Source organism: Streptomyces sp. NPDC045287 (assembly GCF_056432325.1).
Map to the genome: position 1 here is coordinate 171,879 of NZ_JBWKJG010000004.1, position 114,407 is coordinate 286,285.

102 protein-coding genes, 1 tRNA gene and 2 pseudogenes (2 of these 105 cut by a window edge) are annotated in these 114,407 nt (G+C 73.2%); 34 read left to right on the forward strand and 71 right to left on the reverse strand.

The features are described from left to right. From AC07D6_RS09035 to AC07D6_RS09160, 26 genes are all read right to left on the reverse strand, one after another. Positions 1-206, reverse strand: partial view of a DUF2550 domain-containing protein gene (locus AC07D6_RS09035; protein WP_315875611.1) — the start only. 241 nt of this gene lie to the left of the window's left edge; 206 of the gene's 447 nt are visible here — the first part of the coding sequence; it begins with the start codon at positions 204-206; its stop codon lies off the left edge, out of view. A 155-nt stretch (positions 207-361) separates the two neighbouring features. Further along, positions 362-736: a F0F1 ATP synthase subunit epsilon gene (locus AC07D6_RS09040; RefSeq protein WP_315875612.1), complete on the reverse strand. Its 375-nt coding sequence runs from the start codon at positions 734-736 to the stop codon at positions 362-364. A 213-nt stretch (positions 737-949) separates the two neighbouring features. Continuing rightward, entirely contained in the window at positions 950-2,392 is a 1,443-nt protein-coding gene (gene atpD / locus AC07D6_RS09045) for a F0F1 ATP synthase subunit beta (RefSeq protein ID WP_315875613.1), read from the reverse strand. Then, positions 2,392-3,309, reverse strand: coding sequence for a F0F1 ATP synthase subunit gamma (locus AC07D6_RS09050; RefSeq protein WP_315875614.1), 918 nt, complete (start codon positions 3,307-3,309; stop codon positions 2,392-2,394). The genes atpD and AC07D6_RS09050 overlap by 1 nt, the downstream gene beginning before the upstream one ends. Before the next feature lie 20 nt (positions 3,310-3,329). Continuing rightward, positions 3,330-4,928: a F0F1 ATP synthase subunit alpha gene (gene atpA / locus AC07D6_RS09055; RefSeq protein WP_315875615.1), complete on the reverse strand. Its 1,599-nt coding sequence runs from the start codon at positions 4,926-4,928 to the stop codon at positions 3,330-3,332. Positions 4,929-5,066: 138 nt separating this feature from the next. Then, positions 5,067-5,882, reverse strand: coding sequence for a F0F1 ATP synthase subunit delta (locus AC07D6_RS09060; protein WP_479043086.1), 816 nt, complete (start codon positions 5,880-5,882; stop codon positions 5,067-5,069). Beyond that, a complete protein-coding gene (locus tag AC07D6_RS09065) occupies positions 5,879-6,424 on the reverse strand; it encodes a F0F1 ATP synthase subunit B (protein ID WP_315875617.1) in 546 nt (181 codons plus the stop codon). Before AC07D6_RS09065 ends, AC07D6_RS09060 begins: the two co-directional genes overlap by 4 nt. A 42-nt stretch (positions 6,425-6,466) precedes the next feature. Further along, positions 6,467-6,709, reverse strand: coding sequence for an ATP synthase F0 subunit C (atpE, locus tag AC07D6_RS09070; protein ID WP_023586533.1), 243 nt, complete (start codon positions 6,707-6,709; stop codon positions 6,467-6,469). Positions 6,710-6,787: 78 nt separating this feature from the next. Continuing rightward, positions 6,788-7,600: a F0F1 ATP synthase subunit A gene (atpB, locus tag AC07D6_RS09075; RefSeq protein WP_315875618.1), complete on the reverse strand. Its 813-nt coding sequence runs from the start codon at positions 7,598-7,600 to the stop codon at positions 6,788-6,790. Positions 7,601-7,825: 225 nt separating this feature from the next. Beyond that, positions 7,826-8,263: a Cg1360 family ATP-synthase-associated protein gene (locus AC07D6_RS09080; protein WP_315875619.1), complete on the reverse strand. Its 438-nt coding sequence runs from the start codon at positions 8,261-8,263 to the stop codon at positions 7,826-7,828. 261 nt (positions 8,264-8,524) lie between these two features. Then, entirely contained in the window at positions 8,525-9,883 is a 1,359-nt protein-coding gene (locus AC07D6_RS09085; RefSeq protein WP_479043088.1) for an MraY family glycosyltransferase, read from the reverse strand. 95 nt (positions 9,884-9,978) lie between these two features. After that, on the reverse strand, positions 9,979-11,259 hold the full coding sequence (locus AC07D6_RS09090) for a serine hydroxymethyltransferase (RefSeq protein ID WP_479043089.1): 1,281 nt from the start codon (positions 11,257-11,259) through the stop codon (positions 9,979-9,981). 87 nt (positions 11,260-11,346) lie between these two features. Continuing rightward, entirely contained in the window at positions 11,347-11,985 is a 639-nt protein-coding gene (locus AC07D6_RS09095) for an arsenate reductase/protein-tyrosine-phosphatase family protein (RefSeq protein ID WP_315875622.1), read from the reverse strand. Continuing rightward, entirely contained in the window at positions 11,982-12,629 is a 648-nt protein-coding gene (locus AC07D6_RS09100; protein WP_315875623.1) for an L-threonylcarbamoyladenylate synthase, read from the reverse strand. The genes AC07D6_RS09095 and AC07D6_RS09100 overlap by 4 nt, the downstream gene beginning before the upstream one ends. Positions 12,630-12,873: 244 nt before the next feature. Further along, positions 12,874-13,755, reverse strand: coding sequence for a peptide chain release factor N(5)-glutamine methyltransferase (gene prmC / locus AC07D6_RS09105; protein WP_315875624.1), 882 nt, complete (start codon positions 13,753-13,755; stop codon positions 12,874-12,876). A 52-nt stretch (positions 13,756-13,807) separates the two neighbouring features. Beyond that, positions 13,808-14,884 (reverse strand): peptide chain release factor 1, encoded by a 1,077-nt coding sequence (prfA, locus tag AC07D6_RS09110; RefSeq protein WP_315875625.1) that lies wholly within the window; start codon positions 14,882-14,884, stop codon positions 13,808-13,810. Between the two features lie 128 nt (positions 14,885-15,012). Further along, positions 15,013-15,234, reverse strand: a complete 222-nt coding sequence (gene rpmE / locus AC07D6_RS09115) for a 50S ribosomal protein L31 (protein ID WP_023586542.1) — start codon at positions 15,232-15,234, stop codon at positions 15,013-15,015. Positions 15,235-15,369: 135 nt separating this feature from the next. Beyond that, positions 15,370-16,458, reverse strand: coding sequence for an LCP family protein (locus AC07D6_RS09120; RefSeq protein ID WP_479043091.1), 1,089 nt, complete (start codon positions 16,456-16,458; stop codon positions 15,370-15,372). A 256-nt stretch (positions 16,459-16,714) separates the two neighbouring features. Continuing rightward, positions 16,715-18,496 (reverse strand): trypsin-like serine protease, encoded by a 1,782-nt coding sequence (locus AC07D6_RS09125; protein ID WP_479043092.1) that lies wholly within the window; start codon positions 18,494-18,496, stop codon positions 16,715-16,717. Between the two features lie 250 nt (positions 18,497-18,746). Then, the gene (gene rho / locus AC07D6_RS09130; RefSeq protein ID WP_479043093.1) at positions 18,747-20,840 is read right to left on the reverse strand and encodes a transcription termination factor Rho; all 2,094 of its coding nucleotides are present in this window, start codon (positions 20,838-20,840) and stop codon (positions 18,747-18,749) included. 422 nt (positions 20,841-21,262) lie between these two features. Beyond that, complete coding sequence (gene thrB / locus AC07D6_RS09135) at positions 21,263-22,180, reverse strand: homoserine kinase (protein WP_315875629.1); 918 nt, start codon at positions 22,178-22,180, stop codon at positions 21,263-21,265. A 317-nt stretch (positions 22,181-22,497) separates the two neighbouring features. Beyond that, positions 22,498-23,568: a threonine synthase gene (thrC, locus tag AC07D6_RS09140; RefSeq protein ID WP_315875630.1), complete on the reverse strand. Its 1,071-nt coding sequence runs from the start codon at positions 23,566-23,568 to the stop codon at positions 22,498-22,500. A gap of 7 nt (positions 23,569-23,575) precedes the next feature. Next, positions 23,576-24,868, reverse strand: coding sequence for a homoserine dehydrogenase (locus AC07D6_RS09145; RefSeq protein ID WP_315875631.1), 1,293 nt, complete (start codon positions 24,866-24,868; stop codon positions 23,576-23,578). A gap of 103 nt (positions 24,869-24,971) precedes the next feature. After that, entirely contained in the window at positions 24,972-26,363 is a 1,392-nt protein-coding gene (lysA, locus tag AC07D6_RS09150) for a diaminopimelate decarboxylase (RefSeq protein ID WP_479043094.1), read from the reverse strand. A gap of 16 nt (positions 26,364-26,379) precedes the next feature. Next, entirely contained in the window at positions 26,380-27,462 is a 1,083-nt protein-coding gene (gene nrtL, locus AC07D6_RS09155; protein WP_479043095.1) for an ArgS-related anticodon-binding protein NrtL, read from the reverse strand. Between the two features lie 472 nt (positions 27,463-27,934). Beyond that, a complete protein-coding gene (locus AC07D6_RS09160) occupies positions 27,935-28,411 on the reverse strand; it encodes a response regulator (RefSeq protein ID WP_479043096.1) in 477 nt (158 codons plus the stop codon). A gap of 102 nt (positions 28,412-28,513) precedes the next feature. On the opposite strand from AC07D6_RS09160, the gene AC07D6_RS09165 reads away from it, so the two are divergent. Continuing rightward, positions 28,514-28,585 (forward strand) — tRNA-Arg (locus AC07D6_RS09165). Between the two features lie 298 nt (positions 28,586-28,883). After that, positions 28,884-29,204, forward strand: coding sequence for a hypothetical protein (locus tag AC07D6_RS09170; protein ID WP_479043097.1), 321 nt, complete (start codon positions 28,884-28,886; stop codon positions 29,202-29,204). A gap of 385 nt (positions 29,205-29,589) precedes the next feature. On the opposite strand, the pseudogene AC07D6_RS09175 reads toward AC07D6_RS09170, so the two are convergent. Both AC07D6_RS09175 and AC07D6_RS09180 read right to left on the reverse strand, forming a co-directional pair. Further along, positions 29,590-29,721 (reverse strand): annotated as a pseudogene (locus AC07D6_RS09175) (SCO3933 family regulatory protein); the annotation flags it as partial. Between the two features lie 103 nt (positions 29,722-29,824). Further along, positions 29,825-30,613, reverse strand: coding sequence for a GntR family transcriptional regulator (locus AC07D6_RS09180; protein WP_479043098.1), 789 nt, complete (start codon positions 30,611-30,613; stop codon positions 29,825-29,827). Between the two features lie 107 nt (positions 30,614-30,720). On the opposite strand from AC07D6_RS09180, the gene AC07D6_RS09185 reads away from it, so the two are divergent. From AC07D6_RS09185 to AC07D6_RS09200, 4 genes are all read left to right on the forward strand, one after another. Then, on the forward strand, positions 30,721-31,128 hold the full coding sequence (locus AC07D6_RS09185) for an NUDIX hydrolase (RefSeq protein ID WP_189529231.1): 408 nt from the start codon (positions 30,721-30,723) through the stop codon (positions 31,126-31,128). A gap of 46 nt (positions 31,129-31,174) precedes the next feature. After that, positions 31,175-31,606 (forward strand): ATP-binding protein, encoded by a 432-nt coding sequence (locus AC07D6_RS09190; RefSeq protein WP_479043099.1) that lies wholly within the window; start codon positions 31,175-31,177, stop codon positions 31,604-31,606. A gap of 212 nt (positions 31,607-31,818) precedes the next feature. Beyond that, positions 31,819-31,947 carry a hypothetical protein gene (locus AC07D6_RS09195; protein ID WP_479043100.1) on the forward strand — a complete coding sequence of 43 codons (129 nt, stop codon included), beginning with the start codon at positions 31,819-31,821 and terminating at the stop codon, positions 31,945-31,947. Further along, entirely contained in the window at positions 31,944-32,144 is a 201-nt protein-coding gene (locus AC07D6_RS09200) for a hypothetical protein (RefSeq protein WP_479043101.1), read from the forward strand. Before AC07D6_RS09195 ends, AC07D6_RS09200 begins: the two co-directional genes overlap by 4 nt. 538 nt (positions 32,145-32,682) lie before the next feature. Here the strand turns inward: AC07D6_RS09200 and AC07D6_RS09205 are convergent. After that, complete coding sequence (locus AC07D6_RS09205; protein WP_479043102.1) at positions 32,683-33,492, reverse strand: IS5 family transposase; 810 nt, start codon at positions 33,490-33,492, stop codon at positions 32,683-32,685. A 600-nt stretch (positions 33,493-34,092) separates the two neighbouring features. Here AC07D6_RS09205 and AC07D6_RS09210 point away from each other — a divergent pair. From AC07D6_RS09210 to AC07D6_RS09225, 4 genes are all read left to right on the forward strand, one after another. Further along, on the forward strand, positions 34,093-35,586 hold the full coding sequence (locus AC07D6_RS09210; protein ID WP_479043103.1) for an McrB family protein: 1,494 nt from the start codon (positions 34,093-34,095) through the stop codon (positions 35,584-35,586). A gap of 194 nt (positions 35,587-35,780) precedes the next feature. Continuing rightward, the gene (locus tag AC07D6_RS09215) at positions 35,781-36,776 is read left to right on the forward strand and encodes a 5-methylcytosine restriction system specificity protein McrC (RefSeq protein ID WP_479043287.1); all 996 of its coding nucleotides are present in this window, start codon (positions 35,781-35,783) and stop codon (positions 36,774-36,776) included. Positions 36,777-36,930: 154 nt separating this feature from the next. After that, complete coding sequence (locus AC07D6_RS09220) at positions 36,931-38,097, forward strand: DNA cytosine methyltransferase (RefSeq protein ID WP_479043105.1); 1,167 nt, start codon at positions 36,931-36,933, stop codon at positions 38,095-38,097. After that, positions 38,094-39,182, forward strand: coding sequence for a DNA cytosine methyltransferase (locus AC07D6_RS09225; protein WP_479043106.1), 1,089 nt, complete (start codon positions 38,094-38,096; stop codon positions 39,180-39,182). The genes AC07D6_RS09220 and AC07D6_RS09225 overlap by 4 nt, the downstream gene beginning before the upstream one ends. Before the next feature lie 278 nt (positions 39,183-39,460). On the opposite strand, the gene AC07D6_RS09230 is transcribed toward AC07D6_RS09225, so the two are convergent. The 3 genes from AC07D6_RS09230 to AC07D6_RS09240 all read right to left on the reverse strand — a co-directional run bounded on the left by AC07D6_RS09230 (position 39,461) and on the right by AC07D6_RS09240 (position 42,901). Then, positions 39,461-40,699 carry an MFS transporter gene (locus tag AC07D6_RS09230; protein ID WP_315875645.1) on the reverse strand — a complete coding sequence of 413 codons (1,239 nt, stop codon included), beginning with the start codon at positions 40,697-40,699 and terminating at the stop codon, positions 39,461-39,463. A 148-nt stretch (positions 40,700-40,847) separates the two neighbouring features. Continuing rightward, a complete protein-coding gene (rfbB, locus tag AC07D6_RS09235) occupies positions 40,848-41,816 on the reverse strand; it encodes a dTDP-glucose 4,6-dehydratase (protein ID WP_479043107.1) in 969 nt (322 codons plus the stop codon). Next, a complete protein-coding gene (locus AC07D6_RS09240) occupies positions 41,813-42,901 on the reverse strand; it encodes a glucose-1-phosphate thymidylyltransferase (RefSeq protein WP_479043109.1) in 1,089 nt (362 codons plus the stop codon). The genes rfbB and AC07D6_RS09240 overlap by 4 nt, the downstream gene beginning before the upstream one ends. Positions 42,902-43,040: 139 nt before the next feature. Here AC07D6_RS09240 and AC07D6_RS09245 point away from each other — a divergent pair, with 139 nt between their 5' ends. The 4 genes from AC07D6_RS09245 to AC07D6_RS09260 all read left to right on the forward strand — a co-directional run bounded on the left by AC07D6_RS09245 (position 43,041) and on the right by AC07D6_RS09260 (position 47,582). Then, a complete protein-coding gene (locus tag AC07D6_RS09245; RefSeq protein WP_479043111.1) occupies positions 43,041-43,862 on the forward strand; it encodes a class I SAM-dependent methyltransferase in 822 nt (273 codons plus the stop codon). Between the two features lie 76 nt (positions 43,863-43,938). Further along, positions 43,939-45,075: a nucleotide disphospho-sugar-binding domain-containing protein gene (locus AC07D6_RS09250; RefSeq protein ID WP_479043113.1), complete on the forward strand. Its 1,137-nt coding sequence runs from the start codon at positions 43,939-43,941 to the stop codon at positions 45,073-45,075. 60 nt (positions 45,076-45,135) lie between these two features. Beyond that, positions 45,136-46,287 carry a DegT/DnrJ/EryC1/StrS family aminotransferase gene (locus AC07D6_RS09255; RefSeq protein ID WP_479043115.1) on the forward strand — a complete coding sequence of 384 codons (1,152 nt, stop codon included), beginning with the start codon at positions 45,136-45,138 and terminating at the stop codon, positions 46,285-46,287. A 32-nt stretch (positions 46,288-46,319) separates the two neighbouring features. Beyond that, positions 46,320-47,582: a DUF6365 family protein gene (locus AC07D6_RS09260; RefSeq protein ID WP_479043116.1), complete on the forward strand. Its 1,263-nt coding sequence runs from the start codon at positions 46,320-46,322 to the stop codon at positions 47,580-47,582. A 218-nt stretch (positions 47,583-47,800) separates the two neighbouring features. Here AC07D6_RS09260 and AC07D6_RS09265 read toward each other — a convergent pair whose 3' ends face one another. The 3 genes from AC07D6_RS09265 to AC07D6_RS09275 are packed head-to-tail and all read right to left on the reverse strand — an operon-like array spanning position 47,801 to position 50,498. Further along, positions 47,801-48,760, reverse strand: a complete 960-nt coding sequence (locus AC07D6_RS09265) for an NAD-dependent epimerase/dehydratase family protein (protein WP_479043117.1) — start codon at positions 48,758-48,760, stop codon at positions 47,801-47,803. A gap of 4 nt (positions 48,761-48,764) precedes the next feature. Further along, the gene (locus AC07D6_RS09270; protein ID WP_315875653.1) at positions 48,765-49,334 is read right to left on the reverse strand and encodes a dTDP-4-dehydrorhamnose 3,5-epimerase family protein; all 570 of its coding nucleotides are present in this window, start codon (positions 49,332-49,334) and stop codon (positions 48,765-48,767) included. 12 nt (positions 49,335-49,346) lie between these two features. Continuing rightward, complete coding sequence (locus AC07D6_RS09275) at positions 49,347-50,498, reverse strand: nucleotide disphospho-sugar-binding domain-containing protein (protein WP_479043118.1); 1,152 nt, start codon at positions 50,496-50,498, stop codon at positions 49,347-49,349. A 194-nt stretch (positions 50,499-50,692) separates the two neighbouring features. Between AC07D6_RS09275 and AC07D6_RS09280 the strand changes: the two genes are divergently transcribed. The 4 genes from AC07D6_RS09280 to AC07D6_RS09295 are packed head-to-tail and all read left to right on the forward strand — an operon-like array spanning position 50,693 to position 55,510. Continuing rightward, positions 50,693-52,003, forward strand: coding sequence for an NDP-hexose 2,3-dehydratase family protein (locus AC07D6_RS09280; protein ID WP_315875655.1), 1,311 nt, complete (start codon positions 50,693-50,695; stop codon positions 52,001-52,003). Further along, a complete protein-coding gene (locus AC07D6_RS09285; RefSeq protein WP_315875656.1) occupies positions 52,000-53,037 on the forward strand; it encodes a Gfo/Idh/MocA family protein in 1,038 nt (345 codons plus the stop codon). Before AC07D6_RS09280 ends, AC07D6_RS09285 begins: the two co-directional genes overlap by 4 nt. Continuing rightward, on the forward strand, positions 53,034-54,332 hold the full coding sequence (gene rfbH, locus AC07D6_RS09290; RefSeq protein WP_315875657.1) for a lipopolysaccharide biosynthesis protein RfbH: 1,299 nt from the start codon (positions 53,034-53,036) through the stop codon (positions 54,330-54,332). The genes AC07D6_RS09285 and rfbH overlap by 4 nt, the downstream gene beginning before the upstream one ends. Before the next feature lie 41 nt (positions 54,333-54,373). Beyond that, positions 54,374-55,510, forward strand: a complete 1,137-nt coding sequence (locus AC07D6_RS09295; protein ID WP_315875658.1) for an acyl-CoA dehydrogenase family protein — start codon at positions 54,374-54,376, stop codon at positions 55,508-55,510. 93 nt (positions 55,511-55,603) lie between these two features. Here AC07D6_RS09295 and AC07D6_RS09300 read toward each other — a convergent pair whose 3' ends face one another. The 20 genes and pseudogenes from AC07D6_RS09300 to AC07D6_RS09395 form a co-directional block, all read right to left on the reverse strand. Continuing rightward, positions 55,604-56,134 (reverse strand): AfsR/SARP family transcriptional regulator, encoded by a 531-nt coding sequence (locus AC07D6_RS09300; protein ID WP_315875874.1) that lies wholly within the window; start codon positions 56,132-56,134, stop codon positions 55,604-55,606. Positions 56,135-56,200: 66 nt separating this feature from the next. Next, a pseudogene (locus AC07D6_RS09305) lies at positions 56,201-56,425 on the reverse strand (AfsR/SARP family transcriptional regulator); the annotation flags it as partial. 172 nt (positions 56,426-56,597) lie between these two features. Then, the gene (locus tag AC07D6_RS09310; RefSeq protein ID WP_479043120.1) at positions 56,598-56,777 is read right to left on the reverse strand and encodes a hypothetical protein; all 180 of its coding nucleotides are present in this window, start codon (positions 56,775-56,777) and stop codon (positions 56,598-56,600) included. 53 nt (positions 56,778-56,830) lie between these two features. Further along, entirely contained in the window at positions 56,831-58,489 is a 1,659-nt protein-coding gene (locus AC07D6_RS09315; RefSeq protein WP_391652621.1) for an acyl-CoA carboxylase subunit beta, read from the reverse strand. 114 nt (positions 58,490-58,603) lie between these two features. Then, positions 58,604-59,527, reverse strand: coding sequence for an MBL fold metallo-hydrolase (locus AC07D6_RS09320; protein WP_315875660.1), 924 nt, complete (start codon positions 59,525-59,527; stop codon positions 58,604-58,606). A gap of 681 nt (positions 59,528-60,208) precedes the next feature. Next, positions 60,209-60,646: a nuclear transport factor 2 family protein gene (locus AC07D6_RS09325; protein ID WP_315875661.1), complete on the reverse strand. Its 438-nt coding sequence runs from the start codon at positions 60,644-60,646 to the stop codon at positions 60,209-60,211. A gap of 25 nt (positions 60,647-60,671) precedes the next feature. Beyond that, entirely contained in the window at positions 60,672-61,628 is a 957-nt protein-coding gene (locus AC07D6_RS09330) for an aromatase/cyclase (RefSeq protein WP_479043122.1), read from the reverse strand. Positions 61,629-61,686: 58 nt separating this feature from the next. Further along, positions 61,687-61,944 (reverse strand): acyl carrier protein, encoded by a 258-nt coding sequence (locus AC07D6_RS09335; protein ID WP_479043123.1) that lies wholly within the window; start codon positions 61,942-61,944, stop codon positions 61,687-61,689. A 53-nt stretch (positions 61,945-61,997) separates the two neighbouring features. Beyond that, a complete protein-coding gene (locus tag AC07D6_RS09340; protein ID WP_479043124.1) occupies positions 61,998-63,224 on the reverse strand; it encodes a ketosynthase chain-length factor in 1,227 nt (408 codons plus the stop codon). Continuing rightward, positions 63,221-64,489, reverse strand: a complete 1,269-nt coding sequence (locus tag AC07D6_RS09345; protein WP_315875665.1) for a beta-ketoacyl-[acyl-carrier-protein] synthase family protein — start codon at positions 64,487-64,489, stop codon at positions 63,221-63,223. Before AC07D6_RS09345 ends, AC07D6_RS09340 begins: the two co-directional genes overlap by 4 nt. 204 nt (positions 64,490-64,693) lie before the next feature. Beyond that, positions 64,694-65,290, reverse strand: a complete 597-nt coding sequence (locus AC07D6_RS09350) for an NADPH-dependent FMN reductase (RefSeq protein ID WP_315875666.1) — start codon at positions 65,288-65,290, stop codon at positions 64,694-64,696. Between the two features lie 126 nt (positions 65,291-65,416). Next, on the reverse strand, positions 65,417-66,415 hold the full coding sequence (locus AC07D6_RS09355; RefSeq protein WP_479043126.1) for a quinone oxidoreductase family protein: 999 nt from the start codon (positions 66,413-66,415) through the stop codon (positions 65,417-65,419). A gap of 197 nt (positions 66,416-66,612) precedes the next feature. Then, on the reverse strand, positions 66,613-67,338 hold the full coding sequence (locus AC07D6_RS09360; protein ID WP_479043127.1) for a DsbA family oxidoreductase: 726 nt from the start codon (positions 67,336-67,338) through the stop codon (positions 66,613-66,615). Positions 67,339-67,363: 25 nt separating this feature from the next. Then, complete coding sequence (locus tag AC07D6_RS09365; RefSeq protein ID WP_479043128.1) at positions 67,364-68,500, reverse strand: 3-hydroxyacyl-CoA dehydrogenase NAD-binding domain-containing protein; 1,137 nt, start codon at positions 68,498-68,500, stop codon at positions 67,364-67,366. Positions 68,501-68,622: 122 nt separating this feature from the next. Continuing rightward, the gene (locus tag AC07D6_RS09370; RefSeq protein WP_315875670.1) at positions 68,623-69,270 is read right to left on the reverse strand and encodes a hypothetical protein; all 648 of its coding nucleotides are present in this window, start codon (positions 69,268-69,270) and stop codon (positions 68,623-68,625) included. Between the two features lie 103 nt (positions 69,271-69,373). Further along, entirely contained in the window at positions 69,374-70,030 is a 657-nt protein-coding gene (locus AC07D6_RS09375; protein WP_479043129.1) for a DsbA family oxidoreductase, read from the reverse strand. A 44-nt stretch (positions 70,031-70,074) separates the two neighbouring features. Beyond that, positions 70,075-70,986 (reverse strand): NADP-dependent oxidoreductase, encoded by a 912-nt coding sequence (locus AC07D6_RS09380; protein WP_315875672.1) that lies wholly within the window; start codon positions 70,984-70,986, stop codon positions 70,075-70,077. A gap of 231 nt (positions 70,987-71,217) precedes the next feature. Continuing rightward, complete coding sequence (locus tag AC07D6_RS09385) at positions 71,218-72,246, reverse strand: 3-hydroxyacyl-CoA dehydrogenase NAD-binding domain-containing protein (protein WP_479043130.1); 1,029 nt, start codon at positions 72,244-72,246, stop codon at positions 71,218-71,220. 32 nt (positions 72,247-72,278) lie between these two features. Continuing rightward, positions 72,279-73,064 (reverse strand): 3-oxoacyl-ACP reductase FabG, encoded by a 786-nt coding sequence (fabG, locus tag AC07D6_RS09390; RefSeq protein ID WP_315875674.1) that lies wholly within the window; start codon positions 73,062-73,064, stop codon positions 72,279-72,281. Between the two features lie 218 nt (positions 73,065-73,282). Then, positions 73,283-74,515, reverse strand: a complete 1,233-nt coding sequence (locus AC07D6_RS09395) for an IS701 family transposase (protein ID WP_479043131.1) — start codon at positions 74,513-74,515, stop codon at positions 73,283-73,285. A gap of 1,494 nt (positions 74,516-76,009) precedes the next feature. On the opposite strand from AC07D6_RS09395, the gene AC07D6_RS09400 reads away from it, so the two are divergent. Both AC07D6_RS09400 and AC07D6_RS09405 read left to right on the forward strand, forming a co-directional pair. Further along, positions 76,010-76,642: a hemerythrin domain-containing protein gene (locus tag AC07D6_RS09400; RefSeq protein WP_315875676.1), complete on the forward strand. Its 633-nt coding sequence runs from the start codon at positions 76,010-76,012 to the stop codon at positions 76,640-76,642. Positions 76,643-77,174: 532 nt separating this feature from the next. After that, a complete protein-coding gene (locus AC07D6_RS09405) occupies positions 77,175-78,143 on the forward strand; it encodes a CpaE/TadZ family protein (protein WP_479043132.1) in 969 nt (322 codons plus the stop codon). A gap of 169 nt (positions 78,144-78,312) precedes the next feature. On the opposite strand, the gene AC07D6_RS09410 is transcribed toward AC07D6_RS09405, so the two are convergent. From AC07D6_RS09410 to AC07D6_RS09430, 5 genes are all read right to left on the reverse strand, one after another. Continuing rightward, a complete protein-coding gene (locus AC07D6_RS09410; protein WP_479043133.1) occupies positions 78,313-79,557 on the reverse strand; it encodes an ABC transporter substrate-binding protein in 1,245 nt (414 codons plus the stop codon). Next, positions 79,554-80,480: a hypothetical protein gene (locus AC07D6_RS09415; protein WP_315875680.1), complete on the reverse strand. Its 927-nt coding sequence runs from the start codon at positions 80,478-80,480 to the stop codon at positions 79,554-79,556. Before AC07D6_RS09415 ends, AC07D6_RS09410 begins: the two co-directional genes overlap by 4 nt. Next, positions 80,477-82,003, reverse strand: coding sequence for a VWA domain-containing protein (locus AC07D6_RS09420; RefSeq protein ID WP_315875681.1), 1,527 nt, complete (start codon positions 82,001-82,003; stop codon positions 80,477-80,479). Before AC07D6_RS09420 ends, AC07D6_RS09415 begins: the two co-directional genes overlap by 4 nt. Before the next feature lie 150 nt (positions 82,004-82,153). Next, a complete protein-coding gene (locus AC07D6_RS09425; RefSeq protein ID WP_479043134.1) occupies positions 82,154-84,499 on the reverse strand; it encodes a serine/threonine-protein kinase in 2,346 nt (781 codons plus the stop codon). Beyond that, positions 84,496-86,220: a trypsin-like peptidase domain-containing protein gene (locus AC07D6_RS09430; RefSeq protein ID WP_315875683.1), complete on the reverse strand. Its 1,725-nt coding sequence runs from the start codon at positions 86,218-86,220 to the stop codon at positions 84,496-84,498. The genes AC07D6_RS09425 and AC07D6_RS09430 overlap by 4 nt, the downstream gene beginning before the upstream one ends. 78 nt (positions 86,221-86,298) lie before the next feature. Here AC07D6_RS09430 and AC07D6_RS09435 point away from each other — a divergent pair, with 78 nt between their 5' ends. The 6 genes from AC07D6_RS09435 to AC07D6_RS09460 all read left to right on the forward strand — a co-directional run bounded on the left by AC07D6_RS09435 (position 86,299) and on the right by AC07D6_RS09460 (position 94,646). Next, positions 86,299-86,616 carry a trypco2 family protein gene (locus AC07D6_RS09435; RefSeq protein ID WP_315875684.1) on the forward strand — a complete coding sequence of 106 codons (318 nt, stop codon included), beginning with the start codon at positions 86,299-86,301 and terminating at the stop codon, positions 86,614-86,616. 506 nt (positions 86,617-87,122) lie between these two features. After that, the gene (locus AC07D6_RS09440; RefSeq protein ID WP_479043135.1) at positions 87,123-89,366 is read left to right on the forward strand and encodes a HEAT repeat domain-containing protein; all 2,244 of its coding nucleotides are present in this window, start codon (positions 87,123-87,125) and stop codon (positions 89,364-89,366) included. A 172-nt stretch (positions 89,367-89,538) separates the two neighbouring features. Then, positions 89,539-90,402, forward strand: a complete 864-nt coding sequence (locus AC07D6_RS09445; RefSeq protein WP_315875686.1) for a hypothetical protein — start codon at positions 89,539-89,541, stop codon at positions 90,400-90,402. Continuing rightward, a complete protein-coding gene (locus AC07D6_RS09450; RefSeq protein WP_479043136.1) occupies positions 90,399-91,715 on the forward strand; it encodes an ATP-binding protein in 1,317 nt (438 codons plus the stop codon). The genes AC07D6_RS09445 and AC07D6_RS09450 overlap by 4 nt, the downstream gene beginning before the upstream one ends. A 58-nt stretch (positions 91,716-91,773) precedes the next feature. Beyond that, on the forward strand, positions 91,774-93,180 hold the full coding sequence (locus AC07D6_RS09455) for an FtsW/RodA/SpoVE family cell cycle protein (protein WP_479043137.1): 1,407 nt from the start codon (positions 91,774-91,776) through the stop codon (positions 93,178-93,180). Then, positions 93,177-94,646, forward strand: a complete 1,470-nt coding sequence (locus AC07D6_RS09460; RefSeq protein ID WP_479043138.1) for a penicillin-binding transpeptidase domain-containing protein — start codon at positions 93,177-93,179, stop codon at positions 94,644-94,646. The genes AC07D6_RS09455 and AC07D6_RS09460 overlap by 4 nt, the downstream gene beginning before the upstream one ends. A 24-nt stretch (positions 94,647-94,670) precedes the next feature. Here the strand turns inward: AC07D6_RS09460 and AC07D6_RS09465 are convergent, their stop codons facing one another. Further along, entirely contained in the window at positions 94,671-95,780 is a 1,110-nt protein-coding gene (locus AC07D6_RS09465) for a ferritin-like domain-containing protein (protein ID WP_479043139.1), read from the reverse strand. Positions 95,781-95,950: 170 nt separating this feature from the next. On the opposite strand from AC07D6_RS09465, the gene AC07D6_RS09470 reads away from it, so the two are divergent. From AC07D6_RS09470 to AC07D6_RS09485, 4 genes are all read left to right on the forward strand, one after another. Continuing rightward, on the forward strand, positions 95,951-96,886 hold the full coding sequence (locus AC07D6_RS09470; protein ID WP_479043140.1) for an AurF N-oxygenase family protein: 936 nt from the start codon (positions 95,951-95,953) through the stop codon (positions 96,884-96,886). A 121-nt stretch (positions 96,887-97,007) separates the two neighbouring features. Next, complete coding sequence (locus tag AC07D6_RS09475) at positions 97,008-97,730, forward strand: TetR/AcrR family transcriptional regulator (RefSeq protein WP_479043141.1); 723 nt, start codon at positions 97,008-97,010, stop codon at positions 97,728-97,730. A 10-nt stretch (positions 97,731-97,740) separates the two neighbouring features. Then, on the forward strand, positions 97,741-98,037 hold the full coding sequence (locus AC07D6_RS09480; protein ID WP_315875693.1) for a hypothetical protein: 297 nt from the start codon (positions 97,741-97,743) through the stop codon (positions 98,035-98,037). A gap of 175 nt (positions 98,038-98,212) precedes the next feature. Continuing rightward, complete coding sequence (locus tag AC07D6_RS09485) at positions 98,213-99,289, forward strand: C40 family peptidase (protein ID WP_479043142.1); 1,077 nt, start codon at positions 98,213-98,215, stop codon at positions 99,287-99,289. Positions 99,290-99,292: 3 nt separating this feature from the next. Here the strand turns inward: AC07D6_RS09485 and AC07D6_RS09490 are convergent, their stop codons facing one another. The 5 genes from AC07D6_RS09490 to AC07D6_RS09510 form a co-directional block, all read right to left on the reverse strand. Further along, on the reverse strand, positions 99,293-100,528 hold the full coding sequence (locus AC07D6_RS09490; RefSeq protein ID WP_315875695.1) for a styrene monooxygenase/indole monooxygenase family protein: 1,236 nt from the start codon (positions 100,526-100,528) through the stop codon (positions 99,293-99,295). A gap of 68 nt (positions 100,529-100,596) precedes the next feature. Continuing rightward, entirely contained in the window at positions 100,597-101,211 is a 615-nt protein-coding gene (locus tag AC07D6_RS09495) for a GTP-binding protein (protein WP_315875696.1), read from the reverse strand. After that, positions 101,192-101,593: a DUF742 domain-containing protein gene (locus AC07D6_RS09500; protein ID WP_315875697.1), complete on the reverse strand. Its 402-nt coding sequence runs from the start codon at positions 101,591-101,593 to the stop codon at positions 101,192-101,194. The genes AC07D6_RS09495 and AC07D6_RS09500 overlap by 20 nt, the downstream gene beginning before the upstream one ends. Further along, positions 101,590-102,099: a roadblock/LC7 domain-containing protein gene (locus tag AC07D6_RS09505; protein ID WP_479043143.1), complete on the reverse strand. Its 510-nt coding sequence runs from the start codon at positions 102,097-102,099 to the stop codon at positions 101,590-101,592. The genes AC07D6_RS09500 and AC07D6_RS09505 overlap by 4 nt, the downstream gene beginning before the upstream one ends. After that, entirely contained in the window at positions 102,096-104,939 is a 2,844-nt protein-coding gene (locus AC07D6_RS09510) for a sensor histidine kinase (protein WP_479043145.1), read from the reverse strand. The genes AC07D6_RS09505 and AC07D6_RS09510 overlap by 4 nt, the downstream gene beginning before the upstream one ends. Before the next feature lie 452 nt (positions 104,940-105,391). Between AC07D6_RS09510 and AC07D6_RS09515 the strand changes: the two genes are divergently transcribed. Then, positions 105,392-106,174 carry a hypothetical protein gene (locus tag AC07D6_RS09515; protein ID WP_479043146.1) on the forward strand — a complete coding sequence of 261 codons (783 nt, stop codon included), beginning with the start codon at positions 105,392-105,394 and terminating at the stop codon, positions 106,172-106,174. A gap of 4 nt (positions 106,175-106,178) precedes the next feature. Here the strand turns inward: AC07D6_RS09515 and AC07D6_RS09520 are convergent, their stop codons facing one another. The 5 genes from AC07D6_RS09520 to lon all read right to left on the reverse strand — a co-directional run bounded on the left by AC07D6_RS09520 (position 106,179) and on the right by lon (position 112,402). Further along, the gene (locus AC07D6_RS09520) at positions 106,179-106,766 is read right to left on the reverse strand and encodes a MarR family winged helix-turn-helix transcriptional regulator (RefSeq protein WP_479043148.1); all 588 of its coding nucleotides are present in this window, start codon (positions 106,764-106,766) and stop codon (positions 106,179-106,181) included. Between the two features lie 78 nt (positions 106,767-106,844). Continuing rightward, on the reverse strand, positions 106,845-107,318 hold the full coding sequence (locus AC07D6_RS09525; protein WP_479043149.1) for an NUDIX hydrolase: 474 nt from the start codon (positions 107,316-107,318) through the stop codon (positions 106,845-106,847). Between the two features lie 239 nt (positions 107,319-107,557). Then, the gene (locus AC07D6_RS09530; protein ID WP_479043150.1) at positions 107,558-108,835 is read right to left on the reverse strand and encodes a sensor histidine kinase; all 1,278 of its coding nucleotides are present in this window, start codon (positions 108,833-108,835) and stop codon (positions 107,558-107,560) included. Beyond that, the gene (locus tag AC07D6_RS09535) at positions 108,832-109,509 is read right to left on the reverse strand and encodes a response regulator (RefSeq protein ID WP_479043151.1); all 678 of its coding nucleotides are present in this window, start codon (positions 109,507-109,509) and stop codon (positions 108,832-108,834) included. Before AC07D6_RS09535 ends, AC07D6_RS09530 begins: the two co-directional genes overlap by 4 nt. A gap of 451 nt (positions 109,510-109,960) precedes the next feature. Then, positions 109,961-112,402, reverse strand: coding sequence for an endopeptidase La (gene lon, locus AC07D6_RS09540; protein ID WP_315875705.1), 2,442 nt, complete (start codon positions 112,400-112,402; stop codon positions 109,961-109,963). A 694-nt stretch (positions 112,403-113,096) separates the two neighbouring features. Here lon and AC07D6_RS09545 point away from each other — a divergent pair. From AC07D6_RS09545 to AC07D6_RS09555, 3 genes are all read left to right on the forward strand, one after another. Further along, positions 113,097-113,420 (forward strand): hypothetical protein, encoded by a 324-nt coding sequence (locus tag AC07D6_RS09545; protein WP_479043153.1) that lies wholly within the window; start codon positions 113,097-113,099, stop codon positions 113,418-113,420. Beyond that, positions 113,420-113,866 carry a hypothetical protein gene (locus AC07D6_RS09550; RefSeq protein ID WP_479043154.1) on the forward strand — a complete coding sequence of 149 codons (447 nt, stop codon included), beginning with the start codon at positions 113,420-113,422 and terminating at the stop codon, positions 113,864-113,866. The genes AC07D6_RS09545 and AC07D6_RS09550 overlap by 1 nt, the downstream gene beginning before the upstream one ends. Positions 113,867-114,039: 173 nt before the next feature. After that, on the forward strand, positions 114,040-114,407 hold the 5' portion of the coding sequence (locus AC07D6_RS09555; protein WP_315875708.1) for a YfbM family protein. 136 nt of this gene lie beyond the right edge of the window; only the first 368 of its 504 coding nucleotides appear in the window; the start codon lies at positions 114,040-114,042; its stop codon lies beyond the right edge, outside the window.

Below are 114,407 nucleotides of genomic sequence, written 5' to 3' on the forward strand. Positions count from 1 at the left end.
CAGGCGATCCGGTCGCCGCTGTACCGGGCGACCCCGTACACCCATCCCTTGCCGGAGGTGTCGCCCTCCTCGGGGACGTTCCAGCGGAGGCTGCAGTCGAACGTGCCGCCCGACCGCTGGATCAGCCGCCGGCGCAGGCCGAAGACGAAGAGCCCGATCACCACCAGTGCGACGACCAGCGCGCTCACCAGCAAGGCGAGGAACATCTCCACCGACCTCCCCGCTTCGTCCTGTAACCGAATACGACCTGCATCTGCATCGCCTCAGCCGCGGCCGGTCTGGGGAGTCCAGGCCGAGCCGCGGCTGAGGGGCCGGGCCGCCCCGTGAAGGGCACCCGGCGAGGTGGATCAGTGGCGGTGCGCTAGCGCGCCGCCACCGCGCGCAGCCGGATGTCGGCGCGCCGCTCGGCCGCGGCGTCCGACTCCGCCTTCGCACGCTCCAGCGCGCGCTCGGCGCGCTGGGGGTCGATCTCATCCGCCAGCTCGGCGATCTCCGCGAGCAGCGACAGCTTGTTGTCCGCGAACGAGAGGAAACCGCCGTGCACAGCGGCGACGACCGTGCCCCCCTCGCTCGTACGAATGGTCACCGGGCCCGACTCCAGCACACCGAGCAGCGGCTGGTGGCCGGGCATGACGCCGATGTCGCCGGAGGTGGTGCGCGCGATGACCAGGGTGGCCTCGCCGGACCAGACACTCCGGTCCGCGGCGACCAGCTCGACGTGCAGCTCAGCGGCCAAGGGTGGCTCCTCGGGTCACCACCCGGCGGGTCTTGCCGGGTGTTGGGTCATAAGTCTAGTAGGGCCGTCGGCGCCGGAGCGCCGAGGACCCGCGCCGGCCAGCGCGGCCGGGGGACGGCCGCGGGGGCGGCCAGGGTCCGGGACCGTGGCCCCGGAAGGGGGGTGCAGCGTGAGGGGGCGGGACGCGCCCGCCCCCTCACCCGTCACGGGACCTTAGGAAACGCCGAGTTCCTTGGCGTTCTTCTTGAGGTCCTCGAGACCACCGCACATGAAGAAGGCCTGCTCCGGGAAGTGGTCGTACTCGCCGTCGCAGATCGCGTTGAACGCGGCGATCGACTCGTCGAGCGGAACGTCCGAACCGTCCACACCGGTGAACTGCTTCGCCGCGTGGGTGTTCTGGGACAGGAAGCGCTCGACGCGACGGGCGCGGTGGACGACCAGCTTGTCCTCTTCGCCCAGCTCGTCGATACCGAGGATCGCGATGATGTCCTGGAGGTCCTTGTACTTCTGCAGGATGCCCTTGACGCGCATGGCGGCGTCGTAGTGGTCCTGCGCGATGTAGCGCGGGTCCAGGATCCGGGACGTGGAGTCCAGCGGGTCCACGGCCGGGTAGATGCCCTTCTCGGAGATCGGACGGGAGAGAACCGTCGTCGCGTCGAGGTGGGCGAAGGTGGTGGCCGGCGCCGGGTCGGTCAGGTCGTCGGCGGGGACGTAGATCGCCTGCATCGAGGTGATCGAGTGACCGCGGGTCGACGTGATGCGCTCCTGGAGGAGACCCATCTCGTCGGCCAGGTTCGGCTGGTAACCCACCGCGGACGGCATGCGGCCGAGCAGGGTGGACACCTCGGAACCGGCCTGGGTGAACCGGAAGATGTTGTCGATGAAGAAGAGCACGTCCTGCTTCTGGACGTCGCGGAAGTACTCCGCCATCGTCAGACCGGCCAGGGCGACGCGCAGACGGGTGCCCGGGGGCTCGTCCATCTGGCCGAAGACCAGGGCGGTCTTGTCCAGAACGCCGGACTCCTCCATCTCCGCGATGAGGTCGTTGCCCTCGCGGGTGCGCTCACCGACACCAGCGAAGACGGAAACGCCCTCGTGGAGGTTGGCGACACGCATGATCATTTCCTGGATCAGAACGGTCTTGCCGACACCGGCGCCACCGAACAGACCGATCTTTCCACCCTTGACGTACGGGGTGAGGAGGTCGACGACCTTCAGGCCCGTCTCGAACATCTCGGTCTTCGACTCGAGCTGGTCGAAGTCGGGGGCCTTGCGGTGGATCGGCCAGCGCTCGCCGACGTTGGCGTTCTCCTCGGGGTGGTTCAGCACCTCACCGAGGGTGTTGAACACCTTGCCCTTGGTGAAGTCGCCGACCGGGACGGAGATGCCCGCGCCCGTGTCGGTCACCACGGCCTGGCGGACCAGGCCGTCGGTGGGCTGCATCGAGATGGTGCGGACCAGGCCGTCACCCAGGTGCTGGGCGACCTCCAGGGTCAGCGTCTTCTTCGCGCCGTCCTGGGCCGGGTCGGCCACCTCGACGTGCAGCGCGTTGTAGATCTCCGGCATCGCGTCGACGGGGAACTCCACGTCGACGACCGGGCCGATGACCCGGGCGACGCGGCCCGTGGCGGCGGCCGTCTCAACAGTGGTCGTCATTACTTGTCACTCCCCGCGGTCGCGTCGGCCAGGGCGCTCGCGCCACCGACGATCTCGCTGATTTCCTGGGTGATTTCGGCCTGGCGGGCCGCGTTGGCAAGGCGCGAGAGCGAGTTGATCAGATCTCCCGCGTTGTCGGTCGCCGACTTCATCGCCCGGCGGCGGGCCGCGTGCTCGGAGGCGGCGGCCTGCAGCAGGGCGTTGTAGACGCGGCTCTCGACGTAGCGCGGCAGGAGGGCGTCGAGGACGTCCTCCGCCGACGGCTCGAAGTCGAACAGGGGAAGGATCTCGCCCTTGGCCCCCGTCTCCTCCGCGGCCTTCGCGAGGCTGAGCGGCAGCATCCGGTTGTCCACCGGCGTCTGCGTCATCATCGACACGAACTCCGTGAAGACGATGTGCAGCTCGTCGACACCGCCGTCCGCGGTGTCCTGCTGGACGGCCGCGATCAGCGGAGCGGCCACCTGCTTGGCGTCCGCGTAGGACGGGTTGTCGGAGAAGCCGGTCCAGGCGTCCGCGACCTTGCGCTCGCGGAAGCCGTAGTAGGCGACACCCTTGCGGCCGACGATGTACGTGTCGACCTCCTTGCCCTCGCCGCGCAGCCGCTCGGTGAGCCGGTCGGCCTGCTTGATGGCGTTGGAGGAGTAGCCGCCGGCCAGACCGCGGTCGCTCGTGATGAGCAGGACCGCGGCACGGGTCGGGGACTCCGCCTCCGTGGTGAGGGGGTGGTTGGTGTTCGACCCGGTCGCCACCGCCGTGACCGCGCGGGTGAGCTCGGTCGCGTACGGCGTGGAGGCCGCCACCTTGCGCTGCGCCTTGACGATGCGCGAGGCGGCGATCATCTCCATCGCCTTGGTGATCTTCTTCGTCGCGGTGACGGACCGGATGCGACGCTTGTAGACCCGGAGCTGCGCTCCCATGGATCAGGTCCCTTCCGTCGTCACTTGGAGACGTTGACGGTGGCCGGGGCGTCCTCGCCGAGCAGCTTGCCGTCGAAGGTCTCGAACTGCTTCTTGAAGTCGGTGATGCACTCCGCGACCTTGTCGAGGGTCTCGTCGGACATCTTGCCGCCCTCGCGGATCGAGGTCATGAGCGACTTGTGCTCGCGGTGCAGGAAGTCCAGCAGCTCCGTCTCGAAGCGGCGGATGTCCTGGACCGGGACGTCGTCCATCTTGCCGGTGGTGCCGGCCCAGACGGAGACGACCTGGTTCTCGGTCGCCATCGGCTGGTACTGCGGCTGCTTCAGCAGCTCGACCATGCGCTTGCCGCGCTCCAGGGCGGCCTTCGACGCGGCGTCCAGGTCGGAACCGAAGGCGGCGAACGCCTCCAGCTCGCGGAACTGGGCCAGGTCGACGCGGAGCCGGCCGGAGACCTGCTTCATGGCCTTGTGCTGGGCCGAGCCACCGACTCGCGACACGGAGATACCGACGTTCAGGGCCGGGCGCTGACCGGCGTTGAACAGGTCGGACTCCAGGAAGCACTGGCCGTCGGTGATGGAGATGACGTTGGTCGGGATGAACGCCGAGACGTCGTTGGCCTTGGTCTCGACGATCGGGAGACCGGTCATGGAACCGGCGCCCATCTCGTCGGAGAGCTTGGCGCAGCGCTCCAGCAGGCGGGAGTGCAGGTAGAAGACGTCGCCCGGGTAGGCCTCGCGGCCCGGCGGGCGGCGCAGCAGCAGCGACACGGCGCGGTAGGCGTCGGCCTGCTTCGACAGGTCGTCGAAGACGATGAGGACGTGCTTGCCCTCGTACATCCAGTGCTGGCCGATGGCGGAGCCGGTGTAGGGCGCCAGGTACTTGAAGCCGGCCGGGTCGGACGCCGGGGCGGCGACGATGGTCGTGTACTCCAGGGCACCGGCCTCCTCCAGCGCACCGCGGACGGACGCGATGGTGGAGCCCTTCTGGCCGATGGCGACGTAGATGCAGCGGACCTGCTTCTTCGGGTCGCCGGTGCGCCAGTTGTCACGCTGGTTGATGATCGTGTCGACGGCCAGGGCGGTCTTGCCGGTCTGGCGGTCGCCGATGATCAGCTGACGCTGACCACGGCCGATCGGGGTCATCGCGTCGACGGCCTTGTAGCCCGTCTCCATCGGCTCGTGCACCGACTTGCGCTGCATGACCGTGGGGGCCTGCAGCTCGAGGGCGCGGCGGCCGGACGTCTCGATCTCGCCGAGGCCGTCGATCGGGTTGCCGAGCGGGTCGACGACGCGACCCAGGTAGCCCTCGCCGACGGCGACGGACAGGACCTCGCCGGTGCGCTGGACCGACTGGCCCTCCTCGATGCCGCTGAACTCACCGAGGACAATGGCACCGATCTCGCGCTCCTCGAGGTTGAGGGCGAGGCCGAGGGTGCCGTCCTCGAACTTCAGCAGTTCGTTGGCCATGGTCGAGGGCAGACCCTCGACCTTCGCGATGCCGTCGCCGGCAAGGCTGACCGTACCGACCTCCTCGCGCGAGGCCGCGTCCGGCTTGTACGACTGGACAAAGTTCTCCAGCGCGTCCCGGATCTCCTCCGGCCGGATCGTGAGCTCCGCCATCTGGGTTCCCTGCTCTCCTTGTTGGGCCCGAAGTCTCTTTGGGGGATCTGGGGGCTCCCCCCAGAACTTCTGCATCCTGTGCACGGCCCAACCGGGCCGTAGGTAACGCTTGTTGGGTGTGGTGACCTGGTCCGCGGGTCAGCCGGCCAGTCGCCTCGTCGCCTCGTCGAGGCGGGAGGCGATCGTGCCGTTGACGACCTCGTCGCCGATCCGCACCGAGATCCCGCCGAGGACCGCGGGGTCCACGTCGAGGTTGAGGTGCATCGTCCGGCCGTACATCCTCGCCAGCACCGCGCCGAGGCGCTCCTTCTGCTGGTCGGTGAGCGGTACCGCCGACGTGACGACCGCGACCATCCGGTCCCGGCGCGCCGCGGCGAGCTTGGACAGGGACTCCAGTCCCCCCTCCAGGCTACGTCCCCGCGGCTGGGTGACCAGGCGGACGATCAGCCGCTCGGTCGCCGCGTTGGCCCGGCCGCCGAGGAGGCTGCGCAGCAGCTCGCCCTTGGCGGTGGCCGTGGCGGCCCGGTCGGTCAGCGCGGCCCGCAGCGCGGGGCTGGAGGTCACGATCCGGCCGAACCGGAACAGCTCGTCCTCGACGTCGTCGAGCGCGCCGGCCTTCTGGGCCGCGGTGAGGTCCGCGGTGTCCGCCAGCTCCTCGACCGCGTCGACCAGGTCGCGCGACTGGGACCAGCGGGAGCGGACCATGCCGGAGACCAGGTCGACGGTCTCGCCGCCCACCTGACCGCTCAGCAGTCGCGTGGCCAGGTCGGCCTTGGCCTCTCCGGCCTGCGCCGGGTCGGTGAGGACCCGACGCAGCGACACCTCGCGGTCGAGCAGCGCGGTGACGGCGGCCAGCTCCTCGGCGAGCTTCGCCGCGTCGACCGACGTGTTGTCGGTCAGCGCGTCGAGACGCTCACGCGCGGCAGCCAGTGCCTCGCGGCTCGCTCCGTTCATCGGGCGGCCTCGGCCTTCTCCTCGAGCTCGTCGAGGAAGCGGTCGATGGTGCGGCTCTGGCGGGCGACGTCCTCGAGGGACTCGCCGACCAGCTTGCCGGCCAGGTCGGTGGCGAGCTTGCCGACGTCCTGGCGCAGGGCGGCGGCGGCCGCCTTGCGGTCGGCCTCGATCTGCGCGTGGCCGGCGGCGACGATCTCCTCGCGCTGACGCTGACCTTCCGCCCTCATCTCGGCGATGATCGCGGCGCCCTGCTCCTGTGCCTCCTGGCGCAGACGCGCGGCCTCGTGGCGGGCCTCGGCGAGCTGAGCCTTGTACTGCTCAAGCACACTCTGGGCCTCGAGCTGGGCCGACTCGGCCTTCTCGATCCCGCCCTCGATGGCCTCGCGGCGCTCTTCCAGAACCTTGTTGATGTTCGGGAGGAGCTTCTTGGCGAGGAAGCCGAAGACGATGGCGAAGGCGATCAGACCGACGACGAGCTCGTCGAGATGCGGGATGATCGGAGGCTGGGGCTCCTCCGCCGCCGCAAGGAACAGAGCGTTCACATCAGTGCCTTCCGTGAAAGGTGTGGGGCTGTCGAATCCGGCTTACTGGAAGACGAAGCCCATGACGATGCCGATGAGGGCGAGCGCCTCACAGAAGGCGAAACCCATGATCTGGTTGGTGCGGATCAGACCGGCCGCCTCGGGCTGGCGGGCGAGGGCCTGGGTGCCGTTACCGAAGATGATGCCGACGCCGACGCCGGGGCCGATGGCGGCGAGGCCGTAACCGACGGCGTTGACGTTGCCGGAGACGGTGTTCTCGGCGGCGAGGGTCTGGAGAACGGACATGCCGGATCTTCCTTCTCTTTCAATGACCCGGTGGGGGTTGGCCACCGGACGACTGCGGTTTCGGGGGACGGGCCTGGCTCAGTGGTGCTCGGCGAGCGCGCCCTGAATGTAGCTGCAGGCCAGGAGCACGAAGACGTACGCCTGGACGGCCTGGATGAAGAGCTCGAAGGCGGTCATCACGATGACCATGACGAACGAGGCGCCGGCGTAGACGATGCCGATGCCGTTCAGCAGGTACCAGCTCGCCAGGGAGAACATCACCAGGAGCATGTGACCGGCGAACATGTTCGCGAAGAGTCGGACCGCGTGCGTGAAGGGCCGGATGATCAGGTTGGAGAGGAACTCCAGGGCCATGACCAGCGGGAGGATGGCGCCGAGGCTCTTGTCGTAGCCGAGGATGTTCTTCCAGCCGCCCGCGAAGCCGTGCTTCTTGAAGGTCAGCCCCACCCAGATCACGTAGACGATCAGCGCGAGCGCCGCCGGGAAGGCGATCAGCGAGGTGACCGGGAACTGGGCGAGCGGAACGATCGACCAGAGGTTCAGGATCCAGACGAAGAAGAAGAGGGACACCATCAGCGGGACGTACTTCTCGCCGTCCTTCTTGCCGATGATCTCGTAGACGATGCCGCGGCGGACGAAGTCGTACCCGGCCTCGCCGACCATCTGGACCTTTCCGGGAACCAGCTTCGGCTTGGCGAACGCGGCCCAGAAGAAGGCGACGATCAGCACGGAGCCGAGGAGCGCCAGCAGCATCGGCTTGGTGAACTCGAAGCCCGCGACCGTGGCGATGGGCTCGTAGATGAACGAGTGGAGGCCCGGTGCCGGGAAGCCGCATCCCTCGATGAAGAGGTGACAGCTCGGGTCGAAGGCAAGCGTCTGGTCAGCACTCACCGCGGGCTCCTTCAGCGTGGCGCATAGGTACGGCAACCTCGTTGTGTCGGCGCGGCACGCAGCCGCGGTTCGGCACTGGACTGGTCTTACGGATAAGGGGGCGGCGGTTCGGCGTCGAGCGTCGCGCTGGGACAGGCGTCAGCTCGGATGGCCACGCCCGCAGTGCCGCAGTTGGCATCGGACGATAGCAGCATCGCGAACCGCTCTTTATCCCGGCCCTACCTCTCACGCCGAGGACCCGCTCTTGGCGGGGTTTCCGCCCTGCCCTGCGGCCGGGTCGACGTAGAGGATCTTGGCCTTCATCCAGCTCCGCGCCTGAGCGGTGATCCACGTGACGGTGGCCGCGAGCAACGTGAAGGCGAAGGCCTTGAAATCGAACAGCGTCGTGTCCTTGAACATGGTCAAGAACAGGAAGAGAAGAAGCAGCTGGGCCACGTAGAGCATCAGCCCCATGGCCTGGAACAGCTGCGGCAGGGACTTGGCCGTGCGCTGGAGCACCACCAGCCCGATCCCCATGAACAGGACGACGACGAGCGTTCCGACGACGCCACCGATGGCACCCTTCCCGCCGGCGACCACCGCGCTCACCGCGGTGCCGACGGCGCCGACGGCAAGCGTGGGTACGGCGGCGGGCAGGACGGTGCGGATGTCGTTGGACGGCATGGCGGCATCTCCGCTTGCTGGTGGGGGCAGTGGTGTCGTCATGGACGAGCGTAGGCCCGGTCCGAGTCAGATCTCGGCGCCAACGGGCCGTCGCACTGCGGCCCTTCGGCACTGTCGCCGGGTCTCGTGAACGGTATCACAAACTATTTGAAGAGGTCTTTACCCGATGGTGTGCCGACTCTCACACATGAGAGTGACCTCGCGCGTGTGTGCACGACAAAGGGCTGCTTTGTCTGGTAGTGCCCCCGGCTGCGCCCCTCGTCAATTCGGCGTTCCGGCCTTCCGTCGTTCGGGGAGGTGAGAACGGGCGCCGATCGCTGTCGCGCCGTTGACCCCCGCCGGGACGCGCGGCCACTCCCCCGGGTCACCGCCCTCCGCCGCCGCCCCCGCGTCCGTCCCGGCACCGGCGCCGACGGCCGTCAGGGCCTCCTCAGCGGCCTGCGGGGCGACCTTCCGGCGCCGGTACCGGGGCGGTACGAACGACTCCGCCCAGCGCGGCGCGCGCGGCCGGAACCGGGGCAGGAGCAGCAGCACCAGCCCCACCGCGCTCAGCGCCACGATCGGCAGCATGATCCACATGGACGCGGAGTGGACCGAGTAGGTCAGCGTGCCGAACGCGATCAGCGCCGACCAGAAGTACATGATCAGCACGGCGCGGCTGTGCGAGTGGCCGATCTCCAGCAGCCGGTGGTGCAGGTGGCCGCGGTCGGCGGCGAACGGCGACTGGCCGTTCCAGGTGCGCCGCACGATCGCCAGGACCAGGTCGGCCATGGGGATCGCGATGATCGTCAGCGGCAGCAGCAGCGGGATGAAGACCGGCAGCGCGGCGTGCGTCGCCCGCCGCGTCGAGCCCTCGAAGATCTTCAGCGCGTCCGGGTCGACCTGCCCCGTGATGGAGATCGCCGACGCGGCGAGCACCAGGCCGATCAACATCGAGCCCGAGTCGCCCATGAAGATCCGCGCCGGGTGCATGTTGTGCGGCAGGAAGCCCAGGCACATGCCCATCAGCACGGCGGCGAACAGCGTGGCCGGGGCGGCCGCCTCGATGCCGTACCCGAACCAGATCCGGTACGCGTACAGGAAGAACGCGGCGGCGGCGAGGCACACCATGCCGGCGGCGAGGCCGTCGAGGCCGTCGACGAAGTTCACGGCGTTGATGGTGAGGACGACCAGCGCGACGGTCAGGAGCGTGCCCTGCCACTGGGTGAGGCCGACCGTGCCGATGCCGGGGATCGGCAGCCACAGGATCGTCAGGCCCTGCATGACCATGACGCCCGCCGCGATCATCTGCCCGCCCAGCTTGATCAGCGCGTCGATCTCGAACTTGTCGTCGAGGACGCCGATCAGCCAGATCAGGGCGGCGCCGGAGAGCAGCGCGCGAGGCTCGTTGGAGAGCGCGAAGACGCTGTTGAGGCGGTCCAGGTGGTCCGCGACGAGCAGGCCCGCGCAGAGCCCGAAGAACATGGCGATGCCGCCGAGCCGGGGCGTCGGCTCGCGGTGCACGTCGCGTGCGCGGATCTCGGGCATCGCGCCGACCGCGATGGCGAACTTCCGCACCGGCCCGGTGAGCAGATAGGTCACCGCGGCCGTGATGCAGAGCGTCAGCAGGTAATCACGCACGGGCTGCCCCACAGGAATCGCTGGCCATCTCAGCCCCACACCCTAGTCGCGCCGCTCCTCCCTGGAGGACACACCGGAGCGGCGCATGGTTGCGCTCAACCGTGCTTCTCCCCCCGATACGGGGGAAAACACCCGGCCAGCGCCCGTGCCTCCGCCCGTACGGAGGCCGTGTCCGCGTCCGCGGCGAGGGCCGCGGCGAACAGCTGCGCGACGCGTTCCATCTCCGCGGCGCCCATGCCCTGCGTGGTCACCGCGGCCGTGCCGAAGCGGATGCCGCGGCCGTCCCCGTACGGCAGGGCGCAGGTGTCCACGACCAGTCCGGCGGCCGTCAGGCGGGCGCGCGCGCCGCGGCCGTCGACGCCGAGCGGGGCCGGGTCGGCGGTGATGAGGTGGGTGTCCGTGCCGCCGGTCGTCACCGCGAAGCCCAGCGCGGCCAGCCGCTCGGCGAGCAGGCGCGCGTTGGCGACGGCCCGGTGGGCGTACTCCCGGAACGCCGGCGTCGCGGCCTCCCCGAAGGCGACGGCCTTGGCGGCCACGGTGTGCATCTGGGCGCCGCCCTGCGTGAACGGGAACACCGCCCGGTCGATCCGCTCCGCCAGCTCCGCCCCGCACAGCACCATGCCGCCGCGCGGCCCCCGCAGCACCTTGTGCGTCGTCGCGCAGACCACGTCCGCGTACGGGACGGGGTTCGGCGCCGCTCCCCCGGCGACCAGGCCGATCGGGTGCGCCGCGTCGACGATCAGGGCCGCCCCGACCTCGTCCGCGATGTCGCGGAACTCGGCGTAGTCGAGGTGCCGGGGGTACGAGATCGAACCGCACACGACCGCCTTCGGCCGGTGCCGGCGTGCCAGGGCGCGCACCTGCTCGTGGTCGACGAGCCCGCTCTCCGCGTCGACGCCGTACGGGACGAAGTCGAACCAGCGCCCCGAGAAGTTCGCCGGCGACCCGTGCGTGAGGTGGCCCCCGTGGGCGAGGCCCATGGCCAGGACGGTGTCCCCGGGGCGCAGCAGCGCCGCGTACGCCGCCAGCACGGCGGAGGAGCCCGAGTGGGCCTGCACGTTCGCGTGCTCGGCGCCGAACAGGGCGCGCGCCCGCTGCACGGCGAGCCGCTCCGCCGCGTCCGCGTACTCGCAGCCGCCGTGGTGGCGGCGGCCCGGGTAGCCCTCGGCGTACTTGTTGGCGAGGCGCGAGCCGAGCGCGGCGAGCACGGCGGGCGACGTGAAGTTCTCCGCGGCGATCAGTTGGAGGCCGTCCTCCTGCCGCTGCGCCTCCCCGTCCAGGACGTCGGCGATCTCGGGGTCCTGCCGGCGCAGCGCGTCGGCGTCCGGCCCGTAGGCGCCGTCCAGCGCCTCCTCGGCTCCAGCGGTGAGCGGCATCAGTGGCTCCAGGCGCTCCAGGCGTGGACGGGTCCCCCCGGTCCCTCCACTGTAGGTCCGGCTCCCGCGGCCCGCCCGTCCGGCGGCTCAGCGGTGTGCGGGGACCCCCGTCAGGGCGGTCACCACCGGCTCCAGGGCCTGGTTGATCTCGTCGCCCACCGAGCGGAAGAACGTGATGGGCGCGCCGTACGGGTCGTTCACCTCGTCCGCCTCCGCGGTCGGCGCCAGCAGCCAGCCCCGCAGCGCGGCCGCCGCCTGCACCAGCGCGTGTGCCCGGGCCACCACGCCGTCGGCCTCCGGGTCGGGCAGCGTCGTCGGGTCTATCGCCCGTACGAGCCGGGTGAACTCCTTCAGGGTGAACGTGCGCAGGCCCGCGCTGTGGCCCATCGAGATGACCTGGGCACGGTGGTCACGGGTGGCCGTGAGCACCAGGTCGGCGCGGACGACGTGCTCGTCGATCAGCTCCCGGCCGACGAACCCGCTCGCGTCCGCGCCGAAGTCCGCGAGGACCGTCTCGGCGTTGGCCTCCATCGGCGCACCCTCGTGCCCCCACGTGCCGGCGCTCTCCACGATCAGGCCGCAGCCCGCCGGGTCGCCGATGCGGTCGCGCAGGGCGTGGCGGGTCAGCCGCTCGGTGATCGGCGAGCGGCAGACGTTGCCGGTGCTGACGTGGAGGATGCGGAACGTGCTCGCCGTGCCTATGCCACGCCCCTCAGGGGTCGTCAACTGGCCACCTCGAGGTCGGGTACGACCTTGCGCAGCTCGTCCGCGGAGAGCGCGCCCGCGCGCAGCAGCACCGGCACGTCACGGGTGACGTCGACGATCGACGACGGCACGATGCCCGGTGTCGGGCCGCCGTCCAGGTACACCGACACGGAGTCGCCGAGCATGCCCTGGGCGGCGTCGCAGTCCTCCGGCGCCGGGTGTCCCGTCAGGTTGGCGGACGACACCGCCATCGGGCCGACGTCGGTGAGCAGCTCGATCGCCACGGGGTGCAGCGGCATGCGGATCGCGACGGTGCCGCGGGTGTCGCCCAGGTCCCACTGGAGGGACGGCTGGTGCCTGGCGACGAGCGTGAGCGCGCCCGGCCAGAACGCGTCGACGAGCTCCCACGCCTGCTCGGAGAAGTCCGTGACCAGGCCGTGCAGGGTGTTCGGCGACCCGATGAGGACGGGCGTGGGCATGTTCCGGCCGCGGCCCTTGGCCTCCAGCAGGTCGGCGACGGCCTCCGGGCTGAAGGCGTCCGCGCCGATGCCGTAGACGGTGTCCGTCGGCAGCACGACGAGCTCGCCGCGGCGGACGGCGGACGCGGCCTCGCGCAGGCCCGTCGAGCGGTCGGTCGCGTCGTTGCAGTCGTATCGCCGTGCCATCAGCGGGCCCTCCAAATTTCGGTCACTCGGTTCACCTCCGGGGCGCTCAAGGCCCCGCCGACGGCCGACCGTGCCCGGTCGCCCGTCCCTCGCGCCCCGCGCGTGTCCCCGGACGGGGTCCGGGGGCGCGTCCGCTCCCCCGCGGCGGCGCCGCGCCCCTCCGGTCCACCCGTCGCGGGCGCCTCGCGGCGGCCCCGCGGGGCGCCGCACGTCTTCGGTTCCGTCGTCGGCACCGGCACCGGCGTCATGGCGTCGCCTTGCGCGCCGACGCGAAGCGGGGCCGGTTGTTCAGGTCGGGGTGGTCGGCGGCGTCCGTCCAGCCGGCCTCCTCGTTGAAGATCCACGGCACCTGGCCGCCCTGCGTGTCGGCGTGCTCGACGACGACGAGGCCACCGGGGCGGAGCAGCCGGTGCGCGGTGCGCTCGATGCCGCGGATCACGTCGAGGCCGTCCTCGCCGGAGAACAGCGCCATCTCGGGATCGTGGTCACGGGCCTCGGGCGCCACGTACTCCCACTCGGTGAGCGGGATGTACGGCGGGTTGGAGATGACCAGGTCGACCTGGCCGTCCAGCTCCGGGAGGGCCGTCAGGGCGTCGCCGTGGTGGACGGTGACCCTGGACCCCTCGGCGTTGCGCCGGGTCCACACGAGGGCGTCCTCGGACAGCTCCACGGCGTGCACGCGGGAGCGCGGCACCTCCTGGGCCATGGCGAGGGCGATCGCGCCGGAGCCGGAGCACAGGTCGACGATCAGCGGCTCGACGACGTCCATGGCCCGTACGGCGTCTATGGCCCATCCGACGACCGACTCCGTCTCCGGGCGCGGCACGAAGACGCCGGGGCCCACCTGGAGCTCCAGGTAGCGGAAGAACGCCCGGCCGGTGATGTGCTGGAGCGGCTCGCGGGCCTCGCGGCGCGCCACGGCCTCCCAGTAGCGGGCGTCGAAGTCGGCGTCCTCGACGCGGTGCAGCTCGCCGCGCTTGACGCCGTGGACGAACGCGGCGAGCTCCTCCGCGTCGAAGCGCGGTGACGGCACACCGGCGTCGGCCAGGCGCTGGGTGGCCTGGGCGACCTCCGACAGCAGCAGGCTGCGGGGGCTCGGGGTCCTCCCCCCGAAATTCTGCTGCACGCTGGTCCTCCGGGCTGCTGGGTCGTACGAGGGCGGGGTTACGGGGACGGGCTCACGCGGCGGAGAGCTTCGCGGCCGCGTCGGCGTCGACGCACGCCTGGATCACGGCGTCCAGGTCCCCGTCGAGCACCTGGTCCAGGTTGTAGGCCTTGAAGCCGACGCGGTGGTCCGAGATGCGGTTCTCGGGGTAGTTGTACGTGCGGATCTTCTCCGACCGGTCGACCGTGCGGACCTGGCTGCGGCGGGCGTCCGCGGCGTTGCGCTCGGCCTCCTCCTGGGCCTTCGCGAGCAGCCGGGAACGGAGGATGCGCAGGGCCTGCTCCTTGTTCTGGAGCTGGCTCTTCTCGTTCTGGCAGGAGGCGACGACGCCGGTCGGCAGGTGCGTGATGCGGACGGCCGAGTCGGTGGTGTTGACGGACTGGCCGCCGGGGCCGGAGGACCGGTAGACGTCGATCCGCAGGTCGTTGGGGTTGATCTCCACCTCGACCTCCTCGGCCTCGGGCGTGACGAGGACGCCGGCGGCGGAGGTGTGGATGCGGCCCTGCGACTCGGTGGCGGGCACGCGCTGCACGCGGTGCACCCCGCCCTCGTACTTCAGCCGCGCCCAGACGCCCTGGCCGGGCTCGGTCGCGCCGTTGCCGCCCTTGGTCTTCACGGCGACCTGGACGTCCTTGTACCCGCCCAGCTCGGACTCGGTGGCGTCGATGATCTCGGTCTTCCAGCCGACGCGCTCGGCGTACCGCAGGTACATCCGCAGGAGGTCGCCGGCGAAGAGGGCGGACTCGTCGCCGCCCGCGCCCGCCTTGATCTCCAGGATGACGTCCTTGTCGTCGCTCGGGTCGCGCGGGACGAGCAGCAGCCGCAGCCTGTCGGTGAGCTCCTCGCGCCGCTTCTCCAGCTCCTTGACCTCGGCGATGAAGTCGGGGTCGTCGGCGGCGAACTCGCGGGCGGTCTCGATGTCGTCACCGGTCTGCTTCCAGGAGCGGTACGCGGCGACGATCGGGGTCAGCTCGGCGTAGCGCTTGTTGAGCTTGCGCGCGTTGGCCTGGTCGGCGTGGACCGAAGGGTCGGCGAGCTTCTTCTCGAGGTCGGCGTGCTCGCCGACCAGTTCCTCGACCGCCTCGAACATCGGGGGCTCCTGGAGTGGGTGTGCGAAAGGGGCTGCGGGCGACGGCGTGGTCGGGGGCGACCCGGACCCCGACCAAAAAGCCGGCCCCGGCCGTCCGAGGGACGGCCGGAGACCGGCGATACGGCTCGCTACTTCTTGGAGCCGGCAGCCTTGCCGAAGCGGGCCTCGAAGCGGGCCACACGGCCACCGGTGTCGAGGATCTTCTGCTTGCCCGTGTAGAACGGGTGGCACTCGGAGCAGACCTCGGCACGGATGGTGCCGCCCTCGATCGTGCTACGGGTGGTGAACGACGCGCCGCAGGTGCAGCTGACCTGGGTCTCGACGTACTCGGGGTGGATGTCGCGCTTCAAGGTGTCTCCTAGTTTCGGGAGGGCTCCGGGTCGCCCCCGCGGGATGCGGATGCGTGAACCGGGGCCGACGTACCAGTCTGCCAGGACCGGCCGTATCTCCCAAAACCGGGGTGGGGCCGCGGGTATTCCCCGCCCTCAGCGGACGACGCCGCCGGCCTTTCCGGTGGCGGTGCCGCGGGTGGCGGAGGCCGGGACGGGCAGGTCCTGGCGCAGGGCCTGCCACACCTGCTGGGCCTGGACGTCGAGGGGGACGACGCGGTTGGGGTCGGTCGCGTCGTACCGGACCGGCATCGTGATCATGTGGATGTCGTCGGCGCCGAGGCCGGACAGGCCGCCGGCGAGGTCGGCGAGCTCCTTGACGCCGTCCAGCCCGGAGTCCGGGGTGATCGCCCGGGTGGCGGTGTCGGCGAGGCCCCAGAGCTTCTGCGGGCTGGTGAGGACGCCGACCCGCTCGACCTGGTCGATGAGGGCCTTGACGAAGGACTGCTGGAGCTGGATGCGGCCCAGGTCGCTCTGGTCGCCGACGCCCTTGCGGGTGCGGACGAGGCCGAGGGCCTGCTCACCGTCGAGGGTGTGGGTGCCGGCGGCGAGGTCGAGGTGGCTGCTCGCGTCCTCGATGGCCCGCGTGGTGGTGATCCGGACGCCGCCCAGCTCGTCGATGAGCTCCTTGAAGCCGGTGAAGTCGACCTCGATGTAGTGGTCCATGCGGATGCCGGACATCTGCTCGACGGTCTTCACGGCGCAGGCGGGGCCGCCGACCTCGTACGCGGTGTTGAACATGACCCGGTACGCGGCGGGCTCGCTGCCGCCGTCGCGGCGGGCGCACTCGGGGCGGGTGATCAGCGTGTCGCGCGGGATGGACACGACGCTGGCCTTCTCGCGGCCCTCGTGGACGTGGACGACCATCGCGGTGTCGGAGCGGGCGGCGCCCTCGTCGCGGCCGTACGCGCCGTTGGCGCCGGAGCGGGAGTCGGAGCCCAGGACGAGGATGTCGAGGGAGCCGTCGTCGGCGTTCCGCGGGCGGTCGTCGCCGAGCTGGGCGTCGATGTCGACGCTCTCGATGTTGGCGTCGAGCCTCATGTACGCGAACCCGGCGCCGCCCCCGGCCAGGACGGCCAGGGCCGCCACCGCCCAGGCGGCGGCGACCAGGCCGCGTCGGGCGACCGCCGGCTTCCCCCCGCGGCCCCCGGCGGCGGATATGCCGCCCTTGTCCTGCTCGCCCATGGTCTCCTCGATCCCGTCGGCCCGCGTACGCTCCGGATGCCCCCGTCGGTACCCGATCAGACGGCGGACCGCGGGAAAGGGTTGCACGGGTTTCCGCACGGTCCCGGGAACGGCCCGTGCCCGCCGTGCGGGGCACGGCGGGCACGGGGTGGTTCCGCGGAACGCGTACGGATCGCGTCCGGGTCCCGGCGCGGGGCCGGGACCCGTCGGGCGGCGGGCGTCGCGCGGCGGGCTGCCGCACGACCCCGCCTCGCGACTAGCTGATGATGTCGTACGAGTTCCAGCCGCTGCCGATCGTGTACCGCGACTTGAACGGCACGGTGGGCGAGTTGCGGCTCGGGTAGAGGTGCAGCGCGCCGGCCTTGTCGCGGACGACCAGGTCGGCGGCGCCGTCACCGGTCACGTCGCCGGGGGCGACGTAGGCGGTGAAGTTCCAGCCGGTGCCGACCTGCACCCGCTGGTTGCTGAACGGGGCGTTGGCCACGCCGCGGCCCAGGTACATCCACAGCCGCGCGGAGGTGTCGCGGACCAGCATGTCGGCCTTGCCGTCGCCGCTGTAGTCGCCGTTGCCGACGACCACGTAGCTCGCCCAGCCGGAGCCGCCCTTGAGGCGGGTGCCCCAGGTGCCGTTGCCCTTGCCGGGGTAGGTCCACAGGATGCCCGCGTAGTCCACGGTGAGCATGTCGGCCAGGCCGTCACCCGTGACGTCGCCCGGGAAGGTGATGGACTTCACCTTGCTCCAGCCGGTGCCGATGCGGGTGTCGACCCCCTCGAACATCCCCTCGGACGCCCGGAACTCGATCCGGTTCCAGCGCAGGTCGCCGTTGGACGTGCGGTACACGATGTCCTGGGTGGAGTCCCGGTCCAGGTCGGTCTGGCGCACCAGGTTGATGCCGCTGAAGTTGTCCCTGAACCGGGGCGAGCCGAGGCTCGTGCCGCGCGACGGGAAGACGAAGCCGTTGGCGTTGTCCTTGCGACGGGCGAACAGGTCGGCCTTGTTGTCGTCCGTGAGATTGGCGTCCGCGACGATCTGGTTGACCTTGCCCGCGTACGTGGAGACCTTCGCGAAGACGCTGTGGGCGCCCTTCTCGATGCAGTCGACCACGCCCCACGAGACGACACCGGCGATCCGGCCGTTCACGATCAGCGGACCGCCGGAGTCGCCGTTGCACGGGCTGATCGTGGTCGCGTCCGTGCCGCCGGCGGGCTTGCCGGCGCAGAACATCTCGCCGGCGACGAAGTACTCGGCACCGGCCGGGAAGCTGGTGCACTTCGCGTCGCCCTGGATCGGCACGCTGGCCTTCTTCAGGTACTGCGAGATGTCCGAGCCGGGGGTGCCGCTGGTGCGCCCCCAGCCGTAGACGGTGCCCGTCGTGCCCGGCGCGTACGACGCCGTGTCGGATGACGTGACCGTCTGCAGGGTCTTGACCCGGAGCGGACGGTCCAGCGTCAGGACGGCGATGTCGTTGCGGACGTCGCCGTCGTACGACGGGTGGACCCACTGCCGGCTCACGCGGGCCGCCTGGCCTCCGTGGGTGACGAGATCGCCCTTCTCGTCCAGCTCCGCCAGCGTCGTGGCACCGGCGACGACGAAACCGTACTCGGTCCAGTCGGCGCCGTCGACGCAGTGCGCCGCGGTGAGGACCTTGGCCGGGGCGATGAGGGCACCGCCGCAGAAGAATCCCTCACCGGTGACCGGGTCGGTGCCGTAGAGCTGCGTCATCCACGGCGCTTCCCCGAAGGGGGCGTTGACACCGCCGATGATCTTCGGGTCCGCCTTCGGCGCGGACGCCGCGTCACCGGACCGCATCGCGTTGGGCCGGTCCGCGCTGCCGGACTTCGCCTCAGCCTCGAAGAAGGCGCGGGCCTTGGCGGAGAGTTCGGCCTCCGAGGCGACGTCCGGGGTCTGCCGCGTTTCGGACAGCTGCGGTCCGTCGGTCGCGGACGCGGGGGACGCGGCCAGTGTGGCGCCCCCCACCGCGAGCGCGGCGAGGACCGCGGGGAGGACGATTCGGGTCCTCTGCCGAGGAGATGACACTCATACCCCCTGTTGATGGGACGCGCGACGGCATCGGAAGCCGTGGCGCGCTGCAGAAACACACAAGGGAGAGAAGAAGAGTCAGGCCGTTGTCATGAGCGGGCAGCACGAAGAGCGCCTCGCGGCACACGGCAGGCACGCGAACGCGTGTTCCCCCCCACCTTGGTCCGCTGATACTACAAGGCAGAAGTCCGCCCCGTCACTCGGGTGACGGGGCGGACTTCTGTGGCGGTGCCTACGGCGGACGACGTCAGTCGTTGCCGTTTCCGGACGACGGCGTCGTCTTCTGGATCTGGAGCAGGAACTCGGCGTTCGACTTGGTCTGCTTCATCTTGTCGAGCAGCAGCTCGATCGCCTGCTGCTGGTCGAGAGCGTGCAGCACCCGGCGCAGCTTCCAGACGATGGCGAGCTCCTCGCCGCCGAGCAGGATCTCCTCCTTGCGGGTGCCGGACGCGTCGACGTCCACCGCGGGGAAGATGCGCTTGTCGGCGAGCTTCCGGTCGAGCTTGAGCTCCATGTTGCCGGTGCCCTTGAACTCCTCGAAGATCACCTCGTCCATGCGCGAGCCGGTGTCGACCAGCGCGGTGGCGAGGATGGTCAGCGAGCCGCCGTCCTCGATGTTCCGCGCGGCACCGAAGAAGCGCTTCGGCGGGTACAGCGCGGTCGAGTCGACACCACCGGACAGGATGCGGCCGGAGGCGGGCGCCGCGAGGTTGTACGCGCGGCCCAGACGGGTGATCGAGTCGAGCAGGACGACCACGTCGTGACCCAGCTCCACGAGGCGCTTGGCGCGCTCGATGGCCAGCTCGGCGACGGTGGTGTGGTCCTCTGCGGGGCGGTCGAAGGTCGAGGAGATGACCTCGCCCTTCACCGACCGCTGCATGTCGGTGACCTCTTCCGGACGCTCGTCGACGAGGACGACCATCAGGTGGCACTCGGGGTTGTTGTGGGTGATCGCGTTGGCGATCGCCTGCATGATCATGGTCTTGCCGGTCTTCGGCGGGGCCACGATCAGACCGCGCTGGCCCTTGCCGATCGGCGACACGAGGTCGATGATGCGGGTGGTCAGCACGCCCGGGTCGGTCTCCAGGCGGAGCCGGTCCTGCGGGTAGAGCGGGGTCAGCTTGTTGAACTCGGGACGGCCCCGGCCGGAGTCGGCGGCCATGCCGTTGGCCGAGTCGAGGCGGACCAGCGCGTTGAACTTCTCGCGGCGCTCGCCCTCCTTCGGCTGGCGCACGGCGCCCGTGAGGTGGTCGCCCTTGCGCAGGCCGTACTTGCGGACCTGGGCGAGCGACACGTACACGTCGTTCGGGCCGGGCAGGTAGCCCGAGGTCCGGATGAACGCGTAGTTGTCGAGGATGTCCAGGATGCCCGCGACGGGGATCAGGACGTCGTCCTCGGAGAGCTGCGGCTCACCGGCGAAGTCCTCGCGGCCACGACGCCCGCGGCGGTCGCGGTAGCGTCCGCGGCGACCGCGGCGACCGCCCGCCTCGTCGTCGTAGCCGTCGTCCTGCGGTCCGGCCTGGCCCTGCGGCGCGCCCTGGCGCTGCTGGCGCTGGCCGCCGCCCTGCTGGTCGTCGCCCTTGCCGCGGTCGCGGCGGTCCCGCTGGCGGTCGCCCCGCTCACCGCGCTCGCCCCGCTCACCGCGGTCACGGCGGTCGCGGCGGTCGCGGCGGCCGGCTTCGGCGGTGTCGGCGGCGGACTCGGCCGTACGGGCCTCCTGGCCCTCGGGACGGGTCTCCGTGCGGACGTCGGTACGGGCCTCGGCGCGGCCCTCGGCCTCGGCGGCGGGGCTGCCGGCCGGCGCGGTGGCGCGGCGCCGGCGGCGCTCGCCGCCGGCCTCGTCGCCCTGCTCCAGCGACGTGGCGAGCTTCGGCGACGGCTGGCCGGGGATCTCGATCTGCTGCTGGGCGACGACCTTCTCGCCCCGGGCGGGCGCGTCGCCCTTGTCGGCCTTCTCCGCCTTCGCGGAACCGGCGCCGGCCGCCTCGGCCGTGTCCCCGGCCTTGCCGCCGGTCTCCTCGCCCGTACGGGTGCGGGAGGTGGTGCGGCGCTTGGGCTTGGCCTCGGCGGCACCGGACTCGGCGCCCTTCGGCGCGGCCGCGCCGTTGCCCGCCTGTGCTTCCTTGATGACCTCGATCAGCTGGCTCTTGCGCATGCGCGCGGTGCCCCTGATGCCGAGGCCGGACGCGACCTGCTGCAGCTCGGCCAGGACCATGCCCTCGAGGCCGGTGCCGGAGCGGCGGCGCCGTGAGGTGGTGCCAGTGGCAGCACCTGCGGCGGGCGCGGTCGTGTCGACAGTCTTGTCGGCAGTCACGCCCATCAGATCGGTGGTGTCGCTCACGAAGGGTCCTTCCCTGGAGCGGACGTCGGCCTTCTGGCTCGGCGACCGGTTGTGCTGTCCGGCCTCGGCCCTGATGTGGGGACCGTGCCGGGGCGGTGGTTCCGCCGGGATACGGCGGCAGAAGAAATAACGTGCGTGGGTCCGGCCCGAGGCCCCTGCTCGGCCCTCTCCTGGGAGAAGCGAGGGGGGACGCGCGCCGGTTCCGGAGCGTGCTCGAAACTGCTCAGGCAGGCTGCTCAGGCAGTTGGGGAGGCTCCCGGAAGAAGGGTGGTCCCTGCTGGGGACACGCAGCACCGCGCCACAAAGACGTCGGGTGCAGACTTGAGGTTAACACTACCGGCTCCAACAAACATTCCCCCTCTCACACACCGGCAATCCGTGTATCCGGCGATCCTCGCCGCGGCGGGTCCCGCCCGGCGGGGCTACGGCGCGAGCGGCAGCACGCTCGCACCGGCGGAGTCGAGGGCGAGCCGGTTGGCCGCCCAGCCCTCTCCCGCCAGCAGCGCGACCTTGTCCGCCGCGCCGTCCTCGGCCAGCGCGAGCACCGTGGGGCCCGCGCCGGAGATGACCGCGGGGATGCCGTCCGCCCGCAGCCGGTTCACAAGGGCGATGCTCTCCGGCATCGCGGGGGCCCGGTACTCCTGGTGGAGCCGGTCCTCGGTGGCGGCCAGCAGCAGCTCGGGGCGCCTGGTCAGGGCCTCGACGAGCAGCGCGGCGCGGCCGGCGTTGGCGGCGGCGTCCACATGGGGGACGGCGCGGGGCAGCAGGCCGCGGGCCGTCTCGGTGAGGACCGGGCTCGCGGGGACGAAAACCACCGGAACGATGGAATCCTCGGGGTCCATCCTGATGGCGCGGGCCGCTCCGCCCTCGGTCCACGCCACGGTGAAGCCGCCGAGCAGGCAGGCGGCGACGTTGTCGGGGTGGCCCTCGATCTCGGTGGCGAGCTCCAGCAGCGCGGCGTCGTCGAGCCGGCTGTCGCCGCCTATGGTCACGGCGCGGGCGGCGACGATGCCCGCGCAGATGGCGGCGGAGGAGGAGCCGAGGCCGCGGCCGTGCGGGATGCGGTTGGCGCAGACGACCTCGAGACCGCGGGGCTGCCCGCCGAGCAGGTCGAACGCGGTGCGCAGGGAGCGTACGAGGAGGTGGCTCTCGTCGCGCGGGAGCGTGTCGGCGCCCTCCCCGGCGATGTCGACGTGCAGCCCGGAGTCGGCGACCCGGACGACGACGTCGTCGTACAGCCCCAGCGCGAGGCCGAGGGCGTCGAAGCCCGGGCCGAGGTTGGCGCTGGTGGCGGGGACGCGCACCCGTACGGCGGCGGCGCGGAACGCGGGACCGGCCATCGCTCGTTGACTCTCCTTGATCTGGACCTGCGGGGGTGACCTGCGGGGTGGGGATGGGCGGGGGACTGCGAGGGCTTCCATCAGAACGTACGGGGACCCGGGGCCGTTTCGGCGGTCACCAACGGCGTCGTCACCCGCGGCATATGCGGCGGGGTGGGTTCGGTACAGCCTATCGAAGGAAGGTTCTGCCGCGACATAGGGCGCACGGGAGGCGCACGATGCGTGTCGCGAGCCTGTCCGTGCTCCTCGGCGGCGGGGGTGCCGTCCCGCGGGCCCGGCCGGACGGCCGGGCCCGCGGGCGGGCGGCGCCGGAGGGATCAGGCCAGGCCGAGGCGCTCGGCCGCGGCGACGGCGTCGACCGGGACGGTGACGGGCTGCGGGGCCCCGGCGACCGCCCAGTCGGGGTCCTTGAGGCCGTTGCCGGTGACCGTGCAGACGATGGTCTGACCCGGGTCCACCTTGCCGTGCTCGGCGGCCTTCAGCAGGCCGGCGACGGACGCGGCGGACGCGGGCTCGACGAAGACGCCCTCCTGCGCGGCCAACAGGCGGTAGGCGCGCAGGATCTCACGGTCCGTCACCTCGTCGATGAAGCCGCCGGACTCGTCGCGGGCGGCGAGCGCGTACTGCCAGGAGGCCGGGTTGCCGATGCGGATCGCGGTGGCGATGGTCGACGGGTCCTTGACGACCTCGCCGCGCACGATCGGCGCGGAACCGGACGCCTGGAAGCCCCACATGCGCGGGGTGCGCGAGGCGACCCCGTCCCCCGCGTACTCGGTGTACCCCTTCCAGTACGCGGTGATGTTGCCGGCGTTGCCGACGGGCAGCACGTGGATGTCGGGGGCGTCGCCGAGCATGTCGACGATCTCGAACGCGGCGGTCTTCTGGCCCTCGATGCGCACCGGGTTGACGGAGTTGACGAGCGCGACCGGGTAGTTGTCGGAGAGCGCGCGGGCCAGCGTCAGACAGTCGTCGAAGTTGCCGTCGACCTGGAGGATCTTCGCGCCGTGGACCAGCGCCTGGCCCATCTTGCCGAGGGCGATCTTGCCCCGCGGGACGAGGACGGCACAGACCATGCCGGCGCGCACCGCGTAGGCGGCGGCGGAGGCCGAGGTGTTGCCGGTGGAGGCGCAGATGACCGCCTTGGCGCCCTCCTCCTTGGCCCGCGTGATCGCCATGGTCATGCCGCGGTCCTTGAACGACCCGGTGGGGTTGGCGCCCTCGACCTTCAGGTGCACCTCGCACCCGGTGCGCTCGGAGAGGACCTGCGCCGGGACGAGCGGCGTACCACCCTCACGGAGCGTGACGACCGGCGTCTTGTCCGTCACCGGGAGGCGGTCCCGGTACTCCTCGATGATGCCGCGCCACTGGTGGGTGCCCTTGCTGGTCATGGGTCCTCTACTCCCCTTCAACACGCATGATGCTGGCGACACCGCGCACGGTGTCGAGCTTGCGCAGCGCCGCGACCGTCCCGCTGAGGGCGGCGTCGGGCGCGCGGTGGGTGACGACGACGAGGCTCGCCTCCCCGTCCTTGCCCTGCTGGCGGACGGTGTCGATCGACACGCCGTGCTCGGCGAAGACCGCCGCCACCTGGGCGAGCACGCCCGGCTTGTCGGCCACGTCGAGACTGATGTGGTACCGCGTGACGACCTCGCCCATGGAGCTCACGGGCAGTTGGGTGTACGCGGAGTCGCCGGGGCCCGTCGCGTCGTTGAGGCGGTTGCGGCAGACGGCGACCAGGTCGCCGAGTACGGCGGACGCGGTCGGCGAACCGCCGGCGCCCGGACCGTAGAACATGAGCTGCCCGGCCGCCTCGGACTCGACGAACACGGCGTTGTAGGCGCCGCGCACGGAGGCCAGGGGGTGGCTGAGCGGGATCATCGCGGGGTGCACGCGCGCGGTGACGGACCCGCCGTCGGCGGCCCGCTCGCAGATGGCGAGCAGCTTGATGGTGCACCCCATGCGTTTGGCGGAGGCGAAGTCGGCGGCGGTGACCTCGGTCATCCCCTCGCGGTACACGTCGTCGAGGCGCACGCGCGTGTGGAAGGCGATGCCGGCGAGGATGGCGGCCTTCGCGGCGGCGTCGAAGCCCTCCACGTCGGCGGTCGGGTCGGCCTCCGCGTACCCGAGGGCGGTGGCCTCGTCGAGCGCCTCGGAGTAGCCGGCGCCGGACGTGTCCATCTTGTCGAGGATGAAGTTCGTCGTGCCGTTGACGATGCCGAGGACGCGGTTGACCTTGTCGCCGGCGAGGGACTCGCGCAGGGGCCGGATGAGCGGGATCGCGCCCGCGACGGCGGCCTCGTAGTAGAGGTCCCGGCCGTGCTCCTCGGCGGCGGCGTGCAGCGCGGCGCCGTCCTGGGCGAGGAGCGCCTTGTTGGCGGAGACGACGGACGCGCCGTGCTCGAACGCGGTGGTGATCAGCGTGCGGGCGGGCTCGACCCCTCCGATGACCTCGACGACCACGTCGATGTCGCCACGTTTGACGAGGGCCGTGGCGTCGGTGGTGATCAGCTCGGGGTCGATGCCCTCGCGGACCTTGGAGGGCCGGCGGACGGCGACGCCGGCGAGCTCGACCGGGGCGCCGATGCGCGCGGCGAGGTCGGCGGCGTGCGTCGTCATGATGCGCGCCACCTCTGAGCCGACCACTCCACAGCCCAGCAGCGCCACCTTCAGCGGACGCGTACGCATCATCCGACCTCGTTTCCTGTCCTTCTGCGCATTTCTACAGTGGTCCAGTCTCACCCACCGGACGGGAGTTTCTATCCTCCGTCCGGATCCTGAGACATCTATTTCATCAACCGACATCGAGACGCAGGAGATCTTCCTCCGTCTCCCGTCGGACGATCACCCGCGCCGCGCCGTCGGCGACGGCGACGACGGGCGGGCGGAGCGCGTGGTTGTAGTTGCTGGCCATGGAACGGCAGTACGCGCCGGTCGCGGGTACGGCGATCAGGTCGCCCGGCGCGAGGTCGGCGGGCAGGAACGCGTCCCGCACGACGATGTCGCCGCTCTCGCAGTGCTTGCCGACGACCCGGCAGAGCATCGGCTCGGCCTCGGAGGAGCGGGAGACCAGCGCGACGCTGTACTCGGCGTCGTACAGCGCGGTGCGGATGTTGTCCGACATGCCCCCGTCGACGGAGACGTACGTGCGCAGCCCCTCCAGCGGCTTGACGGTGCCGACCTCGTACACGGTGAACGCGGCCGGGCCGGCGATGGCGCGGCCGGGCTCGACGGAGATCCGCGGGGTGGCGAGCCCGGCGGCCTCGCACTCCCGGGTGACGATCTCGCCGAGCGCCTTGGCGATCTCGTGCGGCTCGCGCGGGTCGTCCTCCGACGTGTACGCGATGCCGAGCCCGCCGCCGAGGTCGATCTCGGGCAGTTCGACGCCGTGCTCGTCGCGCACCTCGGCGAGGAGGGAGACGACGCGGCGGGCGGCGACCTCGAAGCCTGCCATGTCGAAGATCTGCGACCCGATGTGGGAGTGGATGCCGACCAGTTCGAGCCCGTCGAGCTGGAGGGCGCGGCGCACGGCCTCGGCGGCCTGCCCACCGGCGAGGGCGATGCCGAACTTCTGGTCCTCGTGCGCGGTGGCGATGAACTCGTGGGTGTGCGCCTCGACTCCGACCGTCACGCGGATCTGCACGCGCTGCCGCCTGCCGAGGGCCTGGGCGGCGTGGGCGACGCGCACGATCTCCTGGAAGGAGTCGAGCACGATCCGCCCGACCCCCGCCTCGACGGCCCGCCGGATCTCCTCCGTGCTCTTGTTGTTGCCGTGGAAGGCGATGCGCTCGGCGGGCATGCCCGCGGAGAGCGCGGTGGCGAGTTCGCCGCCGGAGCACACGTCGAGGTTCAGCCCCTCCTCGTGCAGCCACCGCACGACGGCGCGGGAGAGGAACGCCTTGCCGGCGTAGAACACGTCGGCGTCCTTGCCGAAGGCGTCGGCCCAGGCGCGGCAGCGGGCGCGGAAGTCGGTCTCGTCGAGGATGTACGCGGGCGTCCCGAACTCCTCGGCGAGGGACGTGACGGGGATGCCCCCCACGGTCAGGACCCCGTCGTCGCCGCGCCGCACGGTGCGGGCCCACACCTTGCCGTCGAGGTGGTTGAGGTCGGTGGGCGGCGCGCTGTAGTGGCCCTCGGGGAGGACGTCGGCGTGGCGGGGTCCGGCGGGGTGTGCGGAACGGCTCATGTCTCTCTCACAGCTGTCACAGGTGGTCGGGGGCGCTGACGCCGAGCAGGGACAGGCCGCCGGCCAGCACCGTCCCGGCGGCTTCGGCGAGGGCGAGCCGGGAGCGGTGGGCGGCCGAGGGTTTCTCGTCGCCGCGGGGCAGCACGGTGTGCTGGAACCCGAGGAACGCGTCCGCGGTGGCCTCCAGGTGCCGGGCGAGCCGGTCCGGGGCGTGCTGCCGGGCGGCCGCGAGGAGCACGGCGGGGTGGTCGGCGAGCGCGGCGAGCAGCTCCGGGGCGTCGACCTCCTCCTCGTACGCGCCGGTGAAGCCGAGGTCGGCGGCGTTGCGGAGGAGGGCGCGGGAGCGGGCGTGCGCGTACTGGACGGTGAAGAGGGGGTTGTCCGCCTCGGTCAGGCGGAGCAGCGGCGCGGCGTCGAGGACCCGGTCGTGCGCGGCGGGCCGCAGCAGCGCCCACTGGCGGGCGTCGGGCCCGAGGACGGCGGCGACGTCGTAGTGCGGGGGGACGGCGCGGAGGCAGCGGGCCGCCCGGTCGCCGGTCGCCTGATCGCCGGTCACCTGATCGCTGGTCGCTCGGCCGCTGGTCGCCTGGCCGCTGGTCGCCTGATCGCCGGTCGCCCGGGCGGGGGCGCCCTGCGAGCGGAGCAGGGCGACGACGGCGCGCGTGAGGGCCCGGAGGCGGAGGTCGGCGCCGTCCGGGACCAGGAAGCGGACCTCGTGCTCGGGGAGCCGGCCGAGCGCGTCCCCGTACCCGTACCGCCGCCCTTCCTCGCGGACCCGCCGGACGAGGAGCCGGCCGGCCTCGGCGCGGGTGCCGGGACGGAGCGTGAGGTTGAGGAATCCCGGACCGGTGATGTCGACCCGCTCGATGCCGGGCGCGTCCAGGAGCCGCTCGCGCAACACCTCGGCGACCTGCCGGGGCGGGAGCGCGGCGGGCCCGGCGAGCTGGAGCGCGGCGTTCGTCGCCCAGTCCCCGCACCCCCCGGCGCGCGGCCGCTCGACGACGACCCGCGGGGGCACCTCGCGCACGGCCAGGACCCCGTCACCGACGGCACGCCGCACGGCGCGCAACACGGTGAGCGAGAGATCAGCGGGGGTCACGGGACAAGCGTAGGCGAGGAGGGGGGAGGGAAGGCGAACCGGTTTCGGTATACGGGCAGATACGGGACGGGAGGACACCGCCACCCGGCCGGAAACCGCACCCCGGCTGCGCCGGGGCCGGCATCGGCGGGGCCCTGGCGGGGCGGGGTGGGGGGCGGGGGTGGGGAACGCCCGGTGGGCGGGGCCCGGCAGGGCGCGTCCACTACCCGGTGGGGCGGGGTGGGGGGTGCCCGGCAGGGCGCGTCCACTACCCGGTGGGGCGGGGTGGGGGGTGCCCGACAGGGCGGGAGTACGCCCGGTGGGCGGGGCGGGGCCCGGTGGGGTCCGGCCACGGGCCCGAGGCACCGCGCCGCCACCGCTCCCGAAGCGCCGCCCCGAACACCCCCGCCCGGTTCCCTCACGTCCCCGAGCCTGCCCTGCCCTGCCCTGCCCTGCCCCCGGGGCGTACCCGCTCGTATCCGCCCGCTGTCCCTTATCCCTGGGCCGTACCCGCCCAGCCCGTGTCGCGCCGGTCGTCCGCCGGGGGCAGGAGGAGACCGCGCACCAGTTGGACGAGGTCGGCCGGCTCGAAGGGCTTGGCGAGGAAGGCGTCCACCCCGGCCTCCAGCCCGCTCGCCACCTCCGCCTCGTCGCACGCGCTGATGATCGCGACCGGCAGGTGCCGGGTCCGCGCGTCGGCGCGGAGCAGAGCGGCGGTGCGCAGCCCGTCCAGACGCGGCATGACCACGTCGAGGGTGACCAGATCGGGTTGGAACCGATGGACGACTTCCAGACACTCGGCACCGTCGGCCGCGGTCACCACCTCGAAGCCCTCCAGCTCGAGGTTGACCCTGATCAGCTGCCGGATGACCCGGTTGTCGTCCACAACCAGCACCCGCCCGGAGACGCCTGACACAACTCGAGAGTAGGTCCCGCCCGGCCCCCGCGTCCGGGTTTTCGCCACTTCCACCCCCCGCAGGGGACCCTTCGCCCCGCCCCCCGGAAATACCTGTTCACGGGCACCCTCCAGGAGCTGGTAGGGTTCTACCCGTCGCCGCGAAACACGGCGGACGCCCCCGTAGCTCAGGGGATAGAGCAACGGCCTCCGGAGCCGTGTGCGCAGGTTCGAATCCTGCCGGGGGCACCCTGTATGAGGGGCCCAAAGACCCCGTCACCAGCGGAAACGCTCGGTACGGGGTCTTCGCGTATGCGCAGGCGCGTGCGGCCCGGAGCGGGCGTACGCCGGGGTCCGTGGACGAGGCGCGGACAGGCTTTTGAAGCGTCCGCCTTGGTCGAGCGCCCACTCCACTGGGGCAGGAGCGGGCGTCAGCCCCGGCGTGTATGCGGAACCGTCTACTCCCTCAAGTTCAGGGCACGCGGTGCCCATGACACTGGCTCGCTCCTTACCTGACGATGCCACTGAGTGGTGGATCTTCCTGGGTGTGATCGCCCTCTATGTACTCGGCCGTTGGTTCTTCGCGTGGCAACAGGCCCGGCGCGAGGGCGACAGTCATCCCGTGCGCGCCGCGTTCGTCGAGGAGGACGATCCCGATGCGGTGAACGCGTCGCCCACGGGTGGCTTCCGCTCCTACCGACAGTTCTTCGGCTTCGTCGCCAGCGCTGTCGTAGTGGCCCTGGTCGCCACCCTGACAGACGGCCGGGTTCGCTTCCTCCTGTTGTGGTTCCTCGTTCCGCTGCTGGTCGTAGCACTGTCGTACGTCGACTTCCGTCAGGCCCGAAAAGCGCGCTCAAAAACTCGGTAGGGAGCCAACAGCCATCGCAGGAGTGCGTCACCCAGCCTCACCCGTACTCGCGCAACAGCTCCTCGCCCTTGCGATCGGCGATCTTCCGCCGGCCGTCGACACCCTCGGCGTAGCGGCTCAGCAGGACCTCGACACTGTTGCCCACACGCTTGGCGACCTTCATGCCGGGCCCACCCCGGAGTTGAGCCAGGTCGATAGCGCCGCGCGCCGGAGGCCATGCGGTCGGGCCACGAGCGGGGAGGCGACCACGGCCGGCGGGGACACCGGCGCAGGGGCTTCGCACCAGGCGTTGGCACACCGAAGGATTGACCACTCCCCCGCGCCCGTTGGTGAACAGCTGTCTACCCTCGGCGGTGCCGAGCGTCTCGAACTCTTCGCCGGCGCGGGCGGCCCGGAAGGGGACGCCGTGCCGCTGCTGCCCGTTGAAGACGCTCTCCCACGGGCGGGCCACCAGTCCCGGCAGCGAGACCGGCGAACCGAGAACCAGCCGCTCGAAAACACCGCTCTCCGAGACCGACGACCGCCGCGCCACACCACTCACCCGGTCGTCTATATGAGTATGCTTGTTGGGGTGTACAAGTTCGGAGAAGCGCCCCCGCGCACCGCCACCGCTCACGCGATCAGGTAGCCGGGAGCTGGTACGAGAGGACGTAGGCGTCCGCCGCCATCACCGTGTCGCAGACCTCCACGGCTCGCCCTTCCGTGTCGTACGCGGTCCGGATCAGGTGGATCACGGGCACGCCGGAGGCCAGGTGGAGCGTCTTGACCTCGGCGGGCGAGGGCATCCGGGCGCGGATCTCCTCGTCGAAGTGGTCCAGGCGGTGGCCCAGCTCCTCAAGGCGGGCGTAGATGCCGCCGGGCCCCGGGTTGGGTTCGGCGATCGGCGTACCGCGCGCGATGTCGAGCGGCAGGTACGAGGTGGCGAACTCCACCGGGCGGCCGTCCAGCAGGTAGCGCCGGCGACGGGCGAGCACCCGGCGCACGGACCCGAGCCGGGTGGAGACGCCCTGGCTGGCCTTCTCCTCCTTGACCTCCAGACTGTCGACCTGGGGATGACTGCCGGCCGCGTCCGCCTCCACGATGAACGCGGACTTGCCTTGCTCCCGGTGGCGCCGGGCGAACCGGTCGGAGGCGAGTCGTCGCACGGGCGGCCGTGGTCGCACGAAGACGCCCTTGCCGTGTTCGGCGTGCACGAGCCCTTCTCCCTGGAGGACGGAGAAGGAGTTGCGGACGGTCATCCGCGACACTCCGTAGTGCTCCACGAGCTCGGCTTCGGAGGGCAGCTTCTCGCCCTCCTTGAAGCGGCCGCGGTCGATGGCTTCGCGCAGCTGGTCGGCGATCTGCCGGAAGACCGCACGGTCACTCGTGGGGTCGAGGGCGCCGAGCAAGCCGGAGGAGAGAGGGGGCACGCGTACTCCTTTAGGTATCTAGACGAGTGGGCGAGTGTTGTTGCTACGGTGGAGAGCCTAGCCAGCCGAGAGGGCCGAGGACCGTGAGTACCGACCGTCCGCATTCCGTGAGCGTCGCCGGAGTCATCGTCGACGACCAGGGCCGGGCCCTCCTGATCAAGCGCCGCGACAACGGCCACTGGGAGCCCCCGGGCGGAGTCCTCGAACGCGAGGAGACCATCCCCGAAGCCCTCCAACGCGAAGTCCTCGAAGAGACCGGAATCAAGATCGCGCTTCCCGCGACCCTGACCGGCGTCTACAAGAACATGAAGGGCCTGATCGTCTCTCTGGTCTTCCGCTGCGAGGCCGCCGACGGCACGCCCACCACGGGCGAGGAGACCCGTGCGCTGCGCTGGGCCACCCGTGAGGAAGTCACCGAACTCGCCGACGAGGCGTACGCGATCCGCGTCCTGGACGCACTCGACGCGATATCCCCGCCGGCCGTCCGTGCCCACGACGGAGTGAAACTCGTCTAGCCCGAACCCGCTGCACATGGCGGCCTACCAGCATGAAGGAACTTGTATGCACGAGTATACGGGTACGGCCCGGGTCTGGGGACTGTCTTGCCCAGGTTTCCCCGAAGAGGTCAGCCGAGCCCGCCGCTGGACCCGGGACATCCTGCGTGGATCTCCCCTGGTCGACGACGCCGAACTGATCGTGAGCGAGCTGAGCGCGAACGCCGTCCTCTACACGGCCAGCGGCACGCAGTCCGGCAGCTTCCACCTGGCGGTCGCCGTCTCCCCGCGGGTGGTGGCCCTGTCAGTGACGGATGAGGGCGGCGCCAACACAGCGCCCAGGGCCGAATACCAGAACGAGCGGGCCGAACACGGCCGGGGCTTGAGCATGGTCGACGCACTCGCCCACCGGGTCGTCGTCCACGGCAACCACGGCGGTTACACGGTCACCGCGGAACTCCTCACCACGGTCGGCCCCGCAGAGGAAAATCCATGCTGAGGCCCCCACGCCATCGCGCATCGAACGCGCGCGGCCCATTCCTCCCCTACCGATGCGGGGCCTCCGCCTACCCCCTGCACGAGATCCGCGCCATCCCTCTGGGATCACACGACGCCGCGAGCCCACGCCTGGCGCTGCGCTGGTTACAGGAACGTATGCAGCACATCGCGGATCAGCTCGATACCTCCCATGCGCAACCGGCCTTGTGCTGGTTGGCCGACGAGGCTGAGCACGAACGCGCCCTCGCCTACCTGACCGCAGGCACCGGCTACCAGCTCACCTTCCACGACGAGAACACCCGCTACGTCCTCGCGGTCCACCCCACAGGAGCGATGCCGTGAACAGCCTCACCCGCGGCTACTGGTGCGAATGCCAGACCCAGGACCTCACCACCACCAAAGCCCCGATACTCCTGGCGCCCTTCGACACCTACTCAGCACCCCAGGCAAGCCGATGGGTCGCCATCACCCTCCACACCATCTCACCAGCACTCGACTCCAACGCCTCAGAGACCGTTCTCTTTCCGAACCTCATGTGACGTCTTCGCTGGTCAGGCATGAAGTAGCTGCCGCCGCGGGAGTCTCGGCTTGTTGCCGGGCGAGAGGTCATGGGGGTGACGGATGCCGTCGATGCGGGCGGTTCTGGAAGCGCGGCAGAAGGCCGCGGCCGCGCAGGTGAAGGAACTCGAAGCCTAGTTGGAACGGGTGCGGGCGGCTCTGGCGGACGCCGAGGAGATGCACCGGTGCCGGGTGATCGGTCTGGAGCAGTATCTAAAGGCGCTGGCCGAGGAGGAGGTGTCCGCCGACGTGGCCGGCGAGGTGCCGCGGAGGAAGCCGGCCGGACCGCGCCGGGCGGTGCCCCACCGGCGACACGCGAGTGAGGTGACGGAGTTGCCACCGGACTATCAGGCGTTGATGGCCGCCACGGCCGATGCGGGAGGCGACGGGCTGGGTGCCCGGCGGGCGGCGGTGGTGCTGGGCTGGGACAGTGCGTCCGCCTCCCGCTTCGAAGGCGCCAGGGCACGGCTGAAGCGACTGGTGGAACGGGGCTGGTTGGTCGAGGTGAGCCGGGCAGGTTCACGCTGCCCCTGTCGCTGCCGGGGCAGGACGCTGCCGGTGCTGGACGGCCAGACGGCGGCTCATGAGCATGGTCATCGACCACAGAATGACGGCTTCGCTGGTATCGGTGCGGCGCTCGTAGTCCCGGACCAAACGCCGGCTGCGCAAGCACCAGGCGAAAGATCTCTCCACGACCCAGCGGCGGGGCAGCACCTCGAAGCCGCAGGTGTCGTCGCCGCGGCGGACGATGTCCAGGACGACGCCGAGCTGCGTGGCACTCCAGTCGACGAGGTGGCCGGTGTATCCGCCGTCGGCCCAGACCCGTGCCAGTCGCCCGAAGCGGTCCTGGACCGCTGGCAGAAGGATGCGGGCGGCGTCCCGGTCTGTGGTCGAGGCGGGGGTGACCAGCACGTTCAGCAACAGCCCGAGCATGTCGATGATCAGGTGCCGCTTGCGTCCGTTGATCTTCTTCCCGGCGTCGAAACCCCGCGAGCTGTGGGTAACGGTGGTGTCTGCCTTCACCGACTGCGAGTCGATGATCGCCGCACTCGGTTCCGGATTACGGCCTTCGGCATCGCGGACGGTCTCGCGCAGCCGGTCGTGCAGCTCGGCCACGAGTCCCGCATCCCGCCAGCGGGCGAAGAAGGCGTACACCCGAGGCCAGGGCGGGAAGTCCGAGGGCATCGACCGCCACTTGATGCCGTGGTCGACGAGGTAGCGAACTCGCGTCGAGCATCTGTCGGTGGCAGTAGCCCTCTGGCCGTCCGCCCCGACCCGCCAGCCATTCCGGAACCGGCAGCAGGTCCCGGACCACGGCCCACTCGTCATCGCTCATGTCCGAGTCGTACCGGGGCCGGCGCCCTCCCAGACCAGGACCCTGTTCGAACCCCACCGACCGCTCGAGCGGGTAGAGAACGGCCAGTGACACCAACAGGGGCGAACGACGGCGATCGGCCACGGATGGCAGCGGACACCAGGCCAGATGTGCAGCGGGCTTACCGACCTCGCGGGTGCTGCGTGATCGACCTGCCAAGGATGAGGACAGACTTCAAGGCCATGGCCTACACGGGCGCTGGCCACACCATCGGCCAGCCCTCGTCGCCTTGACCCGGTCTTCGTGACCCCGCTGGCCTCATCGTTGGGCTTGGGGCCTCAACTACACGACAACTGACCACACGAAGATCCTCAGCGTGGCAACCTATCTCTATGCAAGAACACTGGGATCTGTCAGGACGTGACGTTGTACCAGACCTACGGGCCAAGGCACGGCCCGCGGACCCAGGTGCAGCTTCCCTCCATGCGATGCTGAGCTCTGCGGGGACGCAATGGGCTCCCCCTTATGAAGAAGTGCGCAGAAGACTGCAAATCAGGAGCAAACAGGTCGCACCTGAGGTTCAGAGGCAGGCTGATCAGCGCTTCAGAACGTACATGACGCTGTTCCGCGGGGTTGGTCTGCTCTATGAAGAAAACGGCATCTTGCAGTCCACCGAACTCGGTGAAAGCTTGCTTGAGCTCCTAAACGAACAGTACCAGCGCATCGACGACTTCAGCCAGCAAATCTATCTCAACTATCGCACTCAACTCGCCCGGTTGGTTGCGCCCGCACTAGCCCGATACCAGCTCGCGAACCCTCTGACCAGAGACACCTACCCGCCGGGAACCGACGTCAGACCACTTCTTACCATTTGGCGAGTTATGAGAAATCTAGACAACAAGCTCCATTGGGAAGAACTAGGGCGATGCGTCACGACATGCCTGAGGGAATCAGAAATCGAAGCAGCGATACAAAAGATCGCTCAAGCACGCTCACAGGACGGCTACGACCCGAAGAACCCTGACACAATGGAGCGGATTCTCGGCCCACGCCGCCCTGACGCAGGAAACGATCAGTCAGACAGGCTGGACACATGGTTCTCTCGAGCCGCATTCAAGAATCTTTTTCTAGAACCCCGAGATCGACCGGAGGACGGCTATCGGTACCTCAACTCTGAGTTCATCCCTCTAATTGACGAGGTAATCGCAACCACTCCTCCAGCCGATCAGTTTGCAGATCGAGGAGAGTACGTGCGTTGGCTCGGAAAAGCACCGAATGTACCATCTCCCACTCAGGCCGACTCTGACAGCAAGCTAAAGAACCTTATCGTCGAAAAGTGCCGACGCTATGGAGGGCGTCAAATCATCGCGCTCGTCGGGCCAGCAGGAACCGGTAAGACGAGGATGGCCCAGGACGTTGCTATGACTCTTACAGAAGGAGACTCCACCCGGGTTCTGACAGTCCAATTCCACGCAGCATTCACGTACGAAGAGTTTGTCGGTGGACTTGCCCCCAGTAACGGAGGTTTCGCACCCTCTCCCGGCGCGCTTGTGCAGATAAACGATACAGCGCTGGCGTCTCCGGACAAGACGCACGTTCTCATCGTCGATGAGCTGAGTAGAGCTGATGTCGCCAATGTACTCGGTGAACTCCTCACTTACATTGAGTACAGAAACCGCCTCTTCCTAGTCCCCGGGCTGGGCAAACGGGTGTCGATAGCACCCAATCTGGTCATCATTGCCACGATGAACCCTACTGATCGAAGCGTTGTCAATATGGACGACGCATTGGTGAGAAGGATGCGCCAAATCGAGATTTCTCGCAGTCGTGACGCGCTCGAAGTAATCCTGCAAGAGGCGGGCATGGCTAGCGATCTTAGGAAACAGGTAACTCAGTGGTTCGACGGGCTTCCTGAAGATGCCCCCTTCGGACACGGTCTATTCGTCGGAATGCGCGACGAACGCGACTTGCACGATCTGTGGCATGAGTCATTGCGGTATTTCTTGCGCCGGGGCGGGATCACCACTTACCCCAACCCAGAGAAGATCGAAAACACATACATCTGGAGAAACGCTCGGTTCACCTCAGACACCGAGGAAGAGGCGTGAGAACCAGAACGTACGGACGACTGCAACTCACTCATCAAGAAGTTGGATACTCCCTAGAAGAGCTGTCAAATCTCCCCTGGGTCCAGTCGAAGGTGGCCTTCATTCGACCAAGTCGTTTTGGGTTCGATATTGAAGTTGGGCCATACGCTGGCACCATTGTCGTCCACGAAAATCTCGTCATCGCTATCGATGAAATGGTTCCGGGAACTGTCGACGCCTGTCTTGCTCTTTCATCGAGCGGGCGAAAGCAAGCTACACAGGCAGCTCAGCCCGGTTCAACCCTACCGCCGCTTGCGGCGATAGCACGAGCATTTTCCGCGATGGCCGAAAGAGAGTTGGCGGCCGGGCCGCAAAAGGAGTACATAGCGACTTCCGCTCATAGCAGTCGAGTCAGAGGGAAGATCCACGTCGGCGAAACAGTACGTGCTCTGTGGAGTCGTGGCCGGCATGACCTCCTAGCGATCCGCTACCGCAATCTATCCGAAGATACAGAGATCAATAGGTACCTACTTGCCGCTTGCAATCGCGCTGCCCACCTACTGCGCCATTACGATGAGGCGAGAATAACGGTGCAGCGATGCATGCAAATGCTTTCGGGAGCCCAGATGCTACCCGATCCAGCGTTTCCGTCCCTTTCTCCGAGCATCAGCGCAGATCTCAGAGAAACTCTCCGTATGGCGGAAGCCATAATACGGGGCGTCCCGTTCAACTTCCAAAGTGCTGGCACTTCACCATTCAGTGCCTGGGTCAACATTGATCGAGTATTCGAAGAAGCTGTACGCACACTATGTAGAAGTACAGCCCCAGCCAACTTCACAGTGACGGACGGCAAGTCACAGAAGATTCCCCTATTTCACGCAGTCGAAGGAGAGGGGGAACCCATGCAAAAAAGAGCCGATCCAGACATCGTGATTTACGGAGATCGCAGGATCGGCTTGCTTGACGCAAAGTACAGGAAGTCAGGAGAAAGGGTCACAGAAGACGAGATATATCAGCTCATCGCTCATGCCGGGGCTTTCTCGGCCGATGCCGCTGCCCTTGTGACGCCCGCTCTCCACGGCCCTCCAGGTGTCCGACGATTGGGCCGGGTCAACACAGGTTGCTCCGTAGACGTCATCGCAGTCGACCCCACGCAGGCAGATGGGATGACCGACCTGATCGGTCACTGGACGACGAGCCTAGCGAAGTGATTTGACTCACATGGGGATGATCGATGGGGCATGCTGTGTTCACAACAGACTGTCATCTCCCCATGGCTGTACGGGCGCGCCGCCGAGCTCCGATCACCTTGGATGGGTGCGCTGCGAGACCACACTGTCAGTACGAGCTTCTAGGATCTATCGCATGGACAAGGGTGAGCCCGGCTGGGCGTATGCTGACCTCTTCAGCGGTTGTGGCGGCATGTCGGCCGGCCTAGCAGCAACGGGCCAGTACAAGGCGGTTTACGCGGCCGACAACGACGTGTGGGCCAACGCCACTTACGCCGCCAACCTCGATCACACGCCGGATGAGTTGGACCTGCTGACACTCCAAGACGCAGGCGCTCGGCGTTCGTGGGCCGCCCGAATCCGTGAAGCGGTCGGTGACCGCCAGTTCCTCCTTGCAGGAGGACCGCCCTGTCAGGGCTTCTCTTCGCACGTCAAGACCCGCGGTGACCGCAAGGGTCGGAATCAACTCTTCAGCGTTTTCGGTGATCTAGCAGTCACGCTCAAGCCCGATGTCGTGATGGTCGAGAACGTCGCTGACCTGGTCTCGGCTCGTTCGTGGGATTTGTTCGACGAATTTCGCTCAAAGTTGCAGGACGCTGGCTACAGCGTTCGAGCGCGGATCATGAACATGGCGCAGCTCGGCGTACCTCAGGAACGGTTCCGCACCGTAGTGCTGGCGTCTTTGCACCAGATGCCAACGTTCCCTGCTGTACGAAACACGCCAGATTCTTTTTCTACTGTCAAAGAGTGGATTGGCCACCTTCCGCCTATTTCCAGTGGTGAATCGAACCCAGATGATCCAATGCACGTTACGTCGCGCCATCGACCGTCGACGATCGAAATTCTGAAGCAAGTTCCCCACGATGGTGGCTCCCGTCCGGCGGGAGTCGGTCCGGAGTGCCTGGATCGCACGCGTGGCGCTCATGGTGGCTATACAGACGTTTATGGACGTCTGGCCTGGTCCGGTCCGGCGCCGACCATCACGGCTCGGTGCAGAACTCCTAGCTGTGGACGATTTGCTCACCCTGAACAAGACCGGGGCCTAACGGCGAGAGAAGCAGGGCTTCTTCAGACATTTCCCGCCACGTGGCAGTTCCAAGGACCCTTCGATGACCGTTACAAGCAGATCGGTAACGCGGTACCCCCGCTAGCCGCTCAGGCTTTTGGTGAGCACATTGCAGCTGGAATGCCACCAGTTGAATCCGAGGTTGGACTTTTCGAAGTGGCTGATAAGCCCGTCGGCAGTAGCTTCTCGGTGCTGATTCCGGGCATCCGCAGGCGCGGAGGGTTGCTGGTCAAGTGACGCTCACTGCAATTGACGCATTCGCAGGCGCTGGTGGACTCAGCTTGGGCCTAGCCCGAGCTGGGTACTCCGTTGCATTGGCCTTCGACAACAGCCAAGTGGCCGTTGATACGCACCGCAAAAATCTTTCATGCCGCGCGGAAGTGCTTGATGCTGCCACGACCACCGGAGGGCAGCTCCTCGATCTCGCTGGGCTAAAGCGCGGCGAGGTGGACTTGCTCGCCGGCGGCCCCCCGTGCCAAGGATTCTCCCTTCAGCGTAGAGGTGCACGGGAAGACCCAAGGAACCTTCTTGTTCTTCGCTATCTCGATTGGCTTGAAGAAATGCGCCCCCGCGCGTTTCTCATGGAAAATGTTGCCGCCATTCAAAGCGTGCGCGGAAAGCATCTTTTGCGAGCTGTCGAAGAAGCGGCTCAGGATCTAGGTTTTCAGGTTCACGCAACGATTCTTGATGCGGCCGATTACGGTGTTCCGCAAAGACGTCGGAGGGCTTTCCTTGTGGGGCTTCCTGCCGGCACCCATTTTTCCTGGCCGACGCCAAGGAAGGAGCCCCCGCGCACGGTGGGAGACGCTATCCGGGATCTGCCATCGCCGCCCGAAGACGGGTCCAACCACCCGTCATTCACGAACCACTACAGAGAGGCTAGGCTGAGCAAACTCAATATCGAGCGAATCAAACATGTCCCCCCAGGGGGTGGCCGTGAGTACCTCCCTAAGCACCTCCAGCTCGCGTGCCATCAAGGGAATCACCGTCATCTGGACACGTATGGCCGACTGGCGTGGGATGAGCCAGCTGTGACTATCACGGCAAGGTTCGACAGTTTCACCCGAGGGAAATTTGGCCACCCAGAGGAAAACCGCACCATCACTCTCCGAGAGGGCGCCCGGCTGCAGTCCTTCCCAGATGATTTCGCATTCCTCGGAAACCGGGAGGAGGGGGCGAGGCTGATCGGTAATGCGGTGCCACCGTTGCTAGCAGAAGCGATTGGGCAGAGCATCAAGGCCGCCCTGTCAGGAACGGCGGCTTCAGGCGATTCTGAACCGGTACAGATGTCCCTGTGGGGGGCTGGCGTCGCAGCCGTCTGAGTGGGTTGCACTCGGACGGCTATCCGCAGCCCGCCCACGCGGACTGTACGCGGACAGAGAGAGGGACCCAGCGAACCTCTACCGGCCTGACCAGTACCTATACGTGATGCACACGAGGCGTCCAGAGCCTTGTGCGGGTTTGGGTCCTGTCGGGGGTGTCGCGGGCGGGTGTGTGGTGGGGGTTCTGGTCGGGGCTGGGGCGGGACGCGTCCGCATGGGGTGGGGGAAAGACGGAGGCCCAGGCCGGGAGGCCTGGGCCTTGGGGTGGGTGGGGGGTTTCACACGGGGGCCGTGTCGGGGGAGGGCTTGTCGGGGTCGGGGGTTGCCTCGGGGGGTTTCGGGGACGGGACGGGGAAGGTCAGGAGGGCCAGGAGGACCAGGGCGGCCAGGGCGGAGCCGACGAGGAAGCCGGTGCCGATGGAGGTGGCGCCGATGACCGGGCCCAGGATGAGGGGGGCGACGAACTGGCCCGTGAAGTTGGCCGTCCCGGACAGGGACATCGCCTGGCCGCGCTGGGCCGCGGGCGCGGATTCGCCGATCATCATCGCGAGGGCCGGTACGACGACGCCGCTGCCGAGGCCGAAGACGAAGGCGGCCAGGGTGAGGAAGACCCACTGGCCGTTCAGGCCGATCAGCAGGAACGACAGCGCCCAGGCCACGGTGGCGACGCGGAGCAGGTTCACGTAGCCGAGGCGGGCCTTCATCCGGGCGTAGACCAGGCCGATGAGGCTGCCGCCGACGGAGGTGCTGGTGGTGATGAGCGCGATCAGGAACGGTTCCTCGACGTCGACCTCGGTGAGGCGCTGCGGCAGGAAGACCGCCAGCACGTAGAGGAGGAACGAGGCGAAGAAGGAGAAGGCGTAGAAGACCAGGAGGCCGGGCCGGCGGCGCAGCAGGGTCACGACGCCGCCGCCCTTGGCGCGGCCCTCCGCGGGGAGGGCGGGCATCACGAGGAGCGTCAGGAGGCCGACCGGGATGCCGAGGAGGTAGACCGCGAACGGGGCGTGCCAGGACAGGCCGCCGAGCGCGCCGCCGATCAGCGGCCAGATGATGCCGCCGAGGCTGAGGGCGGTGGAGCGCCAGCCGGCGACCCGGTCGCGCTGCTCGCCCTGGAAGAGCGCGAGGAGGGCGACGGTGGTCCCGACGAACACCGCCGCCGCGCCGACGCCGAAGACGAACCGGCTGATGATCAGGGCGGTGTACGACTCCGTGACCAGGCCGGTGCCGCCGGCGACGCCGTACAGCAGGAGTCCGCCGACGAGCGGTGTGCGCAGGCCGAAGCGGTCGATGGCCCAGCCCACGAAGGGGCTGACGAGGGCGAGCGAGAGGCCGTGTGCGGTGAGGATGAGGCCGGCGCCGGTCCCGCTGACCCCGAGTTCGCCGCGGATGACGCCGACGACGGGGGCGATGACGGCGCCGGCCATCAGCGTGAGGGTGGAGGCGAGCAGCAGGACGAGCAGCATGGCCCGGTGGGGAGCGCGCGGGGCGGGTCGGGCGGTGGGGTCGGGTAAGGCCATGGCGGGGCTCCTCGGAACGAAGGTGCTGGGGCGACTCGGCGTCGTCGTGATCGCATCGTGCAACCTCGAGCACGGTTCAGGTCAACCGCGCGGGTGGTGGTCGCGCAGGGGGTTCGAGCAGCGCTCCAGCGGCCCTCGTCCGGTCCGCTCAGGCGTCCAGCAGGGGCTTCCACCAGCCCGGGTTGTCGCGGTACCAGGCGACGACGCTCCTCAGCCCCTCGTCCAGCGTCCGGCGCGGGGCGTAGCCCAGCTCGGCGCGGATCTTGCCGTCGTCGATGGCGTACCGCAGGTCGTGGCCCTTGCGGTCCTCGACGTGGCGGACCATCGACCAGTCGGCGCCGCACAGTTCGAGCAGCCGGTCCGTCATCTCGCGGTTGGTGAGGCTGGTGGCGCCGCCGATGTTGTACGTCTCGCCGGCCCGGCCCGCGTCCAGGACGAGCTGGATCGCCCGGCAGTGGTCGTCGACGTGCAGCCACTCCCGCACGTTGCCGCCGTCGCCGTACAGCGGCACGGGGATGCCGCGCAGGAGGTTCGTGACGAACAGCGGGATCAGCTTCTCCACGTGCTGGTGGGTGCCGTAGTTGTTGGAGCAGCGGGTGACGCGCACGTCGAGGCCGTGCGTGCGGTGGTAGGCGCGGGCCAGCAGGTCGCTGCCCGCCTTGGACGCGGAGTACGGCGAGTTGGGCAGCAGGGGCGACTCCTCGGTCCAGGCGCCCTCGGTGATCGACCCGTACACCTCGTCGGTGGAGACGTGGACGACGGTGGGCACCCCGGTGTGCAGGCACGCGTCGAGGACGCTCTGCGTGCCCAGGACGTTGCTGTGGACGAAGGCGATCGAGCCGTCGACGGACCGGTCCACGTGGGACTCGGCGGCGAAGTGCACGACGGCGTCGTGGCCGGGCAGCACGCGCCGCATCAGCTCGTGGTCGCACACGTCGCCGCGGACGAAGGTCAGCCGGTCGTGGCCCATCGGCAGGTTCTCGGTGTTGCCCGCGTAGGTGAGCTTGTCGACGACCGTGACCCGGGCGTCCTCGTAGCCCGCGTACCCGCCCGCGAGCAGGGTGCGCACGTAGTGGGAGCCGATGAATCCGGCACCGCCCGTGACGAGGATCCTCATACCGGCACCTCCGCTTGTGTGTGGTCTCCGATGATCAACCGGTTGTGCGAGCCGCCGTCCTGGGCGCTGACCCGGGCCCAGCGGCCGATCACGCAGCCGCTCAGCTCGGGGACGTCGGTGATGGAGGCGCCCTCCAGGACGATGGAGTTCTCGATGCCCGCCGACTCCAGGACGCAGTCCCGTCCGACGGCCACGTTCGGGCCGATCCGGCAGTCCCGGACGACGCTGCCCGCCCCGATCACCACGGGGCCGGTGAGGTGCGATCCGGTGACGCGGGCGCCGGGCTCGACGACCACCCGGCCCTCCACCACCGTCGTGGCGTCGATCTCGCCGGCGGCCATCGGGTCGGCGCCGCCGGCGCTGTCGGTGCCCAGCCGCTCCAGGAGCACCCGGTTGCACTCCAGCAGGTCGTCGATCTTCCCGGTGTCCTTCCAGTAGCCGTCGTACTCCTGGGCGGTGACCGCCCAGCCGCCCTCGATCAGGTACTGGAGGGCGTCGGTGATCTCCAGTTCGCCGCGGGCGCTGGGCCTGATGGCCCGGGTGGCCTCGTGGACCGCCGACGTGAAGAAGTAGGCGCCGATGACCGCCAGGTCGCCCCGCGGTTCGGTCGGCTTCTCGACCAGGGCGCGCACCACGCCGTCCGCGTCCACCTCCGCCACACCGTACTGCCGGGGGTCGGCGACCTTGGTGACGAGGAGCTGCGCGGCGGGGCGCCGCCGGCGGAACTCCGCCGCCGCGTTCGCGATGCCCTCGGCGAGGATGTTGTCGCCGAGGTACATGACGAACTCGTCGTCGCCGAGGAATTCGGCGGCGAGCGTCACGCAGTGCGCCAGGCCCAGCGGCGCCTCCTGCCGGAGGTAGGTGATCCGCATGCCGAAGCGGGAGCCGTCGCCGATCGCCTCCTCGATCTGCGCGCCGTGGCCCCCGACGACGATGCCGGTCTCCTTCACACCGATGTTCCGCAGGTTCTCCAGGCAGTGCACCAGAACGGGCTTGTTGGCCACGGGGACCAGTTGTTTCGCCATCGAGTACGTGAAGGGACGCAAACGCGTCCCCTCTCCTCCGGACAGTACGAGCGCTTTCATGGGCTTCCCAGCGGTTCTCGAACGGAGATACGGTCAGGGACAACCTCCGGTCCCACGCTCGACTCCGGTTCGAGCCACCGTCGAACTCCGCCTGACACCGTCCGGGGCGTCACGCATCGGACGACAAGGAGCTGAGTCGATGGCGGAGAGTGCCCTGACCCCCGACGAGGTCGGCGAGTTCTACGACGACCGGGGGTGGCTCTGGGAAATCTTCATGGGGCAGAACCTGCACATCGGTTACTGGGACGGCGTCGATCCGGACGTCGACCCCAAGGACCGGCTGACCGACGTGCTCGTGGAGCAGGTGGCGCTCGGCCCGGGGCAGCGGCTGCTGGACGTCGGCTGCGGCCAGGGGCGGCCGGCGATCCGGCTCGCGCAGGCCACCGGCTGCGACGCGCTCGGCATCACCGTGAGCGCGGACCAGGTCGAGACGGGCACCCGGCTCGCACGGGAGGCCGGCGTCGCCGACCGGGTCCGGTTCGAGCGGGTCGACGCCATGAAGCTCCCCTACGAGGACGGGTCGTTCGACGCCGTGTGGGCGGTCGAGACGCTGATGTACCTGTCCGACCGGCAGGCCGCGCTGCGGGAGATCGCCCGCGTCCTGGTCCCGGGCGGGGTGTTCGTCCTCGCCGACTACACCGAGAGCGGGCCCCTGACCGAGGAGTGGCGGGCCGTCCTCACCGAGGGCTTCACCGTGGACTCGCTGCCGACGGCCGACGCGTACACCGGGATGATCGGCGCCGCGGGTCTGGAGATCGTGCGCCACGAGGACGCCACGCCGCACCTGCACCGGTCGGCCGCCCGCATCGACCAGCTCGTCGCCGACAACTACCCGAAGGTCGTGGAGAAGGGCGGGCGGGAGTTCGCGGAGGAGTTCAAGGCCATGATCGGCAAGATCTCGGAGCTCGAACGCGACCTCCTCGGGTACGTCATCACGACCGCGCGCAAGCCGGTCTCCTGAACCGGCTCCGGCCGGGGGGAAGCGGCGTCCAGTGGGTGTCGAGCGGGGTTCGAGGCCCGTTCCGGACGATCTGCGCATGAGGATTCTCTTTGTGGCGGGCGGCACCTCCGGGGTCATCTTCGGCATCGTCCCGCTGGCCCAGGCCGCCCGCAACGCCGGACACGAGGTCTTCATGGCCGCCCCGGAGAACGTGATGCCCACCATCACCCAGGCGGGCATCCCCGGCGTCGCCGTCTCGTCGAAGGTCATGCACGACGCGCTCGTCGACCGCCGGGGCGTCCGGGTCCCCATCCCGGAGGACCTGCACGAGCGGTACATCTTCAACGGCCGCACCTTCGGCCGGTACGCGGCCTCCTGCCTGGACGGGCTGCTGGACCTGGCCGACCGGTGGCGGCCCGACGTGGTGGTGGGCGGGGCCCTGGCCTTCGCCGCGCCGCTCGTCGCCGCCCACGCCGGCGTGCCCTACGTCAAGCAGGCCATCGACATGGGCGAGCCGCGCACCATCGACCTGGGGGCGGCGGCCGAACTCGGCCCCGAGCTGGAGCGGCTCGGCCTGTACGACATGCCGCGCGCCGACCTGTTCGTCGACATCTGCCCGCCCAGCCTCCGCCCGGGGGACGCACCGCCCGCGCAGATGATGCGCTACGTGCCCTACGCCACGCAGAAGCGGGTCGAGCCGTGGATGTACGCCAAGGGGGACCGGCCCCGCGTCCTGGTGTCGGCCGGCAGCCGCGTGACCCCCGAGTCGGACTTCGACATCCTGAGCGGGCTGGTGGACAAGGTCGGGAAGCTGGACGTGGAGCTGCTCATCGCGACCCCCGAGTCCGTGGCGGAGAAGCTGCGCCCGCTGCCCGGGCACGTGCGGGCCGGGTGGATCCCGCTGCACCTGGCGGCCCCCACCTGTGACCTCGTGGTCCACCACGCGGGCGGCAACACCACCATGGGTTACGTCTCCTACGGCGTGCCGCAGGTCCTCATCCCGTACCTGCCCTACTGCGTCGACTACAGCCGGCGGCTGAGCGACTACGGCGCGGCGCGGATGATCGACCCCGCGGACGACTCCGCCGAGACCGTCGCGCGCGTCTGTGCGGAGATGCTCGCCACGCCCTCCTACCGGGAGCGGGCGCGGGCGCTGGCCGACGAGGTGGCCGGGCTGCCCGGGGCGGCCGAGGCCGTGACGGCGATCGAACGGCTGGCGGCCCGCGGGCACTGACGTTCCGGCCGGGCCGGAGCCACGACTTCAAGGCGCAAGAGGGGCGAGAAGGGTATTCACGTGATCAATCTGTTCCAGCCCGCGGTCGGTGACGAGGAGCTCTCCGCCGTCGCCGACGTGTTCCGCGACAAGTGGCTCGGCCACGGCCCGCGGACCAAGGCGTTCGAGGCGGCGTTCGCCGAGCACCTCGGCGTCGAACCGGACCGGGTCGTCTTCCTGGCCTCCGGCACGGCCGGTCTCTTCCTCATCGTCGAGTCCCTGGGCCTCGCCGAGGGCGACGAGGTGGTCATGCCGTCGATGAGCTTCCTCGCCGCGGCCAACGCCGTCCTGGCGTCCGGCGCCCGGCCCGTCTTCTGCGACGTCGACCCGCGGACGATGAACCCGCGCTGGGAGGACGTCGAGGCGGCCCTCACGCCCCGCACCCGGGCCGTGCTGCTGCTGCACTACGGCGGCCAGCCCGGGCACGTGGCCGAGATCGCCGAGCGCTGCCGCGAGCGCGGCCTGACCCTGATCGAGGACTCGGCCTGCTCGATCGCCTCGACGGTGGACGGCCGGGCCGTGGGCACCTTCGGGGACCTGGCCATGTGGTCCCTGGACGCGGCGAAGATCCTGACCACGGGCGACGGGGGCCTGCTGTACGTCCGCGACGCCGAACAGGCCGCGCGGATGCGGCGCCTGGCCTACCACGGCCTGACGCAGGCCACCGGCTTCGGCTACGCCAAGGTGTCCCACCGGTGGTGGGAGCTGGAGGTGCCGGAGATCGGGCGCCGCGTCATCGGCAACGACCTGACCGCCGCGATCGGCACGGTGCAGTTGCGCCGGCTGCCGGAGTTCATCGCCCGCCGCCGGGAGATCGTCAAGCGGTACGACCACGAGCTGGCCGACGTGGCGGGGCTGCGGCTGCCCCCGCCGCTGCCGGACCACCACACGTCCTCGCACTACTTCTACTGGGTGCAGATGGACGCCGCGATCCGCGACGGCGTCGCCGCCGACCTGCTCGCCGCCGACATCTACACCACGTTCCGGTACGCACCGCTGCACAAGGTCCCCACCTACGGCTCCGACCGAGTGCTGCCCGCCACCGACCGGGCGGCGGGCGAGACCCTGTGCCTGCCCCTGCACCACGGGCTGAGCGACGACGACGTCCGTACGGTCGCCCGGCGGCTGCGCGAGGCCGTGGCGGACCGCGGCCGGGCCGCCGGCGCCCTCTGAGCGGCCCGGGGAGAAGGGAACGGGAGAGGGACATGCGCCTGCTGTTCATGGCCACGCTCGGACAGACCCTGCACGAGGTCACCCTCGGGCTCGACCTGGCCGCGCAGTTGAAGGACGCCGGGATCGGCGCCCACTTCGTCGTCGACCGGTACAACGAGGGCCAGTTGGCCGCCGCCGGCCACCCGTACACCCTCGTGGACACCTCCATGGGGCCGGGCGTGCGCGACGTCGTCGCCCGCGCCGTGCGGGAGTCGCGGCCGGACGCGATCGTCCTCAGCGACTACATGGCCCACTGGCTCACGCACGTCGTCAACTACGGGATCGACCCGTGGTTCGTCGACGACTTCGGGCTGCCCGTCATCCCCATCGACTCGGTGAACCTGGAGAACACCAACCTCGAACTGGAACTCCTCGGCCGGCCCACCCAGGTCAGCGACCGCATCCTGACCGCGCCCGCCCACCTGCTGCCGGTGCCCGCGAACCGGCCGGACGCCACCGGCGGGCGGGGGCTCCCGTACCGCGCCGACCGGACGCCGGCGCCGCCCACCCCCACCGCCCGGAAGGAGCTGCGCCGGTCGCTGGGGGTCCGCGACGGGGAGCGGTTGCTGATGCTCCCCACCCTGCCGTGGCAGCGGATCATGCAGACCCAGGCCGGGCCGCGCACCCGCGAACTGGCCGTCCGGGTGCCGCGCCTGGTCGGGCAGTACCTGCGGCGGCTGCCGTCGCGCACGCGGTTCCTGGCGGTCGGGCCGTACCTCGACGGCTTCACGCTGCCGGAGGACCGACTGCACGTCGAGGAGTCGTACACCGCGGGGCGGTACGCCTCGCTGCTCGCCGCGTCCGACGCGGTGCTCGGCCTGTTCCTCCCCTCCTTCGCGCTGGAGCGGGCGGTCCTGGTCGACGTGCCGGGCCTGTTCACCGTCAACACCTTCGACATCGACGGCGGGCCGGGGCTGCAGCGGCTGGCCGACGCCTTCGGCGGTCTCTCCCCCGCCGTCCGCTCCTGGCTGGCCGGGTTCCCCGGGCCGGTGCCGCCGTTCCACATGTGGCCGCTCCAGTGGAACGCGGTCGTGAGCCGCCTGCTGGAGGACAACCCGCTGACCACGACCGCGCTGCGCACCGAGCTCTTCGACGAGGAGTCGGTGGTGACCGGGTTGGAGGCCGTGCTGTACGACCCCGGTACGCGGGACCGGCTCGCCGCGGCCCGGGCCGACTACCGTGACGCGATCGCGAAGCTGCCGGAGACCGCCGAGGTGTTCCTGACGGCGGCCCGCCGGTGCGGCGTGACCGTCTGACGGCGGGGTCCGGACACGGGCACAGGCGCGGGGTCCGGACGGGGGGTCCGGACGCGGGGCCCGGACGCGGGGAGGCCCGGGACGGCTGGTGCCGTCCCGGGCCTTTCCGCGCCACTCGGACGGCGCCGGGCGGACCGCGGCGCTCAACCGCGTCACTCGGACCGTGACGTGACGCCCGGACCGCGCCGCCCGGACCGGCATCGCCCGGACCGCGCCGCTCAGACCGCGGCGAGCAGGGCGCGCAGCGAGTCGTCCAGGTCGCGGCGGGGCCGCCACTCCAGGGCCCGGCGGGCGAGGGTGACGTCCAGGGCCTGCCAGGCCGCCGCGGAACTGGCGGAACCGCCGGGCCCCGCGCCCGGCTCCGGCCGCGCGGCGGCCGACCGGCGGACCGGGACGCCGCTCAGCTCCACCAGGCGGTCCACCACGTCCTGCACGACGACGGCCCGCCCGCTGCCCACGTTGACGACGCGTCCGGCCACGCGCGCGCGGGGGGCCCGGGCGCAGGCGACGACCGCGTCGGCGACGTCCCCGGCGTCGACGAAGTCCCGCCGGGCGGTCGCCGGTGCCAGGTCCCACTCCATCGGGCCGGGCCCGCGGTGCGCGGCGAGCCGGGCGGCGAGGGAGCCGAGCAGGCTCCCGGTGGGCGCGCCGGCGCCGCAGACGTTGGAGATCCGCAGGACCACCCCGTCCACGCCGGACGTGCCGGCGGCGTCCAGCACGGCCCGGGTGGCGCGCAGCTTGGTCCGCCCGTACGCGGTGTCGGGGGCCGGCGGGTGGTCCTCCGCGAACGGCCGGCCGGCGGTCCCCGGCCCGTACTCGTGGACCGTGCCGAGCTGGACGAGCCGCGGGCGCCGCGGTGCGGCGGCGACGGCGTCCAGGAGCCGGCCCACGAGGTCCGCGTTGGCGGCCTCCTGCTGCTCGGGGGTGACGCCCCAGACCTGCCCGGCGGCGTTCACGACGGTGTCGGCCGCCACCTCGTCGAGCAGCCGGGCGAGCCGGGCCGGCGGTTCCCGCAGGGGGTCGAGGTGTTCCCAGCGCCGTACGGACGGCGGGGCGGAGCTGCCGGGGTGGCCCCGGGAGACCCCCGTCACCCGCGCCCCCGCGGACCGGAACGCGTCGCAGAGGTGGCGTCCGAGGAAGCCGGTGGCCCCCAGGACGACGACCGAGGTGCCCGTCATCGGCTCACCCCCGCCACTCGGCCAGGACGCCCGCGGCGAGCGTCTCCTTCAGCGACGCCGCGCCGGCGTCCCGGTCGGAGATCAGCGGCGGCTCGGTGAAGCCCCACGGCAGGTCCAGGTCGGGATCGAGGGGATCGATGTTGATCTGCGTCCCCGGTACGTACGTGGTGGACACGACGTAGCAGATGCAGGTGTCGTCCGCGAGGCTGAGGAAGCCGTGGGCCACGCCCTCGGGGATGAAGAGGCAGCGGCCGGAGTCGGCGTCCAGCTCCGTGACCGCGTGGGTGCCGAAGGTGGGTGAGCCGGTCCGCAGGTCGACGATGACGTCCCGCAGCGCACCGCGCACGCAGGAGACGTACTTGGCCTGGCCGGGCGGGACGGCGACCCCGTGCAGTCCGCGCAGGACGTTCCGGCGCGAGACCGAGAAGTTGATCTGCCGGGGCCGGAAGGGCCGGCCGATCGCCTCTTCCAGCAGGTCGGTCCGCAGCGACTCGTAGAACGTCCCCCGGTCGTCGGCCAGTTGCTCCGGGGTGATGACGTAGGCTCCCGGAACGGCCGTCTCCGCAACTCGCACGATGGGGCCACCTCACTTCGCGGCCGTGGATTCCCGGTGGGCGGCGACCACCCGCTCCAGGTCGCGCACCACCTGGGCGGGGACGGGCATCCGCTCCACCTCGTCGCGCAGCCGCAGGGCCGCGGTCCGGTACGACGGGTCCTCCAGCAGGTCGCGGACGGCGCCGGCGATGTTGGCCGCGCTGTCGTCGTCGGGGTCGATCAGCCGCGCGGCGCCCTGGTCGGCGATGCGCGCGCTGTGCTCCTCCAGGCCCGGCAGGTACGGGACGAACACCTGCGGCACTCCGTTGGCCAGGCAGGTGAGGGTGATGTTGCCGCCCGCGTGGTGGACCATCACGTCGCAGGTGGGGGCGAGGACGTCCACGGGCAGCCAGCCGGCCCGTGCGCCCTCGGGGAGCTCCAGCCGGGCCGCGACGTCGTCGGGGGTGGCGATCAGCAGCTCGATGTCGAGCGGCGCCACCTTCTCGACCAGGCCGTTGAGCAGGTCGAAGTCGTCGTCGGGGGTGACCCTGCTGCCCGCGCTCACCAGGACGCGGGGCCGGTCCCCCTTGGTGTACATCCAGGGTTCGAGGGCGCTCTGCGTGCTGCACGGGATGTGGCGCAGCGGCAGGGCCACGGGGGCGGTGGGGGGGCGCACGCTCTCCGGCATGAGGGTGACGGAGAACGCGGGCGGCGGCGTCCCGTGCAGGCCGAGGCGCTCCATCTCGGGAGCCAGTTCGGCGGCGGCCGCGAGGTCGATGTCGAGGGGCTCGGCGATGTCGGTGGCGAACCGCACCCAGGGGACGCCGGCGTGGTGGGCGACGAGCGGACCGGCGTACGCGAGGACGTTGCTGACCACCAGGTCGGGGCGCCACTGCTCCACCAGGTCGATCAGGGCGTCGAACGAGTGCGCCGCGAGCCGCCCGAACATGCGCCCGATGGCGATGTTGCGCTCCGGGCCGCGGGCCGGCGTCGGCACGAGGACGCCCTCCCGGTTCACCCGGCAGTCCTGGATCGTGCGCTCGGTGACGGAGACCGCGGGAATGCCCGAGCCGAGGATGGCCGACATGGTCACCTCGGGGCCCGTCATGATCACTTCATGGCCCGCGTTCCGGGTCGCCTGGGCCAGCGGGATGTCCGGGAAGATCGTCCCGGCACCGTTTCCCCCCACGAAAAGAATCTTCATGGCCGCATCGTCGGGTCCGCCCTTCGAGCCTCGCTCGAAGGCGCTCCCCCACGGGGGTGCGCGGTCCGTGCTTACGGACCTTCGAGCGGTTCTCGAAGGGCGTGCCGAACGCTGGGCGGGACCGAGGGGACCACCGCGAGCCGCCGTCCGGCCTCCCCTCCACGAGAACGCACCCCACCTACGAGGAGGCCGCCGTGTTCCGGCACACGTCCGAAGTCCACGGCTGGTACGCCGAACGCCGGCGGGCCCAGCGGCACGTGGTCACCCTCACGCCGTTGGACCGGCTCGACGGCTGGTCCTTCGACCCGGCCACGGGCGACCTCCGGCACGCCAGCGGACGGTTCTTCACCGTCGAGGGGCTCCAGGTGGACACCGACCACCGGGAGGTCGACTCCTGGCAGCAGCCGATCATCGTGCAGCCGGAGTCCGGCATCCTGGGCATCCTGGTCAAGGAGTTCGGGGGCGTCCCCCACTTCCTGCTCCAGGCCAAGATGGAGCCGGGGAACATCAACCTGCTCCAGCTCTCGCCGACGGTGCAGGCGACCCGGAGCAACTTCACCCGGGTGCACCGCGGCGGCGCCGTCCCGTACCTGGACCACTTCCTCGCACCGCGCCGCGGCCGTGTCGTCTTCGACTCCCTCCAGTCCGAGCAGGGCTCGTGGTTCCTGGGGAAGCGGAACCGCAACATGGTCGTCGAGACGACGGAGGACGTGCCGCTCCGGGACGACTTCTGCTGGCTGACGCTGGAGCAGATCGGCGACCTGCTGAGCGTGGAGAACCTGGTCAACATGGACACCCGGACCGTGCTGTCCGGCCTCCCCGGGACGTACGGGGGGAGGTTCGGCGGCGGCGGGGCCGAGGACCGCGGGCTGCACCGGATGGCGGAGCTGCTCAGTTGGTTCACCGAGGCGAAGGTCGGGCGCCGGCTGGAGCGGCGCCGCGTGCCCCTGTCCAAGGTCGAGGGCTGGTCCGTGGGCGGCGAGCGCGTGGAGCACGAGGAGGGCCTCTACTTCTCCGTGGTCGGCGTGGACGTGGAGGCGGAGGGACGCGAGGTGAGCCGCTGGTCGCAGCCGATGCTCGCCCCCGCCTCCCGCGGCGTGGTCGCGTTCCTCACCCGCGCCGTGGACGGCGTGCCGCACGTGCTGGTCCAGGCCCGGACGGAAGCCGGTTCCCGCGACGTGCTGGAGATCGGCCCGACCGTGCAGTGCGCCCCGGAGAACTACCGGCACCTCCCCGCCGAGCTGCGGCCGCGCTTCCTCGACGAGGTGCTGGGGGCCGCGCCGTCCCGCGTCACGCTGGACGTCGTCCACTCCGAGGAGGGCGGCCGGTTCCACCACGCCGAGAACCGCTACCTGGTCGTGGAGGCGGGGGACGACGTCCCCCTCGACCCGGGCGACGACTTCGTCTGGATGACGCCCGAGCAGCTCGGCGCCCTGGTGCGGCACAGCGGCTACGTGAACGTCGAGGCCCGGAACCTGCTGACGTGCCTGAGGTACCTGCGGTGAGCGCGACACCCGTGGCCGGCCGGCCGGTGCGCCTGGGGGTGCTGGGGTGCGCCGACATCGCGGTCCGGCGGGTGCTGCCGGCCCTGGCCACCGTGCCGGGGGTGACCCTGGCGGCGGTGGCCAGCCGGAGCGGCGCCCGGGCCGCGCAGGTCACCGACCGGTTCGGCGGTGACCCCCTGGAGGGGTACGACGCGCTGCTCGCCCGCCCGGACGTCGACGCCGTGTACGTCCCGCTGCCGGCCGCGCTGCACGCCCCGTGGGTGGAAAAGGCGCTGGCGGCCGGCAAGCACGTGCTGGCGGAGAAGCCGCTGACGACGTGCGTGGCGGACACGGCGCGGCTCGTCGGCGCGGCCCGTGCGGCGGGGCTGGTGCTGAGGGAGAACGTCATGTTCGTCCACCACCCCCAGCACCACCACGCGCGGCGGCTGCTCCGGGAGGGCGCCATCGGGGAGGTCCGGACCGTGGTCGCGGCGTTCGCGATCCCGCCCCGGCCGGCACACGACATCCGCTACCGGCCGGAGCTCGGGGGCGGCGCCCTCTTCGACGTCGGGTCGTACCCGCTGCACGCCGCCCGGTTCCTGCTCGGGGACGGGCTGGAGGTCGTCGGCGCGACCCTGCGGACCGACGGGGACCGGGGGGTGGACGTGTCCGGCACCGCCCTGCTGGCCGGGCCCGGCGGGGTGACCGCACAGGTGTACTTCGGCATGGAGCACCACTACACGTCCCGGTACGAGGTGGTGGGCAGCGCCGGGCGGCTCACCGTGGACCGGGCCTTCACCCCGCCGGCGGACCACCGGCCCGTGCTGGTGGTGGAGCGGAGCGACGGCACGGAGCGGCTGGAGCTGGAGCCGTTCGACCAGTGCGCGGGCACCCTCGACGCCTTCGTACGGGCCGTCGCGGCGGGAGCCGGCACGGCCGGTGAGGCGATCGTCCGGCAGGCGGAGCTGATCGCAGATGTCCATCGGAGCGGGACCCGCGGCGTGCGGCCGGCTCCACGACCGGCGCGAGACGCCGTGGAAGGCGAGGACCGATGAAGGACGCCAAGGCCCGCATCCTGGAGCAGGTGCGCGAGTACCACGGCTCGGACGAGAAGGAGTTCGAGCCGGGCCGGACCGCGGTGTGGCCCTCGGGCGCGGTGTTCGACGCGGAGGACCGGGTCGCGCTGGTGGAGGCCGCGCTGGACATGCGGATCGCGGCCGGCGTCAGTTCGCGGCGGTTCGAGCGGGAGTTCGCCCGCTACTTCCGGCTGCGCAAGGCGCACCTGGCCAACTCCGGTTCCTCGGCCAACCTGCTGGCGCTGTCGGCGTTCACCTCGCCGCAGTTGGAGGACCGCAGGCTGCGGCCCGGCGACGAGGTGATCACGGTCGCGGCCGGCTTCCCGACCACCGTCAACCCCATCATCCAGAACGGCCTGGTGCCGGTCTTCGTCGACGTGGAGCTGGGCACCTACAACGCCACGGCCGAACGGATCGCGGAGGCCGTCGGGCCCCGCACCAGGGCGATCATGGTCGCGCACGCGCTCGGCAATCCGTTCGCCGTCGAGGAGGTCGCCCGGATCGCCGAGGAGCACGACCTGTTCCTCATCGAGGACAACTGCGACGCGGTGGGCTCGACCTACCGCGGCCGGCTCACCGGCACCTTCGGCGACATCGCGACCACGAGCTTCTACCCGGCCCACCACATCGCGATGGGCGAGGGCGGCTGCGTGCTGACGGACAACCTGGTCCTGGCGCGGATCGTGGAGTCGATGCGCGACTGGGGCCGGGACTGCTGGTGCGAGCCGGGCGAGGACAACCGCTGCTTCAAGCGGTTCGACTACCAGATGGGCACGCTGCCGCACGGCTACGACCACAAGTACATCTTCTCGCACGTCGGTTACAACCTGAAGTCCACCGACCTCCAGGCCGCCCTGGGGCTGAGCCAGCTCGGCAAGCTCGACGCGTTCGGGGCGGCCCGCCGCGCCAACTGGCGGTTCCTGCGGGAGGCGCTGGACGGCGTGCCGGGGCTGATCCTGCCGCGCGCCACCGAGGACAGCGATCCGAGCTGGTTCGGCTTCGCGCTGACCGTCAAGCCCGACGCCGGCTACACCCGCGAGGGGCTGGTGGCCTTCCTGGAGGGCCGGAAGATCGGCACCCGTCGTTTCTTCGCCGGGAACCTCACCCGTCACCCGGCGTACCTCGACCGGCCGCACCGCATCAGCGGTTCGCTCGCCAACAGCGACATCGTCGCCGGGCACACCTTCTGGGTCGGGGTCTACCCGGGCCTGACCGAGGAGATGGTCCGCTACATCGCCGAGTCCGTCCGCGACTACGCGGTGAAGAACTCCTGACGTCCGTGCCGGGCCGCGGCGACGCGGCAGGAAGGTTCACCATGCCCCACGCACACCAGTCGTCCCTGGCCTCGGCGGCCCGCGACGTGGCGCCGCTCGCCGCCGCGCACGCCGCGACCGCCGAGGAGCGGCGCCGGCTGCACCCCGCGGTGGCGGAGGCGTTGATCGCCGCCGGCTTCCCGCACCACTTCGCCCCGGACCTGCCGGGCCGCTCCCCCGGCACGTTCACCGGGCTGCTGGAGGCCGTCGCCGTGCTCGGCGAGGAGTGCGCGTCGGCGGCGTGGGTCGCCTCGGTCACCGCGAGCGCGGGCCGGATGACGGCGCACCTGCCCGCGGAGGGCCGGGCGGCCGTCTGGGAGAAGGGCGCCGGCACGGTGGTGGTCGCCGGGCTGATGCCGGCGGGGACGGCACAGCGGGTCCCGGGCGGCTGGCGGGTCCGGGGCGAGTGGGCGTACGTCAGCGGGGTCGACTTCGCCGACTGGACGCTGGTCGCGGCACGGACGGAGGAGGCGGGGCGGACGGCCGTACGGGTGCTCGCGGTGCCCCGCGCCGACCACGCCGTCGTCGATTCGTGGTTCGTGATCGGCATGCGGGGCACCGGCAGCCACACGGTGGTGCTGGACGACGTCGTCGTGCCGGACGAGCGGTCGGTGCCGCTGGAAGTGGTGCTCCGGGGCGAGGCGTCCGAGGGGTCCGCACCCTGCCACCGGGTGCCGCTGAAGGCCGGCAACGGGCTGACGCTGGCGGCGCCCCTCCTGGGCGCGGCCCGCGGCGCGCTGCGGCGGTGGCGGGAGCTGACCGGGGCGAAGCTGGCGGCTCCGGGCGGGGCGATCTCCGGCGGGCCCGACCCCGGCCCGTACGAGCAGGTGCTCGCGCGGGCGGAGGGAGAGCTCGACGCGGTGGAGCTGTTGCTCGGCCGGGCGGCCCGGGTCGTCGACCGGGGCGGGGTCACCGCGGTGGAGACGGCCAGGAACGCCCGCGACTGCGCGCTGGCGGCGGAGCGGCTGGCCGCGGTGGTGGACGGGCTGCTGCGCACCGCCGGCACCCGGGGCCAGGCCGAGGCGGAGGCGCTGCAACGGCACTGGCGCGACGTGAACTGCGGCGCGGGGCACAGCGGGCTCCAGTGGGCACCGGCGGCGAGCGCCTACGCGCGGCTGGTCGGGGCGCCGGGCCGCTGAGGGGTCCGGCCCCCCGTGCCGACGGCCACGGCCGGCCCCACACGGGGCCGGCCGTGGCCGTCGGTGCGCACGGGGCCGGGTCGGTGGTGTTCCTCACACGGCGGTGGCGGTGCGGTGGTCCCGCTGGACGGGGAACCGGCGCACCGGGGAGTGGGGGGACGACGGCGGGTTCAGCACCGCCAGTTGGAGCCGCTGGAGTTCCGGCGAGGGTTCCAGGCCCAGTTCCCGGTCGAGGATGCGGTGCAGGGTGCGGTAGGCCTGGAGCGCCTCGGCGCGGCGGCCCGAGTGGTTGAGGGCGGAGATCAACTGGCCGTGGAACCACTCGTTGAGCGGGTACTCGTTGACCAGCTCGGACAGCTCCGGGATGGCGTCGCGCTGCCGGCCGAGCCGGATCTCCGCCTCGATGCGCAGTTGGAGGCCCCGGATGCGCAGCTCCTCCAGGTGGACGATGCGGCCGGTGAGCACGTCCCCGGCGGGGATGTTGGACAGGGCGGGGCCCCGCCACAGGGCGAGGGCCCGGCGCAGGAGGCCGAGGGCGCGTTCCGGCTCGTCGTCCTGAAGCGCTTTCTGGCCGCGTGCGATGAGGTTCTCGAATATCTTGACGTCGACCTCGTCGTCCTCCACCTGAATAACATATCCAGGCGCGCGGGTTACGAGAAGGGTACGTTCGGGTGCCACGATCCCTTCGCTTACAAAAAGTTTACGCGCGTGATAAATGTAGGTCTGAAGGGTCGTCAGCGCGCTCTTCGGCGGGGCTTCGCCCCAGAGTTCCCGGATCAGCGAATCCGAGCTCACGGTCTCGTTGGGCCTGGTGAGGAGCAGTGCCAGCGACTGGCACACTTTCGGCGTGCTCGGTAGGCGGGAACGGCCGTCTTCCGTGATGATTTCGAATGGCCCGATCAGATTGAATCGCATTGGAGCACCCCCATGGTGTCGTTCAGTCGACTTGCCCTTCAGCTATCTGGCCAACAACTCCACAGTAGATCAACGGGCGCGAAGCCGAGGTTTCACAGGAGGGAAATGTCATGTCCCTCCGGCGAGGGGTGTGAAAAGAGTCAGGGGGTGCGAAATCCGGCCGTTCTCCGGCCTATCCCGCATTCTTCCAGCCGGGGCCGGGGGCGGTGGTCCAGGAGCGCGCCGCCCCGTGCGCGGACACGACGGACGGCCACCCCGCCCGCCCGGCGCGCCCCGTCCGCCGTACCCGCGCCGCCGCCTCCTCCTCCGCCGCCGCGGCGGAGGCCAGGACCGCTGCCAGCACCACGGTCACCGCGGCCGTCTCCTCCGGGGCCGGGGACCCGCGCGTGATGCGCCACGTCCCGCTCACTGGGGCTGGTTCCCGTGCTTGCGGCCGGGCAGCTGCGCGTGCTTGTGCCGCAGCATGTCCAGGGCTCGGATCAGTTCCGTCCTCGTGTCGGCCGGGTCGATGACGTCGTCGACGAGCCCGCGCTCGGCCGCGTAGTACGGGTGCATCAGCTCCCTGCGGTACTCCTCGATGCGGGCGCGCCGGGTCTCCTCGGGGTCCGGCGAGGCGGCGATCTCGCGGCGGAAGACGACGTTGGCGGCGCCCTCCGCGCCCATGACGGCGATCTCGTTGGTCGGCCAGGCGAGCGAGACGTCGCAGCCGATGGAGCGCGAGTCCATGACGATGTACGCGCCGCCGTACGCCTTGCGCAGGATCACCTGCACCCTCGGCACCGTCGCGTTGCAGTACGCGTACAGCAGCTTGGCGCCGTGCCGGATGACGCCCCCGTGCTCCTGGTCGACGCCGGGCAGGAAGCCGGGCACGTCGACCAGGGTGACCAGGGGGATGTTGAAGGCGTCGCAGAACTGGACGAAGCGCGCCGCCTTCTCGGACGCCTCGATGTCCAGGACCCCGGCCGTCACCAGCGGCTGGTTGGCCACGAAGCCCACGGTCTGGCCGCCCAGCCGTGCCAGGGCGCAGACCACGTTGGCCGCCCACAGCTCGTGGACCTCGAAGTACTCGCCGTCGTCGGCGATTTCGGCGATGACGTGGCGCATGTCGTAGGCGCGCTGGGGATCGGCGGGCACCAGGTCCGCCAGCGCTTCGCAGCGCCGGTCCACGGGGTCGTGGACGGGTTCGGCGGGCGGCAGTTCCCGGTTGTTGGCGGGCAGGTACGCCAGCAGGTGCCGTACGTCCTCCAGGCAGCTCTCCTCGTCGTCGTACGCGAACGCCGCGACGCCCGAGGTCCGCGCGTGCACGTCGGCGCCGCCCAGCGCGTCGTGGCCGATCTGCTCGCCGGTGACGGCCTGGACGACGTCGGGGCCCGTGATGAACATCTGCGAGGTGCCGCGCACCATGAAGACGAAGTCGGTCAGGGCCGGGGAGTACGCCGCGCCGCCCGCGCACGGGCCCATGATGACGCTGATCTGGGGGATGACCCCCGACCCGCGCACGTTGCGCTGGAAGATGCCGCCGTAGCCGGCCAGCGCGGTGACGCCCTCCTGGATGCGGGCGCCCGCCCCGTCGCACAGTCCGACGACGGGCGCGCCCGCGGCCAGCGCCAGGTCCATGATCTTGTGGATCTTCTGGGCGTGGGCCTCGCCGAGGGCGCCGCCGAAGATCCGGAAGTCGTGCGCGTACACGAAGACCGTGCGCCCGTCGACCTCACCCCACCCGGTGACGACGCCGTCCGTGTGCGGCCGGCGGTCCTCCAGGCCGAAGCCGGTGGCGCGGTGGCGGCGCAGCGCCTCGGTCTCCACGAAGGTGCCCTTGTCGAAGAGGAGCTCCAGGCGCTCGCGGACCGTCAGCTTGCCCCGGGCGTGCTGGGCCGCGGTGGCCTTGTCGCCCGGTCCGGCCAGGACGCGGTCGCGCAGCTCCCGCAGCTCCTCCACGCGCGACCGCAGGTCACCCGCCGGGCCGGGCTCCGGCGGCGCGGGCCGCGGCGGGCGGGCGGCGGCCCTGCGGGGCGGTGCCGGCTCCGTCCGGTCGGTCTGTGGGGTGTCGTCGACGATGCTCACGCGTGCCCTTTCCGAGAGGAGTTCGGCCCCTGCCGCACCGGAGCGATGCCGGGCCCCGTCCCCTGAAGGCTGAAGAGTGCCGCTAAAAGGGGGCTCGAACGGCGGTCCACGCGGTCAGGCACGGCAGGCGGGAAGCCCGCCGTGGTGCGCGACCATCTCGGAGAACAGCAGGCCGACGTCCATCGGTTCGCCCGGTGCCGCGCCCCGCGCCTCGGCGTAGGCCCGGTGCAGGTTGGGGACGAGCCGCTCGGAGTCGAGCAGGTCGGCGTACGCTCCGAGGTCGGCGTCGCGCGCCGCCTCCAGCGGGGTGACCCCGGCCGCGATGCCCTCGGCCGCCAGTTCCTGGACCCGGCGCAGGTAGCCCTCGGTGACGTCGAGCAGCTCGGGGCCGCCCACGGGCCCGTGTCCGGGCACGATGGTCTCGGCGCCGAACGCCCGGAGCCGCTCCATCACCTCGATGGTGCCCGCGACGGAGCCCATCAGGCAGAACGGGGTGGCCCCGGACATGACGAGGTCCCCGGCGTACAGCACGCGCCGGTCGGGGAGCCACACGACGGTGTCGCTCGCGGTGTGCGCCGGGCCCAGGTGGACGAGCTCGGCGCGGACCCGGCCGACGTGCAGGGTGAGCCGGTCCCGGAAGGTGAGGTCCGGGAGGGTCACGGTGATCTCGCCCCACGGGACGTCGGGCCACAGCCCGGTCAGGTGGAGGCCGGTCGCCTCCATCTCGGCGCGGGCGCCCTCGTGGGCGACGATCACGGCGTCGTCGGCGAACAGGTGGTTGCCGAAGGTGTGGTCGCCGTGCGAGTGGGTGTTGACCACCAGGCGCGGCGGCTGCGGCGACACCCGGGCGACGGCCTCCTTGAGGGCCTGCGCCCGGGCCTGAGTGGCGGCGGTGTCGACCAGCGCCGAGCAGCCGTCCGAGACGACGAGTCCGGCGTTGTTGAGGCACCATCCGCCGTCGGGCTGCACGTAGGCGAAGACGTCCTCCGCGACCTCCTGCAGCCGGGGGGTCGGGGTGGCGGGGTGGCGGGGGGTCACGGGCAGCTCCCTGGGGTGCGGGTCGTTCGGGTACGGGGGTCGGGGCGCGGGGCCGGGGGCGCGGGCGCGGGGGGGGCACAGGCGCCGTGGGCCGGGGGCCGTGAGCCGGGGGCGCGGGCGCGGGGCCGGGGAGAGGGCCCGGCGGACGGCCGCGCGCACCGGCGCGGCCGTCGTCGCGGCCCCTCGGGCCCGGGCCCGGGAGAGGGCCCGGCGGACGGCCGCGCACACCGGCACGACCACCGCCCCGGCCCGTGGGCCCGGGCCCGAGGGATGGGGCCCGGCAGGCTGCCCCGCACGGCAGCACGGCCACCGCGCCCCGGCGGGCCGACCGGCCGTCGGGGACGGCCGGTGCGGACCCGCAGACCCGGGCCGGAGGGGCGAGGCCCGGCAAGCAGCCCGCGCGGTGGCGGGGCCGCCGCGTCGGGCGGGTCGTCCGGCCGGGCCGGGGGCGGCCGGTACCGCCGGGGGCGGCCGGTGCCGCCGAGAGCGGCCGGCCCCGCCGGGGGCGGCCTGTGCCACCGGGGGGCGGCCGGCGCGGGCCCGTGGTGCGGCGGCTCGTGGACGGCGAGCGCCGCCGCGCCGGCGGGCTAGGCCCCGTACCGGCCGCCGTCGCGCGGCCCGCCGGGGGCGGCCGACCCGGGCCCCCGGGCCGCCCGACCGGCCGGCTCCGTCCCGGACGCGTCAGAAGACCTGGTCATGGCTGATGGTCCGGGACTTGAGCGCCGGCCTCCCCCCGTCGATGACCAGCACGTCGTGGACCGTGCAGCTGGGGCTGATCTCCGGCTTGCCGCCCGGCCGTACGGTCACGACCAGGGCGTACACGGTGGAGTGGACGGTGCCGTCGGGACGCGGGTCCAGGGCGATCTGGTTGAACCAGTGCCGACGGCGCACCGGGTCGCCGTCGAACTTCTTGTGGAAGTCGACGAGTTCGCGGACGATCCCGGCCCGGCCCCGGGCGGGCTCGACCCCCGGGGAGTGCTGGAACTCGCCGTCCTCGGTGAACGTGGCGGCGTACTCCTCGAACCTGCGGTTGTCCAGGTGGTGCATCTGGTGGGCGTAGAAGTGCTGCACCAGGGAGTGGAGTTCGGTGAGGGAGGAAAGGTCGGCGGTGACGCTCAAGGGGGTCTCCTCGGGTAGGGGGCCGTCAGGCCGAGGCGCCGGTCCCGGCCTCGGCGAACGCGGCGGCGTGCCGCATGGTGGCAAGGCTGTTGCGGCCGAGCGCGTCACGGACGTGGGCGCGGGCGTCGGCGAGGGTGCGGTCCGCGCCGAGGACCTCCGGCACCGCGGCCGGGTCGAGCACCACGGTGTGCCGGGCGGTGGCGACGGTGGTGCCGCCCTCGCCGGACGCGAACTCCCACAGGCCGCTGTGGCCGAGCAGCAACCGCGGGGTGACCCGCTGCTTGTAGGCGATCCACGACGGCTCCTCGCACACGCGCACCGAGCGGGTCGTGTGCGCGGAGCCGTCCGCCGTGACGGTGTCCATCTCCAGGTCCTGGATGCCGGGCGGCTCCTCGACCAGGCGGACGCGGCTGACGTGCGGCAGGCGCTGCGCCCACAGGTCCGCGCGGTGCACGAAGGCGTACGCGTCGAGGGCCGCCCCCCGGAATTCGAGGGTGTCGGTGAAGGTGAGGACCACGTCCCGGACGGGGTGGCCGAGTTCGGCCACCCGTGCCAGGGCCCGCAGTTCCTCGGCGCTGTTGCGGTCCAGCGCCTCGTTGATCCACTTCACCGTCTCCGGGTCGTCGCCCTCGGCGGCGAAGTCGTGCAGCAGCACGAGGCGGGTGCCGCCGTGGGGCAGGGCCTCGAAGCGCCACTCGCCGCCCATGGAGGCGATCGGGGGGCGGCTGCGCTCCTGCCGGAAGGTGATGCGCAGGCCCTCCGGGTCCAGGGTGCGCCGCGAGGTCCAGTCGGAGACCCCGCCGTTCACGGTCGCCCAGATCCGGAACCGTTCGGCGCGCTCGCCGCGCTCCAGGTGCTGTACGTGCACGGTCGGCCCGAAGACGGCCGGCCAGGCGGCCACGTCGGCCACCAGGTCGTACAGCACCTCGGGGCGGGCGGACACGTCCAGGGTGTGCTCGGTGCGGTGCCGTCGCGGTGTCATGCGGGCGTGCTCCTCGTGCGGGGCGGGCGGGGCAGGGACGGGCGGGCGGATGGGCGGGTCAGGCGGCGCGGGCCACGAGGCCGTTGACCAGGTCGGCGAGTTCCTGGGGCGTCGTGACCTTCGTGATCTCGTCGTCCGGCACGACCACGCCGAACTCCTGCTTGATCTGCGCGGCGCTCTCCATGAGGGCGAGGGAGTCGTACCCGAGGTCCTCGAAGGTGAGGTGGGTGATGTCGGTGTCGGGGCCGACGCCTTCCATGTCGCCCGCGCACGCGACGAGGATGCGGCGGACGTCGTCGACGGTGATCTGTGCCATGGGTTCTCTCTCCTTGGTTCGTGCGGTGAGGGGGGCCGGGGGTGCGGTGCCGTCTACGGCTCGTCGACGGCGCTGACCACCACGGCCGCGTTGAAGCCCCAGCGCCCCCGGGCGAGGACGAGGACGTGACGGACGCGCCGCTCCCGGGGCTCGCCGCGGACGACGTCGATGCCGTAGGCGTCGGGTACGCCGCCGAGCGCGGGGGTGGGCGGTACGACGCCGTCGCGGATGGACAGGGCCGCGGTGACCACGTCGAGCGGGCCGCCGCCCGCGTACAGGCGCCCGGTGAGCGCCTTGGGCGCGGTGACGGGGACGCCGCCCGCGCCGAACAGGCCGCTGAGGGCCTGGGCCTCGGCGGCGTCGAGCTCGGGGATCCCTGCGCCGTCGGCGAAGACCGCGTCGATGTCGGCGGGGCCCAGCCCGGCGTCGGCGATCGCGTTCTCGGCGGCGCGCCGCAGCCCCGGCGGGCGGCCCGAGCCGGGCGCGGGGTCGAACGTGGCGCTGTACCCGGTCAGCGCGGCGTGCAGCCGCTCGGCTCCGCGGGCGCGGGCGCGGTCCTCGTCCTCCAGGACGAGCATCGCGCCGCCCTCGCCGGGCACGTGGCCGGAGGCGAGGCTGTCGAAGGGCAGGTAGGCCCGGGCGGGGTCGGTCTCGCGGGTGACGCGGCCGTCGGCGAGCTGGGAGACGTACCCCCACGGGTCGAGGGCGGAGTCGACGCCTCCGGCGATCATCAGGGGGGTGCCGCGGCGGATGCCGCGGCGGGCGTAGCCGAGGGCGTCGAGTCCGCCGGCCTGCTCGCCGACGAGGGCGGCGCTGGGGCCGCGCATGCCGTGCCGGATGGAGATCTGGCCGGTGTTGACGGCGTAGAACCAGGCGAAGGACTCGTAGACGCTGACGAACTCGGGTCCCTTGCTCCAGAGCTTGGCGAACTCCCGGTGGGTGAAGTCGAAGCCGCCGAGGGCGTTGGAGGTGATGACGCCCATGTCGTAGTCGGGCAGGTCGCCGGGGGAGACGGCGGCGTCGGTGAGGGCCCAGGCCGCGGCGGTGAGCGCGAGTTGGGTGGAATGGTCGGTCTGCGGGAGCAGTCGGCTCGGCAGGTGCTCGGCGGGGTCGAAGTCGTCGATCTGCCCGGCGAGGGTGGCCGGGTAGCCGGAGACGTCGAAGCGGGTGACCCTGCCGATGCCGCTGTGGCCGGACAGGACCGACTTCCAGTAGGTCTCGGTGCCCAGGCCGTTGGGGGCCGTGACGCCGATTCCGGTGATCACCGTCCTGGCGGTCATGCGGCGGCTCCTTCCGGGGTGCGCAGGACCATCGCGCTCTGGAAGCCGCCGAAGCCGCTGCCGACGGTCAGGACGGTGTCCACCCGCTGTTCGCGCGCGGTCAGCGGCACGTAGTCCAGGTCGCACTCGGCGTCGGGGACGTGCAGGTTGGCCGTGGGGGGCACGACGTTGTGCCGGATGGCGAGGGCGCAGGCCGCGATCTCCAGGGAGCCGATCGCGCCGAGGGAGTGCCCGACCATCGACTTGATGGAGCTGATCGGCACGCGGTACGCGTGGTCGCCGAGGCTGCGCTTGAACGCGGCGGTCTCGTGCCGGTCGTTCTGCTTGGTGCCGGAGCCGTGGGCGTTGACGTAGTCGACGACCGTCGGGTCGATGCGGGACTCGTCGAGGGCGGCCCGGATCGCCTCGGCCATCTCGCGGCCGTCCCGCTTCAGGCCGGTCATGTGGTACGCGTTGCAGCGCGTGGCGTAACCGGTGATCTCGGCGTAGATCTGCGCGCCCCGGGCCCGGGCGGTCGCGTACTCCTCCAGGACGAACACGGCGGCGCCCTCGGCGAGGACGAAGCCGTCGCGGGAGGCGTCGAACGGGCGGGAGGCGTGCTCGGGGTCGTCGTTGCGGGTGGTGGTGGCCTTGATGGCGTCGAAGCAGGCCACCACGATCGGGGAGATGGGGGTGTCGGCGGCACCGGCGACCATGACGTCGGCGCCGCCCTCGCGGATGAGCTGCACCGCGTGGCCGACGGCGTCGAGGCCGGAGGTGCAGCCGTCGGACACCATGGTCACCGGGCCCTCGGCGCCGGCCACCCACGCGATCTCGGCGGGCATGACCCCGGGGCTGAGGTAGTCGAACATGTGCGGCGACAGGTAGCCGGGGTCGACCCGCCACTCGCGCCCCCGGTCGGACATCACCAGGTACTCGTTCTCCAGGCTGGTCGCGGAGGCGACCGCACTGCCGAGGCTGACGCCGATCCGGTGCGGATCCACGCCGCCGAACTCCAGTCCGCTGTCGGCGACCGCCTCCCGGGCGCAGGCGACCGCGAACTGGGTGGCCCGGTCCATGCGGCGGATCTCGCGCGGGGTCAGTCCCTCGTCCTCGGGGCGGAAGTCGACCTCGCCGGCGACCTGGGACCGGAACGGGGCCGCGTCGAAGAAGGAGATGCGCCGGGTGGCGGTGCGCCCGGCGGTGAGCAGGTCCCAGAACGCCTTCGCGCCGGACCCCCCGGGAGCGCGGATCCCGATTCCGGTGATCACCACGCGGCGGCTCATCGGGGGCTCCCCGCGCTGCCGGCCGCCCGGGGACCACCGTGCTTGCAGCAGAACATCGCGTCTCTTTCCTTTCGTCTTGCCCGGCGGGTCCGCCCGGCCACTCCCGTGGGGGCACCGCCGCCGGCTCTCCTCACCCTGCGGACAGGGGCTCGAACACGACTCGAAACCGGATCACCGCGCCCGGGGCCGGTGCGGGTGGCGCGGTCAGGCGACGTACGGCCGCCGTGCCCGGGCCTCGCGGAGCGCCTGCGCCCACCACATGAGCTGGTCGAGCAGCTTCTTCGCCGCCGCGTTGACCTCCTGGGCGTCCAGCGGCTCGCCGTCGTCGCCGAACCGGGTGTGCACGTGCGGGAAGTTCACGCTGTCGCGCAGCGGCACCGCGTGCAGTTCGGTGAAGACCGGCCGGAGCTGCTCGATGGCGCGGATGCCGCCGGACATGCCGCCGGCGTATCCGACGAAGCCCACCGGCTTGGCCTGCCACTCGGCGTAGAGGCAGTCGACGGCGTGCTTGAGGGCGGCGGGGTAGCCGCGGTTGTACTCGGGGGTGACGACGACGAAGACGTCGGCCCCGGCGATGCGCTCGGCATAGGCGCGCACTTCGGGCGAGGCGTACCGGCCGTCCTCGCCGACCTCCCCCAGGACCGCGGGAAGCCGGGCCCCGGCGATGTCGACGACGTCGACGTCGAGATCGCCGCGGGCGCGGGCCCGGCGGACGAACCAGTCGGCGACCACGGGGCCGAAGCGGCCCTCGCGGGTGCTGCCGACGATGACGGCCAGGCGGGTGGGCGTGGCGGTCGGCATGGGTGCTCCTAGCGTGAGGTGGGGAACCGGTCCCGGAGGCGAGGGGCGCGGGCGTGCGGGGGCGCGGGGCGCGGGCGTGCGGGGGTGCGGGGCGGGGACGGGTGCGGGGGCGGCGGGCGGAGCCGCTCAGCCGGCCCGCCCCGTCAGCAGGACCACGCGGCCGGTGTGGGCGCGGGTCTCGACGAGCTCGTGGGCCTTGGCGGCCTCTTCGAGGGGCAGCGCGCTGTGGATCGCGTGCCGGACCGTCCCGTCGGTGAGGTACCGGACCAGCTTCTCGTGGTGGTCCAGGTACTCCTGGCGGCGGCTCGTCCGCCACTGCCCCAGGGCGAAGCAGGTGAGGGACCGCATGCCGATGAGCTCCATGGGCGAGATGCCGGGGACGGCACGGCCGCCGGCGGAGGAGCCGTAGAACACGAGCCGGCCGAACGGGGCGAGGAGCCCCACTCCGGTGCGCAGCACCTCTCCGCCGACGCTGTCGAGGATGACGTCGACGCCCTGGCCGCCGGTGGCCTCCCGCACCCGGTCCGGCCAGTCGTCGCGGGAGTAGTCCACGAGGACGTCGGCGCCCAGTTCCCGTACGAAGTCGAGCTTGCGGGCGGAGCCGGCGGTGGCGATGATCCGGCCGGCGCCGGCCGCCCTGGCCGCCTGGACGGCGAGGTGGCCGATGCCGCCGGAGGCGGCGTGCACCAGGACGGTCTCGCCCTGCCGCAGCGACGCGGTGGCCAGGGTGCCCATGGCGATGGGCCCGGAGCCGGGCAGGGCGGTGGCCTGTGCCGCGTCCATGTCGGCCGGGACCGGCAGGACGGTGTCCGCGTCCACCGCGACGTATTCGGCGTACGCGCCGTGCAGGGTGAAGGCGCCCACGCGGTCGCCTTCGCGGATCCCGGTCACCCCCTCGCCCAGGGCGGCGACCGTGCCGACGACATCGCCGCCCAGCACGATGGGGAACGTCGGCTTCCACATGGGGGCGGGGAAGATGTCGCGCCGCATCTGGGTCTGGGCGAACCCCACGCTCACCGCCTCCACGGCGATGAGCACCTGTCCCGGGCCGGGGCTCGGCACAGGTGTCTCCTCGACCCGCATGACCTCCGGGGCCCCGAACGCGTGGATACGGATGGTGCGCATCATTTCCTCCGGTCGTCGTCGCCGGGACCAGCCTCGCGAGCCGGGCTTGAGCACGGCTCGGAGACAGCTCGGGGACGGATCGAGGGGCGCGCGGAGGCCCGAAGAGGTCGGGGGCCCGGGGGCCCGGGGGCCCGGAGGCTCGAAGACCCGGAGGCTCGAAGACCCCGGGCTCGAAGACCCGGGGCCCGGAGGTCCGGTCAGCGCACGGTGCGGGGCTCCGGGCGGCCCGTGCACTGCTTGAGTTCGAAGAAGCCGGGGTCGGTCGCCAGGGTGCGCAGCGCGTCCCACAGGCGCAGGGCGCGCTCGCCGGTCGGGATCTCGCTGAGGACCGGCCCGAACTGCGCGGCGCGGCCGTTGACGGAGAGGGTGGGGACGCCGATGAGCTCCTGCCCGAGGCCGTCGGACGGCACCCGGGCGTGGGAGGCCCGCAGCGCCTCGTCCCACCGCTCGGAGCCCGCCTCCCCGGCCAGGTCGGCGGGGAGGCCGACGTCGCGGAGCGCGGCCTCGACGACGGCTCCGGTTCCGCTCATCGCCTCGGTCATCACCTGCTGCCAGGTGTCCTCGGTGGCGTCGCGCACGGGGGCGAAGATGCCGTCCGGGGCGTGCAGGCGGCTGCCCAGGGCGGTGTAGAGGGGGCCGACGACGACGTCGCCGTGCGCGTGTCGCGCCGCCGCCACCACGCGTACGGGACCCCAGTACGCGTCCAGCATCCTGCGCCGCTGCTCGGACATCTCCGAGCCGCTGTTGAGCAGGGCGAGGCTCATCTCGTGCCAGCGCACGGTGAGCGGGCGGTGCTCGGCGACCTCGGTGATCCAGCGCGAGGTGATCCACGCCCAGGGGCAGAGCGGGTCGAACCAGAAGTCGACGGTGTCGGTGCCGGTGTCGGGCGCGTGGCGGGTTCCGCCGGTCTCGGTGGTGTTCATGGGCTCCCTCTGTTCCTGTTTCCGTCTATCCGTTGTGGCCGTCGTGTCCGTCGCGCACGCCGTCGGTGCCGTCGTGTACGTCTTCGCCGCTGGCGTGCGCGTCTTCGGCCCCGTCGTGTACGTCGTCACCGCCGCCGTGCGCGTCCTCGCTGCCGTCGGCCCCGCCGGTCCCGTGGGAGGCGCCGGCCCCGTCGGCCCCGCCGGTCCCGTCGGGGGCGCCGACGCGGGCCAGCGCCTCCAGGACGGCGTTCTGCCGGGCGTCGCGGTCCGCCACGCGGCGCGCGTAACCGTCCCGCCCGTAGGTCTCCTCGGCGAGGTCGGCGAGCCGGTCGATGGTCTCCGCCGTCATCCGGGGGCGGCCGAGGTCCCGCCAGGCGTCGTCCATGCCGGGCCCGGCCGCCGCCAGCCAGCGGCGCAGGCCGCCCTCGCCGCCGCCGAGGTGGAACGCCTGGAAGAGGCCGACCGCCGCCCAGCGCACCCCGAGGCCCTGGGTCACCACCGTGTCGAGCTCGGCCATGGTGACGACGCCCTCCTGGACGAGGTGGACGCCCTCCCGGAGGATCGCGGCCTGGAGCCGGTTGGCGACGAACCGCCGCACCGGCTTGCGCAGCACGACCGGGACCCGGCCCACCGACCGGTAGAAGGCGACGCACTCCTCGACCGCCGCCGGATCGGTCCGGCTGCCGCCGACGACCTCCACGAGGGGGATGAGGTGGGGCGGGTTGAGGGGGTGCCCGACGAGCAGCCGCCCGGGGTCGGCCATCGTGGCGCCCATGGCGTCGGGCAGCAGCCGGGAGGTGGAGGAGAGCAGCAGGGCCGTCGGGGGCGCGGCCGCGCCGACGCGGCGGAAGAGGTCCTGCTTGAGTTCCAGGTCGTCGGGCAGGTTCTCCTGGACCACGTCGACGTCCCGTACGGCCCGTTCGAGGTCGGGCTCGACCTCCAGCCGGCGGGCGAGCTCCCGCGGGTCGCGTCCGCCGCCCGGCAGTCCGGGGGCGAGGAGCTCCAGGGCCTCGGCGACGATCCGGTCCGCCCCGGCGCGCCGGCTGTGGACGCGGACGCGCAGTCCGTGGGCCAGGAAGAGGGTGGTCCAGGCCAGTCCGATGGTGCCGGCCCCGATGACGGCGATCGTGCGCGGGGCGGCGGGTTCCGTCGCGGTGCCCATGTCCTACCTGCCGTGGTCGGGGTGGTCGGTGTGGTCGGTGTCGCCGGTGGGTGTCCGGACATCCGGCAACGGCCGCCGGAGCGGTGCTCCGGCGGCCGTGCGGAACCGTCCGGTCCTGCCCGTCAGGGCTGGACCTTGGTGGTGGAGAAGACCACCGGCTTGGCCGGGTCGGCGTAGCACTGGAAGGGGTCCCACTCGTTGGTGGTGGGCTGGAGGCGGTACCAGTAGAAGGACGGGTCGTCGAAGCTGGTGCCGCCGGCGGTGGTGGTCAGCGTGCCGGATCCGGGGGCGCGCAGGACGACCTCCAGGTTCGGCAGGTCGTACGCCACCCCGCCCTCGAACATGCCGTCGGCCCGCACGACCAGGGTGTTGCCGTTCCGCTCGACCCACTGGCTGCCGTTGAGGTTGGCGCTGCCGCCGCTCAGCCAGTAGCCCACCACCGTGGCGCCCGCCGGCACCTGGTACGCGATCTTCACGTCGGTCAGCGTCTTGTTGTACGCGGCGACCGCGTTGATCGGCGTCGAGTCGAACGTGACCTTGAACGCCTTGTACGGGGCGACGGTGGCCGGCGCCGTCACGGTGAAGTCGCGGGAGTACTCGACCGGGATCCACCCGCCCGACACCCGGGTCTGACACACGTACGGCTGCGTGGTCGTGGTCTTGGTGCCGTTCGTCGCCGCCGTGGCGGAGCCGCTCGTCACCAGGACCCCCGTGACGGCCACACCCACCGAGGCGAGGAGGGAGGCGGCCTTCTTCCAGTTCGTCTGCACTGTGTTCCCCTGTTCTTCGCGCCTGGACGCTCCGGGCGCGCCTGGCCTAATCTGGCCGCCCCGGCTGGAGTCGCGATCGAGAGTTCATCCAGGCCCGGCGCCCCTACCCGGCGGAGGTCGCGGCGCGCGCGGCGGCGCGGGAACTGGCGCGTTCGAGGTGGTCCACGAGTGCGGCGGGGTCCATCACCCCGGAGACCGGGGGCAGCCCGTCGACCACGACGGACGGCACACCGGTGACGCCGAGGTCACGGGCCCGCTGCTCGTCGGCGCGGACGGCGGCGGCGTACGCGTCCCCGGCGAGCACCTCGCGCGCCTCGGCGGCGTCGAGGCCCGCCTCCTCGGCCAGGCGCACCAGCACGTCGTGGTCGGCGATGTTCAGCGCCTCGGTGTGGTACGCGCGGAAGAGCCGTTCCATCAGCTCCCCGGTGACGCCGCGCGCGGCCGCCAGGTGGGTGAGCCGGTGGGCGTCGAAGGAGTTGACCGGGGTGGAGAGGTGCATGTTGATCTCCAGGCCCTCCCTGCGGCCGTGCCCCTTGATCAGGGCGACGCGGGCCGGGACGGCGGCCGGGTCCATCCACTGTTCCATGACCTTCGCGGCCGTCGGCCCGGGCTCGCGCTCGGCCTCGGGGCCGAGTTCGTAGCTGCGCCAGACGACCTCGACCCCGTCCCGGTGGCCGAACCGCTCCAGGGCGTCGTGGATGCGGCGCTTGCCGATGTAGCACCAGGGGCAGAGGATGTCGGAGAAAACTTCGATCTTCACAGGGGTCTCCTCGGTGGCCGTTGGGCGGGGGGCGCTCGCGGTGGTCAGTCGATCGACAGGACGACCTTGCCGCGCACGTGCCCGGTCTCGACCTCGCGGTGGGCGTCGGCGGCGGCTTCCAGGGGGAAGACCCGGGAGATCTCGACGCGCAGCCGGTTCCGGTCGTACAGCTCGGTGAGTTCGCGCAGGCGCTCGGCGGACCGCTGGCTGAAGATGGCCCGGACGCCGAGCTCCTCGACGCGGGCGAAGTCGACGAGGGTGCCGATGCGGGCGCGGTCCTTGACGAGTTCGACGGAGACGTCGAGGGCCTCGCCGCCGATGCAGTCGAGGGCGGCTGTCACCCCCTCGGGGGCCAGGGCGCGGACCCGGTCGGCGAGCCCCTCGCCGTAGGTGACGGGGATCGCGCCGAGGGAGCGGAGGTAGTCGTGGTTGCGCTCGCTGGCGGTGCCGATGACCGTGGCGCCCCACTCCTTGGCGAGCTGGGCGGTGATCGTGCCGACGCCGCCGGCGGCGGCGTGCACGAGCAGGGTGTCGCCGGGGCCGACCTCCAGGGCCTTGAGGGCGGTGTGGGCGGTCTGCGCGGAGGCGGAGAACGCGCCGGCCTCCTCCCACGGCATGTTCGCGGGCTTGGGCACGACCTGGTCGGCCGGGACCACGAGGTACTGGGCGTAGCAGGAGAGCACGGCCCAGCCGAGGACCTCGTCGCCCACGGAGAACCCGGTGACGCCTTCACCGAGTTCGTCGACGACGCCGGCGAAGTCGTTGCCGAGGACCTGGGGGAAGGCCAGGGTCATGCCGGGCGGGTTCCAGCCGGCGCGGACGGCGCAGTCGTACGCCTGGGCTCCGGCCGCCTTCACCCTCACCCGCACCTCGCCGGGGGACGGACGGGGCGTGTCGAGCTCCGTCACCTCGAGCACCTCGGGGCCGCCGAAGGTACGGATGGCTGCTGCCAGCATGGGCGATTCCTTCCTCGCACGTATGGGTCACGGGTCCGCCGGGGTTCCCCGGCGAGCCCGTGACCCCATCGTGCAACCTCAGCCACAGTTGAGGTCAACCGGGCTCGTGGAGGCCGGAGTTGGGCCCAAGCGGTCTTCGAGCGGTCTTCGAGCGACTTTCAAGTGATCTTCGAGTGGCCTTCGAGCGGTCTCCGAGCAGACTTCGAGCGGCCCCGGCGCCGTGGCGTCCGCTCAGTCCTCGGTGGCGCCCGGCCCGGCGGCGCCCGGCCCGGTGGCGTCCGGCCCGGTGGCCCGGGCGCGGGCGACGGCGGCGATGACGGCGTTCTGGACCGTGTCGCGGTCCGCCGCGAGCCGCTCGTAGGAGTGGGCGCCGAACGCCTCGTCGGCCTGGGCGATCACCGTGCCGACCGTGGCCTCGTCGACCGGCGGTTCGCCCAGCCCCGCCCAACTGCGTTCCAGGCCGACGCCGAGGTGCTGGAACCAGTGGCGCAGTCCGCCCGGCCCGCCGCCGAGGTGGAAGGCCCGGAAGGGGCCGACGGCCGCCCAGCGCGGCCCGATGGACGCGGTCACGATCTCGTCCAGCTCCGCGACCGACACGACCCCCTCGCGGACCAGGTGGATGCTCTCCCGGAGCAGGGCCGACTGGAGCCGGTTGGCGACGAACCCGGGGACGGGCCTGCGCAGCACGGTCGGCGTCTTCCCCAGGCCCCGGTAGAACGCGACCGCGTCGTCCACGGCCGCCGGGTCGGTCCGCTCCCCCGCGACCACCTCGACCAGCGGCACGATGTGCGGCGGGTTGAAGGGGTGGGCCACGAGCAGCCGGGACGGATCGTCCATCGCCGAGCCGAGGTCGTCGGGCAGCAGCGTGGACGTCGAGGACAGCAGCAGGCTGCGGGGGCCGGCCGCGGCGCCGGCGCGCGCGAAGAGGTCCCGCTTGAGCGCCAGGTCCTCGGGGGCGTTCTCCTGTACGACGTCCGCGCCCTCGACCGCGCGGGCGACGTCCGGCTCGAACCGCAGCCGCTCCGCCAGCTCCTCCGGGTCCCTCGGGCCGCCGGGGAGGGTGGCCGCGTACCGGCCGAGGGCCGCGCGCACGTGGCGTTCCGCGTCGGGGCGGCGGCTGTTGACGCGGACCGCCATGCCCGCCGCGGCGAACAGGGCGATCCAGCCGAGGCCGATGGTGCCGGTGCCGATCACCGCGGCCGTACGCGCGGGCCCTGCTCCGCCCGCCGCCGCGGCCGTGCCTGCCGTCGTCTCACTCACGGGTGCTCCTGGGGTACGGGGAGGGGCGCGGATCAGTAGGTGCCGAGGGCGCCGCAGACGTTCATGGCCTGCGCGGTGACGGCCCCGGCGGCGTCGGCGACGAGGTAGTCCACCATCGCCGCGACCTCCTCGACGTCCACGTAGCGGCCGATCGGCACGCGGGTGGTGACCTTCTCGGCGGCCTCTTCCTCGGTGATGTCCCACATGTCCGCGTAGTGGCGGCGGACCCGCTCGGCCATCGGGGTCTCGACGAAGCCGGGGCAGACCGCGTTGACGGTGATGCCGGTCTTGGCCAGGTCCAGGCCCAGCGCCTTGGTGAAGCCGACCACGCCGTGCTTCGACGCGGAGTACGGGGCCGCGGTGACCGCGCCCTGCTTGCCGGCCGTGGAGGCGATGTTGATGATCCGGCCCCAGTCCTTGCCGAGCATGCCGCCGGCGGACAGGACCTCGCGGGTCACCAGGAAGACGCTGTTGAGGTTGGTGTTGATGACGTCGTACCAGAGCTCGTCGGTCATCTCCGCGATGGCCCCGCCGCCGTTGCGCCCGGCGTTGTTGACCAGGACGTCGATGGCGCCGTAGCGCTCCACCGCGGCGCGGACGAAGCGCTGGACGTCCTCCTTGTCGGTGACGTCGCACGGGACGCCGTCGACCTCCAGGCCCTCGTCGCGCAGGGACTTGACGGTCCCGGCGAGCCGGTCCGCGTCCCGTCCGCACACGAAGACGCGGGCACCGCCGCGGGCCAGGTGCGCGGCCACGGCCAGGCCGATCCCGCTGGTCGCCCCGGTCACCACTGCCACCCGCTGCTGACGCTCGGCCATCGTTCCTCCGTAACACCGTTTACTCGAAGCGAGTTTGACGGTGACTAGAGTCGGCGCCGGGGCTCGACGGGTGGTCGAGGGGGGATCCAGCGGTACGCGCGGCCGGCCCGGGCCGGCCCCGGTGGGAACCCAGGCCGGTGGGGGCCCAGCCCGGTGGGGCCCCGGCCCGGTGAGGTCCGGCGCGCCACCGGCCGGCGACGCGCCGGAACCCTCCGGGGTCAACCGGTCCGCGCCGCGGCGGGCCCGGCGGCGCGGGTCGCCGGGAAGTTCTCGGGGCCGGCCAGCACGGCCGCGAGGTGGGCCACGGACGCCATCGTGATGTGCCGGTGCCAGCCCTGGAACGAGCGGCCCCCGAAGTCCCGCAGGCCCACGTTCTCGGCGATCGGCAGGAAGTCGCGGGTGACCACGTCCGCGAGCTCGGTCAGCTCCACCACCGTGGCCAGCGGGAGGTCGCTCGCGGTGGTGAGCCACAGCTTGGCGGGCCGGCGCTCGCGGCCCGGCCAGTGCGCCACCAGCAGCAGCGGCCGGTCGGGGTCGCGCCGGGGCACGGGCGTCTGCGCCGGTACGACCGGGATGACCGCCGCCACGGCGTCCTGTACCGGCCTGCCCCACGGGTCCTGGCATTCGAGGGGCCTGCGCATCCGCTTCATCGACTCGACGAGCTGCTCGGCCTGTATCTCGCGGTCGCCGTAACCCTGGAGGGTCTTGCAGTCGATCCGCAGCGGGGTCGAGGGGCTCACCCTCATCACCAGCGGCATTCCGGCCCGGTCGAAGTGCCGGAGGCACCCCCCGATGTCCAGCCCCTCGCTGTCGAGGACCACGAGCCCGCAGGACACGCCCCAGTCGCGGACCGGCTCCAGGGCGACCGCGCTCGCGCACTCCTCCGGGGTCTCCGGTCCGATCTCCTCGGGGATGCTCGCCATCCGCCGGCGCAACGTGTCCTTCGACCAGCTCGGGGGCAGCACCAGCCGCCAGTTCACCGGCACCGCCGCGTCGGCCGACGCCAGCCACGCCCCGTACGCCTGCTGGCCGACGACGGTCTGCCCCAGGTGCGGGACGAACTGCTTCTCCACCCCCACCGAGCGCGTGCCGACCCGCGGGACCACGGTCGGCAGCACCACCAGGGTCCGCGGCCCGGTCAGCCGCTCGACCGCGGCGGCGAGGGCGCGCCGCACCTCCGTCCACTCCCACGGCGACCCGCTGATGAAGTGGTGGGTGCTCTGCCGCGCGGCCTCCCCGCCGACCTGGTCCGCGATGTTCCGCAGCGTCTTGCGCCCCGTGGCGGTCAGCAGCCCGCGCGTGTACCGCTCGGCCTGGAGGCGCTGGTCACGTCTGCCCAGGGGGGCGAAGACGGAGTCGCCGAGTTCGGCCACCCACGCCTCCAATTCACCGGGTCCGATGGACGGGTTCTCGCCACCCGGAGCCGCCCTGTATCGCTGGCCGACGTGCATGGTTCCCCCTTGAACATGACAGGCTGCGCACTACTTGAACATTTTCGGCGTAAAACCTACGCGATTGACGTTGCAGAATCGATATCAAGGATCGATTGGCTGGAAATCGGCAACCCACGGTCCACGAAGTGCGCATTCGTCGGCATTTCTCGGCCGGAAACCACCGGAGCGGGGCTCTGGAGCACCACGGGCGCGTCCGGTTCCAAGCCGGATGTCATGTCACGTACCGACGGGTCGGTTACGCAGAGTGCCGACTGCGGGGTCGCCCGGGCGGACGGCCGGGGTGAGGGCCCGGTGGGGGCGGGGGTGGCTCGAATGGGACGGGTGAGGGCGAGGGCATCGGCCATGCCCCTGCGGGCGGGGCCTGCCGGCGGGCGAGAGCCTGCCGGGGGCCAGAGGGCGCGCGGGCGAAAACCTACCGGAGGCCGGGGCCGGAGGCCGGGGGCGCGGAGAGGGGCGGCGGTCACCCCGCCGCCGAGGGGCCCGGGACGCGGAAGGGGGCGTGCCCGGGGCGCGAAGAGGACGTAACCCGGGGTACGAGGGGGGGCCGTGACCCGGGGCTCGGAAGGGGATGGCACGCTCCTCGCCCCATCCGTCACGGCCGGGCCGTGGCCGTCGCGCGGACGGGCGGCTCCGGCGGTGCGGACGCGGGCGAGGCCACGGTCACACGGCCACCCGGGGCGTCACCGCTCTACACACGCGGTGCGGACGCGGGCGAGGCCCGCCGCGCCGTGGGCCGTCGCGCGGACGCAGGCGCGAACCGCCGCGCGGACGGCCCGGACGCGGCGGAGGCGCCCCCGGCCCGGCCGGACGCGACCCGACACCGACCGACGCGGCTCAGGCGGGCCAGGCCGTCGGCCCCGCCGGGGCGGCCCGAGGCCGTGGTGTTCGCGCACCGCCTCGTCGCCGGCTCCGGCGAGCCCCGGGACGCCGCCGGGGCCGGACGGCGCATTCACCTCGCCCGTGCGGTTGCCGAGACCGCACGCCGTCCGCCGAGCCCCGTCACCCCTCGGGAAAGCGGATCGCTGAACCGGAGCGGTGGAATTTCCTGTTCCTTATCCACCGCCGTCCACTGCCCCTCCCGCATTTCGGCTCGCGCGGCTCGTCGCGACATCCGCGGCGGTTCCGCCGGGGGTCTTCGCGGGCGCCGCCTCTCCCCCCCCGTCCGCGAATACCGGAATGGCACGGCGGGCCCCGGCGGAACGCCCGCACGGAGAACCACGGAGAACACCGAAACAGCCGAGGAGACGGCCGCCACGGCACCGAAAGGTCCTACGGAGCCTCCTTCGGGCACCGATCCCCGGCACGCGGCGCGGACCCGGCCGGCGCGGCGCCTTCCCCCGGGGACCGTGCCGTGGAGCGGGGAGGAACCGTTCCGGCGCCGGACGGGCTCCTCCCGCACACCGGCGGTCGGCCGGAAGCCGGGCATCTTTTCGCGTTCCGGGGAAACACGCGGGTCGGCACGTTGGGTCGTCGAACGCGAAAGGTTCCGCCATGGCCGATGACGTCATCGCGATGATCAGGAATGACCACCGTGAGCTGGATCGCCTCTTCGAGATGATGAGGAAGGACAAGGGTTCGCGGCCGCTGGCGCTGCCTCTGGCCGTGGCGATGCTGGAGGCACACAGCCGGGCCGAGGAGGAGTACGTCTACCCGGTGCTCACCGAGAAGGTCGGGGAGGGGGAAGAGGTCCAGCACGCGACCGAGGAGCACCACGAGGCCGAGGACCTGGGCAGGCGGCTGCTGGAACTCGACTGGGAGAGCACCGAGTTCGAGGAGGGCCTGGAGAAGTGGATCGGCGCCGTGCGCCACCACGTCGAGGAGGAGGAGCAGGAGCTGCTCACCGCGCTCGGTGAGGCCCTGGACGCCGAGCAACTGCACCGCCTCGGGCTGGAGTTCGCCGGGCAGCGGTCCGAGGAGCTGGCCGGGAAGGCCGTCCGCGGGGGCGGCGGGGACGGTGACGGAGGCGGTGGCGCCTCCGGCGGAGGCCGGAGCGAAGGCGGGCCGACGCGGGACGAGTTGTACGCGAAGGCCCGGAAGCTGGGCATCGAGGGGCGGTCGACGATGAACAAGGACGAGTTGGAGCGGCAGGTGCGGGAGGCGGAGGCCGGCGCCGCGGGCGCCTGACACCCGGGACGGGGGGCCGGGCGCCGCCGTGCGCGGGGGCGCCCGGCCCCCTCCCCCGGGTGTTTTCGCCGCCGCCGGAGTCGTCCGGCGGCGGCTTTTTCCGGTCCGTTGAAGGGCCCGGGGCCTACGGTTCTCCGGCCCGCTGGAGGGCCCGGACCCACGGTTTTCCGGCCCGTTGGAGGGCCCGGGCCGATGGTAGGTTCGAACGCGTGAGTGCAGTGGGGGCCACCGCGGCGTGCGCGGAGACGGAAGCCGGGCGGGGGCTGCGTACGCGGGAGGCCGCCGGGCCGGCTGCCGCCGGGGCCGCTCCGCCGCGGATCCCGGACGTGCGTGCCGCGCACGGCGGGCCCGTCCCGCCGCCGCCCGTGGGGGGCGTCCCGGCCGCCGCGCCGCCGGCCGTGCTCCTCCGCGCCCCGGGCGCCGGGTCGTGCGCGCGGTCGCGGAAGGCCGGCGAACCGCTCGAAGCGGCGGGCTCCCCCGCGCTGTTCCCGCTCGCCACCGGTGTCCCGGCGCCCCCGCTTAGGAGTACGGCATGACTCACGGCGACCACCTGATGCGCAGGCCGTACGTGCCCCTGCCCGCGCCCGAACCCGTGCCCGCCGTCGACCAGCGGCTCGCCTCCGCCCTCGGACGGCCCCAGCACGGCGACTCGGCGGTGCGGCGCGTCGGGCAGTCGCTGCGCGGGCTGGCCGCCTCCGTCGCCAAGGAGGGCGCGGAACACGACCGCGGCGGGCGGGAGGTGCGGCTGCCCGTCCCCAGCGGGCGGGTCATCGCCGTGACGTCCATCCGCGGCGGGGTCGGCAAGTCGACGGTCGCCGCGCTCCTGGGGCGCACGTTCACCCAGCACCGGCCCGACCCGGTGCTGACCCTGGAGGCCGACGCCGCGCTGGGCACGCTCGCCGTGCGGATGGGCGCCCCGTCCGTACGGTGGTCCTGTCCCGAGCTGGCGCGGATCCTGACCCCCCGCATGGACCTGAACGACATCACCGGGTACCTCGTCCCCGTCCCCGGTGGCGGCTGGCTGCTCCCGGCGAGCCAGGGCCGCGTCGGGCCGCCGCTGGACGTGCCGACGTACCGGACGGTGTCGCTGGCGCTGCGCCGCCACTTCGCGGTGACCGTCGTCGACTGCGAGACGCTGCCCGGCGAGGTCGCCCGTACGGCGATGGACACCGCGCACGCCCGGGTGATCGTCGCGCCGCGCACCGCGGAGGGCGTCAACGGCACGCGCGTCGTGCTGGACTGGCTGGGCGGGCTGCCGCACCGCCGGGCGATCGACAGCACCGTCGTCGTCCTGACGTCGGGCGCCCCCGACATGACCCTCGACCAGAAGACGGCCGTCGCGCACCTGCGGGAGCCGGGCGTGACCGTGCTGACGCTGCCGTACGACCGGCACCTCGCGCAGGGCGGGCCCATCCACACGGCCATGCTCGCCCGGGCCACGCACGACGCGGCCGTCGACCTCGCGGGGGCGGCGCTGCGGCGGGCCCTCGGGATGCGCTGAGGCCGGGCGGCCCGAAGGGGCCGGAAGGGCCGGAGGGTCTGACGGGCCGACCGGGACAGCCGGGACGGCCACGACAACCAGGGCGGCCGGAACGAGCGGGACGGCCAAGGTGACCGGAGCGGCCGGGGCGGGCCGGCAGGGCAGCCGGGACGGCCGAGGCGGGCCGGGCTCAGCCGCTGCCGCACGCCGACGGCAGCCACTCCGCCTTCCCGTGCCGCTCGCGGACCTCCTCCAGCACCGCCAGCCGCGCCGGCAGCTCCCGCGGGTCGGCCAGGAACCGCAGCACCGCCTGGTGGAAGGCGTCGCGCATCGCCGGGGGCATCGCGTCGGAGGCGTCCCAGCAGCGCATCGTGCCCCGGCCGCGCAGGGTCGCGTCGATGCGGGCGGCCATCGGGTCCGCGTCGTACGCGCCCGACGGGACCGACCGGTTGGCGGTGAAGCCCAGTCGGGCCGTGCCGGGGTCGGCGAGGTGGCGGATCAGCGCCCGCGCCCCGGGGGTGTCGCGCAGCATGGCCGCGAGGTCGCCGGAGACCTCCCACGCCGTCAGGTCCGGGCGGGCACCGGGGATCACGGCCTTGGAGTGGACGTACCGGCCGCGGGCCTCCGTCCAGTGCGCGCCGGCGCGGACGAACGCCGCCTGGTGCTCCAGCCGCTCGTTCACACAGGCGGGGCGCCCGCCGCCCCACGGGTCCTGGTAGGGGGCGAGGAGCACCCGCTCGACGCGCCGCCGGTCGCCCGCGCCGACGAGGTCGCCCCACGTCGTCCACGCCCTGCGCACGGCCGGGTCCGTCCAGGGCAGCCGGCCCGTCGCCCACTTCTGGTACGTCTCCCAGCCGGCCTGCTGGAGCAGGACGTCCTCCACCCAGTCGGTGCCCGGCCAGCCGGACGTGGCGCCGGACTCCATGGCGAGGCACCACTCCCCCGGGTCCCGGGCGATGCGGGCGGCCTCCGCCTCGGTGAGGGCGCCCGGGTGCCACACCATGCTCTTCAGGTCGGCCTTCACCGGCACCCAGTGGACGCCGCCCTTCAGCGCGGGCGCCCACACCGGGTCGTAGTGGTCCGGGTCGAACAGGCCGTCCAGGGGCTTGAGCCGGCCCTGGGCCGCGTACGCCGCGAGCTCGCCCGGGCCCGGCATGATGACCACGTCGGGGGGCGTGCCGGACGCCACGTCGGCGGCGAGCACCTGGCTCTCGGCGGAGCTGCCCTGGTACACGACCCGGATGCGGTGCTTCCGCTCGAACGGGCCCAGCACGTCGCGGCGGAAGCGTTCCTCGTCCTCGCCGGTCCAGTTGCCCAGCACCGTGACGGAGCCCTTCCAGCGCCCCGCCCACCACTCCGCGCCCGCCACCGCGCCGGTGACGAGCAGCGCCAGGCAGAGCGCCACGACGGCGTACGTGCTCCGGCGGCCGGTCATCGGCGCTTCCCGACGCGGTACTCGGCGATGCGCGGCAGCAGGCCGCTCGCGGTCAGTGCCACCAGGGCCACCCCTCCCACCAGGATCCAGTCGGACGCCGCCGCCCGTGCGTCCGCTTCGGCCAGGTGCCGCGCGACGCGCGCCCCGGCCGTCGCGATGCCGTCGCCGGTCGGCGCGCCCCTCAGCTCGCGCAGCGCGTCCGCCGCGCCGGTGCGCGTGCGGAGGGTGAGCCACGCCAGGGTCGCCGCGCCGGCCGCCCACAGCGCCGTCGCGGCCAGCAGCGGCGGGTCGGCCAGGCGGCGGAAGCGGCGCCGGACGAACCGCTGGGCCTCCCCCAGGGCCGCGCACAGGGCGGTGAACAGCACGGCGGCGGCCCCCCAGGCGAGGACCAGCGGCCACCCGAACGCGGCCTGCTCCTCGGCCACGTCGAGCTGCTGCTCGCGCAGTTGGGCGAGGCGGCCCATGATGTCCTCCTCCGTGTCGGGCGCGTCGAGGACGCGGCCCGCGTAGTGCAGGTAGGCGGTGCGCAGCGGGGAGCCGCCGGGTTCGCGGCCCGCCTGCTCGACCCAGCCGGAGTAGACGGCGATCAGCCCGGTGACGGTCTGCAGGGTGCGGCGGCCGTCCAGACCGGTGACGTTCTCGGAGGCGGCCAGGGCGAGGGCCTGGTGGGCGACGGAGACGCGGGTGTGGAACGCGCTCGTCCCCGCGCCCTCCAGACCGGCCTCGGCCGCCGCGTCGCGGGCCGAGGCCAGGGCGGACCTCGCGGTGTCGACGGCGAGGACGCCGGGCGCGCTGGACGAGGCGAGCCGGTCGGCGTCGTCGTGGACGGCGCGGAAGGCGCCGAACAGGACGAGCGTCGTGGTCAGGCCGAGGACGAGCAGCAGCGACAGCCGGGCGCGGAGGTCCCGCGCGGTGGTGCTCACGGCCGCTCCCGGAGGCGGTGGCCGCAGCGGGGGCAGAACCGGGCGTCGACCGGTGCCCGCCCGCCGCACGCCGGGCACGGGACGGTGGCGGCGCCCGGGCCGGTGCCGGTGCCCGGGGCGCCGGGGCCTTCGGGCGCGTCCCCGTCCCCCTCGGGGCCGTACGTGCTGTGGCTGCTGGCGGTGATCAGGTGTTCGAAGTCGACGGGGGCCAGGTCGGGGCGGATCCGGACCCGGCCGGTGGCGGCGTCCACGATCTCCACCAGCCGTGCGAAGTCGGCGAGCGGCCGGGCCGCGCCGACGGTGTGGGCGAGCCGGACGCCGCGGCCGAGGTGGTGCTCGGCGCCCTCGCGGTCGCCCCTGCGGTAGGCGTCGGCCGCGGCGGCGACGGCCTGGCCGAGCTGCCCGTACAACTGGAAGTGGGCGACCTGGGTGTCGGTGTGCCGGGAGAGCGCCGGGTCCTCCGTCCAGTGGACGACGCAGGGGCGCGGGGGCGGCGGGCGCAGGCCGCCGGCGACGGCGGGCGGCACGAGCGAGACGACGGCCAGTTGCAGGTCCTCGCGGCGGGGGCGCCCGGTGGGGTCGGCGGAGAGGCACAGGTGGTACCGGCGGGTCTCGTCGCCCCAGGCGCGGGTGGTGAAGCGGTGCGGGGCGCCGGGGTCCGGCCGGCCGGCGGGCTCCAGGTCGACCTCCGTGGGGAACACCTGCTTGAGGTAGCGGACCGTGGTGCCCGGCACGGGCGCGACCTCGATGGTCAGCTCGGGGACGGTCTTGGTGAGCAGCCGGGCGGTCAGCTTCTCGTACGCGCCGGGGAGCTCGGACTCCTCGCGTACGGCGCCGACGCTGCCGTGCAGGCGGCGGGCGATCCGCAGCAGCTCGCGAGCGTCCCAGCCGTCGCCGATGCCCCAGGCGTCGCAGACGAACCGGCCTTCCCACGTGTCGAGCACGGCGTCGAGCGGCATCTCGCTGTCGTGCTGGTTCTTGCCGTCCGTCAGGAGCAGGACGTGCCCGATGGGCGCGTCCTGCTCGGTGAGGAGGCGGCCGGCCAGGTCGAGCCAGGCGCCGATGCAGGTGCCGCCGCCGGCCACCAGTCCGTGGACGGCGGACTCGGCGCCGCGGCGGTGCCCGGGGGACGCGGCAGCCATGCGCTCCGCCGCCGGGTAGGCCATGGCGGCGCCCTCGGTGCCCTGGACGACGGCGAACGGGGTGCCGGCCGGCAGCATCCGGATCGCGGCGGCGGCGGCCTGGCGGGCGGCGCGGAACTTCTCCTGCGGCCAGGTCATCGAGCTGGAGCAGTCGACGACCAGCACTTCGGCGAGGAGCGGGCCGCCGCCCGGCCCGCCCGCCGCACCGCCCCCCGGCCCGTCTCCCGCGCCTCCCGCCGCGCCGCCCGTGCCGTCGACCCGGACGGTCAGCACGACGTGCATCTCCTGGTCGCGGGCCTCCGCGGACAGGTACTTCCACTGGCTGATCTCCAGGCCGGCCGTCGTCCCCGCCGCGCCGCCCGCGGTGCTTGTCGGCGTCATGTCCCTCGCGTCCCCCTCGTCGCGTGCGTTCGCCTCTCGCGGCCGTCCGTCCCCGCCGCGCTCGCCGGCTCCTCGCGCCCTTGCGCGTCCCGGGCCCGCCGGCTCCCCGTGCCCGTCTCCCCCGTCGCGTCGTGCTCCCGGACCCGTCCCTCAGCCCCGTCCCCTCCTCCGCTCCTCCCGCCGCCCCGCCGGTACGAGCCGCAGGCGCGGCGGCGGGAGGACCGCGTACGACCGGTCCAGCAGGTCGCCGCGCAGGTCGCCGTCGCGCGCCTGGTCGGCCAGGGCCCGCAGGGAGCGGGAGAGCAGGCCGCTCAGCGCCGGGACGCTGTCCTCCGGGCCGAGCACCTCTCCCGCGGGGAAGCCGTCCCCCCACCCGCCGGGCGGCCGGCAGGCGAGCGCGGCCTCCCGCACCTCGGTGACGAGGCGGTCCCGGGCCGCGCCGTCCTCGCCGGTACGGGCCGGGTCCGCGAGCCGCGCGGCGGCCTCGCGCAGGTCCGCCGCGGTGGGGCCGCCGCCCGGCAGCCGGCCGGCGAGCACGCGGACGGCGGCGACGCGGGCCGCGTCGTGGTGGCGGGAGGTGGTGGGCACCCCGTCCAGGACGGCGACGGCCCCCCGCCGGTCGCCGCGCCGCAGGTGGACCCGTACCAGCCCGAACGCCGCGCTGCCCTGCGTGCGGTCGCGCTGCCAGACCGCCTCGTAGTAGTCCCGCGTCCGCCGCTCGTCGGCGTCGAGGTACTCGGCGCAGTAGCCGAGCGCCAGCTTGGGCGCCCACTCGCCGGGCAGCGACGCGTACACGGCGGCGAACTCCTCCTCCGCCGCCCGCACCTGGCCCTCCGCCAGGCGCAGCAGCCCGCGGTGCCAGGAGAGCCGCCAGTCGTACTCGCCCGCGCCCAGCCGCCCGGCGGCGCCCAGCCACCGCTCGGCCTCGCCGTGCGCGCCCCGGTCCGCGTACGCGCGGCACAGCCACAGCGCGGTCTCGACGGTGCCGAACGCCGGGTCGTGCGCGGCCTGTTCGGCGACGCGCCCGGGGCTGCGGGCGGCGAGCCCGCCGAGGAGGACGGCGGCCGGGTCGTCCGGGTCGGGGATCGGGACGGGCAGGCCCCGCGCGGCCTCCTGCGGGTCCGGCGCCCGTACGGGGAGGGGGCGGGGGCCGTCCGGGGCGGCGCCGGCCCAGTGGCCGAGGTCCGGGACCGTGCCGAGGGCGGCGCCGAACAGCGCCCCGGTGGGCGCGAACCGGGTGGAGCGCTCGGGGTACGGCTCGTGCCAGGTCAGGGCCTGGTGTTCGCGCAGCACCTCCCAGAGCTGGCGGGACATCTCGGCGGCCGAGGCGAACCGGGCGGCCGGCTCGGGGTGGGTGGCGCGGCGGACGAGCGCCTCGAAGGAGCGGGCGGCGAGCCCGGAGGCGGGGGCGGCGCGGGTGGCGAGCGCCTGGAGGGTGCGGCCGACGGTGTACAGGTCGGTGTCGACGTGGAAGCCGCGCCGGTCGCGCTCCCGCTTCGGCGGCGCGTAGTCACGGGTGTAGACGAGGCCGGAGGCGCGGTCGTCGACGCGGCGGATGGCGCCGAGGTCGATGACCTTGATGTCGCGGCCGTAGTGGATGACGTTGTCGGGCTTCATGTCGCAGTACAGCAGGCCCTGGTCGTGGAGGTACTCCAGCGCGCCGAGGATCTTGCAGCCGTACGTGAGGACGTGGTCGATCCCGAAGGGCCGGCCGAAGACCTCCGTCAGCTCCTCGTCGGAGGCGTAGCGGATCCAGGCGAGGGAGCGGCCGGCGATGTACTCCATGACGATGTAGCCGGTCGGCTCGTCGTCGCCGGGCGCCTGGTGCTGGACGTACGTGATGATCCGGACGATGTCCCGGTGGTGGAGCGTGGTGAGGGAGCGGCGCTCCTCGACGGCGGAGCGGCGGGCGACGGCGTCCCTGGTGTTGATGAGGCCCTTGAGGACGACGAGGTGGTCGGGGACCTCGGTGTCCTCGGCGAGGTAGACCCAGCCGAGGCCGCCGGCCGCGAGGTAGCCCAGGACGCGGTAGTGGCCGCCGACGGTGTCGCCGGGGCGCAGGCGGGGCTCGAACGAGTACGGCCGGCCGCACTCGGGGCAGAAGCCGTGGTCGGGGGCGGGGCCGCCGTCGTAGCCGATGCCGATGGTGCCGGCGCAGTTCTCGAAGCCGCAGCGGCGGCCGCCGGTGGGCGGGCGGGCGGTGGTGGTGGCGGCGACGCCGGGGTCGGGGGCCTCGATGTGCGGGAGGAGGACGAGGCCGTCCCGGTCGAGCGGGGCCGGCCCGGTGGCCGCCGGGCGCGGGGCTGCGGGCCCCGGGGCGGCGGGGGTGGGATCGGTGGGCCCCGGGACGGCCGGGTCGGGGACGGTCATGACGGTCGGGGAAGGGGCCGGGGCCGGGGCCGGGGGCAGACGGTGGCAGGTGTCGCAGAAGCCGGTGGCCATGAGCGTGCCGGTGCAGCCGGCCCGGGCGCAGGGGGTGGGGGCGGGTGGCGTCATGACGGCGCGGCACCTCCCCGCTCCCGCCGGTTCCGCTCGTGTCCGGCGCGGTCGGCGCGCTCGACGAGGCGGACGTACGCGTCGACGGCCTCCTCGGCGGCGCGCACGTCGCAGGGCCGGGCGCGCAGCAGTTGGTGGGCGCGCCGGCGGAGGGTGTCGGCCTCCAGGTCCTCGGCGCCTTCGGTGAGGCTCTGGTGGAGGGCGTGGTAGCCGTCGAGGCGTCCGGCGAGTTCGCCGCGGCGGCGGCACAGGGCGTCGAGGCGGCGGGCGGCGGCGTGGAGGCGGGCGCTCAGCCGGTCGGTGAGCCGTTCGAACACGGCCAGGTCGGGTGCCCCGTCGAGCGCGGCGGGCCGCTCGGCGCCGGTGAGGATGTGCAGGGCGCCGCCGGCCCGGTAGAGGGCGTCGTGGACGGCTTCGGGGTCGTCGGCCCGCACGGTGGCCATGGCGTCGCCGAGGGACGCGGCGAGCGGCCCGGTGATCTCCCGGAGCCGGGCGACGAGGTGGGCGCGGCGCTCCTGGGCGGGCCGGACGACCAGGTCGGCCCGGGCCCGTTCGTAGCAGGCGCCGGCCTCCCGGAAGACGAGGAGGAGGCGGCTGCCGCGCTCCCGGAGGACGGCGAGGAGGTCGAGGAGGGCGGGCGGGTCGACGGCCCGGTCGACGCCGACGACGACGAGGGTGAGGGCGACGCCGCCGGCCCTGATCCGCTCGACGGCGGGGTCGGCGGGGTGCTGCCAGAGGCCCATGCGCTCCGCGACGCGCTCGGCCGTCTCGGCGGCGGTGCTGCCGGTGGCGTCGAGGGCCAGGTCGTGGCCGCCCGCGGACGGGACGGTGCCGGGCGGGTCGAGGGAGGCCCGGTCGACGGACGCGGTGGTGCGTAACTCGCGGTCGGCGAGGGTGATGGCGCGGCGCAGGGTCGCGGCGCGGGCGTGGTCCCCGGGGCGTACGAGGCTGATCTTCACCTGCTCCCCGTCGCCCCGGAGCCAGGCGGCGAGGCGCTGCGCGAACGGCTCGTCGAGGGCCGGTACGGGCGGCTCGCCGCCGGTGCGGGAGCGGAGCCGGTCGTCGACGGCGGTGCGGCCGCGGGTCCACGCGGCGACCTGCGGCAGGTGCCGGACGATGGTCTCGGCGGGGCTCATGAACGAGAACGAGTTGCCGTGCCGGTCGCGCATGCCGGTGAGGACGATGCCGATGACCTCGCCGGTCAGGTCGTCGACGACGCCGGCGCCGCTGCAGCCGGGGCTGGCCAGTTCGCCGGGGGTCTGCGGGCCGAGCTGGACCTGCCCGTCGCGTCCGCAGCCGCCGATGATGGTGGCGCGGAACCAGATGCCGCCGTTGTGCTCGTACGGGAAGCCGTACATGCGGACCGCGCGGTTCGGCGCGGAGAGCCGGTGGAGGAAGACCGGCTCGTGGGCGGGCCTGGGGTGTTCGAGCCGGAGGAGGGCCACGTCGCCGCTGGGGTCGCCGTCCGCGTCGCGGGTCTCGGGGACGTACGCGTCCTCGTCGACCCAGGCGGTGACGGCGGGGACGTGGAGGCCGGGCGCGCCGACGAACTCGGCGGTGACGTGCGCGCCGGGGGTGACCACGTGGGCGCAGGTGAGGACCCGGTCGGGGCTCAGCAGGACGCCGGCGCCCGCGATCTCGCCGTTCCCCCACCGGACGCGGACCGCCCACGGCGGGGTCTTCGAAGAAGGATCGGCGCTGATACCCCCGTCGGCCACCATGGTCCGGAACTATACGCGCGAGGCCCCTTCTGCCCCATACTTGGCGATCGGCGAACCGACGACCGCGGGGGTTGCGCAATGGCGGACGAACAGGGCTTCGTGGGGCTGGCCGAGGTGGTGCGGCAGATCCGCGGGGAGTTGGAGAAGGCCCGGGACGACGCGGAGGGCCGCGCTCTGGGATTCACCGTGGAGAAGGTGAACCTGGAGTTCACGGTGCAGGTGCACCGCTCCGGTTCGGGCCGCGGCGGGGTGCGCATCGGCGTGGTGACGGCCGAACTGGGCGGCCAGGTGGACCGTCAGACCACCCATCAGGTGCAGGTGGAGCTGGTTCCCGAGTACGAGGGCGGACGCGTCCGGGTCGGCCGGGGCACGCCACCGCCTCCCGCCGCGCGCTGACGGCCGCCGCCCGCGTCGGCGCGGGCCTCGCGGGGCGGCCCGGGCCGCTCGGGCGCCGCTCCCCGGGGTCGCCGCCGGACCGGCGGCCCGGGTCCGCCGCCTCCCGGTCCGGGAGTGGCACGGCGTGCAGGTTCCGCCGCCCCGTCCCGCCCCGCGCCGGTCCGGCGGCCCGGCGGTCCGGTGGTCCGGCCGTCCGGCGCGCCGCCCCGCCCGCGGCCCGACCCGGGGCTCGATCCCCGTACGCCCGTACGCCCGTACGCCCGTACCACCCCTGCGGCCCGTGCCCCCGTGCTCCTCGGCGGGCCGGTCCGCACGGCCCGCGCCACGCGCGCCGCCCGCCCCGGAACCCGCGGGAACGGCCGGGGGCCGGGCGGGCGGGGGACGGGGAACGGGGGCGCGAAGACATGTCCGAGGCGTGTCCGTGGTGTGTCCGATTGCCGGGGCATCGGCGTCCACGGTGTGGTGCACTATTGCCCCCAAGTGCAGGGTTCACGGGGAGGGAAGGCATGTTCACGGGGATCGACGAGGTCGACTGGGCCTCGCTGGGTCATGCCTACGGCCCGGCCGACGACGTGCCCGCGCTGCTGCACGGGCTGGCGTCCGACGACCCGGCGGAGCGCGAGCGGGCGCTGGACGGGATGTACGGAACGGTGCACCACCAGGGCGACGTCTACGACTCGACGCTGGCGTGCATCCCGTTCCTGCTGGAGCTCGTGGCCCGCCCGGACGTCCAGGACCGGGGCTGCGTCGTGGAGCTGCTCGCCAGCATCGGCGGCATCGACCTGTCCGGCGACGACGAGCTGCAGGAGCTCGACCCGGAGGACGAGGAGTTCGAGGACGCCGCCAACTACGCCATGGCCGCCGCGGCCGTGGCCGCCGGCGCGGACGTGTTCCTGGCGCTGGTCGGCGACGAGGACCGGGAGGTGCGGCTCGCGGTCCCCGGGGCGCTGGCCTCCCTGCACGGCGACCCGGTGCGCGTGCTGGACCTGCTGCGGGAGCGGCTCACCGTCGAGCAGGACACGGAGGTGCGGCTCGCGCTGGTCGAGGCGGTCGGCAGGATCGCCCTGCGGTACGAGTCCCTGCGCGAGGAGACCGCGGCCTGGCTGTCCTGGCTGTCCGGCGCCGCCCAGGACCCCGCGCTGCGGCTGGCCGCGCTGGCGCAGCTCGCCCGGTGCGCGCCGGGACGGCTGCCCCGTGACGTCGTGCCGACCGTGACCGGTCTGCTGGCGGAGCTGCGCCGGCCCGGCCGCGCGCCCGGCGGCGGCCCCGGCGGGGGGTCGGGAACGGGTGGCGGCGCGGGGCCCGGGGGCCCCAACGCCCCTTCGACCCTGTGGGATTCGGCCAACTCCTGGACCGGGCCGGGGATGCGGGAGGCGCAGGCGCCGGCGAATCCCGTGCACTCCGTGCCACCGGTGGAGCCGGCCGAGTCGCGGCCCGCCGCCCCGACGCTCGTCGGCCCGGTGCGGGAGGCGCGCGAGGAGCAGCGGGCGGGGTGCGGCGCGGCGTGGGCGGACGACCTGCTCCGCACGCTGCACGGCGCCCTCGACGACCGGGTCGACGACCGCATCGCCCTGATCACCGCCCAGTTGCGCAGTCCCGACAGCGCCCAGCGGACCGACGCGGTGTGGATGTGCGGCAGCCTCGTGCGCACGTGGCGCGGTGCGTACGAGGGGGTGGTGCGGCTCGTCGGGGCGCAGCTGCGCGACCCGGAGCCGAGGCTGCGGGCGGCTGCCGCGAGCTGGCTGGAGGGGCTGTTCTCACTGGCGGCGCCCGCCGCGGACGACCTGGCGGCGCGGGTGGCCGCGGACCCGGCGCCGTGGGCGCCCGAGTGGGTGGGCGGCCGGCCCGGCACGGCGAGCGCGCTGCTGGCGCTGACCCGGGCGGGGGACGCGCGGGCGGTGCCGGCGCTGGCCCGGGCGCTGGAACAGCCGGAGCCGGACGGCAGGCTGCTGTACGCGATCCCGTGCCTGGCGGAGGCGGGCGGTCCGCTGGTGCCGCTGCTGCGCCGCCGGTTGGGCGCGCTGCCGCTCGACGACGAGCTGGGCGAGCAGGCGGGGCCGCTGCTGCTGGCGCTGGCGAAGCTGCGGGCGGTGGAGGCGCTGCCGGAGGTGCTGCGGGTGCTGCGCGGGGCGCCGGCGTTCCGCCGCGAGTGGGTGCTGGAGTCGGCGCTGCGGGCGGTCGCGGCGTTCGGCCCGGCCGCGCGGGAGGCGGCGGCGGACGTGCGGGTCCTGCTGGACGACGCCTCCGCCGGGACGGTGACGGCGGCGGCGCGGGCGCTGTGGGCGGTGGAGGGCGACGCCGGGGCGGTCCTGCCGAGGCTGCGGGCGCTGCTGCGGGCGCCCGACGCGCACGGGCGGCGGTCGGCGGCGTGGGCGGTCGGCGCGTTCGGCGGGTCGGCCGGGGCGGCGGCGCCGGAGCTGCGGGCGTGCCTGACGGCGCCGGACGTGTGGCTGCGCGTCGACGCGGGGACGGCGCTGTGCCGGGTGTCCGGCGACCCCGGGGAGGCACTGCCGGTGCTGCTGGCGGCGTGGCGGGAGAACCGGCACACGCGCGTGGAGATCGCGGAGTGCCTCGCCGAACTGGGCCCGGTGGACCGGCTGGCGCCGGAGGCCGCGCCGTTACTGCGCGGCGAACTCGCCCGTACGCGGCGGCACAACGTGTCGGCCGGGGTGACCGGCGACCACGACGTCCACGAGGACGAGCGGCTGCTCTCCCTGTGCCGCCGCGCCCTGGGCGTCCCGGCGGAGTGACCCGGGTTCCGGTGCCGCGGGCCCGCCGCGGGGCGGGTGTGGGCCGGCTGTTACACCATCGAGGGGTCGCCGCAACGCGCGCCTCCTAGGGTGGCGGCGGCCCGTCCGGGGCGGGCGTCCTGGACGTCGTAGGGCCTGCGCAGCGCCACCGACCCCAGGAGCACCGAAGACCGTGTCCCCGCACCGCCACCGCCTCGCCGTGCGCCGCGCGGCCCGCCTGGTGCCGCCCGTCGCGGCCGCCGCGCTGCTCCTCCCGCTGGCGGCGTGCGGGAACGCGGGGGAACTGCGGAGCGCGGGCGCCACCCCGACCGCCGTGGGCCCGGTCCGGCTGTGGCCGGACCTGCCGCCGGTGACGGCGCCGCCGGCCGACCACGGGGAGGGCGAGACGCGGCGGGTGCCGGGTGTCCGGGTGCCGGCCGGCGGCGTGCGCCGGGTCGACCCGGTGGCGGTGGTGCGCGCCGAGCTGGCGGCGGGCCCGGACCGGTACGGCGGTGCGGACGGCGTGGACGACGCGACCGCGCGGGCCGTGGAGCGGTGCGGTGCGGAGCCGGAGGCGTGCCCGGTCCTCACCCCGTACCACCGGGATCTGACGGGGGACGGCGAGGAGGAGCTGATCGTCGGGATCCGGACGGCGGACGGGCGGGTGGCGGTGCGCTGCTACCTGCCGGAGAACGGCGGGCTGACCCGGGTCATGTCGACGGTCGAGCAGTTGGTCAGCGTGGAGCTGGCGGGCCGGGACCTGGTCCTGCGGGCGGTCTCGGCGGGCATTCCGGGCTACGAGTACCGCACGGCGTGGTCGTGGGACGCGCAGCAGCGGACGATGCTGCCGGCGCGGGACGAGATCGTACGGGTCAAGCCGACGCCGCCCCGCCCGGGACCGCTCCCGGCGCCGGCGCCGGAGACGGGACGGAGGTCGGACGCGGGCGCCGATGCCGGGCCGGAGGCGGACACCGGGACGGACGCGGGCGCCGAGCCGGACGCGGGCGCCGGACCCGGGGCGGGCGCCGGGACGGCGCCGGGGACGGCGGCCCGGTGAGCGCCGTCCGTGCGCGCCCGGGCCGGCGGCGGGCGCGGGGCGTGCCGCGCCGCCCCGCGTGGACGGCGACGCTGACGTGGAAGGCGGCCGTCTTCATCACGCTCATGTGCTGTGCGCTGGCGGCGCTGCTGGGCGTGCTGGTGCACGTGTCGGTGACGCGGCAGACCGTGGACGCGTCCCGGGAGAAGGCGCTGGCCCGGCTGGCGGACGTGACGCGCGCGTACGAGGCGGGGGAGCCGCTGCCGCCGTCCGCCGGTGTCGACCCGGTCGGCCTGCCGCCCCCGCTGCGGGACCTGGCGGCGCGCGGCAGCCGGGGCACGGTGGTCGCCGACCACGAGGGGCGGCCGACGATGTGGGCGGCGGGCCCGGCGGACGGGCGGGCGCTGGCCGTCCGCGTGGACTACTCGCTGGGCGCGCGCACCATCAGCGGCCTGGACCGGGCGATCCTCGGGTCGTCGGTGCTGGCGATCGGGGCGACGCTGCTGGTCGGGTCGTTCGCGGTGACGCGGGTGACGCGGCGGCTGCACCTGACGGCGCGGGTGGCGCGGCGGATCAGCGCGGGCGATCTGGACGCGCGGGTCGACGACCCCCGTACGAAGGACCCCTCGCGGCCGCAGGACGAGGTCGCCGCGGTGTCGGGCGCGCTGGACACGATGGCGTCCTCGCTCCAGGGCAAGCTGCTGAGCGAGCGGCGGTTCACGGCGGACGTGGCGCACGAGCTGCGGACGCCGCTGACGGGGCTGTCGGCGGCGGCCGATCTGCTGCCGCCGGGCCGGCCGTCGGAGCTGGTGCGGGACCGGGTGCGGGCCCTGCGGGCGCTGACGGAGGACCTGCTGGAGATCTCGCGCCTCGACACGGGCGGCGAGCGGGTGGACCTGGACGTGTACGCGCTGGGGCCGCTGGCCGAGCGGGTGGTGCTCGCGTCGGGTGCCCCGGCCCGGGTGCGGATCGTCCGCGACGCGCGGGTCGAGACCGACAGGCGGCGTCTGGAGCGGGTCCTCGGCAACCTCCTGGCCAACGCGCACGGGCACGGCCGGCCGCCGGTCGAACTGACCGTCGACGGGCCGGTGGTGACGGTCCGCGACCACGGCGAGGGGTATCCGGCGTACCTGCTGGAGCACGGGCCGCAGCGGTTCCGCACGGAGGGCGGGAGCAAGGGGCACGGGCTGGGGCTGACCATCGCGCGCGGCCAGGCGTCGGCGGTCGGCGCCGAGCTGGTGTTCGCGAACGCGCCGGACGGCGGCGCGGAGGCCCGGCTCACGCTCCCGGAGTACGCGGACCTCACGGCGGAGGACGGCGAGGAGCCCTCGTGACGGCGCGCGCAGTGTTACATAAGGGACATATCACTCACGGCTTGCTACGTTGCGGGGCATGACCGCAGCGATGACGGACCCCCTGCCGCCCCGGGTGCGTCTCCCCCGGCGGCGCGGGGTGGAGTTCTCGCTGCTGTGCTGCGCCGTGCTGTGCTCCGTGTACGGCTACGCCGGTGTGGGCCTCGGCCACAGCGGCGCCGTGCCGCACGACGTCGCCGGGTACGGGCTCGGTCTCGGCCTGCTGGCGCTGACGGGCCACCTGGCGGTGCGGTTCGGCGCCCCGTGCGCCGATCCGCTGCTGCTGCCCATCGCGGTCCTGCTGAACGGCCTCGGCCTCGTCCTCATCTACCGCCTCGACCTGGAGACCCCCGCCGACCGGGCGGCCCCCACGCAGCTCGTGTGGTCGGCGCTCGGCGTGGCGCTGTTCGCGGCCGTGGTCGTGTGCCTGCGCGACCACCGGCTGCTCCAGCGGTACGCGTACCTGTCGGTGGCCGTCGCGCTCGTCCTGCTGATCGTGCCGATCTTCTTCCCCGCCGTGAACGGGGCGCGGATCTGGATCCGGGCCGGCGGGCTGTCCTTCCAGCCGGGCGAGTTCGCCAAGATCCTGCTCGCGGTGTTCTTCGCCGCGTACCTGGCGGCGAACCGCGCCGCGCTCGCGCACACGGGCCGCACGCTGTGGCGCGTGCGGCTGCCGGCCGGCCGGGTGCTGGGGCCGATCGCCGCGGTGTGGCTGATCAGCGTGGGCGTGCTGGTCCTGGAGCGGGACCTCGGCACGTCGCTGCTGTTCTTCGGCCTGTTCGTGATCCTGCTGTACGTGGCGACGGGGCGGACCGGCTGGATCGTGGTCGGGCTGCTGCTGGCCGGGGTGGGGGCCTTCACCGTGGGCGCGTTCGAACCGCACGTCCACGGGCGGGTGGAGGACTGGCTGCGCCCGTTCGCGTCGATCGAGGCGGGCCGGGGGCCGGGGCAGTTGGCGCAGTCGCTGTTCGCCTTCGCGGCGGGCGGGCTGTTCGGCGCCGGCCTGGGCCTCGGCCACTCCGTGCTCATCGGCTTCGCCGCCAAGTCGGACTTCATCCTCGCCACGGCCGGTGAGGAGTTGGGCCTCACCGGCCTGACCGCGCTGTTCCTGCTGTACGCGCTGCTCGTCGCGCGCGGCTACCGCTCCGGGCTCGCGCTGCGCGACCCGTTCGGCCGGCTGCTGGCGACCGGGCTGGCGTCGATCCTGGCGCTCCAGGTCTTCGTCATCGCGGGCGGGGTGATGGGGCTGATCCCGCTGACCGGGATGGCGATGCCGTTCCTCGCGCAGGGCGGCTCGTCCGTCGTCACCAACTGGATCATGGTGGCGCTGCTGGTCCGCGTCAGCGACTCCGCCCGCGCCCCCGACCCCGGCGGCGACCCCGACCCCGACGGCGGACCGGGCGCGGCCGCCGCGCCGGCGCGGCCCGCGCGGGAGGGCGCCCGGTGACGACGTACATCCGCCGCGCCGCGGCCCTGTGCCTGGTCCTCCTCGTGGCCCTGCTGGTCAACGCGGCGCGCGTCCAGGTCTTCCAGGCGGACCGGCTCGACGGCAACCCGGCCAACCGCCGCACCGTGCTGTCCCGGTACGCCGAGCCGCGCGGCGACATCCTCGTCGAGGGCCGTCCGGTCACCGGCTCGAAGGACACCGGCCAGTTCCTGCGGTACGAGCGCACGTACACCGACGGCCCCCTGTACGCGCCGGTCACCGGCCACGCCTCGCAGACGTACGGCACGACGTTCCTGGAGGACGCCGAGGACGCCGTCCTGTCCGGCACCAGCCCGCGCCTCTCCCCGCTCCCCCCGTGGAGCGGCCTCGGCCCCGGCCGCCGGCCCGGCGGCCACGTCGCCACGACCGTCAGGTCCGCCCTCCAGCAGGCCGCGTACCGGGGCCTGGCGGGGCGGCGCGGCGCGGTCGTCGCGCTGGAGCCGTCCAGCGGACGCGTCCTGGCCCTGGTGTCCAGCCCGTCGTACGACCCCGGCGTGCTGTCCGGCACGGGCAGCGAGGCGGCCACGGCGTGGGCGCGGCTCAACACGGCGCCGGACCGGCCGATGCTGAACCGGGCGCTGCGGGAGACGTATCCGCCCGGCTCCACCTTCAAGATCGTGACCGCGGCGGCGGCGCTGGACGCCCGTGTCGTCACGGACGTGCACGCGCCGACCGGCACCCCCGACCCGTACCCGCTGCCCGGCACGCGCACGCTGCTGCCGAACGGGGCGAACGGCTGCGCCGACGCGTCCCTGGCGTACGCGATCCGCTGGTCGTGCAACACGGTGCTGGCCCGGCTCGGCGTCGAGGTCGGCCCGTCCCGGATGGTGGAGACGGCCCGCGCGTTCGGCTTCAACGACCCGGACCTGCGCATCCCGTCGCGCGTGGCGCGGTCCAACATCGACACGGACATGTCCCCGGACCGGCTGGCGCTGTCGGCGATCGGCCAGTACGACACGCGGGCGACGCCGCTGCAGATGGCGATGGTCGCGGCGGCGGTCGCGAACGGCGGGGAGCTGGCCCGCCCCCACCTGGTCGAGTCGACGACCACGGCCTCCGGCGGACTCGTCGAGCGGACGCCCCGGCACACGTACTCCCGGGCGATGACGCCGTCGACGGCACGGACGCTGCGGGAGCTGATGGTCGACGTGGTCGAGCGGGGCTCGGGCGGCAACGCGGGCATCGAGGGCGCGGAGGTCGGCGGCAAGACCGGCACCGCGCAGCACGGCGTGGGCAACGGGGGCACGCCGTACGCGTGGTTCATCGGCTGGGCCCGCGCGGCCGACGCGGCCCGCCCGGCCGTCGCGGTGGCGGTGGTCGTGGAGGACGCGGCGGCGCGGCGCGAGGAGATCAGCGGCGGCGGGAGCGCGGCCCCGATCGCCCGCGCCGTGATGGAGTCGGCGCTGGCGCTGGAGCGGGCGGGCTGACGCGGGCGCGGGCCGCCCCGGCGCTCACCCCTCCGCCGCGCCCTCCGCGACGGCGTCCGCGACCTCGGCGACGCGCCGTGCCTCCTCCGCGGCGAACCGCTCGGCGTCCAGCCGCTCGGCGACCTCCTCGTCCTGGGCCATCAGCAGGTCGAGGTTGGAGTCGCCCAGGTCGAAGACGCCCATGTCGAGGTAGGCCCTCTGCAACCGTTCGCCCCACAGGCCGATGTCCTTGACGCACGGCACGATCCGGCTGAACAGCAGCTTGCGGAAGAGCTGGAGGAACTCCGAGCGCTCCGACATCTCCTCGGCCTCCCGCTTGGGGATGCCGAAGTTCTCCAGCACCTCGACGCCCCGCAGCCGGTCGCGCATCAGGTGGCAGCCCTCGATGACGAACTCCTCGCGCTCGCGCAGTTCGGCGTCGGTCAACTGCCGGTAGTAGTCGCGCAGGGCCATCCGGCCGAACGCCACGTGCCGCGCCTCGTCCTGCATCACGTACGCGAGGATCTGCCGGGGCAGCGGCTTGTCCGTCGTGTCGCGGATCATGCCGAAGGCGGCGAGGGCCAGGCCCTCGATGAGGACCTGCATGCCGAGGTACGGCATGTCCCAGCGGGAGTCGCGGAGGGTGTCGCCGAGCAGCGACCGGAGGTCGTCGTTGATCGGGTAGAGCATCCCGATCTTCTCGTGGAGGAAGCGGGTGTAGATCTCGGCGTGCCGGGCCTCGTCCATCGCCTGGGTGGCGGAGTAGAACTTGGCGTCCATGTCGGGGACGGCCTCGATGATGCGGGCCGCGCAGATCATGGCGCCCTGCTCGCCGTGGAGGAACTGGCTGAACTGCCAGGCCGCGTAGTGGCGGCGCAGGTCGCCCCGGTCCTTCTCCGTCATCTTCGCCCAGTGGCGGGTGCCGTGGACGGTCATGGCCTCGTCGGGGGTGCCGAGGGGGTCGTACGGGTCGACCTCCAGGTCCCAGTCGATGCGCCGGGCGCCGTCCCACTGCTTGTCCTTGCCCTTCTGGTAGAGGGCGAGGAGGCGGTCGCGCCCCTCGTCGTACTCCCAGGAGAAGCGGGCGGCTCCCGAGGCGGGGACCTGCCAGTGCGCGGCTCCCGGATCGCTGGCGTACAGGTCGAGCGTCGACACGGACGGGCTCCTTCGCGTCGTTGCGGGTAGGGGTCCTTCGAGGGGCAGGTTCCATCCTGCTAGACGCCGGGTCAACAAGTCGCGCCGAAGGGATTGACGGGTTTACTGACAGGCAGTCTCATAAGGGTGCGACCGCAGACCCCGAAGCCGACTGCGAGGTGGCCGAGACCATGACGACCGTGTCCGAACCCGATCTGCGCCTGCTGCGCGACGCGCTGGGCCCGCTCCGGGACCGCGAGCAGGTCGCCGCGCGGCTGCTGGAATCCTCCGCCAAGCACTCCTTCGACCCCGACACCGAGCTCGACTGGGACGCGCCGTTCGAGGACGGCAAGTGGTTCTGGCCGCCGGAGCTGGTCTCCCTCTACGACACGCCGCTGTGGCGGAAGATGTCCGAGGAGCAGCGGATGGACCTCGCCCGGCACGAGGCGGCGTCGCTCGCGTCGCTGGGCATCTGGTTCGAGATCATCTTGATGCAGCTCCTGGTCCGGCACATCTACGACAAGTCGGTGACCAGCAATCACGTCCGGTACGCGCTCACGGAGATAGCCGACGAGTGCCGCCACTCCATGATGTTCGCCCGGCTCATCGAGAAGGGCGGCGCCCCGGCCTACCCGGTGCCCCGCGTCTACCACAACATGGCGCGGGTCCTGAAGACCGTGTCCACGACGCCGGGCTCGTTCGCGGCGACGCTGCTGGGCGAGGAGATCCTCGACTGGATGCAGCGGCTCACCTTCCCGGACGAGCGCATCCAGACCCTGGTGCGCGGCGTGACCCGCATCCACGTGGTCGAGGAGGCCCGGCACGTCCGCTACGCGCGCGAGGAGCTGCGCCGCCAGATGGTCACGGCGCCGCGCTGGGAGCAGGAGCTGACCCGGCTGAGCTGCGGCGAGGCGGCCCGCGTCTTCTCGGTCTGCTTCGTCAACCCGCGGGTGTACGAGAACGTCGGCCTCGACCGCCGCGAGGCCGTCGCCCAGGTGCGGGCGAGCGGCCACCGCAGGGAGGTCATGCAGACGGGGGCCAAGCGCCTGACGGACTTCCTCGACGACATCGGCGTGCTGCGAGGCGCGGGCCGCCGCCTGTGGAGGAGCTCGGGCCTGCTGGCGTAGGCGCACGGCCCCGGGAGACGGGGCCGCGCGGGTCGCGGCGGGGCACAGGACCCGGCGGCGGGGCGGCGGTCGCGACGGGGGGCGCTGATCCCCGTACGCCCGACGGGGTTACCCTGCGGACATGACCAGTGCCGCCACGCCCGCGTACCGCCGGCTCAGTGTCGAGGAGCGGCGGGCCCAGCTCCTCGCCGCCGCGCTGTCGCTGTTCGCGCACCGGGCGCCCGAGGACGTGTCGCTGGACGACGTCGCGGAGGCGGCGGGGGTCTCCCGACCGCTCGTGTACCGGTACTTCCCCGGCGGCAAGCAGCAGTTGTACGAGGCCGCGCTGCGGTCGGCCGCCGACCGGTTGGAGCTGTGCTTCGCCGAGCCGCCCGAGGGGCCGCCCACCGAGCGGCTCACCCGGGTCCTGGACCGGTACCTGGCGTTCGTCGACGGGCACGACGCCGGGTTCGCCGCCCTGCTCCAGGGCGGCAGCGTCGCGGAGACGTCCCGGACGACGGCGATCGTGGACGAGGTGCGGCGGGCCGCCGCCGAGCAGATCCTCCTCCACCTCGGCGTGCCGGAGCCCGGGCCCCGGCTCCGGCTGATGGTGCGGACCTGGATCGCGTCCGTCGAGGCGGCGTCGCTGATCTGGCTCGACGAGGACAAGCGCCCGCCCCTGGAGGAGCTGCGCGGCTGGCTCGTCGACCACCTCGTGGCCCTGCTGGTCGCCACCGCCGCGACGGACCCGCAGACCGCGCGGGTGGTGGAGGGCATGTTGGCGCTGGAGGAGGCGGACGGCCCCGTGGGGACGCTGGTGCGCCGGGTGGCGCCCGTGGTGGGCGGGGCCGCGCACCTGCTGTGAGACTGGCGGGGTGCGAACCGAGAACACCCCCTTCTCCGGCGGCCCCCTCGACGGCCGCGTCCTGCCGGTGCTGACCGGGCCGACGGGGCATCCGCCGAAGTGGTACGAGGTCCCCGTCCCCGCCGAGGACGGCGGCCCGCCCACGGTCTACGCGTACCGCCGCGTGCCCGCCGGGTACACGAGGCGGCTCGGGCTGCAGCGCGGCTGGAAGTACGCGTACGAGCCGGCCGGCCGCGACCGGCGCGCGCTCAAGTGGCCCTGGTCCAGGCCGGACAGGGGGCGGGACGCGCCGGACCGGCCCGCGTAGCCGGTCCGCGTGGCCGGTCCGCGTAGCCGGTCCGGGACCCGCCGGGCGCCCCTGCTCCCCCCGGTCCCGGTCCCGGTCCCCCGATTCGGTGACCGTGTTGGGCCGATTCGCCCCTTCGTCGTTTCTTCCCCTTGTCTGATGATCCATCATCACCCCGTCGACCGGAGGTGGTGGCATGACGTTCCGCAGGGGCGCGGCCGTGCTCGCGCTCGCCTCGTCGCTGGTGCTCGGCGCGCCCGTGCCGCCGCCGGCGGGTGCCGAGAGCGAGTCCGTGTCCGAGTTGCTGACCCGCCTCCAGCGGCTCTACCGGGACGCCGAGGCGGCCGGGGAGACGTACAACGCCGCCGGTGAGGAGCTGGCCGCGCAGACCGCCGAGGCGCGCCGGCTCGGCGGGGACCTGACGCGTGCCCGTGACGCGCTGGCGAAGGCGCGGGACGCGGCCGGGCGGCTGGCCCGCGCCCAGTACCAGGGCCGCGGCGACCTCTCCCCGGCACTGCGGCTGTTGTTCGCCGGCGACCCGGACCACATCCTGGACCAGGCTCTCGTGCTGCGGCGCCTGGCCCGGGAGCAGGCGGCGACGGTGAACCGGCTGGAGGGCGGCGAGGAGCGGGTGGCCGCGGCCGCGGCGGCGGCGCGCCGGGCGCTGGACCGCACGCGGGCGCTGGCCGCCGCGCGGCAGCGGGCCCGGGACGGCGCGCTGGCGAAGCTGCGGGAGGTGGAGGAGGCGCTGGTCGGGCTGGAGCCGGAGCGGCTCGCGGAGCTGGCCGCGCTGGAGCGCGAGCGGACGGCCCGGGCGCAGCGCGAACTGCTGGACGCCGGGGCGCTGGACGAGGAGGGCGCCCCCTCCGCGCAGGGCGCCGAGGCCGTCGCGTACGCGGCCGACCAGCTCGGCAAGCCGTACGCGGCGGGCGCGGCGGGCCCCGCGGCCTTCGACGACTCGGGGCTGACCGCGCGGGCGTGGGCGGCGGCGGGCCGGCCGCTGCCGCGCACCGGCCCGGAGCAGTGGCGGACGCTGCCGAAGGTCCCGCTGCGGTCGCTGCGCCCCGGCGACCTGGTCGTCTACTTCCCGGAGGCCACGCACGTGGCGCTGTACGTGGGCGGCGGCCGGGTCGTGCACGCGCCCCGGCCCGGTGCCGCCGTCGCCGTGTCGCCGCTCGCCGCGCACCCGGTGCTGGGCGCCGTGCGGCCCGACGCCGGCGCCCCGTCCCTGAGGACGTACGCCCCGCCGGCCCTGGGGGGCGGCGGGGCGTGAGGGTCACGCAGAGGCGGCGGACTCCAGGAAGGCGGCGGTCTTCTCCGGCTCGTACAGGAAGTTCTCGAAGTCGGCCGGGTCGTTGAAGCCGTTCGCGAAGCGGTGGGCGACCGCGGGGAGCTTCTCGCCCGCGCCGATCAGCTGGAGCACGTGCTCCGGCGGGACGCCCAGCATCGCGTTGGTCCACTTGGTGACGTGCTGGGCGGTCTCCCAGTAGCGGTCGAACGCGGCCTGCATCCACGCCTCGTCGAACGGCCGGTCGCCGTGCTCGACGATCGACGCGAGGTAGCTGGCGGCGCACTTGGCGGCGGAGTTGGAGCCCTGCCCGGTGATGGGGTCGTTGGCGACGACGACGTCCGCGACGCCCAGGACGAGGCCGCCGCCGGGGAGGCGCCCGACGGGCTTGCGGACGGTCGGCGCGTACCGGCCGGCGAGGGTGCCGCCCCCGTCGGTCAGCTCGACCTTGGTGGCGCGGGCGTACTCCCAGGGCGTGAAGCGCTCCATCAGCTCCAGGGTGAGCGCCAGGTGCTCGGCCGGGTCCTTGACGCCCCGGAACACGTCGAGCGGGCCGCCGGGGATGCCCTCCCAGAAGAGGATGTCCGCGCGTCCGCCGGTGGTGAGGGTCGGCATCACGAACAGCTCGCCGACCCCCGGGACGAGGTTGCAGCGGACCGCGTCGAACTCGGGGTGCTCGGGGCGCGGGCCGAGGCCGTGGACGTACGCCACGGCGAGCGCGCGCTGCGGCTCGGTGAACGGGGAGCGGGCGGCGTCCCGTTCGAACATCGACACCAGCTCGCCCTTGCCGGCGGCGACGAGGACGAGGTCGTACGTGCGGGAGAAGTAGTCCAGGTCGGACACGGCCGCGCCGTGGATGACGAGCTGGCCGCCGCGCTGGGCGAACGTGTCCATCCAGCCGGCCATCTTCACGCGCTGGTCGACGGACTGGGCGTGGCCGTCGAGCCGGCCCACCCAGTCGACGGCGCGGGTGCCGTCGGGGCCGGCGACCGAGATGCCGAGGCCCTCGATGCGCGGGGCCTGGGGCTCCCAGAAGTTGAGGCCGAGGTCCCGCTCGTGCTGGAGGGCCGTGTGGAACATGCACTGGGTGGACATGACGCGCCCGTAGCGGATCTCGTCGGCCGTGCGGTTCGACATCAGGGTGACCTCGTACCCCTGCGCCTGGAGACCGAGGGCGAGCTGGAGCCCGGACTGGCCGGCTCCGACGATGAGTATCTTCCGCATCGGGAGGGGGTCTCTTTCCTTGTGGTGGGCCGTGGTCGGCGTGGTGGGCGGGGGCGGCGCGGGGCGCGCTAGACGGGGGTCTTCTCCAACGCGCGCACGACGAGCGCGAGCAGCGACTCGACGACGGTGAAACGTTCCCGCGCATCCATGATCACGATCGGTACGTCGTCCGGGACGGTCAGCGCGTCGCGCACGTCCTCCACCTCGAACCGCCGCGTGCCCTCGAAGTGGTTGACGGCCACCACGTAGGGCAGGCCGCAGCTCTCGAAGTAGTCGAGCGCGGCGAAGCAGTCGGTGAGCCGCCTCGTGTCGGCCATGACGACGGCGCCGATCGCGCCCCGCACCAGGTCGTCCCACATGAACCAGAAGCGCTGCTGGCCCGGCGTGCCGAAGAGGTACAGGACGAGGTCGTCGTCGAGGGTGACCCGCCCGAAGTCCATCGCGACGGTGGTGGTGACCTTGTCGGGCGTCGCGGAGAGGTCGTCGGTGTCCGCGCTGGCCTGGGTCATCAGGGCCTCGGTGCGCAGCGGGGTGATCTCGGAGACCGACCCGACGAACGTCGTCTTCCCCACGCCGAAACCGCCCGCGACGACGACCTTCGTCGCGATCGGGGCCCGTTCCGGGTCGAGCTGCCAGGGTGCCGGTACCTCCTCGTCCGGCAGGTCAGAGACGGCGAAGTCCACTCAGCACCCTTTCCAGCAGCGCGCGGTCGGGCTGACCGGAGCCGTGCCCGGTCCCGTACACACGGATCTTTCCCTGGTCGGCCAGGTCGCTGATCAGCACCCGTACGACCCCCAGCGGCATCCGCAGCAGCGCGGAGACCTCGGCGACCGTCCGCATCCGGCGGCACACCTGGACGATGGCCCGCATCTCCGGCATGAGCCGCCCGCCGGGCCTGGCGGGCCGCCCCTCGGCGGCCTCGGGCGCCTCGGGCGCGGCCACGAACGTCTCGACGAGCAGGACGTGCCCGAAGCGGGTCCGCCCGCCGGTCAGCGAGTACGGGCGGACGCGGGCGGGCCGGCGGTCCTCGCCGCGCACGGGCAGCTTGGCGGAGAGCGCCGTCATCGGCCGCCCTCCATCGTCTTGCGCAGCTCGCTGCGGAGCTCGGGGGTGAGCACGTGCCCGGCGCGGCCCACGAAGAGGGCCATGTGGTACGCGACGACGCTCATGTCGCAGTCGGGCGCGGCGTGCACGCCGAGGAGCGAGCCGTCGCTGATCGACATGACGAAGACGCTGCCCTCCTCCATGGCGACCATCGTCTGCTTGACGGCGCCGCCGTCCATGAGGCGGGCGGCGCCCACGGTGAGGCTGGCGATGCCGGAGACGATGGTGGCGAGGTCGGCGCTGGAGCCGCGGGGGCCGCGCGGCCGGTCCGCGCGGCCGGCGGCGTCACCGCCGGTGTCCGCCTGCGTCGCGTCGGGGTCGGACGACAGCAGGAGCAGGCCGTCCGACGAGACCACGGCGACCGACCGGACGCCAGGCACCTCCTCCACGAGATTGCCCAGCAGCCAGTGCAGGTTGCGCGCCTCGCTGCTCAGTCCTTGGGTGCCGGTGCCGGTCGTCGGACTCAACTGTGTGCCTCCTCGACTGTGTCCCCCGTTCCTGGTGACGCTTCTTCTACCCCCGCGACCTCGGCCTCAGCGTCGCGCCGGCCTTCCTGGGCGCCCCGGTGGAAGCCGCCGAGCCGGCGGCGCAGCTCCTCGGCGTTCACCCCGCCGGTGCGCTCGGCGCGGGGGGCCCCGGCGTCCACGATCCGGGGCGTCCGCTTCGGCAGGCCCTTGTCGGTGACCCGCTCCCACACGGGCCCGTCGTCCGCGGTCCGCGCGTGCTCCCCCGCCCCGCCGGGCGCGGGCAACCGCACCTGGAGGGTGGCCTCGTGCGCGGCGGGCCCGGCGGCGTCGGCGGCAGCGTCCGCGTCGTCGCCGGCGGTGGCGTGGTGCTCGGCCGGTTCGTGCTGCCCGGCCGCCCCGGCCTGCCCGGCCGCCCCAGCCTGCTCGTCCCGTTCGGCCTGCTCGGCTTGCTCGTTCCGCTCGGCCTGCTCGGCCGACCCGTCCCGTTCGGCCGACTCGTCCTGCCCGGCCGGCGGGTCCGCCGGGGCGGCGTCCGCATCCGGCCCGGCGCCCTGGGGGCCAACGCCCTCGGACGGGGTGTCCTCGGGCGCGGTGCCCTCGGGCGCGGTGCCCGCCTCGGTCCCGGCCTCCGGTGGGGCCGCCGCCTCGGCCGGGGCCTCCGCGTCCGCCGTCCTGCGTGCCGGCAGCGCGTTGGAGTTGGCCTCCGCCACCGACCCCGGCAGGGACACCGTCGGCAACCCCTCCGCGAGGGCCACCGCCGGGGGTACCGCCGTCGGCGGCGCGTCCGGCAGGAGGGCCTGCGGGAGGACGGCCACGGCCGCCACCCCGCCGTCCTGCTCCGCCCTCAGCTCGACCCGTACGCCGTGGCGCGCCGCCAGCAGCGCGGCCACCCGCAGCCCGAGGCCCGCGCCCTCGGCGGCACCCTCCCCGTCCCCGGCCCCGCCCCGCGACGGAGCCGCCGCGGCCTCGGCGAGCGCCGGGTCCGCGAGACGGGCGTTGAGGTCCGCGAGCCGCGCCGGGGCGATCCCGATGCCCTTGTCCCGCACGGACAGCATCACGTCGCCGCCGTCCAGCAGCCAGCCGGAGAGCTGCACCCGCGCGTCCGGCGGCGAGAACGACGTGGCGTTCTCCAGCAGCTCGGCCAGCAGGTGGCTGATGTCGTCGGCGGCGAACCCGGCCACGTACGCGTGCTGCGGCAGGGACTGGATGGCGACCCGCTCGTACCGCTCGATCTCGCTGACCGCGGCGCGCAGCACGTCGACCAGCGGGACCGGCCCCTGGTGGGCGTGGCTGTGCTCGTGGCCGGCGAGGATCAGCAGGTTCTCGCTGTGGCGGCGCATGACCGTGGCCATGTGGTCCAGCTTGAACAGCGTGGACAGCCGCTCCGGGTCCTGCTCGCGCTCCTCCAGCTTCTCGATGACGGTCAGCTGCCGTTCGACGAGGCCGAGCGTGCGCAGGGACAGGTTGACGAACGTGTGGTGGACGCTGTGCCGCAGCCGCTCCAGCTCGGCGGTCAACCGTTCGGTCTCCTCGCGCAGCTCGGCGTGGCGGGCGGCCAGCTCGGCGGCGGCGGCCTCCCGCTCCTCGCCCCGCGCGGCGCGGGCGCCGAGCTCCAGGAGCTTGCCGTGCAGCGTGTTGAGGGACCGGACGACCTGGGCGAACTCGTCGTTGCGCCCGGTGAACCGGACCGGCTCCTCGCTCTCCGGCGCGGCGGCGACCCGGGCGGCGCCGAGGCGCAGCACGGCGAGCGGGCGGGTGAGCGTACGGGCGACGGCCGTGGAGACGCCGATCGCGACGAGCAGGCAGCCGCCCAGCAGGGCGATCCGCAGCTCCAGGGCGGTGACGTCGTCGTCGCGGAGCCGCTCCATGCGCTCGACCTGGCGGGTGGCGAGGGCCGACTCGACCCCGCGCATCCGCTCGATCCGGGCGGTGAGCGCGTCGGACAGCCGCTCGGGGTCGGTCCTCCGCTCGGCGCGGGACAGCTGGGGGCCGTCGGCGAGCTTGCCGAGGTGGTCCTCGGCGGCCTTGACCTCGGGGCCGGTGACGGTCGCGGCGAGCGAATCGCGGGTGGCCGCGTCGGCGGTGCTCTCGAAGTCCGCGAGGGAGACCTGCTCGCGCACGCGGGCCCGGTGGGCGGCGGCGCTCAGCTCGTCGCGGGCCCGCGCGGCGGCCTCGGCGCCCGGGTCCTCCTCGGTGACGTAGCGACCGCTGACGGGGTCGTACACGGTGCGCCCGGTGCCGCCGGGGCTGGGCACGGCGAGGGCGGCGAGGAGCAGACCACGCGTGGCGGAAGCCTGTTCGACGGCCTGGCCGAGCTCGGCGGGGGCGCGGCCGGGGCCGTCGGCGGCGCGGGCGGGGGTGCGGTCGGCGAGCTGGGCGGCGAGGGCCCGCAGCTTGTCGATGACCTCGGTGTACGCGCGGTGGGCGGTCAGCGCGGTGCCGTCTCCGGTGAGGGCGGTGCGGCGGAGGGAGGGCACGTCGGCGAGGGCGCGGCGCACGTCGTCGGGGGCGGCGGCGCGGATCTCCTCGATCTGGCGGTCGACGCGGGCGCTGTGGGTGTTCGACGGGGCGGGCTTCGCACGGCCGCCCTCCTGGCCGGCGCCGTCCGTGCCGTTCTCCGTGCCCGCGCCGTCCTCCGTGGCGGTGCCGCGGCCGGCTGCGATGTACGCGGTGACCTCGTCGCGTTCGTCGGCGAGGGAGTGGGCGAGGGTGACCGCCTGCCGGTTCAGCTCGGCGAAGGTGACGAGCCCCTGCGACTCCGTCAGGTCGGCGGAGGTGGTGAGCACGCCGGGCGCTCCGGCGCCGATGACGGTGATGCCGACGAGGGCGACGCCGGCCACGAGCCGGCTCCGTACCCGTACGCTGCGGCCGCCCGGAACATGGGGATCGCCGGGAGTGTCACTGCGCTTCTGCACCGGTGCTCACATTCTTGAACTCGTTCGCCCATGAAGCAGAGGTGACGACCGGTCACACATGGAGAGCGCTCCCACCCCTGGCACGGCTTCCGACCATTCCAGCCCTTTTGGGGAGCGGGCACCCCTCGGCCGCTCCGCCACCCGAACGAGTGAACAACACTCCGGAGTTGGCTCACAACTTCCGGCCCCGCGCGCGGAGGAGGAGCGGGCACCCCGGGTTGGACCTTCCGCGCGGGCTTTGGCAATATGCGCGCCCGCACATCGCGGCAGGCACCCGAAGACGCCTCACGCGAGACCGCCCGTACGCCGCTGACCTGCTGGTACGGTTCCTTCACTGAGTCTGTGCACGGGTGAAGGAGTCATGCAGACTGAGGGGCGTGTACACGGAAACCGCCTCCCTGCCCGGTGATCCCGAACGCCCCAACGAGGACTGGGCCGCCACGGCGGTCCCGGCATCCGGCCGGGGTGGCGCCCTGGTGGTCCTGGACGGGGTGACGCCGCCGTCCGTGGACGTGGGTTGTGTGCACCCGGTGCCCTGGTTCACCGCGCGCCTCGGGGGAGCACTGACCGAACTGTCCGCTTCGCGACGGGACCTCTCCCTGGGAGAGGTCCTGGCGGAGGCAATCCGGCGCACCGCGGACGCACACTCCGGCTCGTGTGACCTTTCTCACGTCCGCACGCCTCAGGCGACGGTGGTCCTGGCGCGTTGGGACGCGGAGGTCGTGGAGCACCTGGTGCTGTCCGACTCGGTGCTGCTGCTGGAGTCGCCCGAGGGGGAGGTCCGCGCGGTGCGGGACGACCGGCTGGACCTCGTGCCGCCCGAGGTGCTGCGCTCCCTGGCGGCGACGGACCGGCTGCGCAACGCGGAGGGCGGCTTCTTCACGGCGGCCGCGGACCCGGCGGTGTCGGCGCGGGCGGTGACGGGGGTGACGCCGCGGTCCGCCGTACGGGCGGTGGCGGCGCTGACGGACGGGGCGGCGCGGTGGGTGGAGCTGTTCGGCGAGGGCGACTGGGCGGACTGCCTGGGCGTGCTGCGGGAGGAGGGCGCGCGGGGCCTCCTCGGCCGGGTCCGGGCGCTGGAGGCGCGGGACGCGGAGGCCGGCGGGGTGCGCCGCTGGAAGCGCCACGACGACGCGACGGCGGTGTACGCCGAGCTGTGAGCCCCTAGGGCCGCGGGCCGGCGGGGTCGCGGCCCTCGGCGCGGGTGTTGAGCTGGTGGAGCAGCCGGGCCAGTTCCGCCACCTCGGCGCGGTCCCAACCGGCGAGCTTGCGCACGTACCGGGCGCGGCGGGCGTCGCGGACGCGGCGGAAGCGGTCCCGGCCCTCCTCGGTGAGGCGGACGAGCGAGGCGCGGCCGTCCGCCGGGTCGGGCTCGCGGACGATGAGGCCCAGCTCCTCCAGGGCCCGTAGCTGGCGGCTCATCGTGGCCTTGCCGACGCCGAAGTACCCGGCGAGTTCGGTGGCCCGCTGGCCGCCCGCCTCGTCGAGCCGGACGAGCAGTCCGTACGCGGCGGGTTCCAGCTCGGGGTGGACCTCGCGGGCCATCTCGCCGGAGGAGGCGCGGGCGCGGCGCAGGAAGACGGCGAGTTCGCGTTCGAGGGCGAGGTACGCCTGGTCCGCGCCGCCGTCGGTGCCGCGCCCGCCCTGTCCGCCGTCGGTTCCGCGTCCGTCGCGCCCGCTGTCGGTGCCGCGCCCGCCGTGTCCGCTGTGTCCGTCGCGCCCCGGTTCGCCGTCCGTACCGCTTTCCCGCATGTCCGCACCCCTCGCGCCCTGACCACCGCACCGCGGCGTGTCCCGCGGCACGGCAAGTATTCCGCAGGGGGCGAACCGTCAGCGCAGGTCGGCGGGGTGGGCCGGCGGACCGTCCCGGCGGACGGCGGCGAGGAGCTCCGGGAGCCGCGGCGGCCACAGCGGCTCGTCGGCGGCGGCCAGCTCGTCCGGCGTCCACCACCGCCAGCGCAGGATCCGGTCCTCGGCACGGGCGGCGGCGAGGTCGTCGGACGGGTCGCGGCGGGGGGCCGGGGCGGCGGCGAGGAAGACGTGCTCGTGCTGGCGGACGGGGACGCCGGCGCGGGTGAAGTCGTGTTCCCACAGGCACAGCAGGGGGCCGACCGCGATGTCGGTCCAGCCGGTCTCCTCGCGCAGCTCGCGCAGGGCGCCCTCGGCGGGCGTCTCGCCCGGCTCGGTACCGCCGCCGGGCATCGCCCAGTGGACGCCGACTTCCTCGTTGTCGTAGCGGAACATGAACACGGCGCCGTCGCGGTCGAGTACGGCGACCCGGGCGGCTTTCCTCGGGATGCGCATCCGCCCAGTCTCCTACGCCTCGGTTCCGGCGCCCCCGGGCAGCGGTGCCCCGGTGCCCGGGGACACCGGAACCTCGTCGACCGGTGCCGTTCCACGGGCGCGTCGGAACACGGCCGTGGAAGCTCCCCCTTCGAGTCCGGCGGGCCTGGTCGCGCGCCGCCGGAGCCCGGCGGCCCCATCCTGCCGGGCACGCCGCGGAAGCGGAACCGCCGGTCGGCCCCCTCCGACCGGGGGGCCGGTCACAGCGGCAGGACGGCCCGTACGGTGAACCCGCCCTCCGGGCAGCGCGCCGCCGACAGCGACCCGCCGAGCAGTTCCGCCCGCTCCCGCAACCCGACGAGCCCGTGCCCGCCCCCGGGCAGACCGGCGCCGGGCGGGACGGTGCCGGGGTCCGTGTCCGGGGCGGGGGCCGCGTGCGGGCCGGGGGCCGCGCCCAGGTGGGAGGCCGAATCCGGGTCGGGGGCCGTGTCCGGGGCGGGGGCCGTGTCCGGGTCGGGGGCCGTGTCCGGGGCGGGGGCCGCGTGCGGGGCGGGGCGCCGGGCCGGGAGCCGTACGGGATCGGGCGGCGGGGAGTTGCGGACCTCCACCGTCAGCGAGCGCCCGTCCGGGGCGGGGGCCACGCGGACCGCCACCCGGGCGCCAGGGGCGTGCTTGCGGACGTTGTTCAGGGACTCCTGGACGATGCGGAACACCGCGCACTCCACGTCCGGGGCGGGTGCCGTCCGGGGGCCGGTCACGTCGACCGTGACGTCCAGGAGGCTGTCGTCGGTGAGGTCCCGCAGCCCGTCGAGGCCGGTACGGCCGGCGGACCGGGCGGCGTCCGGGTCGGAGGCGCGCAGCACGCCGACCATGTCACGCAGCTCCTCCAGTGCCTGCACGCTGTGGCGGCGGATGTTCTCGGCGGTGTCCCGCTTCCAGGCGTCGGCGGTCTCGGCGGCCCGCAGGGCGCCCGACTGGACGGCGATGATGCCGACGTGGTGGGCGACCGTGTCGTGCATCTCGCGGGCGAGCCGGGCCCGTTCGCGGGCGACGGCGCGCTCCGACTCCAGGCGCTGCTCCCGCTCGCGGGTGGCCGTGAGGTCCGCGAGGCGGGCGCGCAACTCGACGCGGGTCGCGGCGAGCAGGCCCAGCGCGGTGGGGCCCATGCTCATCAGGGCGGCGGCCTCGACGGAGGTGAGGACCTCCTGGCGGGTCATCGCGGTGAAGTCGCGCAGGGGCCAGGGGCAGGCCGCCGCCGCGAAGAGCAGGGCGCAGGCCACCGCGGTCCGGCGCCGGGACCGGCCGGACGCCACCTCGAACATCGCCACCATGGGCGGCAGCCACAGGTGCCCGGTCAACATCGACGGCAGGGTCGCGCACAGCGTGGCCACCGGCAGGCGCCGCCGCAGCGGCAGGGAGAGCAGCGCCGCCGCGCACACGGCGAGGGACAGGGCGGTGAAGGCCCCGGCGACCGTGAGGAGTTCGGCCACCGCGGCGGCCACGAGGACCCGCTCGGCGGTCGAGCGGCGCCACCTCACCGCACGAGCCGCAGTTGGTGCGCCCGTACCGCCGCCTGCACCCTGTTCGTCACGCCCAGCTTGCCGAGCACCGTGCTGACGTGGTCCTTCACCGTGGTCGTCCCGATGAGCAGCCGCCGCGCTATCTCGGAGTTGGACAGGCCCTCCGCGAGGAGGACGAGGACCTCCCGCTCCCGGGGCGTCAGCTCGTCGGCCCGCGGGCCGACGCCGGGCGCGGCCCGCCGGTGCTCCGGCTCCCCGCCCTGCGCGCGCAGATAACCGTCGACGACCGTCCGGGCGACCTTCGGCGCGATGACGCGGCCACCCGCCGCCAGCTCCTTGATCAGGTATTCGAGCTGCTCGGGCGCGGTGTCCTTCAGCAGGAACCCGGCCGCCCCGCCGCGCAGCGCCGCCGACAGGTGCTCGTCCGCGTCGAACGTGGTCAGCATCGCCACGACGGGCGGATCGGGCAGGGCCCGCAGGTCCGCGAGGACGCTCAGACCGTCCCGGTCGGGCATGCGGACGTCGAGCAGGACCACGTCCGGCCGGTGCTCGCGCGCCGCGACCGCCGCCTCAGAACCCGTGCACGCCGCGACGGCGCGCGTGCCGTCGAACCCGTCGACGATCCGCCGGAGGCCCTCTCTGATCAGGTCCTCGTCATCGACGATCATCACGTGCACTGCTGAACGGTTCATACGGCCGGACCCCACTCAGGCGTTCTGGAGCGCCCTCAGCATAGGCGCTGCGCGCCCCGACGGAATCCGTGCGCGGCGGCGGCACGGAGCCGCAGCGGCGCGGAAAAAGCCCCGGCGCGCCGACGCCCCGGGGCCGACCGGTCCGCGTCCGGCCGGACGGCAGGTCCGCGCCCGGGCGGCCGATCTTCGCCTGGACGGACGGTCCGCATCCGGTTGGCCGGCCCGTATCCGGTCGACCGGCAGGTCCGCACCCGTGCGGCCGGCCCGCGTCGGGCCGAACGGCAAGTCCGCGGCCGGTCGACCGGCAGATCCGCACTCGTGCGGTCGGCCCGCGTCGGGCGGTTGCCCGGGCGGTCGGCCGGTGCCCGTGGCGGAGCGGCCGGCCCGTCACAGACCGGCCGCGCCGACCCGTACGGGTTCCTCCGGGCCCGTACGGATCGGCGCGCGGGGATCAGGCGGCCACGGGCGCCGCCGGAGCCGCCTCGTCGGACCCGGCTTCCGACCCGGCGCCGGCGGTCGCGGGGGCGAGGGCGATGTCCAGGACCTGCCGGACGTCCGTCACCGTGTGGACCTCCAGCTTGTCGAGGACCTCGGCGGGCACGTCGTCGAGGTCGGCCTCGTTCCGCTTCGGGATGACGACCGTGGTGATCCCCGCCCGGTGGGCGGCGAGCAGCTTCTGCTTGACGCCGCCGATCGGCAGCACGCGCCCGGTCAGCGACACCTCACCGGTCATGGCCACGTCCGTCCGCACCAGCCGGCCGCTGAGCAGGGAGGCGAGGGCGGTCGTCATGGTGATCCCGGCGCTCGGCCCGTCCTTCGGCACGGCCCCCGCGGGGAAGTGGATGTGGACGCCGCGGTCCTTGAGGCCGGTGACGGGCAGTTCGAGCTCCGCGCCGTGGGAGCGGAGGAAGGAGAGCGCGATCTGCGCGGACTCCTTCATCACGTCGCCGAGCTGCCCGGTGAGGGTGAGCCCCACCGCGCCGGTCTCCGCGTCGGCGAGGGACGCCTCGACGAACAGCACGTCGCCGCCCGCGCCGGTGACGGCCAGGCCGGTCGCGACGCCGGGGACGGACGTACGGCGCTCGGCCGGGTCCTGGGCGGACTCGGGCACGTGGTGCGGCCGCCCGATGAGGTCGCGCAGGTCGTCCTCGCGGACGGTGAACGGCAGCTCCCGGTCGCCCAGTTCGGCCTGGGCGGCGACCTTCCGCAGGAGCCGGGCGACGGACCGCTCCAGGTTGCGCACACCGGCCTCGCGGGTGTACTCGCCGGCGAGCCTGCGCAGCGCGGCCTCCTCGATCACCACCTCGTCCCGGTCGAGCCCGGCCCGCTCCAGTTGGCGGGGCAGCAGGTGGTCGCGCGCGATGACGATCTTCTCGTCCTCCGTGTAGCCGTCGAGCCGGACCAGCTCCATGCGGTCGCGGAGCGCCTCGGGGATGGCTTCCAGCACGTTCGCCGTGGCGAGGAAGACGACGTCGCTGAGGTCGAGTTCGACTTCGAGGTAATGGTCGCGGAACGTGTGGTTCTGCGCCGGGTCGAGGACCTCCAGCAGGGCCGCGGCCGGGTCGCCCCGGAAGTCGGAGCCCACCTTGTCGATCTCGTCGAGGAGGACGACGGGGTTCATGGACCCGGCCTCCTTGACGGCGCGGACGATCCGGCCGGGCAGGGCGCCGACGTACGTCCGCCGGTGGCCGCGGATCTCCGCCTCGTCCCGTACGCCGCCGAGCGCGACGCGCACGAACTTGCGGCCCATCGCGTGGGCGACGGACTCCCCGAGGCTCGTCTTGCCCACGCCGGGCGGCCCCACCAGCGCGAGCACGGCGCCGCCGCGCCGCCCGCCGACGACGCCGAGGCCCCGGTCGGCGCGGCGCTTGCGGACGGCGAGGTACTCGGTGATGCGCTCCTTCACGTCCTCCAGCCCGGCGTGCTCGGCGTCGAGGACCTCCTTGGCGCCGCGGATGTCGTACCGGTCCTCGGTCCGCTCGTTCCACGGCATCTCCAGGACCGTGTCCAGCCAGGTGCGGATCCAGGAGCCCTCGGGGGACTGGTCGCTGGCGCGCTCCAGCTTGTCGACCTCCTTCAGGGCGGCCTCGCGGACCTTCTCCGGCAGGTCCGCGCCCTCGACGCGGGACCGGTAGTCGTCCGTGCCGCCGTCGGGGTCGTCGCCGTTCAGCTCGCGGAGCTCCTTGCGCACGGCTTCGAGCTGACGGCGCAGCAGGAACTCGCGCTGCTGCTTGTCGACGCCCTCCTGGACGTCCTTGGCGATGGACTCCGCCACGTCCTGCTCGGCCAGGTGGTCGCGGAGCTGCTCGGTGGCGAGCCTCAGCCGCGCGACGGGCTCGACGGTCTCCAGCAGCGCGACCTTCTGGGCGGTGGTGAGGAAGGGGGAGTACCCGGAGTTGTCCGCCAGGGCGGAGACGTCGTCGATCTGCTGGACGCGGTCGACGACCTGCCAGGCGCCGCGCTTGCGCAGCCAGCTCGTGGCGAGGGCCTTGTACTCCTTGACCAGCTCGGTGACGGCGCCGGGCAGCGGGTCGGGCGCGGTCTCGTCGACGACGGTGCCCTCCACCCACAGGGCGGCGCCCGGCCCGGTCGTCCCGGCCCCGATCCGCACGCGTGCCCGGCCCCGGATGAGCGCTCCGGGATCGCCGTCGGACAGCCGCCCGACCTGCTCGACCGTGCCGAGGACGCCGATCCCCGCGTACGTCCCGTCCACCCGCGGCACCAGCAGCACCCGCGGCTTGCCGCTCCCGTCCCGCGCGGCGGCCTGGGCGGCCTCGACGGCGGCGCGCACCTCGTTGTCGGACAGATCCAGCGGCACCACCATGCCCGGCAGCACGACCTCGCCGTCGAGCGGCAGCACGGGCAGGGTGAGCGATTCGGACGTCGAAGCCATGATCTCCCCTTCGGCAGTCAAGTTGAGCTACACAGACTCAATGCTCCTGAGCCCTCCGGTGTTCCCCGTGCCTGTTCGCTCTGAGCGATCACCGGCCCCCACCACATCCACCCCACCGGTCCGTCGACCCGCCGGCCTGTCGGGCCGTCACCCGGCAGGCCGTCGCCCGGCCGTCAACCCGCCGGCCCGCCGGTCCGTACGGGAGCGACACCCGGTCGCCGGCCGGCTCCCGCGGGTCGCGGCGCACCGCCCTCGCCCGCGCGGGAGTTCGCGGCGGGGCGGTGAAGGCCCGCCCGCGCGCAGCCGGTTCCGGGTCGGAAACGGCCAGGGGGAGCGGGCCTCCGGACGATCCGCCGACCGCCCGGCCGTCCACCGGCGGGACCGCGGGCGGCGCCGTACCGTGCTCTCGCACGGCGTTCGCCACGGCCGGTGCTGACGGCCCCAACGGCGGTGTCGACGAAGCCGGTCGCGGTGGTACGCGGAGCACGACGGCGTTCGCGTGCACGTTCCAGAGCAGCGCCGGACGGACGACCTCACGCGCGCGGGACGCGCTCCCCGACTGCCCCAAGCGCGGGTACGTCCGGACGGACGGCCTCACGCGCGCGGCTCCGCGGCCTCGGTGAGGACACCGTCCAGCAGGTGGCCTCACGCGCGCGGGGCGCGCCCGGAGCGAGCTGCTGCGAAACCCGGTCCTGTGGAGGTCGTCGCGCGCGGGGCGCGTCCGCCGGACCGGCGCGCCCGCCGGGCCGGACGGGGACGCCGCTCCCCCGGCGGCCGGGCGTCCTCGCGCGGGCGGCGCGGCCTGCCGCTGACACTGCCGACCGGCGGGCTCACGGCGAACGTCGGCAGCGCGATCCTGAACGTCGGCATCCCCACCCTGCGGGCGGACCTGCGCACCGACGACGCGCGGGCAGAACCGGCCGTCGGCGCCCGCATCCCGTACTACGCCCTGCTGCCCGCGGGGCGCGCCCGGGCGGCGTACGCGGCTACCACAGCGCCCACCTCCTGGGCGTCCTGATGTTCACCGCCCCCTCCCCGGCGTGCGGGCGCGCGCCGAACGCGCCGGTGCCGATCCTGGCCCGCGCGGTGCGGGACGCGGGCGCCGCGCTGTTGGCGCCTCAGGTCCTCACCGGCATCCCGCTCGGCTTCACCGGGGCGGCCCGGGCCCGCGTCCTCGACAGGTGCGCGGTCACCCTGTCGGCCGGGACCGTCCCGGGGCGGGTCCTCGGCGGGCTGCCGGCACCGCCGACCCGCCTCCCCCGCCGCCCCGGCCGCGTACCCGTTCACCGTGACGTCGACGCCCTTCGCCGCGGCGGGCGCCACCTGGCCGGGGCGGGGATCCTGGTCACCCCCACCGTGGAGCCGTGGCCGGTCCGCACGCCCCCGCGGGCGCGCGGCACGTGCCCGGCGACCGGCGGCGGCTCGCGCCTGGAGCGGCTCCTGCGACTCCCCTCGCCCGGTTGATGGACCGCGCGCGGCCCTGACCCCCGCGGCGGCCCGTACGCCGGGCCCCGGCGCCGACCCGCCCGGCCCCCGCCGGGTCCTCCGGGGAAACGGCTCCGCCCGGAGTGATCGCCGGGCGGCCGGAGCCCTTCGCACCCGGCGGCGCTGTCAGTGGCGGCGCCTACGATCCGCTCATGAGCATGATCGGAGAGTACGTGAGGCTGACCGCCGACGAGTTCGAGCGGGCACTGGGGGATCCGCAGTGGGCGCAGGAGCGGGTGGACGAGCTGGTCGAGGCCGAGCTGGGCGGCGGGGGCGGTGACGCGGAGGCCCGGTGCCTCGACACCGACAAGGCGTGGCACGCGCTGGACTTCCTGCTGTCGCGGATCGGCTTCCCCGTCGACGTCGTCTTCGGGGAGGACGCGATACCGGACGCCGAGGACTGGGGCTACACCCCGCCGCGTTACCTGACGCCCGAGCGGGTCCGGGCCGCCGCCGAGGCGCTGCGGGGCACCCCCGTCGAGCGACTCGTCGAGGGGGTCGGGCCCGAGGACCTGGCGCG

Bases quoted from the DNA above. Each gene is read 5' to 3' on its own strand.
- atpA (WP_315875615.1), bottom strand. From the start codon at position 4,928: ATGGCGGAGCTCACGATCCGGCCGGAGGAGATCCGGGACGCGCTGGAG.
- AC07D6_RS09090 (WP_479043089.1), bottom strand. From the start codon at position 11,259: ATGCCGCTCACCGCTGGAGCCGAGGAGGCGCTGGACGGCGCCTACGGG.
- AC07D6_RS09435 (WP_315875684.1), top strand. From the start codon at position 86,299: ATGGCGGACGAACAGGGCTTCGTGGGGCTGGCCGAGGTGGTGCGGCAG.
- AC07D6_RS09420 (WP_315875681.1), bottom strand. From the start codon at position 82,003: ATGACGCCGACAAGCACCGCGGGCGGCGCGGCGGGGACGACGGCCGGC.
- AC07D6_RS09490 (WP_315875695.1), bottom strand. From the start codon at position 100,528: ATGCGGAAGATACTCATCGTCGGAGCCGGCCAGTCCGGGCTCCAGCTC.
- AC07D6_RS09405 (WP_479043132.1), top strand. From the start codon at position 77,175: ATGACTCACGGCGACCACCTGATGCGCAGGCCGTACGTGCCCCTGCCC.
- rfbB (WP_479043107.1), bottom strand. From the start codon at position 41,816: ATGAGGATCCTCGTCACGGGCGGTGCCGGATTCATCGGCTCCCACTAC.
- AC07D6_RS09205 (WP_479043102.1), bottom strand. From the start codon at position 33,492: ATGACGAGTGGGCCGTGGTCCGGGACCTGCTGCCGGTTCCGGAATGGC.
- AC07D6_RS09245 (WP_479043111.1), top strand. From the start codon at position 43,041: ATGGCGGAGAGTGCCCTGACCCCCGACGAGGTCGGCGAGTTCTACGAC.
- AC07D6_RS09425 (WP_479043134.1), bottom strand. From the start codon at position 84,499: ATGACGCCACCCGCCCCCACCCCCTGCGCCCGGGCCGGCTGCACCGGC.
- AC07D6_RS09525 (WP_479043149.1), bottom strand. From the start codon at position 107,318: ATGCGCATCCCGAGGAAAGCCGCCCGGGTCGCCGTACTCGACCGCGAC.
- rfbH (WP_315875657.1), top strand. From the start codon at position 53,034: ATGAAGGACGCCAAGGCCCGCATCCTGGAGCAGGTGCGCGAGTACCAC.
- AC07D6_RS09430 (WP_315875683.1), bottom strand. From the start codon at position 86,220: ATGGTGGCCGACGGGGGTATCAGCGCCGATCCTTCTTCGAAGACCCCG.
- AC07D6_RS09220 (WP_479043105.1), top strand. From the start codon at position 36,931: ATGGACAAGGGTGAGCCCGGCTGGGCGTATGCTGACCTCTTCAGCGGT.
- prfA (WP_315875625.1), bottom strand. From the start codon at position 14,884: ATGTTCGAGGCGGTCGAGGAACTGGTCGGCGAGCACGCCGACCTCGAG.
- AC07D6_RS09295 (WP_315875658.1), top strand. From the start codon at position 54,374: ATGCCCCACGCACACCAGTCGTCCCTGGCCTCGGCGGCCCGCGACGTG.
- AC07D6_RS09330 (WP_479043122.1), bottom strand. From the start codon at position 61,628: ATGACACCGCGACGGCACCGCACCGAGCACACCCTGGACGTGTCCGCC.
- AC07D6_RS09190 (WP_479043099.1), top strand. From the start codon at position 31,175: ATGCACGAGTATACGGGTACGGCCCGGGTCTGGGGACTGTCTTGCCCA.
- AC07D6_RS09550 (WP_479043154.1), top strand. From the start codon at position 113,420: ATGTTCACCGCCCCCTCCCCGGCGTGCGGGCGCGCGCCGAACGCGCCG.
- AC07D6_RS09345 (WP_315875665.1), bottom strand. From the start codon at position 64,489: ATGAGCCGCCGCGTGGTGATCACCGGAATCGGGATCCGCGCTCCCGGG.
- AC07D6_RS09470 (WP_479043140.1), top strand. From the start codon at position 95,951: ATGACGACCGTGTCCGAACCCGATCTGCGCCTGCTGCGCGACGCGCTG.
- AC07D6_RS09100 (WP_315875623.1), bottom strand. From the start codon at position 12,629: ATGGCACGGCGATACGACTGCAACGACGCGACCGACCGCTCGACGGGC.
- AC07D6_RS09535 (WP_479043151.1), bottom strand. From the start codon at position 109,509: ATGAACCGTTCAGCAGTGCACGTGATGATCGTCGATGACGAGGACCTG.
- AC07D6_RS09440 (WP_479043135.1), top strand. From the start codon at position 87,123: ATGTTCACGGGGATCGACGAGGTCGACTGGGCCTCGCTGGGTCATGCC.
- AC07D6_RS09275 (WP_479043118.1), bottom strand. From the start codon at position 50,498: ATGAAGATTCTTTTCGTGGGGGGAAACGGTGCCGGGACGATCTTCCCG.
- AC07D6_RS09350 (WP_315875666.1), bottom strand. From the start codon at position 65,290: ATGCCGACCGCCACGCCCACCCGCCTGGCCGTCATCGTCGGCAGCACC.
- AC07D6_RS09410 (WP_479043133.1), bottom strand. From the start codon at position 79,557: ATGACCGGCCGCCGGAGCACGTACGCCGTCGTGGCGCTCTGCCTGGCG.
- AC07D6_RS09455 (WP_479043137.1), top strand. From the start codon at position 91,774: ATGACCGCAGCGATGACGGACCCCCTGCCGCCCCGGGTGCGTCTCCCC.
- AC07D6_RS09355 (WP_479043126.1), bottom strand. From the start codon at position 66,415: ATGCGCACCATCCGTATCCACGCGTTCGGGGCCCCGGAGGTCATGCGG.
- AC07D6_RS09265 (WP_479043117.1), bottom strand. From the start codon at position 48,760: ATGACGGGCACCTCGGTCGTCGTCCTGGGGGCCACCGGCTTCCTCGGA.
- thrB (WP_315875629.1), bottom strand. From the start codon at position 22,180: ATGGCCGGTCCCGCGTTCCGCGCCGCCGCCGTACGGGTGCGCGTCCCC.
- thrC (WP_315875630.1), bottom strand. From the start codon at position 23,568: ATGACCAGCAAGGGCACCCACCAGTGGCGCGGCATCATCGAGGAGTAC.
- lon (WP_315875705.1), bottom strand. From the start codon at position 112,402: ATGGCTTCGACGTCCGAATCGCTCACCCTGCCCGTGCTGCCGCTCGAC.
- AC07D6_RS09215 (WP_479043287.1), top strand. From the start codon at position 35,781: ATGGTTCCGGGAACTGTCGACGCCTGTCTTGCTCTTTCATCGAGCGGG.
- AC07D6_RS09145 (WP_315875631.1), bottom strand. From the start codon at position 24,868: ATGATGCGTACGCGTCCGCTGAAGGTGGCGCTGCTGGGCTGTGGAGTG.
- AC07D6_RS09365 (WP_479043128.1), bottom strand. From the start codon at position 68,500: ATGGGCACCGCGACGGAACCCGCCGCCCCGCGCACGATCGCCGTCATC.
- AC07D6_RS09360 (WP_479043127.1), bottom strand. From the start codon at position 67,338: ATGAACACCACCGAGACCGGCGGAACCCGCCACGCGCCCGACACCGGC.
- AC07D6_RS09120 (WP_479043091.1), bottom strand. From the start codon at position 16,458: ATGGGCGAGCAGGACAAGGGCGGCATATCCGCCGCCGGGGGCCGCGGG.
- AC07D6_RS09500 (WP_315875697.1), bottom strand. From the start codon at position 101,593: ATGACGGCGCTCTCCGCCAAGCTGCCCGTGCGCGGCGAGGACCGCCGG.
- AC07D6_RS09230 (WP_315875645.1), bottom strand. From the start codon at position 40,699: ATGGCCTTACCCGACCCCACCGCCCGACCCGCCCCGCGCGCTCCCCAC.
- AC07D6_RS09395 (WP_479043131.1), bottom strand. From the start codon at position 74,515: ATGCACGTCGGCCAGCGATACAGGGCGGCTCCGGGTGGCGAGAACCCG.
- AC07D6_RS09250 (WP_479043113.1), top strand. From the start codon at position 43,939: ATGAGGATTCTCTTTGTGGCGGGCGGCACCTCCGGGGTCATCTTCGGC.
- AC07D6_RS09260 (WP_479043116.1), top strand. From the start codon at position 46,320: ATGCGCCTGCTGTTCATGGCCACGCTCGGACAGACCCTGCACGAGGTC.
- AC07D6_RS09050 (WP_315875614.1), bottom strand. From the start codon at position 3,309: ATGGGAGCGCAGCTCCGGGTCTACAAGCGTCGCATCCGGTCCGTCACC.
- AC07D6_RS09060 (WP_479043086.1), bottom strand. From the start codon at position 5,882: ATGAACGGAGCGAGCCGCGAGGCACTGGCTGCCGCGCGTGAGCGTCTC.
- AC07D6_RS09380 (WP_315875672.1), bottom strand. From the start codon at position 70,986: ATGCTGGCAGCAGCCATCCGTACCTTCGGCGGCCCCGAGGTGCTCGAG.
- AC07D6_RS09340 (WP_479043124.1), bottom strand. From the start codon at position 63,224: ATGACCGCCAGGACGGTGATCACCGGAATCGGCGTCACGGCCCCCAAC.
- AC07D6_RS09485 (WP_479043142.1), top strand. From the start codon at position 98,213: ATGACGTTCCGCAGGGGCGCGGCCGTGCTCGCGCTCGCCTCGTCGCTG.
- atpD (WP_315875613.1), bottom strand. From the start codon at position 2,392: ATGACGACCACTGTTGAGACGGCCGCCGCCACGGGCCGCGTCGCCCGG.
- AC07D6_RS09400 (WP_315875676.1), top strand. From the start codon at position 76,010: ATGGCCGATGACGTCATCGCGATGATCAGGAATGACCACCGTGAGCTG.
- AC07D6_RS09335 (WP_479043123.1), bottom strand. From the start codon at position 61,944: ATGGCACAGATCACCGTCGACGACGTCCGCCGCATCCTCGTCGCGTGC.
- lysA (WP_479043094.1), bottom strand. From the start codon at position 26,363: ATGAGCCGTTCCGCACACCCCGCCGGACCCCGCCACGCCGACGTCCTC.
- AC07D6_RS09520 (WP_479043148.1), bottom strand. From the start codon at position 106,766: ATGCGGGAAAGCGGTACGGACGGCGAACCGGGGCGCGACGGACACAGC.
- fabG (WP_315875674.1), bottom strand. From the start codon at position 73,064: ATGGCCGAGCGTCAGCAGCGGGTGGCAGTGGTGACCGGGGCGACCAGC.
- AC07D6_RS09475 (WP_479043141.1), top strand. From the start codon at position 97,008: ATGACCAGTGCCGCCACGCCCGCGTACCGCCGGCTCAGTGTCGAGGAG.
- atpE (WP_023586533.1), bottom strand. From the start codon at position 6,709: ATGTCCGTTCTCCAGACCCTCGCCGCCGAGAACACCGTCTCCGGCAAC.
- AC07D6_RS09240 (WP_479043109.1), bottom strand. From the start codon at position 42,901: ATGAAAGCGCTCGTACTGTCCGGAGGAGAGGGGACGCGTTTGCGTCCC.
- AC07D6_RS09210 (WP_479043103.1), top strand. From the start codon at position 34,093: ATGACGCTGTTCCGCGGGGTTGGTCTGCTCTATGAAGAAAACGGCATC.
- AC07D6_RS09080 (WP_315875619.1), bottom strand. From the start codon at position 8,263: ATGCCGTCCAACGACATCCGCACCGTCCTGCCCGCCGCCGTACCCACG.